The organism is Microcoleus sp. B4-C2, assembly GCF_036705265.1.
GTDB lineage: Bacteria > Cyanobacteriota > Cyanobacteriia > Cyanobacteriales > Microcoleaceae > Microcoleus.
Map to the genome: position 1 here is coordinate 1 of NZ_JAUBUB010000013.1, position 82,114 is coordinate 82,114.

Annotated in this window: 55 protein-coding genes and 3 pseudogenes; 29 read left to right on the forward strand and 29 right to left on the reverse strand. The window is 47.1% G+C overall.

Annotated features, from left to right (window positions below):
- Positions 1–4,665 (reverse strand): AAA family ATPase (locus QUB20_RS06895; RefSeq protein ID WP_333291257.1); only part of this gene is annotated, 4,665 nt, incomplete at its 3' end.
- Positions 4,666–4,868: 203 nt separating this feature from the next.
- On the opposite strand from QUB20_RS06895, the pseudogene QUB20_RS06900 reads away from it, so the two are divergent.
- Positions 4,869–5,565 (forward strand): annotated as a pseudogene (locus tag QUB20_RS06900) (IS1 family transposase); the annotation flags it as partial.
- A 79-nt stretch (positions 5,566–5,644) separates the two neighbouring features.
- Here the strand turns inward: QUB20_RS06900 and QUB20_RS06905 are convergent.
- Positions 5,645–6,037 (reverse strand): hypothetical protein, encoded by a 393-nt coding sequence (locus tag QUB20_RS06905; RefSeq protein WP_333057711.1) that lies wholly within the window; start codon positions 6,035–6,037, stop codon positions 5,645–5,647.
- Positions 6,038–6,124: 87 nt separating this feature from the next.
- On the reverse strand, positions 6,125–6,319 hold the full coding sequence (locus QUB20_RS06910) for a hypothetical protein (RefSeq protein WP_333291259.1): 195 nt from the start codon (positions 6,317–6,319) through the stop codon (positions 6,125–6,127).
- Between the two features lie 284 nt (positions 6,320–6,603).
- Here QUB20_RS06910 and chlP point away from each other — a divergent pair, with 284 nt between their 5' ends.
- Complete coding sequence (gene chlP / locus QUB20_RS06915) at positions 6,604–7,824, forward strand: geranylgeranyl reductase (RefSeq protein WP_172186475.1); 1,221 nt, start codon at positions 6,604–6,606, stop codon at positions 7,822–7,824.
- Between the two features lie 141 nt (positions 7,825–7,965).
- Here chlP and QUB20_RS06920 read toward each other — a convergent pair whose 3' ends face one another.
- Positions 7,966–8,508, reverse strand: coding sequence for a Dps family protein (locus QUB20_RS06920; protein ID WP_006632871.1), 543 nt, complete (start codon positions 8,506–8,508; stop codon positions 7,966–7,968).
- Between the two features lie 355 nt (positions 8,509–8,863).
- On the opposite strand from QUB20_RS06920, the gene QUB20_RS06925 reads away from it, so the two are divergent.
- The 4 genes from QUB20_RS06925 to QUB20_RS06940 all read left to right on the forward strand — a co-directional run bounded on the left by QUB20_RS06925 (position 8,864) and on the right by QUB20_RS06940 (position 13,369).
- Complete coding sequence (locus tag QUB20_RS06925; protein WP_333057709.1) at positions 8,864–9,109, forward strand: Asr1405/Asl0597 family protein; 246 nt, start codon at positions 8,864–8,866, stop codon at positions 9,107–9,109.
- A gap of 73 nt (positions 9,110–9,182) precedes the next feature.
- Positions 9,183–9,845, forward strand: coding sequence for a (2Fe-2S) ferredoxin domain-containing protein (locus QUB20_RS06930; RefSeq protein WP_333244465.1), 663 nt, complete (start codon positions 9,183–9,185; stop codon positions 9,843–9,845).
- A gap of 235 nt (positions 9,846–10,080) precedes the next feature.
- The gene (gene iscB / locus QUB20_RS06935) at positions 10,081–11,373 is read left to right on the forward strand and encodes an RNA-guided endonuclease IscB (RefSeq protein WP_333244468.1); all 1,293 of its coding nucleotides are present in this window, start codon (positions 10,081–10,083) and stop codon (positions 11,371–11,373) included.
- A gap of 664 nt (positions 11,374–12,037) precedes the next feature.
- Positions 12,038–13,369 (forward strand): hypothetical protein, encoded by a 1,332-nt coding sequence (locus QUB20_RS06940; RefSeq protein WP_333244472.1) that lies wholly within the window; start codon positions 12,038–12,040, stop codon positions 13,367–13,369.
- Positions 13,370–13,528: 159 nt separating this feature from the next.
- Here the strand turns inward: QUB20_RS06940 and QUB20_RS06945 are convergent, their stop codons facing one another.
- Positions 13,529–15,691, reverse strand: coding sequence for a flavin-dependent dehydrogenase (locus QUB20_RS06945; RefSeq protein ID WP_333244475.1), 2,163 nt, complete (start codon positions 15,689–15,691; stop codon positions 13,529–13,531).
- A gap of 181 nt (positions 15,692–15,872) precedes the next feature.
- Here QUB20_RS06945 and QUB20_RS06950 point away from each other — a divergent pair, with 181 nt between their 5' ends.
- Positions 15,873–16,112 carry a hypothetical protein gene (locus tag QUB20_RS06950; protein WP_333057703.1) on the forward strand — a complete coding sequence of 80 codons (240 nt, stop codon included), beginning with the start codon at positions 15,873–15,875 and terminating at the stop codon, positions 16,110–16,112.
- Positions 16,113–16,153: 41 nt separating this feature from the next.
- Positions 16,154–16,717: a Uma2 family endonuclease gene (locus QUB20_RS06955; protein ID WP_333244478.1), complete on the forward strand. Its 564-nt coding sequence runs from the start codon at positions 16,154–16,156 to the stop codon at positions 16,715–16,717.
- Positions 16,718–16,860: 143 nt separating this feature from the next.
- Here QUB20_RS06955 and QUB20_RS06960 read toward each other — a convergent pair whose 3' ends face one another.
- Positions 16,861–17,940: a M23 family metallopeptidase gene (locus QUB20_RS06960; RefSeq protein ID WP_333244481.1), complete on the reverse strand. Its 1,080-nt coding sequence runs from the start codon at positions 17,938–17,940 to the stop codon at positions 16,861–16,863.
- Positions 17,941–18,100: 160 nt separating this feature from the next.
- Here QUB20_RS06960 and QUB20_RS06965 point away from each other — a divergent pair, with 160 nt between their 5' ends.
- On the forward strand, positions 18,101–18,802 hold the full coding sequence (locus QUB20_RS06965) for a phosphatase PAP2 family protein (RefSeq protein WP_333244484.1): 702 nt from the start codon (positions 18,101–18,103) through the stop codon (positions 18,800–18,802).
- A gap of 11 nt (positions 18,803–18,813) precedes the next feature.
- Here the strand turns inward: QUB20_RS06965 and QUB20_RS06970 are convergent, their stop codons facing one another.
- Entirely contained in the window at positions 18,814–19,698 is an 885-nt protein-coding gene (locus tag QUB20_RS06970) for an aspartoacylase (RefSeq protein ID WP_333244487.1), read from the reverse strand.
- A 126-nt stretch (positions 19,699–19,824) separates the two neighbouring features.
- Here QUB20_RS06970 and QUB20_RS06975 point away from each other — a divergent pair.
- The 4 genes and pseudogenes from QUB20_RS06975 to QUB20_RS06985 form a co-directional block, all read left to right on the forward strand.
- Positions 19,825–20,226, forward strand: a pseudogene (locus tag QUB20_RS06975) (IS4 family transposase); the annotation flags it as partial.
- An 894-nt stretch (positions 20,227–21,120) separates the two neighbouring features.
- Positions 21,121–21,414, forward strand: a pseudogene (locus QUB20_RS28635) (IS4 family transposase); the annotation flags it as partial.
- A gap of 362 nt (positions 21,415–21,776) precedes the next feature.
- Positions 21,777–22,670 carry an isoaspartyl peptidase/L-asparaginase family protein gene (locus tag QUB20_RS06980; RefSeq protein ID WP_333244490.1) on the forward strand — a complete coding sequence of 298 codons (894 nt, stop codon included), beginning with the start codon at positions 21,777–21,779 and terminating at the stop codon, positions 22,668–22,670.
- 389 nt (positions 22,671–23,059) lie between these two features.
- Positions 23,060–24,328, forward strand: coding sequence for a carbamoylphosphate synthase large subunit (locus QUB20_RS06985; RefSeq protein ID WP_333244493.1), 1,269 nt, complete (start codon positions 23,060–23,062; stop codon positions 24,326–24,328).
- Between the two features lie 438 nt (positions 24,329–24,766).
- On the opposite strand, the gene QUB20_RS06990 is transcribed toward QUB20_RS06985, so the two are convergent.
- The 3 genes from QUB20_RS06990 to hisD form a co-directional block, all read right to left on the reverse strand.
- Complete coding sequence (locus QUB20_RS06990) at positions 24,767–26,806, reverse strand: ATP-binding protein (RefSeq protein WP_333291262.1); 2,040 nt, start codon at positions 26,804–26,806, stop codon at positions 24,767–24,769.
- A 989-nt stretch (positions 26,807–27,795) separates the two neighbouring features.
- Entirely contained in the window at positions 27,796–28,224 is a 429-nt protein-coding gene (locus QUB20_RS06995; RefSeq protein WP_333054823.1) for a universal stress protein, read from the reverse strand.
- A gap of 324 nt (positions 28,225–28,548) precedes the next feature.
- Positions 28,549–29,862: a histidinol dehydrogenase gene (gene hisD, locus QUB20_RS07000; protein ID WP_333244500.1), complete on the reverse strand. Its 1,314-nt coding sequence runs from the start codon at positions 29,860–29,862 to the stop codon at positions 28,549–28,551.
- A gap of 886 nt (positions 29,863–30,748) precedes the next feature.
- Between hisD and rpsT the strand changes: the two genes are divergently transcribed.
- The 7 genes from rpsT to QUB20_RS07035 all read left to right on the forward strand — a co-directional run bounded on the left by rpsT (position 30,749) and on the right by QUB20_RS07035 (position 43,936).
- Positions 30,749–31,051: a 30S ribosomal protein S20 gene (rpsT, locus tag QUB20_RS07005; RefSeq protein ID WP_333041544.1), complete on the forward strand. Its 303-nt coding sequence runs from the start codon at positions 30,749–30,751 to the stop codon at positions 31,049–31,051.
- Positions 31,052–31,408: 357 nt separating this feature from the next.
- The gene (locus tag QUB20_RS07010; protein ID WP_333244503.1) at positions 31,409–32,188 is read left to right on the forward strand and encodes a TatD family hydrolase; all 780 of its coding nucleotides are present in this window, start codon (positions 31,409–31,411) and stop codon (positions 32,186–32,188) included.
- Positions 32,189–32,209: 21 nt separating this feature from the next.
- Positions 32,210–32,440: a hypothetical protein gene (locus QUB20_RS07015; protein ID WP_333238080.1), complete on the forward strand. Its 231-nt coding sequence runs from the start codon at positions 32,210–32,212 to the stop codon at positions 32,438–32,440.
- 451 nt (positions 32,441–32,891) lie between these two features.
- On the forward strand, positions 32,892–36,278 hold the full coding sequence (rpoB, locus tag QUB20_RS07020) for a DNA-directed RNA polymerase subunit beta (RefSeq protein ID WP_333054817.1): 3,387 nt from the start codon (positions 32,892–32,894) through the stop codon (positions 36,276–36,278).
- Positions 36,279–36,447: 169 nt separating this feature from the next.
- Complete coding sequence (locus tag QUB20_RS07025; protein WP_333244508.1) at positions 36,448–37,536, forward strand: HNH endonuclease; 1,089 nt, start codon at positions 36,448–36,450, stop codon at positions 37,534–37,536.
- 84 nt (positions 37,537–37,620) lie between these two features.
- A complete protein-coding gene (locus tag QUB20_RS07030; RefSeq protein WP_333054814.1) occupies positions 37,621–39,495 on the forward strand; it encodes a DNA-directed RNA polymerase subunit gamma in 1,875 nt (624 codons plus the stop codon).
- Between the two features lie 310 nt (positions 39,496–39,805).
- On the forward strand, positions 39,806–43,936 hold the full coding sequence (locus QUB20_RS07035) for a DNA-directed RNA polymerase subunit beta'' (RefSeq protein WP_333244511.1): 4,131 nt from the start codon (positions 39,806–39,808) through the stop codon (positions 43,934–43,936).
- 312 nt (positions 43,937–44,248) lie between these two features.
- On the opposite strand, the gene QUB20_RS07040 is transcribed toward QUB20_RS07035, so the two are convergent.
- Positions 44,249–44,644, reverse strand: coding sequence for a response regulator (locus QUB20_RS07040; RefSeq protein WP_333244514.1), 396 nt, complete (start codon positions 44,642–44,644; stop codon positions 44,249–44,251).
- Positions 44,645–46,282: 1,638 nt separating this feature from the next.
- Here QUB20_RS07040 and QUB20_RS07045 point away from each other — a divergent pair.
- The 3 genes from QUB20_RS07045 (at position 46,283) to QUB20_RS07055 (ending at position 50,685) form a co-directional block, all read left to right on the forward strand.
- Positions 46,283–48,835 carry a DNA topoisomerase (ATP-hydrolyzing) gene (locus QUB20_RS07045; RefSeq protein WP_333244518.1) on the forward strand — a complete coding sequence of 851 codons (2,553 nt, stop codon included), beginning with the start codon at positions 46,283–46,285 and terminating at the stop codon, positions 48,833–48,835.
- Between the two features lie 159 nt (positions 48,836–48,994).
- A complete protein-coding gene (locus QUB20_RS07050; RefSeq protein WP_333244521.1) occupies positions 48,995–50,407 on the forward strand; it encodes an ATP-binding cassette domain-containing protein in 1,413 nt (470 codons plus the stop codon).
- Between the two features lie 125 nt (positions 50,408–50,532).
- Positions 50,533–50,685, forward strand: a complete 153-nt coding sequence (locus QUB20_RS07055; RefSeq protein WP_333178327.1) for a chlorophyll A-B binding protein — start codon at positions 50,533–50,535, stop codon at positions 50,683–50,685.
- A gap of 212 nt (positions 50,686–50,897) precedes the next feature.
- Here the strand turns inward: QUB20_RS07055 and rpoD are convergent, their stop codons facing one another.
- Complete coding sequence (gene rpoD, locus QUB20_RS07060) at positions 50,898–52,064, reverse strand: RNA polymerase sigma factor RpoD (protein ID WP_333054809.1); 1,167 nt, start codon at positions 52,062–52,064, stop codon at positions 50,898–50,900.
- A gap of 289 nt (positions 52,065–52,353) precedes the next feature.
- On the opposite strand from rpoD, the gene QUB20_RS07065 reads away from it, so the two are divergent.
- Positions 52,354–52,602, forward strand: coding sequence for a hypothetical protein (locus QUB20_RS07065; RefSeq protein WP_333054807.1), 249 nt, complete (start codon positions 52,354–52,356; stop codon positions 52,600–52,602).
- A gap of 148 nt (positions 52,603–52,750) precedes the next feature.
- On the opposite strand, the gene QUB20_RS07070 is transcribed toward QUB20_RS07065, so the two are convergent.
- From QUB20_RS07070 to trxB, 6 genes are all read right to left on the reverse strand, one after another.
- The gene (locus QUB20_RS07070; RefSeq protein WP_223300711.1) at positions 52,751–52,915 is read right to left on the reverse strand and encodes a hypothetical protein; all 165 of its coding nucleotides are present in this window, start codon (positions 52,913–52,915) and stop codon (positions 52,751–52,753) included.
- Between the two features lie 255 nt (positions 52,916–53,170).
- Complete coding sequence (locus QUB20_RS07075; protein ID WP_333244525.1) at positions 53,171–53,371, reverse strand: hypothetical protein; 201 nt, start codon at positions 53,369–53,371, stop codon at positions 53,171–53,173.
- A gap of 342 nt (positions 53,372–53,713) precedes the next feature.
- Positions 53,714–54,319 (reverse strand): DUF4276 family protein, encoded by a 606-nt coding sequence (locus QUB20_RS07080; RefSeq protein WP_333244528.1) that lies wholly within the window; start codon positions 54,317–54,319, stop codon positions 53,714–53,716.
- A 51-nt stretch (positions 54,320–54,370) separates the two neighbouring features.
- Positions 54,371–55,579 carry an AAA family ATPase gene (locus QUB20_RS07085; RefSeq protein ID WP_333238058.1) on the reverse strand — a complete coding sequence of 403 codons (1,209 nt, stop codon included), beginning with the start codon at positions 55,577–55,579 and terminating at the stop codon, positions 54,371–54,373.
- A gap of 169 nt (positions 55,580–55,748) precedes the next feature.
- Entirely contained in the window at positions 55,749–56,633 is an 885-nt protein-coding gene (locus QUB20_RS07090; RefSeq protein WP_333244531.1) for an ABC transporter permease, read from the reverse strand.
- 404 nt (positions 56,634–57,037) lie between these two features.
- The gene (gene trxB, locus QUB20_RS07095) at positions 57,038–58,408 is read right to left on the reverse strand and encodes a thioredoxin-disulfide reductase (RefSeq protein WP_333244535.1); all 1,371 of its coding nucleotides are present in this window, start codon (positions 58,406–58,408) and stop codon (positions 57,038–57,040) included.
- Positions 58,409–59,026: 618 nt separating this feature from the next.
- Between trxB and QUB20_RS07100 the strand changes: the two genes are divergently transcribed.
- Positions 59,027–60,043, forward strand: a complete 1,017-nt coding sequence (locus QUB20_RS07100; RefSeq protein WP_333244539.1) for a methyltransferase domain-containing protein — start codon at positions 59,027–59,029, stop codon at positions 60,041–60,043.
- A 259-nt stretch (positions 60,044–60,302) separates the two neighbouring features.
- Complete coding sequence (locus tag QUB20_RS07105; protein WP_172186452.1) at positions 60,303–60,542, forward strand: helix-turn-helix transcriptional regulator; 240 nt, start codon at positions 60,303–60,305, stop codon at positions 60,540–60,542.
- 59 nt (positions 60,543–60,601) lie between these two features.
- On the opposite strand, the gene QUB20_RS07110 is transcribed toward QUB20_RS07105, so the two are convergent.
- Entirely contained in the window at positions 60,602–61,711 is a 1,110-nt protein-coding gene (locus QUB20_RS07110; protein WP_333208262.1) for a GGDEF domain-containing protein, read from the reverse strand.
- 419 nt (positions 61,712–62,130) lie between these two features.
- On the reverse strand, positions 62,131–62,625 hold the full coding sequence (locus QUB20_RS07115; protein WP_333203908.1) for a DUF427 domain-containing protein: 495 nt from the start codon (positions 62,623–62,625) through the stop codon (positions 62,131–62,133).
- A 111-nt stretch (positions 62,626–62,736) separates the two neighbouring features.
- Here QUB20_RS07115 and QUB20_RS07120 point away from each other — a divergent pair, with 111 nt between their 5' ends.
- Entirely contained in the window at positions 62,737–64,017 is a 1,281-nt protein-coding gene (locus QUB20_RS07120) for a GH25 family lysozyme (protein WP_333244542.1), read from the forward strand.
- Positions 64,018–64,903: 886 nt separating this feature from the next.
- Positions 64,904–66,862 carry a cation:proton antiporter domain-containing protein gene (locus QUB20_RS07125; protein WP_333244545.1) on the forward strand — a complete coding sequence of 653 codons (1,959 nt, stop codon included), beginning with the start codon at positions 64,904–64,906 and terminating at the stop codon, positions 66,860–66,862.
- Between the two features lie 49 nt (positions 66,863–66,911).
- On the opposite strand, the gene QUB20_RS07130 is transcribed toward QUB20_RS07125, so the two are convergent.
- The 9 genes from QUB20_RS07130 to QUB20_RS07170 all read right to left on the reverse strand — a co-directional run bounded on the left by QUB20_RS07130 (position 66,912) and on the right by QUB20_RS07170 (position 80,307).
- Positions 66,912–69,758 (reverse strand): CHAT domain-containing tetratricopeptide repeat protein, encoded by a 2,847-nt coding sequence (locus QUB20_RS07130; RefSeq protein ID WP_333244548.1) that lies wholly within the window; start codon positions 69,756–69,758, stop codon positions 66,912–66,914.
- A gap of 413 nt (positions 69,759–70,171) precedes the next feature.
- Positions 70,172–71,893, reverse strand: coding sequence for a S8 family serine peptidase (locus QUB20_RS07135; protein ID WP_333244551.1), 1,722 nt, complete (start codon positions 71,891–71,893; stop codon positions 70,172–70,174).
- A gap of 293 nt (positions 71,894–72,186) precedes the next feature.
- Positions 72,187–72,717, reverse strand: coding sequence for a hypothetical protein (locus tag QUB20_RS07140; RefSeq protein ID WP_333244554.1), 531 nt, complete (start codon positions 72,715–72,717; stop codon positions 72,187–72,189).
- A gap of 638 nt (positions 72,718–73,355) precedes the next feature.
- The gene (locus QUB20_RS07145; RefSeq protein ID WP_333244556.1) at positions 73,356–76,172 is read right to left on the reverse strand and encodes a CHAT domain-containing tetratricopeptide repeat protein; all 2,817 of its coding nucleotides are present in this window, start codon (positions 76,170–76,172) and stop codon (positions 73,356–73,358) included.
- A gap of 26 nt (positions 76,173–76,198) precedes the next feature.
- Complete coding sequence (locus tag QUB20_RS07150) at positions 76,199–76,981, reverse strand: DUF928 domain-containing protein (RefSeq protein ID WP_333244560.1); 783 nt, start codon at positions 76,979–76,981, stop codon at positions 76,199–76,201.
- Positions 76,982–77,426: 445 nt separating this feature from the next.
- Complete coding sequence (locus QUB20_RS07155) at positions 77,427–77,651, reverse strand: hypothetical protein (protein ID WP_333291265.1); 225 nt, start codon at positions 77,649–77,651, stop codon at positions 77,427–77,429.
- Positions 77,609–79,492, reverse strand: a complete 1,884-nt coding sequence (locus QUB20_RS07160; RefSeq protein ID WP_333291269.1) for a CHASE2 domain-containing protein — start codon at positions 79,490–79,492, stop codon at positions 77,609–77,611. The genes QUB20_RS07155 and QUB20_RS07160 overlap by 43 nt, the downstream gene beginning before the upstream one ends.
- Entirely contained in the window at positions 79,464–79,601 is a 138-nt protein-coding gene (locus QUB20_RS07165; RefSeq protein ID WP_333291267.1) for a hypothetical protein, read from the reverse strand. The genes QUB20_RS07160 and QUB20_RS07165 overlap by 29 nt, the downstream gene beginning before the upstream one ends.
- 34 nt (positions 79,602–79,635) lie before the next feature.
- A complete protein-coding gene (locus tag QUB20_RS07170; RefSeq protein WP_333244565.1) occupies positions 79,636–80,307 on the reverse strand; it encodes a response regulator transcription factor in 672 nt (223 codons plus the stop codon).
- Positions 80,308–80,670: 363 nt separating this feature from the next.
- Here QUB20_RS07170 and QUB20_RS07175 point away from each other — a divergent pair, with 363 nt between their 5' ends.
- Complete coding sequence (locus tag QUB20_RS07175) at positions 80,671–81,489, forward strand: class I SAM-dependent methyltransferase (protein ID WP_333244568.1); 819 nt, start codon at positions 80,671–80,673, stop codon at positions 81,487–81,489.
- Positions 81,490–82,114 lie beyond the last annotated feature (625 nt).

The following is an 82,114-nucleotide window of genomic DNA, read 5'->3' on the forward strand; positions in this document are numbered from 1 at the left end:
GCGAATGTCGGAAAACAACACCGACATTTCTAACTGCACTTGGTCGCCCAATTCCACATCAATAATGCTTGATTTCTTTAAAAACTGGAGGAATTGATGGGGAATAAATCGCTCATAAGCTTTGTTGAGTTGAGCCAGCCTGCTTTCATTTTCGCGTACTTCTGTATAAAGCTTAGAATTTTGAATCGAGATAGCTGCTTGTCCAGATAATACTTTTAATAGTTCCACTCTTTCAGGGGTAAAAGCTCCCGCTGTTAGATTATTTTCTAAGTAAACAATACTAATAATTTGAGATTGGTTAATCAGTGGCACACATAAAATTGATTTGGGCTGATGCTTTCGGATGTGGGCGTCGTTGGTAAATTGTCCCGATCGCGCAGCATCATCTAGTACCACGCTTTCTTGAGTGCGACTCACATAATTGACAATTGCGGAGGAAAGTTCTTGACAGGTTTCAACGGGGATTGACTGCAACACGGTGACGAGTTCGTCATTGATGGTTCCTTCAGCTTCAATGAACAGTTGTCCCTGGCTTAACAAAATTAGATAGCCTCGTTGCGCCCCTGCATTTTCCATCAAAATTTTCATCAAGCTAGACAGTAGCTTATCTAGCATAATTTCTCCAGAAATCGCCTGAGAAGCCTTCATGACTGCGGCAATATCTAGGTGATTTCCCGAACCAGTCGTTGTCATTGCTACGGTAGTTTGAGTGTTTTTCCTTCCCGGTTGAGTTACCGCGAATAAGTGAGGATATCGCGTTTCTAAATCCGTTACCTTAGCAGTGGCTCCCCATTCAACATAACAATAATACGCCTCAAATATGTAGGCTTGAGCAACTTTTGTTTTGCCCCATTCCGAGTAGAATTTGGCTGCTAGTTCGTTGGCCAGGGCTTCGTCATTAACATATTTGTTTTCTTTGGCTCCCGAAATTGCGCGATCGTACATTTCAATCGCCTCAGCTTTATTGCCCAAAACTCGATAGCGTTCTGCTTCCACTAAATACCATTTATGCAGATAATTCATCGGAGCATTTTGCGCCCACTGTTGCAGCGTGCTTTGATGGGTTTCCACTAAGCCAAGAATTTCAGTTTGCTCAATTGCTGGCTGTGTGGGAAAAAGTGCCAGGTGCGTCAGGGCAGCATAAAAATGAAAAATGGGAACAAAAGCCGATCCAGATACTCCCATCAAATACTGTTTGACTTGGGAAATATGGTCTAGGGCAGCCGTGTAATTGCCATAGCAGTAAGCAAGCAGCAGTTTGAAGATGCAGGCACAGGCGATCGCCGTAAATTCATTATCCTGATAGTGCTTGGGAATCATCACCGTTTCATCGTAGGCAGAGCCTATTAACAAATCCGGCCGAGTATGGGTTTCCCTCAAGTTTTGCACCGTCTGCTGAATCATATCCAAATAAATCTGAGCAGAATATTGTTTCAACTGCGCCATGACAGCCCTGTAACCTGCTATTTCTTGTTCCCAAGTGTCTAGTTCTACACCAGCGAATAAATGAGTATAAAAGCAAATATATATGTTGTAGCCAGCATCTACAAAGTCGCCGGTTTCCATACCAAACCTATAGCCCTCTTTCAGCGTCGGTATCGTTGCCAAAAGAGATTCTTGGCGATGCTGAATCCAGCCACCAAACAAAAGTAGAACTGTGGACTTTAATTCGGGTACATTCAACCTATCCAGCAATGAAAGTGCCAATTGCCCAAAGCCATAACCCGTTTCCACCTCTTGTAAAAAGGCACACAACACCATCCCGTGCATCGCATAACCCACCGTCGATGCGGGCGCATTCCCAAAGGAGAGCGATAAACTCACCATCGTTGAGCTCAGCAGGGGCAGCAAACCGGGCATTCCCTGGAAAATGGGTGGAAACAACATACCAGACAATTGCATAGCTGCCTGAGTCTGTGGATTTGTCATCACAGGTAGATCAACCAATTCCTCAATCTTTCTGCCGCCGAGGAGAGCCGCAAGGGCTTGTAGCGCTTTGCCAATCTTGACTTCATCAGGTTCGGCAGGGAGTTCAATCCCCAATTGTAAGAGTGCCTCTCTTGCTACTGCGATCGTTTCTAACACCTTGCTCTGAGCTGTCTGAGCGGCAATTTTAATTTCGTAAATTTTAACTCGATCTAAAATTGTTTGAGCTTCTTGCAAAACCAGTGCTGCCATCTGTTCCATACCATCAAAGTCACCATTCAAATAGGCAATTTCAGCAGCAGCAACATAAAGATTTAGCGCCAATTCATATTGACTTTGCCAGCAGTTTGCTGTCAGTAACTCAATTCCCGTTTGTAGATAAATATTTGCCGCAGCGTAGGCGGTAGAATTTCTAGCCTTACGTCCAGCTTCTAAGTTGAGTAGGGCTAAGGCTGAGCGTTCACTTAATTGATTGATTAACTCAATTCCTTGATTTAAATGCCCCACAATATCAAATATTTTTTCTTCTGTTTCTATCTCGGAAGAACTTTGTAGTAGTAACTGTCCAATTTTTAGATGAGTGGCTTGTTTTTGGTCGTCAGGAATCAATGAATAAGCCGCTTGCTGGACGCGATCGTGCAGAAACTTATAAGTGGGATTAGCAACAGACTGATTTGGGGATTGAGCATCTGCTTGAATGAAGTTATAGCCTTCTGAAAGCACTAAAATGAGTCCTTCTTGCAAGGCTTTCCACAGCGTTGATTCCGTTTGTTCTGGTAATTCTTCGCTGACTATTGCCAATGTCTCTAAATCAAACTGCGCCCCAATGCAAGCCGCCAGTTTGAGGGCATCCTGAGTTTCGGCAGGCAACTTTTGCAATTGCGCCGCCATAAACTCCACCACATCCGAGGCGTCGGCAAATTTAACTTGATTAATATCGCACTGCCACCCCCCTTGTACCCCCCTCTGTCCCCCCTTGGTAAGGGGGGATGAAAGGGGGGTGGGGGATTGAGGAGGGTTAAAAATAATTTGACCATCTTCATGCAACGCTTTGAGGAATTGAGTCGAGAAAAATGGATTTCCTTGAGTTTTTTGATAAACCAATTCTGTCAGGGGCCCGGCTAAAGATAAATCGCAAATCAGCGTATCTGCTACCAACTGATTTAGATCTGCTAAACTCAACGGTTGCAGGGTAATCGTATTCACCACTGCCCCAGACTTCACAATCTCATCCACAGTCAACATAAACGGATGAGCCGGTGATACCTCATTATCCCGATAAGCACCCAATACTAACAGATGCCCCGTATCTTCCATCAATAGTTGTAATAACTTCAAAGATGCGGAATCTGCCCACTGCAAATCGTCCAAAAACATCACTAAGGGATGTTCTGCTTGGGTAAATACTTGCACAAATTTCTGCATCAGCAGATTGAAGCGATTTTGGGCGGCACTCCCGGACAATTCTAGTGCAGGAGGTTGAGCGCCAATGATGTGTTCTAATTCAGGAATTACGTCAATCAAGACTTGCCCACTCTCGCCTACTGCGGTGAGAATCATGGTTTTCCATCTGTGTAACTGAGCGTCACTTTCTGATAATAATTGTCCCATCAATTCGCGAAATGCTTGCACAAATACACTAAAGGGAATATTGCGTTGAAATTGGTCGTATTTGCCTTTGATAAAATAGCCACGCTGTCGGGCGATCGGCTTGTGAACTTCGTTCACTACTGCGGTTTTACCAATCCCAGAAAAGCCAGCTACTAGCATCATTTCGGCACTAGCATTACGAACTCTTTCAAAGGCTTTTAATAAATTATCAACTTCAGTTTCTCTGCCGTATAACTTTTCGGGAATCAGGAAATGGTCTGTAAGATCCAGTGTTCCCAAGTCAAATTCTTCTATGCTATCGGTTTCTTGTAATTGAACGAGACACATTTCTAAGTCCTGCTTAAGACCCAATGCAGTTTGATACCGATTTTCCGCATTTTTTGCCATCAGCTTGCTGACAATTTGCGAGACAATTAGGGGAATTTCTGGCTCGATTTCGTGCGGTGGAACTGGCTGTCTGGCAATGTGGCAGTGAACTAGCTCTAAAGCGTCTTCTGTTTCAAAAGGGAGTTTTCCTGTCAGCAATTCGTAGAAGGTGACGCCGAGGGAGTAAAAGTCAGTGCGGTAATCGATAGAGCGATTCATCCTACCAGTTTGTTCCGGCGAGATGTAAGCGAGGGTTCCTTCTAAAATGTTGGGATTTTTCAGGGTTGGCATTTCTCGCGTTAGCTGAGTGGAAATACCAAAGTCGATTATTTTGAGCTGTCCGGTCGCGGGATTGAATACTATATTAGAAGGGTTAATATCTTTGTGGATAATATTGGCGCTATGAATTTTCCTTAAAGTTTCAGTGGCAGCGATCGCAATTTGCAGAAATTCCTTGAGGCTAAACTTTCGCTGCAGCATCCATATTTTCAAGGATTCCCCGCCAAAGTCCTCCACAAAAATCACCAGGCTGTTTTGGTATTTTTGCAAGTCATAAACTTGCACGACTCCCGCCTCTTTCAGCTCTCGGGTGATACGGTATTCGGTGCGGTAGCGTAGCAATTCTTGAGGTGTCGGGTAGCTCTCTTTGAGAAGTTTGAGGATGAGCGGTTGGCGATCGGCTTCCCGAATCGCCCGGTAAACTAGAGAATTGGCACTTTCGTAAAGCAGCTTCTGGACGGCAATGCCTGGAATGGAGAGCATATTTATTTTTCTTGTAATAATTAACGCGAAGTCAAAACACACCGGGTTCGTTGTATCGAGAATAGCGCTTTAGAAAGGAACAAATTATGTTTTTATAACACACTCTTAGTTTTTCGGCAGCGAAGTGGCTTTCAGGTGGTCTGGCATAGTAAGGGTAAGAAGTTATTATGCGACGTACCTAAGCCTTGTTAATTCTCAACTCCATGAATTGTCACCGTTTTTGTTATCCAAACATCGTTAAAAATTGTCCCACCCCCAGCGCTAAGCAAAATTTTGAATGTATATATTGTCACAGGCAGTTTGTTTAAAACCCCAGACATCAAAGGATTTCAGAAGAAACAAAAAAATTGAGAGGTCAGCTTTTATTAGAAAAAATATCTTGAGTCGCGATTGTCAAATTCACGAGGGTGTCCCCCCGCTGGTTCCAATACTTGTTTTTCAACAATTAGCATGAGTCCCCCGGAAAGTTCAAGTAAAGTCAAAAAAACCAGGCAAGCTAACGATCCAATGTGATGAAATGTAGTCGTTTTTAGGCAATAAGGGGAACAAGCACTGGAAAGAGCGGGCCAATTGATGCCTTAAGCAAAGAAATTCTAGGGGTGTATATAGGAAGTCGAGTTGAAATGGGTGCTAAAGGTTTTTGGGATTCCCTCCCAGTAGTTTACAGACAATGTGCCGTCTATTATACAGATTTTTGGGCAGGCTCAAAAAAAAATCCCCAGCGACACAAATCTCTGGGGGAAGATACTGGCAAAACTTCTGATATGGAAAGATTCAATAACACCCTTCAGCAAAGGATATCTCGTTTGGTAAGAAAGACTTTGTTTTCATCTATCTATAAAGATATCCAATCATGTGAGTATCTTCTGGTATTTTATCCATGATTACAAAGTTTCTTTACCCCTAAAAATGTTTAGGATTTTTCGTTGGTATGCAGGACTACCAGACTTTGTTCTCATGATTTTGGAGAGTCATTGATCTACTTCCGCTTACCCTTCCCGGCTACAAACTCCCGCAGCCGAAGTAAACTAGCAGTTTGCCCCAAATTCAGCGGCAGCAGCGACACTCCCTCCAAGCGAGACTGCACCCAACCGTCGCCCCAATACCACTCGTGAAATCCGTCAATTCCCTGACTCAATAACAGCCGCAGACAATTGTGCTCAACAATATCAACGTGATGCTGAACTGCCACGGGGCCCAGCCAACTTGTAAAGGTCAAACCTTGAGCAAATTCTTCCGGCAAACCGCTAGACAACTGCTGCGGCCACAGCCACTGCTGCAATTGACTCGGACGCAACAAGCTGTCTCTAATCGCTGTTTCGGAAGCTTCAAGCTCAATCCGCAGGTTGCTTTGTTGAAAATTACCGAGCATAAGAATTTTAGATATAACTGCAAGTAACTTTAATGTAACTTATTGGACTGGTTCTAATCTGTTCCGGGCGGGCAAGATGCCCAACCCCTACTCCCCACAAGCAGAAAATTTATCTGTTGTGGAACAGGCTAGGGAAGCTTGTTCATGTCCGGGCGGGCAAGATGCCCAACCCCTACTCCCCACAAGCAGAAAATTCATTCTTTGTGGAACAGGCCGTCCAGCCTGTTCATGTCCGGGCGGGCTAGAAGCCCAACCCCTACTCCCCACAAGCAGAAAATTCATTCTTTGTGGAACAGGCCGTCCAGCCTGTTCTTAGAAAATAGTGCAAAATGTTCGATCGCACACCAGCGCACACCACTGCACATCACCGTCCATCCACCTTCATCTACACTGAAAGATTTAAGATATTCGATCGCACCTACTGCCCGAAACCCGATTTTCGTATCGAACTGTTAAGCTCTGTTTCATTTCATTGAAATCTCCCCTGCTTCACCCCACCGCATCCAAACTCCGTGATACCATCACACCTGAGTAATGCCTATAGAAAAAAACTGGAGAGAAAAGCTTTGACACTAAGGGTTGCAGTAGTAGGTTCAGGCCCTGCGGGTTCTTCCGCCGCCGAAACATTGGTAAAAGCAGGCATCGAAACATACCTATTCGAGCGTAAATTAGACAACGCCAAACCCTGCGGTGGGGCGATTCCCCTGTGCATGGTCAGCGAATTTGACTTGCCGCAAAGTATTATTGACCGCCAAGTCAGAAAAATGAAAATGATCTCCCCCTCCAACGTCGAGGTGGACATCAATATTGAAAACGCCCACGAATACATCGGTATGTGCCGCCGCGAAGTTCTCGATGGCTTCATGCGCGATCGGGCCGCTTCCTTGGGTGCAAAACTAATTAACGGCACCGTTCACAAATTAGAAATTCCCGGCAACAATACAGACCCCTACACTCTCCACTATGCCGACCACTCCGACGGCAGCGCAATGGGAATTCAGAAAACTCTGAAAGTGGATTTGGTAATTGGGGCTGACGGCGCCAACTCCCGCGTAGCAAAGGCGATCGACGCTGGTGATTACAATTATGCGATCGCCTTCCAAGAACGCATCCGCCTGCCGGAAGATAAAATGGCTTACTACCACGACTTAGCCGAAATGTACGTCGGCGATGACGTATCTACCGACTTCTACGCTTGGGTGTTCCCCAAATACGACCACGTAGCCGTCGGCACCGGCACGATGAAAGTCAATCAAGCCAGTATCAAAAAGCTGCAAGCAGGCATCCGCGCCCGCGCTGCCAAAAAACTGATGGGCGGTGAGATTATTAAAGTGGAAGCTCACCCCATCCCGGAACATCCGCGTCCCCGCCGGGTTGTCGGCCGAGTTGCTCTCGTAGGCGATGCTGCAGGTTACGTTACCAAGTCTTCTGGCGAAGGTATCTATTTTGCCGCCAAGTCTGGCCGGATGTGCGCCGAAACTATTGTGGAGATTTCCAATAAAGGCGCGCGCATTCCGACTGAAGAGGAAATTAAGATTTACCTGAAGCGGTGGGATAAAGCCTACGGCATTACTTACAAAGTGCTTGACATTTTGCAGCGCGTGTTCTACCGTTCCGACGCTACCCGCGAAGCTTTTGTGGAAATGTGTGCCGATCGCGATGTGCAGAAGCTCACATTCGATAGCTACTTGTATAAAACAGTAGTACCCGCTAATCCTTTCATTCAGATGAAGATTACTGCCAAAACCATTGGTAGCTTGTTGCGCGGCAATGCTTTAGCGCCTTAATTCCCTGCGGATAAGCGCACTTTGTATAAAAAAGCGGGCAGTCTCCAAACTGCTCGCTTTTTTTTTGATCTAAGATAACGAACTGTCAAAATTCACAGGCGAGACGCCTGTGCCACGTGTGCTAAGGAAGAAGAAGAATTGTTAGTTCAAGTTCAATTGCACTAAGGTATCGGGGGCGAGGAAGTGGGAAATGTGATAAGCTCGCTCTTCTGTTTTTAGCAGGATTTTTTCGTAGAGGTAGCGCGTAGCTCGATCGCCCAAACTTTCTGCTTGTCCTGCTTGACGGCGCAGCAAACCAAGGATAGCTTGCTCCGCAATTAAATCGTGTTCGAGCATTTGGCGGCAGGAATATACGCCGTCGGCTTCAGGCTCGAAACAGCACAACTCAGCTAACTTGCTAAAGCTAGCTGCTGGTATGCCGCCCAACCCGTTTAACCGTTCGCCCAACTCGTGGACGCTATCTTGAGCTTCTCCGTAGCTTTCTTCAAAGAATTTGTGCAAGGAGTAGAATTCTGCCCCTTCCACCACAAAATGATGTTTTTGATATTGCAGGTATAGAGCCTGAAAACTGGCCAGCAGCGCGTTCATTCCTTCACAAATCGGTGCTGTGACTGAATGTTCCAGTAGAACTGGGTTTTCGGCTATGTGGCCAAACGGTCTTAATGCACTCTGAGTCTCAGCCATGTGTGTTCTCCTCTCAATAGGCAGTTTTGTTGCCAATAGAGTCAGTCTAGCACCGTAAATTTACCAGTCAAGCAGAGTCTGCCTCAATAGTAGAAGATTTTATAGAGTAGGAATTTTTTTTTGTAAACCTATTGAGAATTATTAGCAGTTGGGTTATGCTTGAACAAGATCCTCGTTCTGAACGCTTCCTGAAAGTGGGGCGAACCTTCTGAAGGCAGAAGGCAGAAGGCAAAAGGCAGAATTTTTCAGGAAGGGCTTTTGATCATCTTTGATGTTCTGCTGAAATCTGGCTTTTAACTTCTACCCGCTACCAGTCAGGGTAAAAATTAATGCAAATTATTACTGTTGTTAAAAAATGAATCCAGCAGATCCAGAATTAGAAGTTTGTGACATTGTGCAAGTTAGTTGGCTAGATAGGTGGCAAGTTTACAAACGCTTGCAAGAGCTAGAAATTCCCTGCTGGTGTGCGGTTGACCAACCTTTGCGGGCAAAAGTCAACACTGTTAAACAAGCGGCTCAGTTAATGAGCGTGTTGAGGCAAGTCAGTGCCCCTCGGTACGAACTGGTGCAGTGGCTGGAATACTGCTGGCAAAGGGGCTAAAGGTAGAAGGAAGTTCGGCAACGAGCAATGTAGAAGATGTAACGGATGTAACGGATTTAAAGGAGTTATAACAATGTATAAGTCTGGCAAGCAAGTTTCCGAATTCAGTTTAGAGGGAGAAATCCTCGGCCTGATGGTTGAAGATGGCTGCAAACTTAAATATTTGCGAATTAGTAGCGATCGCGGAGTAGAATATCTTGTTAAACTTTGCAAGGAATTGCGGTCATTTCTGTCGCCTATTTTGACACCGGGGTTGAGAGTTCAAGTTGTAGGTGAGAAAGAACTCAATTTGAAAAACGGTAAAATAAAACTTAAAGCTCGTAGCCTCAAGCTGGCTCAAGGTCAAAATGATCGATCGCACGAACACCTTGACTCCACTAATGGGCCTATTGGGGTATTGACATCGGACGATCGCGCGATCGGCAAAACCCAAGTAACCTCTCCCACAGCAGCTCAAACTGTAAAAGCTCCGGCAAAAACCCAAACCAAAATATTAGTATGTCAAAAATCAGACTGCCAGAAGCGGGGCGCTGGAGGAGTCTGTAAAGCTTTAGAAAATGCTTTGAATGCGCGCGGTTTAGAAGACAAAGTGACAGTACAGGGAACCGGATGTCTCAAACAGTGTAAAGCAGGCCCAAATATAGTGGTGATGCCGGACAAAACTCGCTACAGCCGCATTGCACCGGCAGAAGTTCCAGCAATCATTGACAAACATTGTGCAGTTGTTAAAGCTTAGGCTATTCACCAAACAGTGGACAAGACTAGACAGCTAGTTCATACACTGGACAAATAGCCAGCCTAAGTATCTTGAATACTACGTTTTGAGGGTGATGACACCTACATGTGCTTTCCAGCTTGTAGCTCTGTCGTTAGAGATTAAACAGATGTATTTGGTTAAGTCAGTGTCTCTAACCCAACAAGCCATCAAAACATTGGCGAGGAAAACATAACCTGAGCAATCAGAGGACAAAATGTCTAACTTTGTATTAGTTTTAGACACCAACAAACAACCACTTGAGCCAGTAGCAGCAGGACAAGCAAGACGATTGTTAAAACTAGCCCAAGCTGCTGTGTATCTCCGTTACCCGTTCACAATTATTTTGAAATATGCGGTTGATCACCCAAAAACGCAACCCACTCAATTAAAAATTGACCCAGGTTCTAAAACTACTGGGTTGGCTTTAGTACAGGGCGATAAAGTTATCTGGGGTGCTGAGTTGACCCATCGCTGGCAACAAATTAAAGATGACTTAGAGTCACGTCGCACCATTCGTCGCAATCGTCGTAACCGCAAAACTCGTTACCGCAAACCACGTTTTCTTAACCGCACAAGAGCGCATGGATGGTTGCCACCAAGCTTAGAATCCAGGGTGAAAAACATCGTGACTTGGGTCAACCGCATCCGTCGATATGTCCCAATCACAGGTATGTCCCAAGAGTTAGTTTTGTTTGACCTACTCGCAATGCAGAATCCTGAAATATCCGGCAAGGAGTATCAGCAAGGGGAACTTGCGGGTTATGAGGTCAGAGAATACTTGTTAGCGAAGTGGGGGAGAAAATGTGCCTATTGCGGTGTTGAAAGGGTACCTTTTGAGGTAGAACATATCCACCCAAAATCAAAAGGGGGAAGCGATCGCGTTTCCAATCTTACCCTAGCCTGCCGTGGGTGCAACCAAGCCAAAGGCAATCAAGATATTCGGGATTTCTTGTCCAAAAAGCCTGACATCCTGTCCCGTATTTTGAAACAGGCCTCACAACCTTTGAAAGATGCAACTGCTGTGAATTCAACTCGCTGGGCATTGTTCCAACAACTTAAACAAACAGGATTGCCAATAGAAGTTTCAACAGGAGGTAGAACAAAGTACAACCGCACTCGTTTAGGACTACCTAAAACTCATTGGCTGGATGCAGCTTGTGTAGGAAACGTAGAAGTGCTGCAAGTTTTCACGAAGCAACCGTTGTTAATTGCAGCTAAAGGATGGGGCAGCCGTCAAATGTGTACAACCAATAAATACGGATTTCCTGTCAAGCACAGAACACGGTGCAAAACGTTTTTTGGGTTTGGGACAGGTGACATGGTAAGTGCGATTCTTCCCTCTGGGAAGTTTGCAGGCACTCACGTCGGCAGGCTGACGGTTAGAGAAAGCGGAGTTTTTGAAATGAGAACGCCACTCGGCAAGGTTAGCCCAGTGCGTCATAAATACTGTAAATCAATCCACCGCAACGATGGGTATATGTATGCGTTTTCCACTTTTGTCCAATGAATCAGCGATTAGAGGCGTAGCGATCGCCCGGATGCCGCAACAGTGCGTTAGAGATCGGGAAAAATTATTTTGATAGGACTCTGGGCGAAAAACTTACAGGCGCATCTTACGTTTTAATTTGAGTTCGAGTTGTAGTTCGATGGCGCAACTCGATTCAGAGGTTATTGTCCCAAAAAACCGGAAAAATGCCAAAACTATCACCAAAAAATTGGGTTTGAAGCCCCGTCTTTCTAGGACGGCTTTAATTATAAAACTTTGTTAAAATATCTAATAAATTCTAAGCTAAAGTTTAGAATTTAGACAGGCAAGTAAGAACAACCATCTACGTGTTGAAACGATTTCATAAGGTGAAACTCCTGGGTTGGATCGCTACTCGGCAATGCCGAGCCTGTCCAAACACGTAATAGTGAGTCGTTGAGCGTACCTAACTGGATTATTGATGGAATCAGAAAGCAATCTAAAAACAAAAGTAAGCGCAACAGCAATACTTCTGGTGCCAGTAGTTGTTTCGAGCGTGTAGATGCGATTTGACAGCGCATTTAAGACTTAAGTCTTAAGAATCTCCGTGGCTTTAGCCCGAAGAGTGTCAATTAGGGGCTTCCTTCTGTAGAATCTCTAAGGATAGACTGTATCTGAGACCCTGTGAGTATTGGGATAAAAAGCCATGTCAGAAGCTGATCTTCGAGCCCATCAGCACCAACCGCACCCTGCTGTTCCATCCGATACCGAACCATTTCATTCAGATTTTGCTGCTACTGGGGGTTTTGAGCCGATCGCCCCCCATGCGACAGACACTCCCGCAACGGTTCCCCAACAGCCAGAAGAAGACTGGCAAACAGTAGATTTTCCCAACGCCATCAGCGTAGATGCAATTCCCACAAAACCTGAAACAAAAAATTCGCAATCTCCGACACAGCCGACTGAGGCGGGCTCGCCCCCGATGTCAGAGAATCTAAAAAATCTGCTTGGGAATGCCGAACAGGCCAAGGGCAAAGGATCGACCCCAGTCACCCTCATGCAAGCGCTGCACGAATGCAACCGCGACCTTTTACAGCGCATCGCCCAGCTAGAAACAGCTCTCGAAGAGTCCCAAAAAACCTTGCAGAATCGCGAAACTTTGCTAGAACAGCGGACTGCAGAACTCGCAAATACTCAAGAACAATTGACGCGGCTGTTTGGCAAAGTGGAAGTTTCCCATCAAACCCTCCAAAGTCAAGAAATTTTAGTCGAAAGTTTAAGAAGTCAGTTGGCAACCAGCCAAGTCAGGCTAGCGACTGTTGAGCGAGAATGTGCGTCTACTGTGCAGCGCTACAACGAACAGTTACACCAGTTAGTAGCCACAGAAAATATTTGCAGGGAATTGCGAGCCCGCTTGCAGCGCCAGCAGCGCCACACTCTGCAATTCAAAGCTGCCTTGGAAAGAAGTTTGGACAGGCCGCAGGTAAAGTCGCCAAGGATGGAGCCGCCTGACAATAATCTCGACACCGCCAGCGCACAATTAGAATCTTTGCTCGCGGCGGTCAAAAGCTCTCAGATGCCGGTGCCGCCAGCCTTCAACGCTTCCCCTGTCCAACCTTGGTCGGAATCAGAAGAGCTTCCAGAGGTAGCTGCTGCTGTTGAGGCGATCGAGCCTGAATCCCCAGCCCCTCTAGAACTCAACAAATTAGCCGAAGTATCCGGCATTCAATTGCACAAGAGCGAAACCTACCAACCTGATGAGCCGGCACCTGAGTTGGCCGAACCGGTGGCGGAACCTGAACTGCCGATGGCTGAGTCTGAACCGGAAACTGCTACCAAAGAGGAGGCTCAAGAATTGGCTAGGGCTTTTCAAATTTTGAACTCTGTTGAAACCTTTGGCATTCAAGAAGTGCGATCGAGTGTGGCAAAACCTACAGCAGTTGCCCAACCAGACTGGCTGAGCTTGATTGCCAGTCCGCTGCGGGCTTCTAAAAAACGTCGATCGTTAGCTGAAATTGAATTGCCGAGTTTTCGATAGCGAACTGATATCATTTCCGGTAACACCGGAATGATGTTGACGGTTGACGGTTGACAGTAAACAGTCAACAGTGAACAGTCAACAGTGAACTCGAATTTACTATTCCGATGCTAACGGATTGGATATGAGAGTTGCTAGTTTTGAGTCAACACTCAAAACTCAACACTCTTTTCTCCCCTTTCCCATGCCATAGGTGAGAGCATAGCTGGTAGCCAACAGCCACAGCCAAACAGCAGGATACCGGGGCTCCAACCAAGGCTGTACCTTGCGGGCGAAGCTGGGAAGCCATCCGAATAGCAAACTGGCCAAAGCCAGCAGAGTAAAATTCAAGTAACTTCCCAGCCAGCGCCAAATATCCCCCAAGGTGACAAAATCTAAAATCCACAAGAGGAGAGAAGGATTTTTTCCGGCTGCTTCGATCGCCAGTCGATTGAAAGTTAGCCAGTCGGTTCTGTCTTTAATAAAAGTTTCGGCTACGGCGAGTTTTTGTGCTGCCAAAATACCGAAAAAGGTATTGAGCATTGAATTAATTCTTTGGGGTGGCAAACTGCTGCCGGTAGGAACCATCATGCCTTTAGAAAATAGCCAAGTTACTGAAATATTGCTCTGGTAGGCGCGAATTTGGTTTAAGTGATTTGCCGTCAACAAATTGTGCTTTAATGCTGTATCCAAAAGGTCTGTTAAGCGGAAAAGATTGCGGACAAGAGAGCCGAAGCCTGTGAAAACGAGGGGAGATTGCAAGGATGCTGCGTCGCCGATCGAGACTAGGCGATCGATCGCCACGGAGCGATCGCTGCTGTTGCTGCTAAAATGCCCCGGAATATAACCAAAGGTCGGTTTTTTCCAAACCAATTTATCGACATCGCAGCGGCGGTATTCCGGCAAAATTGCGAAAAAATCCTCGTACATTTCCAGCAAAGAACCGGGGTTCTCTGGATGTACTTGGTGGTAGTGAAATAGATAAACTGTCAGTTCTGTGCCGGCGCCGGGAAACAACTCCCAAATGAGCTGGCGTCCGCGGGAAATGTCCCCGTGAGTGTGGAGTACATCCCCGTAATCGGAATCCCATATTCCCGGCTCAAATCCTCCGTCGATGACTGCTCCCACTGTCGGACAAACGCTGTCAAAAGTCCGCCCTTCGTTCAATTGCCAAGCGATGGGAGAAGCCGACCCCATTGCATCCACCAGCAGCCGTCCTAATGCAGTGCGATCGGCTTTTGTCGGCAAGTGGTGGCCCTTAACTACTACTTTTTCTGCTGCAACATCTGCTCTAAGAAACTCAGTTTCATCCCAAATTTCTCCACCAGCTTCTGTTAGCTTAAGTCCCGCTAAATTCAGCAATTTCTCTCCGTCCAAAGCTACATTGAGTACCTTTGGTGTGTGCAGAACTGGCGCTTTAGCCACGGGCGGATTGTTAGCATCAAAAAACTTGTTGTAGCCATCTTTGTATTCTCTGGCAATCAAAGTTTCGATTTCTGCAGCAGTGAATAAACCCAAATCAATTAAGCTTTGAATTTCATCCCGCGAAATATTCCACTCGCGATTCATCCGTCCGAAAGGCATTCGTTCAACTAGCAGCACCCGGTAGCCCAATCTCGCCATGACTGCGGCGTGAATCACTCCCAAGGCCCCGCCAATATAAATTAAGTCGTAAAAAGTATCGCCAGAATCAGATACCAAAGTCGTGTCTTCTTCCTTCTTCCCTGTTCCCTCTTCCTTCTTCCCTCTTCCTTCTTCCCTCTTCCCTCTTCCCTCTTCCTTCAAAAACACTACTTGTTTTGGCGTTTGAGGATTGCGAGTGCCTTCGCGCCAACGCTGTTCCCACCAGTAGACGCGCTTGAGGTCATATTCGCCATTAGGCATTTTTTGGAAGTATTTGACGGTCAAGGGGTAATAGGGGGCAAGAGCCTCAAAAATTGACTGCTTGGAGAGGTCTATGACAGGGGGTTCCCGGTAGCGATCGGGAAACTTGTTTCTTACAGCAAGATTCAGAGCTTCCAGGAACTTTTTTTCTCCCGCAGGCGCCTCTTCTAGACGAAAGACTTTTAAATAAGTTGTGCGCTGCAGTGACCAGACAAAGGTGGAAAGTTCTGTCGATCGCCAATTTTGGTTTCCTGAATTGGTGTCAGCCAAGGCGGGTTTTGGATTGCCATTTTGAGTTCCAGACTTCTGAACCTCGGCTGTTGTGGCTGGTGAAAGCAAGCGAAAGCCGTCAGCAGTAATAATTTTTTCTCCGATTCCGGGATCGAATTCGTGCTGCAACCAAGTGCAGACTGCTGCTGTATCCGGTGTCGGAACTTCTAGATAAAGAATTTCTTGCATGATTGGGCTCTCAATTCTGAATAAATTAATAAAGATGGGGGAGTTGACAAGGGAGCAAAGTAGGCTATACTCCCGAATACTTATTTAGTTTTAAATAAGTTTACAGTGTTCTCAGATTTTTAGCTGATTCGCCGGAAGCCCCACAGCGGCTGAACATCTACTCCCTTCGGTATGCACTCTTATGAATTATCCCATTCCTACGAATCCTCAAGAAATGATTGCTTTGCGGCAGCAGCCGCTGAATGAAGAATTGGTGGCGTCGGCGATCGCGGGTGTGATTCAAATAGCTCGATCGCGATCTCAGTCTTTGGATGAATTGAAGGCTGAGGTACTAGCCGACGACAATCTGCTCGATTTTGCTCAGAGGCTATGGCTGAGCGACATTGTGGCTCAAGCTTGGAACAATTTGCCTGATTACTAGACTGCTGCTAAAAGATCTACTTCATTAGAGGTGAACTTAAAATGGTACAAACAAGATTAAAATCCTTAACTTTAGAAGAGTTTCTCCAACTACCCGAAACCAAACCTGCCAGCGAATACATTGATAATCAAATTATTCAGAAGCCAATGCCACAGGGGAAACACAGTGCGACTCAATGTGAACTAATTATTTTCATTAACGCTATATTAAAACCCAAAAAAGTTGCACGAGCATTTCCAGAACTCCGGTGTACCTTTGGCGGAAGGTCAACAGTGCCTGATGTTTCAGTATTTGTCTGGAACAGAATTCCCGCCGATGATAACGGCGAAATTGCTAATGTCTTTCCCATAGCTCCTGATTGGACAATTGAGATTTTGTCGCCTGACCAAAGTCAAACTAAAGTTACTAAAAATATTCTGCACTGCTTAAATCATCAAACTCAAATGGGCTGGCTGATCGATCCCGACGAACAATGCGTTTTTGTTTATGTTCCCCAGCAACAGACAGCAGTATTTGATGAACCCGAAATGCTGCTACCTGTGCCTTCCTTCGCTAGCGAACTGCGGTTGAGTGTCGGAGAATTATTTGGCTGGCTGCTGAAATAATCTTTGGAAGGAAGAAGGAAGAAGGAAGAAGGAAGAAGGAAGAGGGAAGAAGGAAGAAGGAAGAGGGAAGAGAGTGATTTTGACACGGCTACACGGATTAAATACTGCCAACAGTCAACAGTCAACAGTCAACAGTCAACTAACTAACGCAACTCTACTTCTCGCTTGACTTCTGCCAAAACTCGATCGCCTCGCATCAACCGGTATTCGGCCCGCCAAACTCCCGGAATCAGAGGAGAATTTGTACTGTTTCTTTTGCCGACATAACCCAACCAAGTACGGCTGGGGGCTTTAATTTCATTGGTCTGATCGGCGATGGTTGTGCCGTTGGGTGCAAATAATTTGTACTGTTCCCGATCGCCCTTGAGCACTCCGTAACTTTGCACCCAAAACAACAAAGCTGGACTGTTTACAGGGAGTTGAGTCTCTGAAAATTGTCCTTCCCAGACAGCGTTAATATCGGGTGGCTTATTGGCAAAACCAGCCCGAATTAAACCTGTGGAAATATAGTCTAGAGGCTTGTCCCAAATGGGATTGCGGGCGATGTTGCAGCCTACCTTCGCGTCGGGCCCGACAAAGGGATCTACGGCTTTGCCTTGATAGCGATAAGTTACGTGTACGTGGGGGAAAGATGCCATCCCAGAGTTTCCCACCATGCCCAAAACAGTGCCTTTTTCTACCTGCGTACCCGGTTTGACGGCAACGCTGCCTTGGCGGAGGTGGCAGTATTGGGCTTCCCAACCACCGCCGTGGTCAATTACCATGCCGTTGCCGCATTCTGTGCCTGCGAGATTGGCTTTTTCTGTCTCGTTTTGTAAACGCCGATCGACCACACCATCTCGTGCTCGCAAAACTTTGCCTGCTGCGGAGGCAATAACTGGAACTCCTTTTGCCATTGCTTTGGCGTCGGGAATGGCAAAGTCTGTGCCGTCGTGGCCGTCGTAGGTTTGGCGCCCGCAGCCAAAATCGACGGCGGTGGGGCCGGGTTCTCGATCGAAATACAGCATTACAAAACAGTCTTTGCCTAGGGTACAGTCGATCGGCTGACCGAATTGCGGGTTGTTGGGCTTTTGGGCGACTGCGGAAGAAACGAGACGCTGGGCGATCGTGTTGGCTTCGGCGATCGGGGCACTTACTCCGCTGTTAGTAGCACAGCTAGAAAGACTTGTCAACCCCAAGGTCAACAAAATTGCAGAAATGTATTTTGTGGAGAGTATAGTCATTCGCCGATTGGATGTAAAAGCTGAGGTGGGTAGTGAAAAATCAATTAATCATTCAGAATAGAGTTGCTCAAGAATCTAGACGATGGGTAAGGCGTTTTCGTTTCCTATCTTTGTTGTATTATTTTGAGTTAGAAATTTTAAAATTTTAATTAGTTCAAGAATGGGTTCTAAAATTCGATCGCTCATTTCGATAATTCGGCTGGCCGGGCTTGCGGTTGCGGCTTTGGCGATGTGGGGATTTGCCACTATTGCCGAAGAGGTGTTGGAAAAAGAAAGTTACGCTTTCGATACCTCTATTTTACTCGCTCTGAGGCAATTGCACACTCCCTTGCGCGATCAAATAATGCTGGGATTTACCTTTTTGGGCGAACCGAAGTTGCTGCTAGTGATTTGTCTGACGTTGGGTATTATTTTGCTAGCGCGCAATCACCGATCTGAATCTGCAACTATTGCGCTCGCGGGTGGTGGAGCGATCGGTTTAAATTTACTATTAAAAAAACTTTTTGCCCGCGATCGACCTCAACTTTGGGAGCGTGTTGTTAATGTCACATTTTACAGTTTTCCTAGCGGTCATGCAATGATTTCAATGGTTATTTACGGTTTGCTAGGATATTTTTTGGGTGTACGATTTCCCAAGCAGCGCTGGTCTATTTACAGTTTGACCGTTGTATTAATTGCTGCTATTGGTTTGAGCCGGCTTTACCTAGGAGTTCATTGGCCTACCGATGTTATTGCTGGTTATACTGCTGGTTTGGTGTGGCTAATTACCTGTATTATCACTTTGGAAATATGGAAGGAATTGCGTTCTTTTACTAGGGCTTCTAAAGAGGAGTTTTTGTCACAGGAAAAATTTCAAAAATAATTTGAAATTTTCTACTCAAAACTGACTATTTGCTTCTGGGTAAAACACATGGCAATTCCTTTTTCGTAGTAAGCAGCCTCGTTAATGAAAATGGGATATACGGTTGATTTACCTTCATACAAGACCGACTTACCATCAAAGGTCAAAAACATCGGTTCGCCGGGATTTAGGGATTGATAATCTCTGGATTGTAGATGAGGATGAATCATTGCCTGAATTTCTCTGTTCTCGTTTCTGGGATAGTCGATCGCCTTGATGGTGTGATAAATAGTCAGGGGATTCTTGACCGCAGGCACTGTGCCTTGATTGTAGGCTTCTACGCAGTCTAATATCGTACCGACAACTTGCTCAGTTTCCTGAAATAAAGACGCATCTAATACGCTTTGTGGCACTGCACCAACTTCCAGCGTCCCGCCTAATTCCGAAAGCGAGCGCAGCACAGGACTATCATGATTCTTGGTTGTAGAAGTGAGTACCTTGATGCGGGGATACACAGAGGTTAAATAAGCTGCTAGTTGCAGGTTAAATGGATGATGGCTGGCGAGAATAAATGTTAGCCCCATGTTGGATGTGGTGCTGTGCAAATCGATAATTACGTTGGGATGATGAGTGTTTTTTGAGCTAAAAATGCCGTAGATTTCTTTCGCCCGCTGGGCTTCATAGCTGGAGAGATGGGGATTTTCTAAATCTTGCTTTCTAAAGCAGCGGTTGAGGTCTATATCGATGTAGCGTGTCCCGATTTCGCAAGCTTTGGGATTGGCTAGCAGGGTGATAGTTTCAAAAGTCGATCGCCCAATTAACTCTGGCGCGCGATCGAATTTCTTCACGAGGTAAATTCCTGTGAGTTCGTTTCCGTGGGTTCCTCCCACTATGGCAACACGTTTAATTTGATTCATAAACAAATAATTTCCTATCCCAAGCCTGAGAGGTGAGAACCGAGGGAAAACCCAGAGGGGGCAATTGTTTGAGATAATGGAGAAGTCATAAAAAAGCGGGTGACTTTTGGAACGACCCCACAAAAAATGCTAAAGACATTATACCAAAAGTTATTAAGCATCCACTTGAGCGAGAGTCAACCACCCATCTTAGAACTATTAGTTCAGATGCTTCAAAGCCATCGACAACTCCGATGATCGAGATGAGCTAACATTTTTCCACAACCGATTCAATACAATAGTCGCGTCCGAAGTCTCCAGCTATTTCTTAATCTCCCCCAGCTTTCGACGCAGTGGCTGTGGTTTCCTATAACCCAAGCGGCTTTAAAGTCTGAATTTAGAGACCAAAGATTTAATATAGCACAACGGAGAAACAGTTCATAATTAACCTTAAAAACTAAAAAATATGTATAATTTGCTCTCAACAGAACTCAATGGCGAGATCGAAATCTGCTGATAGTCACGATAATTTTTGGGAGTCAATCGATTTTAGATTTTAGATTTTAGAATTGACTTGCGCGAGATAAATGCTCTTTCTTGAGGATTTTCGATTTTCGATTTTGGATTGATTCCACGGATAAATCCGGGGGCTTGATACCACCTTTGAAATTCGTGGTCATGCTTTGCCAATATATTGGCAGTGAATGTCGAAATTGTCGAGGAGTTATTTCCCTGAAAAAAACTGGTAATGATCCCGATTTTGACACTTCAAAATCCTTATCCTGTCGTAGTAACCGGAGACCTAGAGTTTCATAGCGGGAAGCTCTCCAACTGTCTCATGACCGAAAGCATCCAGGATACAAGCCCCCGGATTCATCCGTGGAGAAATAAAAAACCTGTAAGCTGTTCTGCATTTAAATTGTATGTCAAAAAATAATCAAACTATTGTGGGGAGTAGGGGCCCTAGCGTCCCGCCCGCCCTGAACCTACAATTTAAATGCGCGACAGCTTATCCGATAAACTTGCCCCCGAATTTATCCGTGGGGTCCATGCTTCAATCTAAAATCTAAAATCTAAAATCTAAAATCTAAAATCGATAGACTAAGGGTTAAGACCTAGCTTTGAATCAAGAAAAGAGTGTTTCTGTCGCGACTTCTGACCAGTCTAGCCAGCTTTTTACAAAACAATAATTTAAATCGAAATAATCTCATTTATTCAAAAATGTAACCATTCACATATCTGCATATATTTATCGATTTAAATTAGAAGATTATTGAAAATACTATCATTAAAAATAGTAGTTAAAAGCTTAAAATTGACTGAATTTACTGGCAACGTTTAAGCAAAATTATGAACTTTGGCAAGCGCGATTTAGCATAAAAATAATATTTATAAAATCGTAAAAATAGATGCTAGTATTCGGAACCAAATTGCGGAAGTCTCACCAAATTTTTAGCTTTATTTTTGTAGATTACTTCTGCTTACTTGCTAGCGACTATCGCCGGGAAGGAGTTCCAATATAACCACTTCGTAGCTTAGCTCGATCGCTCGGAAAAAACCCCTAATAATTTTCCCCATCACAGTATTTTTGGCCTCGGATTATCTGGTTGTGCTTGGAGTCAGTCCCTAGTTTTATGGCGAGATCAGATGTTAGCACTGATAGCCCTAAAGCCCCATAAAGCTCAGAACTTTCGCCAAGGACTAAATGCTCTATCCCTTTTACAGCAATCGGTCTAGCTCTCTTGTCACCCTCTCAGCAAAGTCTCATTCTTCAGGTTTACCCATTTTGCCTGTTAATGTGTAGCGCATCGCCTTAAGTTTTACCCCATCTTTACTCCCTAAATATTTAAAACTTCTTAACTAAATCGAAGCCAAATTTGCTCACACTATTGACATAATTTTGCCAAATTTTTATTAAAAATTATTAAATACCTAGGTCAGGAGGAACACAAAGAGCGGCAAAACTAATTACATCTGAAGATAGAAGAAGCCTAAATTAAACACCGCTAATCTATAAAACTATGAGGGATAAAAAACTACTTAAAAATTTATTGATTTAAGGAATTTTTAAGTATTTATTAAGGTAAAAAAGGAAATTTATGGTAATAAGCATTATTGTCCACGGTGGAGCAAAAACCATCACAGAAGAGAAAGTTGCAGCCAACAATGCAGGCTGTACCGCAGCAGCAGAAGCTGGTTGGGCAGTGCTCACAAGGGGGGGTACCGCAGCAGAAGCTGTTGAGGCAGCTATCCGGGTTCTGGAAGCTGATCAGACATTTAACGCAGGCTTTGGATCGGTTCTCAACAACCAGGGAGAGGTAGAGCTAGACGCAGCGATCATGGAAGGCCGTTCCTTAGCTTGGGGAGCGATCGCAAATGTTCAAGGCGTGCGCCATCCCATCTCAGTGGCGCGAAAGATTATGGATAAAAAACCCATGTTCTTAGTAGCGGATCATGCAGAACATTTTGCTGCAGAAAGTGGAGCCGAGATGTGTACAAAAGAAGACTTAATCGCGGATGAGCAACAGGAAGAGTGGGAGGAGGAAAAAGAAGTTCTTGACCGCCCCAATACCGTTGGTTGTGTAGCTTTGGATAGTAGTGGCACCTTAGTTGCCGGTACCTCAACAGGCGGCACTATGAATAAGCCCGCCGGTCGCGTCGGCGACAGCGCCATTATTGGCTCAGGCTTGTTTGCTGAAAATGAACAGGGCGGTTGCTCGACCACAGGCGATGGCGAGTCCATTATGCCAGTAGTTCTAGCTAAGAGGGCGATCGACATTCTAGCGTCCGGCAAGCACCCAGACGAAGCCGCGCAGATGGCCATTGAGACTCTGGCATCTAAGGTGGCAGGAGAAGCTGGGTGCGTCATCATAGACCCTCAAGGGCGGGTTGGCTGGGCGCATAATTCAACGGACATGGCTTGTGCTTATAGAACCTCAGAAATGGACAAGGTGGCTGTGTTCACTAAGAAAAAACAACTCGTCCATCGTTGAAATTATTGAGGCTGCATTCTCTCTAGTTGGAGAGAGTTAAAATTCCGCAACTAATATCTTGTTTCCTAGTTATTAAGTAGCTTGACATCAATTAATATCCCGGTCGGGGTGGGTTTTTGAGATTGTCAATTATGGGCAGGTATTGTTGGTGAACCCACCCCTACAAAAATCGCGGTCGCTCGACCGGACATGATGTCAGTTGGTAGTTCCATTGCCTTCGAGGCTTGAAACCCTTATTCTACGGTTGGTAATCAAAAACAGTCCGAAGTATTGATCGATAAACACTTTGTCAATTTGTAGGGCGGGCCTTGCCCACCCTACTTTTAATTATGTCGAGCTACTTAATAGCTAGGAAAACAGTTCAATTCAAACTCGACTGGGATGTTTCTATGAACTCAACATACGACTTTCCTTACTTTCAGGGTAATTCTCTTTCCGATTTGTTTGCTCCAGACATCACAGATGCACGTTATGCGTTCATCCTAAATTACCCTGCCACCGCCAGTTGGGCTGCTTATCCCAACAGGAAAAAATACTTTATTCAAGACGGCAGCAGTGAAGCCACCAAAACTTCTTTCGACAAGATTGGTCAGAAGGAACCTTGGAAAAATCTGGCAGTGTTAGGTGATGCCATCCCAGGGATTGTAATTAATGAGCCGCCGAAGTCGCTGATTGACTATTGGCGGGAGCATTTGGGCTTCAGTAACAGCAGTATGGAGATGATAGACTGCTCAACTTATCTCGAAGATATCAGCATGAGCGATCGCTTTGACAAACTCCTGACTCTATTTCCCTTCGACAATCTCAAACCCGAAAAACACGCCGTTCATCCCGACATCCACTACCACTTACTCAGCAAAGCAACGCTAGCAGAATTAGGCGTGCAATGTCCGAAATACGAAACCTACAATCTGCACGAAGTCAATCTCGAAAGCATTCAGTTACCAGAGCAATTCCCCTACTTGATTAAAACATCTCACGGACTTTCTGGAGAAGGCACTTATATTATCAAAAGCGCCAGCGATATGAACTACTGCTTGCAGGAAGTGAGGAAATATCTCGATATTAAGTTGCTGGATACGATTATTGTCTCGGAATTCGTCAAGAATGAAGTGCAGAACTATTGCGTGCAGTTTTATGTAAGCAAAACGGGAAATATCACGCTTATCGGCACTACCGGCCAACTTGTCACTCCAGAGGGCAACTATTTAGGGGGACTGATTCACTACCGCGAAACCGACATGAGTAGGTTTTTTGAGATGATTGCCGCTATTGGTAAATATGCTCATCAACAGGGTTATTTCGGCGTTATTGGCTTCGACGTGCTGGAAGACTCGGAGGGACTGTTGTATGCTATTGATGCCAATTTCCGAGTTAATGGCTCGACTCCGCTTTGCTTACAGCGCCATACCTTACTGGGGCGGGGAAAGGAGGTGGCTAAATATTCCAGTGATTGGCGAATGGATGGGACTTTGGAGTCGATTCTTGTCACGCTGAAACCAGAACTCGATCGCAAGGACTTGATAATCCTGTCAGCTTTAGAGAAGGTTAAATACGGGAAAATCTACACGGAAATTTACGGGATAGTTGCGGGTGAGGATATGAAGGAAATGTGGCACATCGAGGAGAATTTGCACAGTAAGGGATTGCTGCAATAGGGTTAATATCTACTCTACCGATTGCAGCGGTTATGCGGTTTTCCCCCTCATCTCGCCCGCATGGTTCGGTGATATCGGGAAACGGGTCATCAAAAATCAAAATTGAATGTTCCACAGCTTTGAAGTGACCGAAAGCATCCAGGATACAAGCCCCCGGATTCATCCGTGGAGAAATAAAAAACCTGTAAGCTGTTCTGCATTTAAATTGTATGTCAAAAAATAATCAAACTATTGTGGGGAGTAGGGGCCCTAGCGTCCCGCCCGCCCTGAACCTACAATTTAAATGCGCGACAGCTTATCCGATAAACTTGCCCCCGAATTTATCCGTGGGGTCCATGCTTCAATCTAAAATCTAAAATCTAAAATCTAAAATCTAAAATCGATAGACCGGATTCATGGGTTCGGCAAGATAATACCACAGTTCGCGAATATCCTCAACTAAATAACACTTTGAGTTAGGGGAATTTCGATCCAAAACTCTGTTCTTTCTCCGGGTTCTGATGTACACCACAGTTTCCCTTTATGCTTTTGGATCACAATTTGATAACTTATAGACATCCCCATTCCCGTACCTTTTCCTACCGGTTTGGTTGTAAAGAATGGGTCGAATAGCCGTTTTTTGACTTCCTCTGTGATGCCACACCCATTATCAGCAATACAAATTCTGACCAATTCTGAGTTATACAGACTCGTACTAATCCGAATTGTCTTTTTCTCCACCCGATGCTCATCTAAAGCATCCAGAGCATTTGTCAGAATATTCATAAATACCTGGTTAAGCTGTCCTGCATAACATTCGATCGGTGGCAGATTACCGTACTCTTTGATCACTTCAATCTCTGGATGTGTGTGTCTGGGCTTGAGACGATTTTGCAGAATCATCAGGGTGCTTTCAATGCCTTCATGGATATCGACAGCTTTGAAATCTGCTTCGTCCAATCGAGAAAAATTCCGTAGAGATTTAACAATATCGCGGATACGTTCTGAACCTACTTTCATAGAGTTGAGCAGTTTTGATAAGTCTTCGCTCAAAAATTCGATCTCAATATCTTCCGACTTGGCTTGAATCTCCGATACCGGCTGGGGATAATACTTTTGATAAAGCTGTACTAGCTCTAGTAAATCTTGGGTATATTGGCTAAGATGAGATAAATTACCGTGAATAAAATTCGCGGGATTATTCACTTCATGGGCAATCCCGGCTACCAGTTGCCCCAGAGATGACATTTTCTCACTTTGGATGAGTTGGGCTTGAGTCTCCCGTAGTTCTTGAGTGCGTTCTTCTACTTTTTGTTCAAGGGTGTGGTAAGAGTTCTTTAATTCGTGACTCATTTGATTAAAAGATACTGATAAAGTTACCAATTCCTCTACGAGAGTGTCGGGAACATTTTGCTCGAAATTTCCACTGGCGATCGCCTGACTGGCTTGACTCAATCGCCGAATAGGTTTAGCTATCCATTGTGAAGTGATAATTGCTAATCCTGTTGCGATTACCAGTGATAACAGACAAAGGATAATCGTCGTATTTCTATTATAATTTATTTGCTCCATAAAATCAGATTCAGGCACGACGAGTACAATTAGCCAATCGATGCCTCTACCATCATTCAGCGGTAGCAACTGAACAAACTGCCGCTCACTTTTGAGGGTAAATTCTAACTGTTCTGATTTATGAATTTGGTCAAAGTTACCAAAATATTTCAGCAAATATTTGGCTGTCTCCCGCACAAATGGTTCCCTACTTTCCACGGCGTCAATCATTTTCTGAGCTTTACCTTGTCCTTTGATTAGTGGCTCTGTTGTGGAACTAGAAATCATTGAACCCGATCGCTCCATCACAAAAGCCTTACCTGTTTTACCAATAGACAAACTTCCCAGAAATTCCCTTAAATTTTCTGAGAGGACAACAAGAGTGGCACAGACACCCAGAAGTTTACCTTCTGAGTCATAGACAGGTTCGCTGGCAGTAATTGCAGGCTTACCATTGTTGACAATATTCACAAAAATATTGCTCCAAGTAGGCCTCCCTGCTTTCACAGCAGAAAGATACCAGGGGCGTTGGCGAGGATCGTAAGGGGCGTTTACCTTTTCTAGGAATTTTTGCCGATCGCCCCAATTATTCATTTCATAAAAATAAAAATTATAGTTTGTTTCTTGATTACTCGCAGTCATCGCGATTTTTGACTCTCGACGAGTCGCACCCAGATAATATCCTTGAGCATCGCCACAATAGGATGAAAAAACAAAAGGGGATATCTGCACTTGGGTTAAAAATTGCTTAGCGTTGCGGCCATTCACCATGTCCATGTGGCCCTGTGCAAAAGCGGCTGAATTCACACGATTGATATCATGAGGTTTGTTGATATATTGCTTGAGTTCTCCTTCAATGCGTGCTATTAGTTCCTGACGAAGTTGAGCAGCCACATCGTTAACCGCTTTTTGTCCATTGCGTAAGGAAAGCCAACCTGTTAAGCTCACTGCTGTAAAGATTTGTAGAACAAATGGAACAACCAGAACACCGCGCAGAGGAATTTTTAGACAATTCGCAGTTGTAGGCATAGATGATAATGCTTAGCCATTGGTTCGAGTCTATCATAATATCAATTCATCAAAGGAGCCTGAAGCGGAGCTATCCCGATCGTGAATCGCTCTTTTTGTAGCCCCGTTACTCTGCGGTTAAAAGCGATGGCTTACTGGAAGTTTTTTATTTATTAGTTGGTCTGTAAATTGACAAAAAGCATATATTTGATAGGTCGTTAATTTTTACATTCAACTAACCAATGATATTATACCAAATCTGGGTTACCAAGAAATTGGGTCTAAAGCCCCGTCCTTCTAGGACGGCTTTAATTAATTATCAACTTTTGTTAAGTGTTTTCTTGAACATTCTTGCATTGTGTTCATTGTAGAGTACAATAACTATACTACAGGTAGAATAACCGCCGATACATAAGAGACACCACGCTCAAACGACTGGTCGGAAAACAATAATGGTTAGTGGGTGGCGAAAACCACGAAAAACATAGCTGGGCTAACTAATGTAAGCCAAAATCAGAGACTAAACTTTTTATTTCTAAAATGTACTGTGTGCCCCACAGAAACAAGAGAAGCAATTCTCGAAAGCTTGGGGAGACAAACCCTCGCGAGGCTATCTAAATTAAGCTCGATATTTGGTTCTTTTGAACGGATACCTGGTTTAAACACTGCCGCAAGGATAGATAGTTTTAAGGTATGTCGCAGAACCAAGAATCCCCTCGCCTTCAGGCAGGGGAGTGTCAATAAACATCAAGGGGGTACGATACCCGGATTTGGTATTAATAGCTATCTTGGTTTATGTAAATGCAATAGTCGATCGCATGGGAGCATCTCAGTTTTGTAAAAAGCATTTTTTTTATTGTAGTGCGAGCGTCCCCGCTCGCACTGTAAATGCAAAACTGAGATGCTCCCGATCGCATTTACCAGCCTACTTACTTCGCCCGCACCACCAACACCGAACAAGGAGCCTCAGCCACAACTTCAGCACTCACCGAACCCTCCAAAATTCGCTTTAAACCAGTCAAACCCCGACAGCCGATCGCAATTAAATCCGCCTTATAGATATGAGCCAAACGGACAATTTCTTCTGCAGGTTGTCCCGATACAATTTCCAATTCACTCTGGCAAGGCAACTTTTCCTGATAAGATTGCAGCAACTTCTCTACCTCTCGGTAAGCAATCTCATCTCCCTGAGCGTGAGGTCGATCGACAACCGCGTCAAAATCCGACCTACCAGAACTCACAACATGAACTAGAATCACCTTGGCCGTCGATTCTAGCTGAAATTGTCCTACAACTTGCAAAACCCGTTCTGCAAGCTCTGAATTGTCGATCGCTACCAAAACAGTATTCAATACCATGCACCTTTAAATTTCCGATATTTAGACTTTAAATTTTTCGATGATTCTCGCCTACTGTCCACAATTTCGCGCTTCCCACCAACATAATTATTACCTACCCATAAACCCGGTTTCTTAACATAATTGCGTCTTTTCAGCAAGATTCTTGAAGAAACCGGGTTTCTTAAACCCTCAGTGCGTAAGTAAGTAGGTGCAAATCAACTGGGTCGATTGTCACAGAATGTAAAGCTACCATAATCGCAAGAGAATTGCTTCCTTTCATTGCATTTCACTCGCTTTTGACTACCTATGTATTTTGCCGATCGCCCATCTCAAATTTACCATCTAAAACTCACCCTTTCCCTCATTTTCAGTCCGCAGCCGCACCGAATCAGCGTGAGAAGGAAGCCCCTCTGCTTCGGCCAAAACATTAATCGCCCTACTCACCTTCTTAAGTGCAGCCGGCGAATATTGAATCAAACTCGAATGCTTCATAAAAGTTTCGACACCCAGCGGCGACGCATAGCGCGGAGCCCCAGAAGTCGGCAAAGTGTGATTCGGGCCAGCCAAATAATCACCTACAGCTTCCGGCGTCGAGCATCCCAAGAAAATCGCCCCAGCGTGGCGAATTTGCTCGAGCAAAGCCCAAGGATCTGCAACTTGCAATTCCAAGTGTTCGGGCGCAAACTCGTTAGAGAGTTCCGCCGCCGCTTTGAGCGAGTCAACTACTACGACTAAGCCATAGTTGGCGATCGCCTTTTCTGTTAAAGTTCGGCGCGGGTGATTTGCCAACTGTCTGTCTACCTCAGCCACCACCTTCCTAGCCAGCACCGAATCCGCCGTCAGCAAAATTGCCGACGCCATCGAATCGTGCTCAGCTTGAGCCAACATATCCGCAGCGACGTGGACAGGATTCGCCGAACCATCCGCAATAATCAGCACTTCCGACGGGCCAGCCAGAGAATCGATCCCCACAGTCCCGTAAACCAGTTTTTTAGCCAGGGTGACGTAAATATTCCCCGGCCCAGTAATTAAATCCACCTTCGGAATAGTTTCCGTACCGTAGGCTAAAGCTGCGATCGCCTGCGCCCCGCCGACTCGATAAATCTCATCAACTCCCGCTTCCTGAGCCGCTACCAGCACCGCAGGATTCATTTTCTTCTCCTGTCCGGGGGGAGTACACATCACCAGTCTCGGCACCTTGGCGACCTTCGCAGGAACCGCATTCATGATCACCGAACTCGGATAGGACGCCTGACCGCCAGGAATGTAGATTCCCGCTCGATCGACCGGCGTGTAGCGCTTGCCCAAAACAATCTCGTCATCACCAAACTGCACCCAAGACTTGGGTACGCGCTGTCGGTGAAACGCCTCTACCTGTTTGCAAGCTGTGCGGATTGCATTTAATAATTCTTTAGACACCTGCTGATAAGCAGCATCCAATTCGGCGCCACTCACCCGTAAATCTTCCACATTTAGGGTCATGCGGTCAAATTCAGCAGTGTAGTGCAGCACAGCCTGATCGCCTCTGCGCCTTACAGCTTGCAGCACCTCGCGCACGGTGGCTTCTTTGTGAACAACAAGTTCGTCATGGGTGCGATCGCAGATCCGTCGCAGTTCAGCTTGTGCCTCAACCCACTGAGTAATGATTCGCAGCATGGAGATTAGGAATGCCGTCTATAACTTCACTAACATTTGCTTGACAATTGGGGATTTTTGCGGGGTTCTCCTAGAGAAGTAGGCCACCACCAGTCCACAAGCTTAAACCGCGAGAGTCGCGGCATTTTCCAAGGCTTCAGTGCAGCGTTTAAATCTCTGTCGAGGATTTTGCAACACTGAGGACAAGTCACAACCTTCTCTAGGAATTGCCCGCTAGAGAACCGGGTGCGGAGGGAGAGGGTGGGAACGCAGAGGGGGGAGAGTGTCCGACGCCGATAAGATCCGAGAGGGAGAGTGTTTGAGCGGAAAAATTTTGATTCTGCCTTCTACCTTCTACCTTCTGATCCGGCTGTCTTCTACCTTCTACCTTCAGCTTTTTGCCTTCTACCTTCGGTAAGTGCTTCTTGCCGAAGCCCAAATAACCCGTATTCTTTGTTATAGCTTAACTTGGATTTTTCAGAGAATGGGATTTTAAGCAGAATAGGTGCTATATTAGTTTTTCCAACACCTGATAATTTTTTTATAAAAAAACGGCAAATTATTGTATACTTGAAAATTGCGCGCAAGAAACCGTGACTTTAACTCGTGACGGTGGAAACACCGCAAAACGCCTCCTTAACACCCATGTCATACCTTTGGGTATTGTCAGGGGTAAAAAACAGGCAGTTAAATGAGTCAATAAAAAATTACTGCGCGGGCGTCGCCAAAAAGTAGCCACAGACTCAGCTCAATCTGAGCGAAGGGAGAGTGGCTGTCTCACTCCCCCATTAAAAATCAAGCTTTTTGCGGATCGATCCCGAAAAGGTTGTCCTTGAAAATCCCCGTGTCTTGAGACTGTCTTTAGACTAGGGCGTATCCATGAATACCTACTTCCAGCAACTGAACTATGGCAAATATTAAGTCCGCCGTCAAACGAGTCAAAATCGCCGAACGTAACCGCTTGTACAACAAATCTTACAAGTCAGCGGTCAAAACTTTGATGAAGAAGTATTTCGCTGCGGTAGACAAGTACGCCGCAGCTCCGAGCCCGGAATTAATGCAAGAAGTTCAGCAGCGAATGTCTGAGGCCTACAGCAAAATTGACAAAGCTGTCAAAAAAGGTGTACTCCACCGCAACAACGGCGCTCGCAAAAAGTCCCGCTTGGCAAGAACCCTCAAGCCACACGAAGCATCCTCGGTAGCATCTTAAGGAAGCAGAAAGTTCGGCAACGAAGCAGTGTACAAGATTGAAGGGATGGATGTTGAGGGAAGAAGTCAATCGATTTTCGATTTTCGATTTTCGATTTTCGATTGAAGCATTGACTTGCGCGAGATAAATACGTTCGGCAAGTTTCATCGGATACAGGTTTTTTATTTCTGGACGGATGAATCACGTGGCGGGTATCCTGGATGCGGGAATTGTCAAGCGTGAAGCAGGAAGAAGGAAGAAAGAAGACGGAAGATTTTTCCCACACACTCTCTCCCACTCCCACTCCCCGACTCTCTCACTCCCCCCTCGCCCTATCCCACCAAGACTCTCCCGTATCACCTCTAATCTGCTTCCCCCATGCAGCTCATCGACACTCACGTTCATATCAACTTTGAAATCTACAAATCTGAGTTAGAAGCCATTCGAGAACGCTGGCGCGAAGCTGGTGTAGTTCGGCTGGTTCATTCTTGTGTAGAGCCAGAAGAGTTTGCCGGCATTCAAGCAATCGCCAATCAGTTTGCAGAAGTCTCGTTTGCGGTTGGACTTCACCCCCTAGATGCGGACAAGTGGAAAGACGAGACTGCGAGCCAGATTAGGGAATTAGCAAGTTCGGACTCTAGGGTAGTAGCGATCGGCGAAACCGGACTGGACTTTTATAAAGCTGACGATCGAGAACACCAGTTTAAAGTGTTTGAGGCACAGCTTGAAATCGCCCAGGAACTTGACAAACCAGTCATTATCCACTGTCGCGACGCCGCCGCCCCAATGGCCGAAATGCTGAGGAACTTTTGGCAGACTCGCGGGCCAGTGCGCGGGGTCATGCACTGCTGGGGAGGCACACCCGAAGAAACCCAATGGTTTTTAGACCTAGGTTTCTACATCAGTTTTAGCGGAACAGTCACCTTTAAAAAAGCCTTGCAAATACAAGAATCAGCTTGTATGGTAAATAGCGATCGCATCCTAGTCGAGACAGATTGCCCTTTTCTCGCCCCCGTACCCCAGCGGGGAAAACGCAACGAACCAGCCTACGTCTACTACGTAGCCGAGCAAGTTGCTAAATTGAGAGGAGTTTCTCTTTTAACTTTGTCCCAGCAGACAACCGAAAATGCCTGTCAGCTATTCGGCTTTTCTGTTTAAGCTGTTCTCCATTTAAATTGTGTGTCAAAAATCACTCAAATTATTGTGGGATGGGCTTCTAGCCCGTCCAGAATATGCAATTTAAACGCGCAACAGCTTAGTTATAGCAGAGCAGAGAAACGAGGAAAACAGGTTGATTTAGGAGCCAGCGATCGGGATAATCCCATTTCTATCCTGCCAGAAAAACCGGATTCATCCTTTATTGGAGATTCTTTTGGCGTTGCCTGTTGCGATCGGATTTGCGTCCTATAATAAAAAGAACCGACCGATCGGGCGTTGGCTTAGTATCCGATCCTGCGATGTCGCCCAGGAACTACCAACACAACGCGAGTACGCTAAACTTCGGGATAGGTCAAAACTTCAGGCAATACCTCAAACTTACACACTCAAACTTACACATCAGAAGAAACTTGGAACCTCAGCAATTTGGCAATAGCTGTCAAGTCAATTTTAGGAGTCAAAAGTGTAGGGAATTCACCCCGGGATACCACGATATCAGAGCTAAAAGCATCTCGATCGAAACTAAAATCCGCACAAAAATACTGCGAGCCCCAAGCAATAATAACCGTTGCAGCAGTTGGCAGGCGATCGAAAACATCATATAAATTCTCTCACACAATCCATCAAAAAAACGCAACAAGGTAAAAAAGCCCAGCCTTGGCGCCATGTAAAAAGCTAGAGCCACTGCGGAAAAAGGACACCCATGACCACTAAAGATTACACAGAATTCGCCTTCACCTTGCCCGATTTGATCGAAATCCAGCGGGCAAGTTTTCGCTGGTTTCTAGAAGCCGGGCTGATCGAAGAACTCGACAGCTTCTCCCCGATTACAGACTACACGGGCAAGCTGGAACTCCACTTCATGGGCAAAGACTTCAAACTCAAGCGCCCCAAATATGATGTGGACGAAGCCAAGCGCCGGGACAGCACCTACTCGGTGCAAATGTACGTCCCCACCCGCCTGATTAACAAAGAAACAGGGGAAATCAAAGAACAAGAAGTCTTCATCGGCGATTTACCCTTGATGACCGAGCGCGGCACATTCATCATCAACGGCGCGGAACGGGTGATTGTCAACCAAATCGTGCGTTCCCCCGGCGTGTACTACAAATCGGAAACCGACAAAAACGGTCGGCGTTCCTATAACGCCTCGCTCATCCCTAACCGGGGCGCGTGGCTCAAGTTCGAGACAGACAAAAACGATTTAGTCTGGGTCAGAATCGACAAAACCCGCAAACTCTCAGCCCAGGTGCTGCTCAAAGCCCTCGGACTCACAGACGGCGAAATCTACGACTCACTCCGCCACCCGGAATACTTCCAAAAGACGATCGAGAAAGAAGGACAATTCGGCGAAGAAGAAGCTTTGATGGAGCTCTACCGCAAACTACGTCCCGGTGAACCCCCCACCGTGGCGGGAGGCGAACAGCTCCTCAACTCGCGCTTTTTCGACCCCAAACGCTACGATTTGGGCCGAGTCGGCCGCTACAAACTCAACAAAAAATTGCGATTGACAGTCCCCGATACCACGCGGGTGCTGACATCGCAAGATATCTTGACGGCGATCGACTACTTAATTAACCTCGAATTCGACATCGGTTCCACCGACGACATCGACCACTTAGGCAACCGTCGCGTCCGCAGTGTCGGAGAACTGCTGCAAAACCAAGTCCGAGTCGGCCTCAACCGCTTAGAACGGATCATCCGCGAAAGAATGACCGTCTCGGATGCCGACTCCCTCAGCCCCGCCTCTCTGGTCAACCCCAAACCGCTGGTAGCAGCAATCAAGGAATTCTTCGGTTCCTCCCAGCTATCCCAGTTCATGGATCAAACCAACCCTCTGGCAGAACTGACTCACAAACGTCGGCTTTCCGCCTTGGGCCCTGGAGGTTTGACTCGCGAACGCGCCGGGTTTGCAGTACGGGACATTCACCCGTCCCACTACGGCCGGATTTGCCCGATCGAAACACCAGAAGGTCCTAACGCCGGTCTGATCGGTTCCTTAGCAACCCACGCCCGAGTCAACCCCTACGGCTTCATCGAAACTCCTTTTTATCCAGTAGAAAAAGGACGGGTGCTGCGCGACAAAGCCCCTGTTTACATGACAGCCGACGAAGAAGACGATTTGCGCGTCGCCCCCGGAGACATCAGCCTCGACGAAAACAACAACCTCTTGGGCGAAACCGTAGCCGTCCGCTACCGCCAAGAATTCACTACCACCACTCCGATGCAGGTGGACTACATGGCGATTTCGCCCGTGCAAATCGTCTCCGTCGCGACATCGCTGATTCCGTTCTTGGAACACGACGACGCCAACCGAGCTCTGATGGGATCGAATATGCAGCGGCAAGCTGTGCCGCTACTGAAACCAGAACGGCCCCTCGTCGGTACGGGCTTGGAAGCTCAGGCGGCGCGAGATTCGGGGATGGTTGTGGTTTCCCGGATAGATGGCGAGGTGATTTACATCGACGCTACCCGGATTATTGTCAAACCCCTGGCTGTAGATGCCGAATCGAATTCCAGCGAAGAACATTTCCTGATTAAGGAATACGACGATCTCAAAGTCAAACAGCCCTCGGTTTGGAAGCAAAAATATGCTGGCTGCATCGAACACGAACTGCAAAAATATCAGCGTTCTAACCAGGATACTTGTTTAAACCAGCGTCCGCTGATTTATGAGGGCGATCGAGTAGTTGCCGGTCAAGTGCTCGCCGACGGTTCCTCGACCGAAGGGGCAGAACTCGCTCTGGGACACAACATCCTCGTAGCTTATATGCCTTGGGAAGGCTACAACTACGAAGACGCGATGCTAATTAGCGAGCGTTTGGTGTACGAAGATGTCTACACTTCGATTCACATTGAAAAATACGAAATCGAAGCCCGCCAAACCAAACTCGGCCCCGAAGAAATCACCCGTGAAATTCCTAACGTCGGCGAAGACGCGCTGCGCCAGCTAGACGAACAGGGGATTATCCGCAAAGGTGCCTGGGTAGAAGCCAGCGACATCCTAGTCGGCAAAGTCACCCCCAAAGGCGAATCCGACCAACCGCCGGAAGAAAAACTGCTGAGGGCAATCTTCGGCGAAAAAGCCCGCGACGTACGCGACAATTCCCTCCGCGTCCCTAACGGCGAAAAAGGCCGCGTGGTGGACGTGCGGGTGTTTACCCGCGAACAGGGCGACGAACTGCCCCCCGGCGCCAACATGGTCGTCCGCGTCTACGTGGCTCAAAAGCGGAAGATTCAAGTCGGCGACAAAATGGCCGGCCGCCACGGAAATAAGGGTATTGTGTCCCGGATTCTGCCGATGGAGGATATGCCTTATTTGCCCGACGGGACTCCCGTTGACATAGTTCTCAATCCCTTGGGCGTACCGTCGCGGATGAACGTGGGTCAGATTTTTGAGTGCTTGCTGGGATGGGCCGGCGAAAATCTCTCGATGCGGTTCAAGATGGTGCCTTTTGATGAAATGCACGGGGCTGAAAAGTCGCGGGAAACCGTACACGGTAAGCTACAGGAGGCACGGGAAAAAACCGGCAAGCCTTGGGTGTTTAACGAAAAGCACCCCGGCAAGACTATTGTCTACGATGGCCGAACTGGGGAACCGTTCGATCGCCCGATCACAGTCGGCATCGCTTATATGCTGAAGCTGGTTCACTTGGTAGACGATAAGATCCACGCCCGTAGCACAGGCCCTTACTCGCTGGTAACGCAGCAGCCTTTGGGCGGCAAAGCGCAGCAAGGGGGTCAGCGGTTCGGAGAAATGGAAGTCTGGGCGCTGGAAGCGTTCGGCGCCGCTTATACTTTGCAAGAGTTGCTGACTGTGAAGTCGGACGATATGCAGGGGCGGAATGAAGCGCTGAATGCGATCGTCAAAGGCAAAGCTATCCCGCGCCCCGGTACGCCGGAATCTTTCAAGGTGCTGATGCGGGAGTTGCAGTCTTTGTGCTTGGATATTGCTGTGCACAAGGTGAATACGTCCGACGAGGGCAGCGAGCACGTTGAGGTGGATTTGATGGCAGATGCTGGGGGCAAGCGATCGCCCTCCCGGCCTACTTACGAATCGCTTTCTCGTGACGAACTTGACGAGGATTAGGGATTTTAGATTTTAGATTTTAGATTTTAGATTGAAGAATTGTTTGACAGCATTCAATCTTACATCTCACCTCTAAAATCTAAAATCGAGAAGTCCCAATTAAAATGCCTCAGCAGTGGTACGAACACTGGTGAGGCGAATCAACGCTCTTAAGAGGAGAGACGCTGACATGACTATTGTAACAGTTGTCCCAGGAATAGAAGGAGAATTTGACCGGGCGACAGGCTGTATTAACTGGCAAGGGAGCAAGTTTGGCAACGGTTACGGGCGCAAGTGGATCGATGGCAAAACAGTATTAGTCCACCGATTAGTCCTCGAATCGAAAATAGCAGGGTTCCTCGGTTCCGGTTATTTTGGTTGCCATACCTGCGACAATCGAAGCTGCATCAACCCCGCACATCTGGTAGTAGGTACTGCTGCTGAGAATACCGGGCAGATGATTGGGCGCGATCGCAAAACTCCCAGACGCAAAAGTATTCCCGGTATTGGCATATTGTCGATCGCACAACTACGGGAAATTCAGACTAAATATTTATCTGGAACCATCAAGAACCACCTAGCAAAAGAGTATGGAGTACAACATGAAACTATTACTAAGATACTTCAGACAAATATTCCCGATAACTTCACTACAGTTTTACCAAATTTTTTAGGAGAAATTCAAGACAGCGGCTGCATCATTTTCCAAGGTGGAAAGGATGGTCAAGGTTATGGCAGATACTGGAAAAATGGGAAGTTGAAATCAGTTACCCGTGCTGTTTTAGCGGATAAATTAGGATATGAACTTCCGACTTCGATGGATGCTTGTCATACCTGCGACAATCCCAGTTGCATCAATCCAGAACACCTTTGGGCTGGTACTCGCACTCAAAATTTGTTAGATGCTTCTAAGAAAGGACGCACTCAAGGCAAAAGTCATCCTCTTTCCAATGCCAAATTAGATTGGGAAAAGGTGCGAGAAATTCGACAAAAGCTAGCAGCAGGAGAGAGGATGAAGGATGTAGCACAGGAATACAGTGTCGGCCGCAAAACCATACACGATATTAAATATTACGTCACTTGGAAGGAAGCAGGTCAAGAGGTTCCACTTCCTCGCATGGGTGGACATCTCGATCGCAAATTTACTTTTGCTCAAGCTCTTGAAATCAGAGAACGAATTCAAGCCGGAGAATCCATTGCTAAAATTGCTCAGGAATTTGGGATATCCAGAAATGTCATTTCTGATATCAAAAGGAATGTCACATATAGAGGAGAATAAAATTGATTTAAGCCGCAAAAAAAAGCCAACAAAAAAGATAAATTACCACAAATAATCGACTGTAAATCATCAATTGGAGTCAAAATGGCTAAGATAGAACAACGCTTTGATTACGTCAAGATAGGGTTAGCTTCACCAGAAAGAATTCGACAGTGGGGAGAGAGAACTTTACCCAACGGTCAGATAACCGGCGAGGTGACAAAACCCGAAACAATTAATTATAGGACATTAAAACCTGAAATGGATGGCTTGTTTTGCGAGCGCATTTTTGGGCCGGCAAAAGATTGGGAATGTCATTGCGGGAAGTACAAACGAGTTCGCCATAGAGGCATTGTTTGCGAAAGATGCGGTGTTGAAGTCACTGAATCTCGCGTCCGCCGCCATCGCATGGGCTTTATCAAATTAGCAGCTCCAGTAGCTCACGTTTGGTATCTCAAAGGCATTCCGAGTTACATGGCAATTCTGTTAGATATGCCGCTGCGAGATGTCGAACAAATCGTGTATTTCAATGCCTACGTTGTCCTCAATGCAGGTAATGCAGAAAAGCTGCAATACAAGCAATTGCTCACGGAAGATGCTTGGCTGGAAATAGAAGACGAACTTTACAGCGAAGATTCCACACTCACAGGTGTAGAAGTAGGCATAGGTGCTGAAGCTTTGCAAGTTTTGCTGCAAAACATTCCGCTAGAAAGTGAAGCGGAAAAGTTGCGGGAAGATATTGCTAATGCTAAAGGTCAAAAACGGGCAAAGTTAATTAAACGTTTGCGGGTAATTGACAACTTCATCGCTACGGGATCTCAACCCGATTGGATGGTGCTCAATGTGATTCCGGTGATTCCCCCCGACTTGCGGCCGATGGTACAGCTAGACGGCGGGCGTTTTGCAACCAGCGACCTCAACGACCTATATCGGAGAGTCATCAACCGGAATAATCGGTTAGCGAGACTGCAAGAAATTCTGGCGCCGGAGATTATCATCCGCAACGAAAAGCGGATGCTACAAGAAGCTGTGGATGCGCTGATTGACAACGGTCGCCGGGGCCGGACAGTGGTGGGGGCAAACAACCGCCCGCTGAAGTCGCTGTCGGACATCATTGAAGGGAAACAAGGGCGCTTCCGGCAAAACTTGCTGGGTAAACGGGTTGACTACTCCGGGCGTTCGGTGATTGTGGTGGGGCCGAAGCTGAAGATTCATCAGTGCGGTTTGCCGAGAGAAATGGCGATCGAACTTTTCCAGCCTTTCGTCATCCACCGCCTGATCCGCCAAGGATTGGTCAACAACATCAAAGCTGCCAAAAAACTGATTCAGCGCAACGATCCCAGCGTTTGGGACGTGCTTCAGGAGGTGATTGAAGGACACCCGGTAATGCTAAACCGGGCGCCGACCCTCCACCGTTTGGGGATTCAAGCCTTTGAGCCGATTTTGGTGGACGGGAGGGCAATTCAGCTTCACCCGCTAGTCTGTCCGGCTTTTAACGCTGACTTTGACGGCGACCAAATGGCCGTGCACGTGCCTTTGTCTCTGGAATCTCAGGCGGAAGCGCGCTTGCTGATGCTGGCTTCTAACAACATTATGTCGCCGGCAACCGGAAGACCGATCGTTACTCCTTCTCAAGATATGGTGCTCGGTTGCTATTACTTAACAGCCGAAAATCCTGACGCTCAAAAAGGAGCCGGTCACTATTTCTCCAACCTTACCGACGCGGTTGTAGCTTACGAACAAGGAGTCGTTGACTTGCACTCCTATGTGTGGGTGAGGTTTCAAGGCGCTATCGAAAACATAGAACCTGAAGGAGAACCACTGAAGGTAGAACGCTCTACCGACGGTATCGTGACGAAAGAATACAAGTTCCGCCGAGTTCGGGAAGACGGAGACGGCAAGGTGCTCAATCAGTTCATTCGCACTACTCCGGGCCGGATTATTTATCACCAAACTATTGAGTCGGTGATAAATAATTAGGAGGTAATGGGTAAGGGGTGGTGGGTAATTACTAATAAGTAATCGCTAATAAATAATGGTGATTTAAGTTAGGAAATTTACCCATTACTGCTTACTAATTACTAATCAATACGGTTGGGTTAATGTTGGGTGGGTGAAATGTTGGGTGGGTGAAATGTTGGGTGGGTGAAATGTTGGGTGGGTGAAATGTTGGGTTTCGTTCCTCAACCCAACCTACTTACTACTGCCCTCTGCCTCGCAGCAAGAGAGCCTCCTGCGTCAATACTCCAATTACCAATTACTACTACTACTACTACTACTACTCAGAAAAATGACAGAAAATAAGGAAATTGTTTTTCGCAATCGAGTTGTTGACAAAGGTCAGCTCAAAAAATTAATCTCTTGGTCTTTCATGCACTACGGAACGGCCCGTACAGCGCAAATGGCAGATAAACTCAAAGACTTGGGTTTCCGCTTTGCGACACGGGCCGGAGTTTCGATTAGCGTAGATGACTTGCAGGTGCCGCCATCAAAACGATCGCTCCTAGATGCAGCCGAAGAAGAAATCCGCATCACCGAACAAAAATACACCAGAGGCGAAATCACCGAAGTAGAACGGTTCCAAAAAGTAATCGACACCTGGAACAGCACCTCAGAAGACCTCAAAGACGAAGTAGTCAAAAACTTCCGAGCCACAGACCCCCTAAACTCCGTCTACATGATGGCCTTCTCCGGGGCGCGGGGAAACATTTCTCAAGTGCGGCAGTTGGTGGGAATGCGCGGATTGATGGCAGACCCGCAGGGGGAAATTATTGACTTGCCAATTAAAACCAACTTCCGCGAAGGACTCACCGTCACCGAATACATTATTTCTTCCTACGGCGCGCGCAAAGGCTTAGTAGATACAGCCTTGCGGACAGCAGACTCTGGCTATCTTACTCGCCGTTTGGTGGATGTGTCCCAGGATGTAATTGTGCGCGAAGTAGACTGCGGCACCCAGCGGGGAATTCGAGTCCGGCCGATGACCGACGGAGCAACAGTGCTGATTCCCCTCAAGGACAGGCTGCTAGGGCGCGTGTTGGCGAGGGATGCGGTGCACCCCAAAACGGGGGAAATCGTGACTTACGGCAGCGAAAAAGCCGTCCGAAATCAGCCAATTACCGATGAGTTGGCCACAGAAATTGGTAAAGCTGGGGTAGCAGAAGTGTATTTACGATCGCCCCTGACTTGTGAATCGACCCGATCGGTTTGCCAGCACTGCTACGGCTGGAGTCTCGCCCACTTGAAAATGGTGGACATGGGAGAAGCGATCGGGATTATTGCAGCTCAGTCGATCGGGGAACCGGGAACCCAGCTCACCATGCGTACCTTCCACACCGGCGGGGTATTCACCGGAGAAGTCGCCAAACAAGAACGCGCCCCCTTCCCCGGCGTAGTGAAATTCAAGAACTTGCGTACTCGCTCCTTCCGCACCAGACACGGCGAAGAAGCACTGGTGGCAGAAAACAACGGCAAACTTGTATTTGAAGGCGACGGCTTTGAAGAAGGGAAATCCGGCGCCAAAAATCAAAAACTGAAAATCGAATTGGCGATCGTCCAGGGTTCTACTCTGATGGTCAAAGACGGACAGCGCGCCATTCCCGGTCAAGTTTTGGCAGAAGTGCCGATCGTCGGTCGCGCCGCCCGCAAAACCACTGAAAAAGTGACTACAGACGTGGCTTCCGACTTAGCCGGAGAAGCCAAATTTGCTGATTTGGTGCCAGAAGAAAAAACCGACCGCCAAGGGAACACCACCCGCACAGCCAGCAAAGGCGGGCTGATTTGGATTCTCTCAGGAGAAGTCTACAACTTGCCCCCAGGCGCGGAACCGGCAGTGAAAAATGGCGATCGCATTCCGGCCGAAAGCGTGATTGCCGAAACTAAACTCGTCTCCGAACACGGTGGCGTAGTCCGCATCGCTGACCCCAGAGAAATCGAAATTATCACCGCCCAAGTCCTGCTCGACCAAGCAGTCGTGCGGGCCGAAAGTGCAGGTGGCCGCGACCACTACACGATCGAAACATCTTCTAAGCAGCGGTTTTCCCTGAAGACTGCTCCTGGGAGCAAAGTCATCAACGGAGAAGTCGTCGCCGAACTGCTCGACGACAGCTACCGCACAGCTACAGGGGGCATTGTCAAGTACGGCGGGGTCGAAGTCCACAAGCGCGGCAAAGCTAAACTTGGCTACGAAGTCGTGAAGGGGGGGACTCTGCTCTGGATACCGGAAGAGTGCCACGAAGTCAATAAAGACATTTCTCTGCTGCTGGTGGAAGATGGCCAGTACGTAGAGGCCGGTACAGAAGTCGTTAAGGATATTTTCTGCCAAACCAGCGGGGCAGTGGAAATCACTCAGAAAAATGACATCCTCCGGGAAATTGTGATCAAGCCGGGGACGCTCCATGTAGTTGACCGCCCGCCGCTAACTTTCGGGGAAGGTCAAATCGTCAACGCCGGTCAAGAGATTTCCCCAGGCTTGATTGCCGAAGAGTTGGGCTATGCGGAGTATATCGAAACTCCCGAAGGCCCCGCTTTGCTGCTGCGGCCGGTGGTGGAGTTCCCGGTGCCGGATAAGCCACCAGTGCCTTCTCAGACGGCGCTGAATGAGTCAATCTCCTTGAAAGCAGTGCAGCGACTTCCTTATAAGGATGGGGAGCGCGTCAAATCTGTCGAGGGATTGGAACTGCTGCGGACTCAGCTTATTTTGGAAATTGGTTCGGGAGCTCCGCAACTGGCGGCGGATATCGAGCTGCTGCCCGATGAAGATGATGCTATGGCTTTTGGGGCGGACGGTTCGGGCCCGGCTTGGGGTTCGCCTGAAGACGTTAGTGCGTCGCAAGAGTTGGCTATGACTGCAGCCGATGGGGGCGATCGAGTTTCCAAGACTTTCCGCTTGCAGTTGGTGATTTTGGAATCGCTAGTCATTCGGCGGGATGTGTCTGCCGATCCGACTCAGGGCAGCACTCACACGCGGCTGTTGGTGGAGGATGGGCAGTCGATCGCGCCCGGGGCAGTAGTCGCCCGCACAGAGATTCTCTGCAAAGAAGCGGGTATCGTCCGGGGCATCCGCGAGGGGCATGGCGAACCAGTGCGCCGACTGTTGGTGATGCGAGATGCGGATTCTATTTCGATCTCTGTGGCGAGTACGCCGGATGTGAGTCCGGGTCAACTGCTGGTGGCTGGTACCGAAATAGCTCCGGGGGTTGTTCTCGAAGAGTCCGGCCAAGTTGTGAAGGTTGTACCTGCGTCGGAGACAGAATCGGCGAAACTCTTGCTCAGGGTGGCTCGTCCTTACCGGGTTTCGGCCGGTGCGGTGCTGCACGTAGACGACGGCGATTTGGTGCAGCGGGGTGACAATTTGGTGATTCTGGTGTTTGAGCGGGCAAAGACTGGGGATATCATTCAGGGTTTGCCACGGATTGAGGAACTTCTTGAAGGGCGGAAGCCGAAGGAAGCTTGTATTTTAGCCAAGCGGCCGGGGACGGCTCGTGTGGTTACGGATGACGATGTTGTGGAACTTGCGGTGATTGAGGATGATGGCCGGATTGAGGAGTATCCTTTGTTGCCCGGTCAAAACCCGATCGTTTCCGACGGACAGCGCGTCGGCGTCGCCGAAGCTTTGACCGACGGCCCTGCTAACCCTCACGAAATTCTGGAGGTGTTCTTCCACGTGCTCAAGGAGCGGCAGTCTACTTTTGAGGCTGCCTTGGAGAGTTTCCAACAGGTGCAGACCTTTTTGGTGAATGAGGTGCAGTCGGTTTATCAGTCTCAGGGCGTGGATATTTCCGACAAGCACATTGAGGTGATTGTCCGTCAGATGACCAACAAAGTCAGGATGGAGGATGGTGGCGATACTACCATGCTCCCCGGCGAGTTGGTGGAATTGCGGCAGGTTGAGCAGGTGAATGAGGCGATGTCAATTACTGGTGGGGCGCCGGCGGATTATACTCCGGTGTTGCTGGGGATTACTAAGGCTTCGCTCAATACTGATAGCTTTATTTCCGCTGCTTCGTTCCAGGAGACTACGCGGGTGTTGACTGAGGCTGCGATCGAGGGTAAGTCTGACTGGCTGCGGGGGCTGAAGGAAAATGTGATTATCGGCCGCCTGATTCCTGCGGGTACTGGGTTCAATGCCTATGAGGATGCTGGGGTGCAGGATGCGGGTTTTGATGGTGCTGTTTTTGATGACGATATCCACGATTTGCAGGAGGATGTGGTGCTTGACGATCGCACTGCGCGCCGTGCTTATACGATCGAGAGCGGTTATGAGATCGGGCGCCCGTCTGATCTTGAGCCTGATGAGGATTTTGAGGAAGTTGAGGTTGATGAGGACGATTTTGTCGCTGAGACTGAGGATGATACTTTGGGCCCGGATGTTGACGATGATGATGATATCGGTTTTGACTTCGATGAGGACGAAGAGTAATCATAGTTTTGAGATTGCATGAATGAGTGAACAGCGTTGCGCTCGCTGAGGATAATTTGGTTCCTCGCCGCAACGCACACTTCGATTTCACTCGTCATAAAAATCTCAATTTTTTCCTCACAAATTACAAGTCCGAACTCATAGCATTGTGCTTTCTTGACATCGACAGGAAGAAGGAAGAAGGAAGATTCAGAGTTTAAGCAAACTTTGTAATTCTAGAGTTTTAATTGTTTGTTGATTCAAACAAACAATTCTTTCTTCTTTCTTCCTTTTTCCTTCTTCCTTCTTATTCCTTCTTCATGTATGGTTCACTCAATCAGGCAGCAAAGCCTTGATTTGATTCACAAACTCTTGATGGTCTACCACAGGTTTAGAGATGTAACCGTCGGCACCGCTTAGATCCAGAAATGTTTCTTTATCACCAGCCATCGCGTGAGCAGTCACCAAAATAATCGGCAGCCAGGCCGTTTGCGGGTCAGCTTTGAGCAGTTGAGTAATCTTGATGCCGTCAACAGATTTGCCCTGGTACACGCTGCGCGAAAGAGACACATCCATTAAAATCAAATCAGCTTCGCGGTTGGTAGCAATCTGCATCACCTCTTCAACATTTTCCGTGTGTTTCACGGCTAAGCCCCCCCGCTTAGTCAGAATTTTGGAAAAAACCCGAGCATTAACCAAATCGTCCTCTACAATCAGAACGGTTTTCATAAATAAATATGGGAAGTATAGAAACTTTGTGACTTTAGTCCAAAGAGGAACACGACACGGGGACTACATTCCCCGTCAAAAATGCAGAGTTTTTAGCGCCATCAGCCGGGAACCCTGCAAAACCCGTATGTATATCCTTGAGCCACTAGCTGTGAGAGGGTTTACAGATGCCTAGAAGCATCCAGTACCATCATTTAGACTACTACACACAGACAGTTTAGTTGTTTTTTATAACTAGACCTGCTACTGGTGACAGTCTCAAGATTCTCAGGTAGCAGGTTTCTAGTACAATCCTGGACGCAGGGACGACGACTCGCGACCGGGTTTTTGCTCGTTTCGGCGGGCTATAACGAACTATTGCTATGAAAAAACCCGGTTTCTGACTACCCGTGCGTCCTGGACTTATAGTACCCTCTCTTTCGGTCAAGCCTCCAGCTTCTACCATTTTAGATTTTAGATTTTAAATTTTAAATTTAAGATTTTAGATTTAAGATGGGAACTGATTGACTGGATATCAGTTTGGATCGCGGATCTACAGTTGCACTATTTTTTGAACTGGTATTAGATTCGGGAATGTGTGATAATTATTTTCCTTCTTCCTCATTAGAATCAAGCCATGTTTATTCACATACTCCCGCCCACACAGCATTCGGAGTAGCGAATCTAGCGGGGATTGTTGGAGATTCCTAATTCTCAGTTTTAACCCCTCAAAACGGCTTAAAATATCGATGCTTGCGTTCATCAAGGGGATGTCAGACTAGGAGATATCGCCCGGAGAGCTTTTGACTGATGAATTCATCAATATCGGCATTTTTGACACTCTCAGCGAGTCACGTCCACGCTCTATGGTTGAATAAGCCCAAAACTGGGACTTCACTCATAGTCCAGTCGCCTCTACACGATCAGAACAAGTACCAGTACCAGAGGTATTCCAATTCCGCTTACTTTTCTTTTGTAATACTTTCGGAGTCCATCACGCTTGCCAAAATACGGTAAGCTCGATCGTCTACCATTGCTGCTTGATCCACGCTACGACTATACCGAGACGAGATCAATCTGGGGTTTCTCCTGAATAGAATATTTCTTCGTGTAGATGGTTATTCCTAATTGCAATTAAATTCTATCATAGATTGACGGGGACTCAAGTCCCTCGTGACCGAAAGCATCGAGGATACAAGCCCCCGGATTCATCCGTCCAGAAATAAAAAACCTGTATCCGATCAAGGAGCCCCCGAATTTATCCGTGGGGTCAATGCTTCAATCTAAAATCTAAAATCTAAAATCTAAAATCGATTGACGCTTTCCTAGGAAGAGCTACAGCCTCAGTACGTTCTGAGTTTCTGGCATTCCGTGTTCTCCTGTCTATTTACCTTCTCACAGCAGAAGGTAAATAGACAGGTAGGCGCAAATGAAGGCAACATAGAGGTTAGGGTAAGAGAGGAGAGTAACAGGCAAGTGTTGCCCGTCTTCGGGACTCTGATTCTGCTTTCACAAGTTAAGTTTATTTTTATTCTTCAACTGGGCGGTTGGGTCGAACTTTCGGTTCGCCTGCGGCAAAGGCTTTTCAATCGAGACAGGGAACCTCGGCATTATTGACAGAGGCTGTTTTCACTCAGGAATTAACGGACACAAGGACTCATGGCTAAACAACTCAACCTACTTTCCGGGCAAGTAATTTCTACGCCTCTGCACGCCGAGATGCAGCAATCGTACCTCGAATATGCCATGAGTGTGATCGTCGGGCGAGCTTTGCCTGATGTCCGCGACGGTTTAAAACCTGTTCACCGTCGAATTTTATATGCGATGCACGAACTCGGTCTGACGCCAGACCGACCTTACCGTAAGTGCGCCCGGGTAGTTGGAGATGTTTTGGGAAAATATCACCCCCACGGCGACCAATCGGTTTACGACGCTCTTGTACGCATGGTTCAGGAGTTTTCGAGCCGCTATCCTTTACTGGCGGGTCACGGCAATTTCGGTTCGGTGGACAATGATCCGGCGGCTGCTATGCGCTATACGGAAACGAGGTTGGCACCGATCGCCCACGAAGCTATGCTAACCCAAGTCGGCGATGCAACTGTTGATTTTACTGGTAATTTTGACAATTCCCAGCAGGAACCGACGGCGCTGCCTGCTCAGTTGCCGTTTCTGTTACTCAACGGCTGTACGGGCATTGCTGTGGGGATGGCAACTAATATCCCGCCGCACAATTTGGGGGAGGTGGTAGACGGTTTAATTGCTTTGATTGAAAACCCGGAACTATCCGACGAGAAGTTGATAGAACTGATTCCAGGCCCGGATTTTCCAACCGGGGGGGAAATCGTCGCTACAGAGGGCATTGTTGACGCCTACACTAAGGGTCGAGGCAGCATTGCGGTCAGGGGTGTGGCCGGGGTGGAAGAAGTGCCAGGTAATCGCAAGGTGCGTACTAAAACGGCGATCGTGGTGACGGAGTTTCCGTTTCAGGTAAATAAGGCGGCTTGGATTGAAAAGGTGGCGGAGTTGGTTAATGCTGGCCGCCTCGACGGTATTTCTGATTTGCGTGACGAGAGCGATCGCGAAGGGATTCGAGTGGTGATTGAACTCAAGCGGGAATTTACCCCTGAAGCGGTTCTCGCTCGCCTTTACCAACAAACTGACCTGCAAACAAATTTTGGGGCCATTTTGCTGGCAATTGTCAACGGTCAACCGCGACAGTTGACGCTCAGACAATTGTTGCAGGAATTTCTGGATTTCCGGGAAGTGACTCTTACCCGCCGCTACAATTACGAGTTGCAGGCTGCGGAACGCCGGTGTCACATTGTCGAAGGCTTAATGTTGGCTTTGACAAATCTCGATACAGCGATCGACATTCTCAGAAATTCTCCTGACGGCTCTACTGCTAAGCAAACTTTCCAAGTTCGCCTAAATTTGAGCGAAAGTCAAGCTGATGCGATTTTGGCGATGCCGATGCGTAGGCTGACTGGTTTGGAAAGGCAAAATTTGCAGTCTGAGTTTGATGAGTTGATGGCTAATATTCAAGAATTGCAGCGGTTGTTGAGCGACAGGCGCGAACTTTTGAAGGCTTTAAAGAAGGAATTTCGATCGCTCAAACGCAAGTACGCTGACCCCCGCCGCACTAAATTCGCCAATGGAACTGCACGCGCAGCAAACGCTGAATCACAATTTGCTGGTAAGAAAAATTCTGGGGTCAAGCAGTTGTCGCCGGCAACGATTCAGCCGAACTTATTGCCCGTTCTAGAGCCAGAGGAAACTATTGTTGAATTTTCGCACAAGCAGTACGTGCGACGCTTGCCGACTGGGGAAAAGCCACGCTCGAAAAGTCGCGAAAAATCGGTTTCAGCTTTAGAAAAAAATGAAGATTTTATTGTGACGGCCAATCTGACGAAAACCGATCGCACTTTGGTCGTCTTAACTCCTAACGGCAAAGCTTACCCGCTGAAAGTGGCGGATATTCCTAGTAGTAGCGCCAAAGACCGGGGAAGGCCGATCGTTAGTTTGTTGTCGCCGAGTGCTACTAAAGACAGTGCCGATCGCGCTTTGTCGGAAATCACAGTTGCACACTTTATTTTGCCGGAAAATTCGGAGGCGGCGGATTTAGTAACTCTGACTCAGCAAGGGAAAATTAAGCGCTTGGCGATGCAAGAATTTGCTGATTTGACTAATCGTGGCGTTACTGTTGTTAAACTCAAGGAGGACGATCGGCTGCGCTGTGCGAGTCTGGCTAAAGTCGGCGAGCAAGTGGCGATCGCAACTTCAGGAGGCCGAGTCCTCCGGTTTGAGATCGATGATGAACAACTGCCGCCAATGGGCCGCGCGGCCCAGGGTTCTCAAGTAACCAGGTTGCGGAAGCAGGAACAGTTGGTGGGCTGCATCACTCTCGACCCGAACGACAGTCTGGTGCTATTTTCCGAGTTGGGTTGGGCAAAACGAATGCCTGCAGGTTCTGTCAGACTTACTAACCGCGGCGAAATTGGCACTCAAGCTTTTCGCTTCGCAGAGCCTAAAGATGCTTTAGTTGGCTTGCTGCAGGCTGTTCCGGGTACGGATGTCAAACTTTTTACTAATTCTGGCCGCCTGCTGCGATCGACTATTGATGCTATAGCTTTTTGGGGGAAAGATGCTGCGGGCGATCGAGTTTTTGACCTCAATCCGGGTGAAAAAATTATCAAAGTTATCAGCAGTCAATAGTCAATAGTCATTAGTCATGGGTCATTGGTAATGGGGAATTATTCTTCTTGCAGGACTTCTTAAGCCTTGTTCCCAGGCTCTGCCTGGGAATACATACTCGGAGGCTCTGCCTCCAATTCCCCAATCTAAAATCTAAAATCTCAAATCTAAAATTGTTTAATGGCGCAAGTTGTATTAGAAAATATCTACAAAAGTTTTCCGCTCCGCCAAGGAGAACAGGAAAAAGAAGCAAACATCGTCGCAGAAAGTGTCTCGCCTATAGCCGATCGCCCTGCGTCTAACAGCGTTTTGCGGCGCATTAACCTGACGGTCGAAGACGGGGAGTTCATGGTGCTGGTGGGCCCTTCTGGCTGCGGAAAAAGCACTTTGCTGCGATCGATCGCCGGTTTGGAAGTTTTGACTGCAGGCAATATTTGGGTGGGCGATCGGCTCCTTAACGATTTGCCTCCTAAAGACCGAGATATCGCTATGGTATTTCAAAATTATGCTCTCTATCCTCACTTAACAGTTTACGATAATCTCGCCTTTGGATTGCGCCGATCGGAAAGGGAGAAGGAAGAAGGAAGAAGGAAGAAGGAAGAGGGAAGAAGGAAGAGGGAAGAAGGGATAAGGGGGAAAACACAAGGAGAAGAAGGAAGCATCCAGAAGATAGAAAAAATCAGGAATAAGGTAGAAGAGGTTATTAACGATTTAGCTTCTAATTCTTTTAAAAATCCTCTAACTTATCCTTTGTTTGAGGACTTTTTAGGAGGAGCGACTCGCAAGTTGCCTCCGGGTTTGCGCTATTTGTCGGAACGGGAAAAGGCTGTAGGAAAACGAGTGCGGGAGGTAGCTGAATTATTGCAAATAGAATCTCTTTTAAATCGCTTGCCGAAACAACTTTCGGGAGGGCAAAAGCAGCGGGTAGCTTTGGGTAGGGCGATGGCTAGGAATCCTGAAGTTTTTTTGATGGACGAACCGCTATCGAATCTGGATGCAAAATTGAGGGCCCAAACGAGATCGCAAATTGTGCAGTTGCAGCGACAGTTGGGAACTACAACTATTTATGTAACTCACGACCAAACTGAGGCGATGACTATGGGCGATCGCATTGCTATTATGAAGGTCGGCCAGATTCAGCAAGTAGCTCAACCTCTAGAGCTTTACAACAAGCCGGCTAATCTGTTTGTGGCTGAGTTTATCGGTTCTCCGCCGATGAATTTTTTGTCTGTGGAATTTAGTGCTCCGCTGTTGATTTCTCACCCGCAATTTCGCTTTACTTTACCCGATATTTGGGCAAAAAGTCTACAACAATATGACGGGCGAAGGCTGATTTTGGGCATTCGGCCGGAACATCTGAGCATTAACCCTCCGGCTACCAAAAATCTTTCGGTACAAGTGGAAATTGTAGAGGCTTTGGGACACGAAACTTATTTGGGGGTTTGTTTGACGGATGCTCCGGCGGTGAGGATGCAAGTGCGGGTTCCTCCTGAGCGATCGATCCGAGTTGGCGAAGAGCTTTGGTTGGCTATCGCCCATGACAAGATTCACTTGTTCGACCCTGATACCGAGTTGGCTATTTTTCCTAGTTAGGCAAAATCCTCAAGGTCGATCGACCGTTGTGACCGATATCACCAATCACAAGCTTGCATTTTTATCAAGGAATGTTATATTTATTTACATAAGCCTTACAAAAGTTAACGAAGGGAGTTCGCACTATGCAAGAACAAAAACGCAATGCTTGGAACTGGGGCTTCACCGAAGGCGCCGAAAATTGGAACGGTCGTTTGGCGATGATTGGTTTCTCTGCCGCTGTCATCATCGAATTGGTTTCCGGTCAAGGTCTGCTTCACTTTTGGGGCGTGATGTAATTTTCTAGTTAAGACTTTTTTGACAATGCAAAGCTTGGGAGTTCCGTTACGGACTCCCAAAATTTTGACAGCGCGATTTGGGCCACAAATAGGCAATTGCTCCCGGCAGTTAGCAGCACAAAATTTAACAGCTATAGCTCAAACCGGGTCGGGGGGTTCCCCCCCCCCAAAAGAGTGATAATCACTCTTTCGGGTGATGCTAGCAAATTACTCTAGCGGATATATTCTTTCAAGATGCTGTTCCGGTTGGGATGGCGCAACTTCCGCAAAGCTTTAGCCTCGATTTGGCGAATCCGCTCGCGGGTGACGTTAAAGATTTGACCAATTTCCTCCAAGGTCTTCATCCGTCCGTCATCTAAGCCGTAACGCAGCCGCAGTACATCCCGTTCGCGGGGGCTGAGAGTATCCAAAACGCTTTCCAAGTCTTCCCTGAGCAGGTTTTTCGAGACTTGATCTTCTGGTGTTTCCCCGTCAGATTCAATAAAGTCTCCCAGACGTGAGTCTTCCTCTTTGCCGATCGGAGTTTCTAGAGAGATTGGCAATTGTGCGGACTTAGCAATGAACCGCAACTTCTCGATCGTCATTTCCATGCGGGTAGCAATTTCTTCTTCCGTAGGCTTGCGACCCATTTCCTGAGACAGGAGTTTAGTAGTTTTCTTGATCCGCGAAATGGTTTCGTAAAGGTGAACAGGTAGGCGGATAGTGCGCGATTGGTCGGCGATTGCCCGGGTGATGGCTTGACGTATCCACCAAGTTGCGTAGGTAGAAAACTTGTAGCCTTTTTCGTGATCGAATTTTTCAGCTGCCCGGATCAGACCCAAAGAGCCTTCCTGAATCAAATCTTGGAAAGACAAACCGCGATTCATGTATTTTTTGGCGATCGACACCACCAAACGCAGGTTTGATTGCACCATTTTTTCCTTGGCCCGACGGCCGACGTGGAGTCGGTGACGGAATGCAGGAAGTGCCATATCTACAGCATTCGCCCATTCGCTGTCTTTGGGTTCGCGGTTATACTCTTCGAGCAGTTGTTCTCGAACTCGCTCTAATTCCAGCAAATCTGCAATCTTGCGCGCTAGTTCAATCTCTTCGTCAGCTCGCAGCAGTCGAATCCGACCGATTTCTTGCAGGTAAAGACGAATAGAGTCTTCAGTATAATGCTTTTTCTTTGCCTGTGCCCGACGGCGGGCTTTGGCGCCTTTGCCAGCTTTAGTGTCGTCCTCAGATTGAGAGTCTAAGAATTCTTCTCGATCGTCTTCTTCGTCGATAAAGAGTTCCAACTCGCTCTCAGGTAGAACGCTTTCGGCGCCCCGAAGCAACTCGAGTGTTTCCATTTCCGGTGTAATTGTGGTTGCGAGTACGGTGTTAGCCTGGATCATGCCGTCTTCCTCATGCTCCTGAATTAAAGAATAAATAACAGTGGAATAGTGTCTGTTTGTAGTTTAGACAAGTTAGCCAGTATTGACATTCCCGCAGGAAAAAATAGTGGGATTTTCGGTCTGCTAGCTGAATCTGTTACCGAAACTGCACCTGTTTTATGAGTCACGGTTCGAGTTCTGGTTTGAAGCAGGCAGCGCATTCAATCGATCGCAAATTTTAACATCGCGACCTTGAATTGAGCTAGCGGCTTTTTCTTTCGGAACGAGTTACCACATCACCTGCGATACCTTGCCCACAGAAGCAAACCATGAAGTGCGATCGATCGCACTTCCAAAAATACTGGCTTTTTTACTCGGTACTTCGAGCTTTTACCCGTACAAGTTTTCCCGCACGGAACCCTCTAACTTTTGTATTGGAGGTATCGAACTTTTGATTCGCCTTGCTTTCACTCTGGTTGTCAGACATGACAGTTGCACGGCAAATTTTCGCCACCTTGGATGTCGGTCTGCTGCCTCAAATGCAACAGCAGAGGGTTGAAGCACCAAAAGGGGAGAATCGGATCTTGCCAAGACCTTCCCGATTGTAGCCTTTCTCACAAAAAATGGAAGTTGTTTTCCATTGTTTGTCAAGAACTAGGAAAACTCTGTCAGCTTAGCTTGACAATACTAACTCATGTCCAGCTCTGCTAAATCCTGAGAACGGCCCGCAAAAACTTTGGCACGATCGAACGGCGCTGTTTTCTGCGTATATCTGGGTGAACGGCTGCGGCGTAGTTGGCCAGACAGTTAGCAGACAATTTTTGAGTTGCCCAAATTGGAACCAATACAATCCGTGTAGATACACCCATCATTACCCTGTTTCCCTGAATTGAATCATACGCAATCTGCGATTGAATAAAGCTCGTAGCTTTAGTTTTAAGCCGGCCACTCTGGATTAGAGACCGACTCTGACCCCCTATGAAGCGTTGCGGGTTGAGTAGTGCAACAGGGGCTTTCATTGTTAAGTTAGCTCAAATCTCAGAAATTGGCTTTAATTTTGACGTTAAATCACATTAAGTTCTTAACGTCACATTCTTATTTAAGCAGTTCGACTCGAGTTTGTCCCGTCAGTGGCAAAAACCACCAGGATAAATTCTACTGAGAGTTAACCCGCCGCGCAACTCTCGGCTGTGGACTTCTCTAAAATTTTTGGCTTTCGGTTCGCACTTACGCGATCGCACTGTCTCACAAACAATACAATTCGACATCTCCCGGAAGTATAACTTCACGATTCCTTTAAATATATCGTGACAGTGTGAAGATTCCATAAACCCCTTTAATTAAATTTAGATAGCATTCCAGAATTGTCTTGATAATTTCAAGCAGACGCAAAAAAATCCCCAGCGGACGTTGATGCAACTACCTGCAGATAATAACTCCGCCAGGGAAGAAAAATTTACCCAGTTAGCGATGTGCTTGCTATTGTGAGAGAATGCCTAAACCGCAGGATGCGCTTAAAGATGTGGAGGGGTAGGACGCTGGTGCGATGCTCAAAATTTTGTTATTATTTACAGCGTGTCATCAGAAAGCGCTGATCTAGGTTTGATCTCTAAATCATTCCTGGCTCCTAGCTCAGCAATGACGAGAGCGAAAATTGTCTATAAAGTTGATTATACCTGCTTACTATTGATGATTTCTAATAAACCTTGATAAAAGACTTTGAAGCTTTTAGAGAGATTTGATTCAGGATTCATATATTTAGAAATTTCGCTAGAGGCTTTATATTTTTCTAGTCCTCCCTGATGGTATCCAGCGTTCCGTAATACTCTTTCTAAAGCCTCCCAGGTGCCTCCTTTGATAGCATCAGGCTCTCGATATTTTTTTTGAGTAGCTAAATTGGGAGAGACTTTAGGGTGAGCTTGGCGAATTGCTTCAACATCGCCGAAAAACCACGCTTCTAATTCTTCAACTACAATTCGATTTAAGACTTGGAATGATTTATCTTTTTGACAGGAAGATTTAGTGATTAATCCCGATGATATTGCCATTATTTCTAGTTGTTGTTTTAATTTGAGACAATCTTCTCGATCTTCATCTATTAAAATAACAATTTTCCAATCAGGCGGAAGCCATGCTTGATAACCTTTCAAACGGTTAGGCAATTTAGCCAGTAAATCGGTTTTCCCTCGAAAAGCATGAATTTTATAGGTAACAGTCGATGGCAATATTTTGGGTAAAATCTGGGTTAAAGCTGATTCTAGTGATGCTTCTTCCACTAAAAACTCAAGATGCAAAATCCTCACCTACTCTTAATTTTAAAGTTAAAATCATTGCGGTGCACCCGCATTTTTAAGCGGATTTCCCACATCAAAGAAATCTTCCATCCACAGCGAACCCAGTAAGGCACCGTGTTCCATAAATTGTTTTACTCCCTGCATATCTGCGGTTCTTTTTGCTTGAGTAAAACCTTTCTCATCTCGATATAATACCCATAATTCCTCTGGTTTCAAACTATCCACAAAAAAGGGAGAATGCGTTGTCACCATTAATTGAGTATTCGCAGAAGCAGAACGACATTCTTCTGCAAGCTGAGGTAATAATCTCGGATGTAAATGATTTTCTGGTTCTTCTATCCCCACTAACTGCGGGGGATTTGGGTCAAATAATACTATCAAATAAGCTAAGAGCTTTAAGGTACCATCGGAGGCAAATTTTGCCAGAATTGGATGAGAAAAAGGAGCATCTTTAATTTCCAACAAAAGTCTGCCATCCTGCATGATTGATGCTTCGACTTTTTCGAGGCGTGGAATACGAACGGAAAGGGTTTTTAATATTTCTTCTAACCGTTGGGGATGTTGTTCCTTGAGGTATTGGATAACATTTGGTAAATTATCCCCCGTGGCGGACAATCTTTCCTGTGCACCTGCTTCGGTAAGGCTGCGGGTATGATCTGCGGTTAAATATGATAAATACCAGCCTGTAATAAAACGTCTTAATGCACTAACACGGGGATGTTTGGCAAATTGTCCTAATGTATTTACTGCTAAAAATTCAGAGGATTCTAGTTTTTCGGTTATCCTTTCACCTTCTTCATCAGGACTTTCACCACTAATGACTTGTCCTTCCCCTTTTTTGAAGTCTAAAAAACGAAAGGGTTTTCCTTTTCCCGATTGTCCGCGTCGCCAATGCAACCATTCTTCAGCAATGAAGGGACGATTATTTTCTTCATCTATAGCGAGATGATAGGTAATTAAAGGCGATGCGGATGTCTCTCGATATTTTAATTCAATGATAATGCAGCCTTCGCTGTCTCTGGTGCGTAATTCTCGAAATCTGCCCCGTCTATCCCAGGCTTTTCTTAGGCTTTCGGTAAAACATTCGGATAGGAAAGCGAAAACATCGAAAATAGTTGACTTTCCGCTACCGTTTGGGCCTAAGAAGACTGTTAAGGGGGTGAGATTTTTGAGTTCGAGATTGTTCAAAGCACGGTAATTTTGGACTTTGAGATATTCAATACGGGGAATATTTTTCATCATTTCACCTCCTCAATTATAATCTGGGTTTTTTTCCTCCTAATTTCTCCTTTAACGAACCGCGAAGACGCGTTAGGCGAAGCCGCGCGTAAGCGCTAGGGCGCGAAGGAAGAAAAGAGAAGAAGAAAAAACTCAAGTCCTGACTGTGAACTTAATTTAAGCGCGAGACTGATTACTGCTGATTCCGCAGGCGAGGGTTAACAAACTCGTTTAATCCTTCCCCCACCAAAGATAGTCCCACTACCATTAAAGTCATCGCCAAACCGGGAAACAAAGCTGTCCACCAAATGCCAGTAGGTAGCGCATCTAAAGCTAAACGCAAGTCGTGTCCCCATTCGGGAGTTGCTTCGGGAAGTCCTAATCCGAGAAATCCCAAACCTCCTAATGTTAAAATTGCATCGGCCGCGTTGAGCGCAAACAGCACCGGTACGCTCTGAATCACATTCAGAAACAGGTAGCGCGAAAGCACTGTCCAAGTATCGGCACCCATTGCTCGCGCCGCTTCGACAAACAATTCGGTTTTGACGCTGACGGTGTGATTCCTGACGACGCGGTAGTATTGAGGGATGTAGGAAATGCTCAGGGCGATCGCAGCATTCAAAACTCCTTTTCCCACTACAAACGCTAGCGTCAGAGAAAGTAGCAGCCCCGGCAAAGTATAAATTGTATCCATTAAAAATAACAACACTCGATCGAGCTTGCCGCCCAAATAACCGCTAACCAAACCCAGCGGCACACCGATAAACAAACTCAAAGCAGTTGCTAAAAGCACCACTTGCCAAGCCGCGCGAGAAGCAAACAGCGTGCGGGAAAACACATCGTAGCCACTGCGGCTAGTACCAAACCAATAATTCGCCGACGGCGGTTCGTGGATGGGGTTACTCAAAGCCTCGGTAGGATTTTGCAGCCATCCCCAAGCTTGCATAGCTGGAGACAAGGTGGCTACCAATATAAAGACGGCAGTTATTGTCAAACCTGCCCACATCATTTTCATTGACAGGCTTGACGGTGAGGCACTGTTGAGAAATCGCGGCAGTCGGAGGCGGCTTTGAGCCATAATGACGATCGACCTATATAAGACTTTTCGATTTTAGTAGCACTCAGGCGCAAAAACCCGGAACAGTCAATCGATTTTAGATTTTAGATTTTAGATTTTAGATTGACCCCACGGATAAATGCGGGGGCTTGAGGATTTTAGATTTTCGATTTGGGATTGATTCCACGGATAAATCACGTGGCGAGTACCACCTTTGAAATTCCTGGTCAAAAATCCTCTTTCTCATTCGCCAAACACTCGCGACAAACCGGATTTTTTCGGGGGATGGGGCTAAAAAACAACCGGTTTATCCCCTGCACGGGACTGGCGCGCAGGGGATAAACCGGTTTTTGACAGGTGCGACGCAAGTTGAGTTTAGGAAAAATCTCTCTTGGCACACCTCAAATCTAAAATCGATCGAATTCCTACAAATTACTGGCAATTAACTCGCGGTACTGGCTTTTCGGCTTAACTCCCTTGAGCTCAGCTACCAAATCTTTGTCTTTGAAATACTGAATCGTCGGCGTACCCATCACGCCAGCATTTTCAGCAATTTCAGGATCTTCTTCGATGTCAATTTCCACGTAGTGGATTTTGCCATCGAACTCATCTACTACTTTGCTCAAAATCGGCTTGAGGCTGTGGCAAGGCCCACAACTCGGAGAGGCATATTTGACCACAATCAGTCGATCGCTATCGTGGAACAACTTCCGCAAAGCATAACCTCCTTCGTGGCGCGTCTCTTGGATATCAAAGTTCTCGCTGGTTTTGCGTACTTTTGGAGTTTCTGGCGCTGCTAGGGGTTGCTCGGATTCCTCAGTTTGATGGAATTCCTGCGTTAAACCGTTAACTGACAGCCAACGTTCTGCCAGCATCGCACCCATACAACCGCTGCCGGCCGCGGTGATTGCTTGGCGAAACTCGTGGTCTTGTACGTCGCCGACGGCGTAAACTCCCTCGACGCTGGTTTCTACCGAACCGTGTTTGGTGGCGATATAGCCTACTTCGTCGAGTTCTAGCTGACCTTGGAACAGTTGAGTGTTGGGAGTGTGACCGATCGCGTAAAACAATCCTTTCACCAGCAAATCGCTCTCGGCGCCGGTCTCGATATTTCTAATTCTCACCCCGTCCATTTTGCCGCCCGCTTCGCCCAAAATATCCACTGCTTCGGTGTTCCAGTGCACGGTAATTTTGGGATTGCTCAGCACTCGGTCTTGCATGGCTTTGCTCGCGCGCATTTGATCGCGCCGCACCAACATATGTACGTGAGAGCCGTATTTTGTCAAATAAATAGATTCTTCCGCTGCTGTGTCACCCGCGCCGATGACAGCTAAGTCTACTCCTTTAAAAATTGGGGTAGCGCCGTCGCAAATCGCACAGGCCGAAATGCCGTGACTCCAAAATACGTGTTCGCTAGGTAGCCCCAGCCTTTTCGCCGTCGCGCCTGTAGCGATTACTATGGTGTGGGTTTTGATTTCTCTGTCTTCCGATCGCACTGTAAACGGACGCTTGGTCAAATCCACCGAAATTACATCTTCTGTGTATAATTCGGCACCCCAGCGCACTGCTTGAGCTTTCATCCGATCCATCAGTTGCGGCCCGGTGATGCCTTCGGGAAAGCCGGGAAAGTTTTCGACTTCTGTGGTGGTCATCAGTTGACCGCCGGGGATGCCTCCCATTTGGTAGCCTTCAAAGACTACGGGTTTCAGGTTTGCCCTCCCCGCGTAGATGGCTGCTGTGTAGCCTGCTGGGCCTGAGCCGATAATTACTAGGTTTTCTACGGTTTCGTTGGTCATAGCTATTTAATTAAACTCATAACGACTTCGTTTTACTGATTCTAGCAGAGTTCGATCGAGTTTGGTTGGATGCCATTGTGCGATCGAGCATCTGTATCTATATCTTGAGGGTCGATCGGTCTTCGGGGCAATTCCAGCTACTTTAATAAGCAAAAACAATCTAAAAGTCGATTTAGTTTTAAATGTTCGATCTATTTTAAGGGCTGAAATCTTAAGAAAATCTAAAGACGACCAAAATTATTGACTTCATTCTCAATTATTTTACCTATTTACTTGCTTTGAGGCTTGTGGTACGATTTTCACAATCCAGGGGCATTATGACTAATTTACGTTTTTGAGGCTGCAAGCTTTTAAAATCGTAAAATTAACGAATTCGCAAATGTAATAAGTACAATTATTTATGCAAAATCCGCATTTGATGGTTTAAGAATTGTAACGGAGATTTTGCCAAGTTTGACAAAATACAGTATTTGTGGTATGCAAGGTGCAAGGGGGGGAAATTAGAAGGAAATTTTTAACCGCTTTGGAAGCACAGGCGGGACGCCCGTGCCACGATAAACGAAGCACAGGCGGGACGCCCGTGCCACGATAAACATAGAATTTTATAATTGTGTCTGAATGGATAAAATCAAGATATTGTTTGTGTGCAGTCAGAATAAGTGGAGAAGTTTGACTGCCGAGAAGATATACCAGAAGGTTAGTGGCTACAGTGTGCGATCGGCTGGAACGGAAAAAGGTGCAAGAATTAGAGTAACTGAGGGTTTGCTGGGCTGGGCGGATTTGATATTTGTGATGGAGAAGAAGCATGGCGATCGACTTCGCAGCAAATTTCCCGAAAGTCTCGAAGGCAAGAAAGTTATTTGCCTGCAAATCCCGGACAATTACCAATATATGGAACCGGAGTTAGTCGAGCTTTTGCAGGCGAAACTGAACCCCTATATGGAAATTCCAGAGAACGAGATAAATTTTATGCAGCGAGTTTTGGAACCGGAAGTGATGGATTCCTTGGAAGAGGCGATCGAATACGATTCGATGGACTTTACTGAGGTTAATGCTGCTTTTGCTCAGAGTGCTGCGGCGTTGGGGCCGGTTTTTGGAAACGTTTTGGATGCGGGGACGGGTACGGCGAGAATTCCGATCGCACTTTCTCAAATGCGGCCAGCATGGAAATTGACTTGCATCGATTTGTCGGCAAATATGCTGAAAGTCGGGGCCCAAAATGTGGAAAGGGCGGGCGTGCGATCACAAATTAGTCTCGAATTAATTGATGCTAAGGCAATGCCTTACCCTGACAGTTATTTTGACATGGTGATTTCTAACAGCATTATCCACCATTTGCCCGATCCGCTGCCGTTTTTGCAGGAAGTCAAGCGGGTATTGAAGCCGCAGGGAGCAATTTTTTTGCGGGATTTGCTGCGGCCGGAAAAAGCGGAAATCAGGGATAATTTAGTCAATCTGTATGCGGGAGATTGCAACGCGCATCAGAAACAGTTATTCAGCGATTCGTTGCAAGCAGCATTTACGCTGGATGAAGTTGAGGAGATGATCCAAAATGCCGGGTTGGATGGGTTGAGGATTTATGAATCTTCAGACAGACACTGGACGGCGGAGCGTGTTTGGTGCGAGTCTTTGTAGGCACGGGACGATCGCCGGAGAAAATTTCTACGCAGTATTGCACACCTTCAGGCTAAATACTTGTCCAAATCCGACCAACTGCGGAACCTATCCACGACGCTTCTATTGTCAATTGGGAAGCAGGCAAACAATAATTTAGGAATTCAGACGCTGTTGGTAAGGCATAATCGATTCATGCTCCTTTCTAAAATTGTCTAATCAATTTATTGTTTAGTCAAGATGCTTAAGCATCTTATAGAAAAAATGTGCGATCAAAGTTATGCCGAAAAAGCCCGTTCCGCGACCTGAAGATGAAGAGTCGCACTTAAAGAAGCTCAGGGAAGAACTGGAGATGAGTCAGGAAGATTTGGCGCGAGAGCTTGGCGTTTCGTCGCAAACCATCAGCCGTTGGGAGTTGGGGAAGAATGTGCCGACGTTCACCGTCAAGCAGATGAAAGCTTTGGAGAAATTGCTGGCTAGCATCGGGAGGTCGATCGGAGATTTGCCAGACAATCTGTGATGGAAACCATTAAACCAGCCCACGGATAAATCCCTGGATCACTTTTTCCAATCTAAAATCTAAAATCTAAAATCTAAAATTACTCGATCGCGCCCTAGGTCTTTAGCATGATAAAGCGCGCGGTCTGCCGCTGCAAGTAGGTTTTCCTGAGAAGTTTCGGGCTGAGGAAACGTGCTCGCTACCCCCAAACTCAGCGTCACGAAAGAACACACCGCTGAATTAAGGTGTTCGATTTCTAGTTCTTTGACGCAAACTCGAATTCGCTCTGCAATCCAAACAGCTATTTCAGACGAAGTGCGGGGTAAAATTACCGCAAATTCTTCACCTCCGTAACGAGCCACCAGAGTCTCCCCGGAAACTGCGCCTGCAGAGTAATGTACAGCCTCAACAATAGTTTTGGCTACCTGTTGCAAACAAGCATCTCCCGCCTGATGTCCGTAAGTATCGTTGTATTTCTTAAAAAAGTCAACATCGCATAAAATCAAAGATATTTCTGCCGCAGCTTCTCCCAATTCTTGCCATTCTTTTTGTAAGTATTCGTTAAAACAGTGGCGGTTGGCAATCTGAGTTAAGCCATCTAAGTTAGCAAGGCGATACAATTCTGAATTAGCTGCTTTTAATTGAGAATTAGCTGCTTCTAGCTCGGATTGCGTGACTGATAAATTGTAATAAAGTTCGCTCATAGACCAAGTAGCTTCTTGGTGAATTTGGGATAAAGCTACCCAGAGTTGATGCACGTCTAAAAGTCGGTAAACTTGAGGTTCTAACTGCACCACAATCGGCTCGTAAAGTAGTTCCGGCGGTCGCTGCACGGAGCGCTGAGCTGCCATGACAATTAAGGCTACTCCTGGTAAAATCAAACTATCGGTTTGAGCTATTTGATACAAGGCTATAATCGGTCTGCAAGCAAATATATCTACTCCGTAAGGGCGGCTCATGCGTTCCATAAATCGCCGACGCGATATCATCCCTAAAAATTCTCCATTTACGGTTAAGATAACTCCCGGAAGCAGCGGGTGAGATTGAAAAAACCGGGCTACTTCTTTGGCTAGATATGAGGAGTCAACCTGAAAATTGAATAGAGCCAGATCCTTAAGAGTAGACTCTAAAGATAAATTTTTGGGTGAGTTTTCTGGCGAGTTGGACGGCTCAATAAATTCAACAGACACAGCACAGATCCGAATAAATAAATAATAAAGAAGCAACAAAGCTAGTGTCAGATATTAACTTATACTAACATTTATTTATGAACAGTCACTGTATTCTTGACTACACTGTTTATTTCAAGGGATAAGCTGCTGCGTTAGCTTCTGCCTTGCCTGCATTGCATTACATTGATTCATCCTCACTCAATTAGAAAGCTATTGAATTAATTATTATTCATTTTTTTACTGTTGGCTTTTTGCGTCGTAAGAAAAAGATTTCAGAGCCATTCCTTAACTCATTCAAGGCGCTCACACACTCAAGAAACCTGGTTTTTATTTAAACCTGGGTCAAAGCTGTAACAATGTTTAAATAAAAAGACGTGGTTTCTGTCGCTGTTCTCAACTCAAAACTGAAAACTGAAAACTGAAAACTCAAAACTCCCTCACCACCCCCAAGTTCCTGGCCCTCCCTTAAACGGGCCGACAATATCTTTGGTAATCCAGCCGCCGTAAAAATCCCCTGGTTGAGATTGCACTAATTCCCCATCCACATAACAGGCATCCATCTTGCTCGGATAAAAAGCCACATAATCTTTAATAGCTGCAAAAACCTGATTAGGATTGGGATAAAACCAAGCAGCATTTACTACTTCTTTCGACTCTACCGTCACAGTGTAATAACCGGCTTGTCCCTTCCACTCGCACCAAGAGCCTCGTAAAGTTTTGTGCAAATATTCCATTTTGATGTCATCGGGGCAGATATAGTAGGCAGGAGGGTGACTGGTCTCCAATACCCGCTGAGGACGGCGCGTGTCGGCGATCGTCACTCCATTAAAAATTATCTGTACGTGTTTGGTCGATTCCTCAAGCCGAGGGGGACGTGGGTAATCCCAAACAGACTCTTGACCAGGGCCGGGCTCTATTCGATCGAAGTTCATTCGCACCATCTCCCCTCCAAAAAAACACTTAGCGACTTAGCATTACAATTTAATGTACCCTTAATCGAGTCGCTGCTTCAGACCAACCAGCTTTTTTCAACTCTTCACAATATGAGTATTCGCGGTATAGATGTTTCCGACTACCAGCCCAATGTCAATTGGCCAGCAGTTGCGCGGGATGGTATTACCTTCAGTTTTGTCAAATCGACCGAGGGTGCAACGTTCGTTGCCCAAACTTTCGCTCGCAATTGGGCGGCGATGAAAGCGGCGGGGATTCAACGCGGTGCTTACCACTTTTTTCAACCTGCAAGCAGCATTCAAGGACAAATAGATTTGTTCTTGAAAACTGTAAAACTCGAAGCGGGGGATTTGCCGCCAGTCTTGGATATCGAAACTACAGGCGGTTTGACGGCGACTCAATTGTGCGATCGAGCCGCAATTTGGTTAGAAGCAGTCGAAAAAGCCACGTTGATGCGGCCGATTATCTACACCTACCCCGGTTTCTGGGACAACCTGGGGACAACACGGTTTGCCGATTACCCGCTGTGGATTGCTCACTATACCAGTGCTGAGAAACCTTGGGTGCCCGGCGGCTGGAAAACTTGGACTTTTTGGCAGTACAGCGACAGCGGCAGTGTCTCCGGCGTATCGGGCAATGTAGACACCAATATTTATGAAAGCGTTCGAGAAGGCGCCCAAAGTTATAAAGTTGCAGACATCCAGAGGGAATTAAGAATTAAAGGTTTCTATCAAGGCGCGATGGACGCTAAATTTGGAGCTACCACCACAGCGGCGCTCATCTCGTTTCAGAAATCTCAAGGTCTCAATCCAGACGGCATTGCCAGCCTCAAAACCTGGGCCGCTTTGATGCGAAAATCTCCCAAAGTAATTGTCCCTCCTCCAGCGCCGACACCCGTCCCGCAGCCGACTCCTGCTCCGACTCCCACTCCCATCTCAGACGTGCGGCTGACTCAGGTATTCTCGTCTTATCAAGCTAAGGCTAGTCAAGATACTGCCTTAATTTGGCTGCAAAGTCAGGTTACTCCCTCTGTTTTAGGGGAATTTGCTCAAAAATGGCGGGCAACTACCTTACCTCCAGACAGTAATTTGCGATTGATAGATGTGGGCAAATTTTATCGCGGTTTAGCACAACAAGACCAAGCTTTAGATTGGCTGCAAAAACAACTTTCTCCGGCTATTATTAACGAGTTTGCACAAAAATGGCGAGCTCAATCTATTGTCACTAATTCTCCGATTCGGCTGATAGATGCGTGCAAATTTTATCGGGCCGCACCACAGCAAAACCAGGCTTTAGATTGGCTGGAAGGGCGAATTTCGCCGACCATTCTATCAGAGTTTTTTCGCAGGTGGCAGAATGCGAGTGGATTATAGATTATAGATTTTAGATAGACTCTACAGATGAATCTTGTGATGTAAAATTTTAGATGGGAACTCTACTCTAAAGATGAGTGTGGGAACGATCGATTAGATTATAGATTTTAGATTGACTCTACAGATGAATCTTGGGATTTTAGAATTTTTTAGATGGAAACTCTACTCTAAAGATGAGTCTGGGGGCGATCGATTTGAGATGTGAGCTTTTTAATTGGAGATTGACCGAAAGCATCCAGGATACAAGCCCCCGGATTTATTCCGAAAGCAGACTCAGGACCGGTGAAATAAAAAACCTGTAAGCTGTCGCGCATTTAAATTGTAGATTGAGGGCGGGCGGGACGCCCAACCCCTACTCCCCACAAGACTTTAAAAATTTTTGACATACCATTTAAATGCCGCAACAGCTTATCCGATGAAACTTGCCCCCCGAATTTATCCGTGGGGTCAATACTTCAATTCTAAAATCTAAAATCTAAAATCTAAAATCTAAAATCGATTGACTCCCCATCAAAATTCGTCAAATCCTCTCCCTCTGTGCCCGCATCCCCATCGGAGTCTCGAACATAACAGACAATCTCTGGCTTAAGCTGTCGCGCATTTAAATTGTATATTCAGGGCGGGCGGGACGCCCACCCCACAAGACTTTAATTTTTTTTGACATACCCTTTAAATGCCGCAACAGCTTAGCTACAGCTTACTCGCATCTTTGACGCCAAGAGAATTATCTGATAAAGTTATAGCGACTATCAAGGTTTTTTAATCTTATTGGGAAAAATCCAGGGCCGTGCCGAGTTTGTAAGCTGCGCCGAAAATAGCGCCTGCACTCCAATTACCCGCGATCGAACATTTAAAACTAAGCGGGCAGCCTGTAACAATTATATCTATGGAAATCCCCTTTAACATCACCCTGTTGATGGTCATGACCGTCATCTGTGGCATCAGCGCTCAAGTTATCGCCGCCTATCTGAAAGTTCCGGCGATCGTCTTTTTGCTGTTGTTTGGCATTTTAGCAGGCCCAGACTGCTTCGGAGTGCTGCACCCCAATCTGCTGGGCAGCGGTTTGGAAGTTATGGTATCCCTTTGCGTAGCTTTAATTCTGTTTGAAGGCGGCTTGAATTTGGAATTGCGAGATTTGGGCAAACTTTCCGGCAGCATCCGCAATTTAGTTACCGTAGGCACTTTAATTACGCTAATAGGCGGCGGAATGGCCGCACACTGGTTGGGGGAATTTCCCTGGCCGATCGCATTTTTGTATGCTTCTCTAGTAGTCGTCACAGGCCCGACAGTAATCGGCCCTTTGCTCAAACAAGTATCCGTTGACAAAAAAGTTGCCGCCTTGCTAGAAGCAGAAGGCGTTTTAATCGATCCTGTCGGGGCAATTCTGGCAGTATTGGTGCTGAATATTATTTTGAACGGCAATGCTGATTTGCTGGTTTTGTTCCGAGATTTAATCGTGCGACTCTTCGTTGGCGCACTCGTCGGAGTTGCGGGAGGTTGGTTGCTGGGATTCATCCTCAAGCGATCGCAATTTCTCTCAGAAGACCTCAAAAACTTAGTAGTTTTAGCCGGTTTGTGGGGGTTTTTCGGCTTAGCAGAAGAAATTCGCAGCGAATCGGGACTGATGGCAACAGTGGTATCCGGCATCGTCCTCAGAGCCGCTGCTGTGCCAGAAGAAAGGCTGCTGAGGAGGTTTAAAGGTCAACTCACAGTCCTGGCTATTTCCATGCTGTTCGTGCTGCTGGCGGCCGATTTATCCCTCGCTAGTGTGGTCGCGCTCGGTTGGGGAAGTTTGTTTACAGTTTTAGCTTTAATGTGGGTAGTGCGGCCGATCAACGTTTGGGTGTGTACTTGGAACAGCGGACTGAATTGGCGGCAGAAATTATTTGTTTGTTGGGTAGCGCCGAGGGGAATTGTCTCAGCGTCGATCGCATCTTTATTTGCAATTTTGCTCACCCAGCGGGGAATCAACGGTGGCGACTCGATTAAAGCCTTAGTTTTCCTAACAATTATTATGACAGTTTTCGTCCAGGGACTAACGGCCGGACGGATGGCTCAACTTTTGGGCGTCACCTCAAAATCTGCAACCGGCGCTGCAATTGTGGGGTCAAATCCTTTGAGCAGATTAATTGCTCGCTTGTTTCAAGAACGCGGAGAATCGGTGGCAATTATCGACACCAACCCGGAAGCTTGTGCACAAGCAGAACGAGAAGGTTTGCGGGTGTTTTTGAGCAGTGCTCTGGATCACAGCGTGTTAGAAGAAGCCGGACTGGAGTCGATGGGAACTTTTTTGGCAATGACTAACAACGGCGAGGTAAACTTAGTGTTAGCTCAGCGAGCAGCCGAGGAGTTTTCACCGCCGAGGGTTTTGGCAATATTCCCCAAAGATCCGCAAGCAAATACGCCTGCAAATCAGACTAAAATCAATCAAGCCTTTGTCTCTGATTTGTCGCTGAAGGATTGGAACGAATATTTGATCGATGGCGAAGTGAAATTGGGGGAAACTGAGTTAAAAACAGAGGGCTTGCAGTTTCAGATTGCTCACTTACAAGCTTTGGTTAAAGCCGGGGAGTTGGCGCCGTTGCTGGTGGAAAGGCAAGGATACTTGCAAGTAGTGTCGGCGACCCAGATTTGGCAAGCGGGCGATCGAATTATTTATTTGCTGTGCGATCGCAAACCGCAATTATTGAAAAGGTTGTCTGGTTCGTCGCAGTCTCGCTTGACTTTGGAAAAGCATCCGGTAGTTGAGAAAGTGCCGATTCCTTCTCCGGTTTTAGAGGAGGTTTTGGAGTCAGCAAAAATAGTTCCAGAGGATGAAATTTTGCAGCCGCCTGTTTCGCGATAAGGGTTTGTATCCCCGATCGTACTCTATAATCTGTTTGTCGCGATCGTCCTTACTCTGCCTCCCCAATCAAAGTAAATGCCGCCCAATCTCGTGGCTGAGGATGAGTTTTCATCGTGGTTAACATTGCCTGCCGCAATGCCTGTGCTTTGTCGGGATTATTTTGCAAATTTTGATAAAACGACTGCATCAATTCCGATGTCGGCGCATCGGGAACCGCCCATAAAGAAACAATCACACTCGGCACTCCTGCCGAAATCAAAGCGCGCGACAAACCAATTACTCCATCCCCGGTAATTCTGCCTTCTCCAGTGTTGCAGGCACTCAAAACGACTAAGCTTGCTTGCAGTTTCATATCGAAAATCTCTTCTGCGGTCAATAAGCCGTCATCGCTACCAGAAGGAGCCATAGCGATCGCACTTCCCAATCCGCGCACATCATCCAGCAATCCATGCGTTGCCAAGTGAATAATCGATGCTTGGGGCATTTTTTGAACGATCGCAGATTTTGTCCCTTGAGCGCCTATGATCGCTTGAGTATTGAGCAGAGGCGCGATCGCTCTAGCTTCAGCTTCAGCCCCAGGTAGAGGAGACAATCGCTGTTTGGGTTCTCCGAGATAGGCAGACACACTAGGCATGGTGGGATTGCCCAAGACTAGAGCGTTAGCGCTGTTGGGTGGCTTCTGTGCTAACTTCTGCCGTTGTTGTCGAGTCAAATCCAATACTTGAATCGAAGGGGCGGTGAGAATCGTGTGTTTTTCGATTAAGTAAGTGCCGTTGGCATCTTGCAGGGCGGGGAATGGCACCTGAAAAAGCGATCGTTGAGGAATGAAAATGACGCGGGCATTGGGGTCTTTGGGCAGAAGTGTTTGAATTGGATCGATCAGCAGTTGATGCAGCGTCGGTAAGTTGGGTTGGGGTTGGGTGGAGCCAAGAGTGCTGCGACTGCGGACAGCGAGGAATTCTTGATTGCCAACGATTAAGCTTCTTAGGGAGGCCTTGTGCTTCTGCCAGAGGGGTTTGAGGTCAAGCTCGCGGAACGCGATTTCGCCTGTCGGTTGAATCACCCAGATGTAAAGCGCGGATTCACGTCCTACTTGCTTGCCCTGAATCTGGAAGGCGTCGTAGATGATGGAATACTGCACCAAAGTGGCGTTCTGTGCTTTGGCGATTTGGCGGATTTGATCCCGGTTGGGAGCAGCGACGATGACCGAATTGGCATCACCAGAGGATAAGCGTTCTGTCAGGAGATCGACAAAGGCACGAGCACGTCCTCGTTCGGCAATTTCTAAGGCGGCGATCGGGTTATTCTGAGCCACCCTGACTTGTTGTAAAGCCCAATAGGTGCGAGCTTGTCCTTCAAAGATGGAGACTTTATTCGCGTCGTTGGAGCCGAGCATTTGCCGCATCGATTCCCAAACTTGAATGGCATTGACGAGCGTTTTTTCAGCTTCTGTGGGGTTGCCAGCTTTCAAGAACGCCAATCCAAGATTGTTGAGCGCCTTACCTTCCCCGTTGCGGTCTTTAATTTCGCGGGCGATGGCTAAACTCTGCTGTGCATAATCAATGGCTGTGACATAGTTGCCCAGATAGCTGTAAACGATTCCCAAATTGCCCAGTGCATTCCCTTCCCCGTTGCGGTCTTTAATTTCACGGGCGATGGCTAACTGTTGTTGCAAATACTCAATGGCTTTGGCATAGTCGCCCAGATAGAGGTAAGCATTTCCCAAATTGCCCAGTTCTGCACCTTCCCCTTGGCGGTCTTTAATTTCGCGGGCGATGACTAAACTCTGCTGTGAATACTCAATGCCTTTGGCATAGTTGCCCAAAGAGCTGTAAGCGATTCCCAAATTGCCTAGTGCATTCCCTTCACTGTGGTGGTCTTTAATTTCGCGGGCGATGACTAAAGTCTGCTGTGTATACTCAATGGCTTTCGCATAGTTGCCCAGATCGAGGTAAGCAATTCCCAAATTGCCGAGTGCAACACCCTCCCCTTGGCGGTTTTTAATTTCGCGGGCGATCGCTAAATGTTGCTGCCCATAATCAATGGCTTTGGCATAGTTGCCCAGAGAGTCGTAAGTACGTCCCAAATGGCCCAGTGCCACACCCTCCTCTTGGCGGTCTTTAACTTCGCGTGCGATGACTAAACTCTGCTGTGAATACTCAATGGCTTGGGTATAGTTGCCCAGATAGTAGTAAGCGTATCCCAAACGACCTAGGGCCTTACCCTCCCCAAAGCGGTTTTTAATTTCGCGTGCGAGCGCTAAATATTGCTGTGAATACTCAATGGCTTTGGCATATTCGCCCACAGCGAGGTAAGCGACTCCCAAATTGCCTAGTGCCAGACCTTCACTTTGACGGTTTTTAATTTCGCGGGCGATCACTAACCACTCCCGTGAATACTCAATGGCTTTGACATAGTTGCCCAGAGAGCGGTAAGCAACTCCCAAATTGACCAGTGCTGCACCCTCCCTTTCGCGGTCTTTAAGTTCGCGGGCGATGGCTAAATATTGCTGTGAATACTCAATGGCTTTGGCATATTCGCCCAGAGCGAGGTAAGCGTTTCCCAAATTGCCCAGTGCTATATCCTCCACTTGGCGATTTTTAATTTCGCGTGCCATCGCTAAACCCTGCTGTGTATACTCAACGGCTTTGGCATAGTTGCCCAAAGAGCTGTAAGCGGTTCCCAAATTGACCAGTGCATTACCCTCCCTTTGGCGGTTTTGGAGGGCGCGATAAATTTGCAGTGCCTGTTGCCAGGAATTCAGCGCTGCTTGGAATTGGCTAGTTTGATACTGTTGAAGCCCCTGCTGAAACAGCCGATCGGCCTCTACTTGACGAGCATCGGTAGTTTGAGCGATCGCTGGGAAGAGAGAGTCAGGAGTAGTTAATAGGGACATAGTGGCAAGCAGGAACAGGGAAATGGAAGCTAGGAAAACATTAGTGAGCCTAGAGTGGGTTGATTTGAGCCGCTTAAATGGGGAATACAGCATAGGATTCTAGAGTTGGAATTTAGAGAATTAGCCCGATCGCTCTTTCTGCCGTCGTGGTGCGATCGCCTCAATCTGCCACAGGCGATCGACCTTCATAGAAGCTTACTCTGTCTCCCCGATCTCGCGGCTGGGAATAGGGACTCTAATCTGAATTAGACGACTATTTTAGCGATCGGGCGATCGGCTTGAATCAAACCATTATCCAGTGGCATAGTCAAATCCAACCTCAAAACCTGGCGTGTTTGGAGCGTTCATATCCAGAGCCGTCTGCTAAATATGCTCTATTAATGTCCGCTGGACTTAAGTGAGGATTTGCAATGCTATCCTGTTAACCCATTTCTATTAGCTGTTGTCGTCAAAATGTGCTCAACTTGAGCCGGAGTTAAAGTCGGATTGGCACTCAAAACTAAAGCCGCTACACCCGCTACCTGTGGCGTTGCAAAAGACGTACCAGTTCTGAGTTCATAATCCTCATCAGGAGTAGTAGAAACTATCTCTACTCCCGGAGCAACTAAGTAATCTAAAGGTCTGGAACCCGCCCGGTTAGAGCTATCAGCCATGCGGCCTCTTACATCAATGCTGCCCACTGCAATTCCCAAGCTATCGGCATTACGAGCTGGATAAGCTGGTTGGATGTCACCCGTATTTCCGGCTGCTATCACCACAACAGAGCCTTTGTTATTTGCATACTGAATTGCGTTATTTACTACGTTGGAAGGGACAAACTCATTTCCCAAGCTGAGATTAATTACATTGGCTCCATTATCAGCAGCATAGCGGATTCCAGCAGCAATATTATTCACCGATCCGCTACCAAAGGCGGGCAACACTCTGACAGGCATAATCTTAGCATTGGGCGCAACTCCTGTGATGCCAAAATCATTTCGTTCCGCCGCGATCGCACCTGCTATGTGAGTCCCGTGACCGTTGAAACTCATATCCATTGGGTTGTTGTCGCTTGCCACAAAATCCCAACCCCGAATATCATCAATATATCCGTTGCCATCGTCATCAATGCCATTTCCAGCAATTTCACCAGGGTTCCGCCAAATATTGTCATCCAAGTCAGGATGGGTGTAGTCAACACCACTATCCACGACAGCTACAACAATCCCATTTCCTGTAATGTTCTGATTCCAAACTTCCGGTGCATTTATGACATCTAGCGCCCAATTATTCCCGCCCAAATTGGGGAGAGCAGGGAAAGGATTTGAACTGTTCAAGGTGCTGGAAACTGCTGCATTTGCATTCACCAAACCGTAGCCGTAATTACTATTAAAAGGGCCGCTAGGTGTGGGAATATTTAGTTCAGGAATAGAGGTGGCAGAAAGATTCAGGTTGTAATTAGTAGAGTTGCTTAAGAAGCTATAAACTTGGACATAGTATGTCCCTGCCTCCAGATTGGATACATTAATGACATCGGGGACAGTGCCACTCTCAAGAGAGTAGTCAATAATTTCCCCTAAATCAACTCTACCGTTGCCGTTTCTATCTTGAATTAACCGTACATCAGCATCCGCTCTCAAACCGTCTAGACGCAGGCTAAAATTGCTCCTAGTGTTGAGCTCGAATCGGTAGAAATCGTCCCGATCGCCTAGGCCCACAAAATCAGTTAAACTGATGCTACCATTCTGAACGCCAACAACATTACGAGCTGTCGAAAGAGTGTTACCTGGATCGGCGAAATTTAACTGGGAAGCAGAAATCATTCCTGTTAGCGGATCTGCGTTTGCTAGCGCCGATTCTGACTGCGGTTTGAGTTGAGCATCGGCGACATCGCCAGTAACTCGATCGCTCGCAGGGAAACTGAAGCCAGCGCCTGCATTAGCTGCAATAAAATCTGCTATCTGTGTCTGTTGGTCGAAGCTGGATGCTGTGGGATTAGTCAAGCTAGATTCAGCGCTATAACCAGGAATATTCAATGGATCGATCGCTGAGTTGAGCAAGTCGCTGTTAGCCGGAAATGTTGATGGAGCGAGCTCCTTTGGCTGTTGATTGAAATAAAGGCGATCGTTAGGATTGGTTGTGGTGATGTCTAACATAATTTTAAAACCCCGATATTTTGATTCATTCTTGAGTTAAATCTTAAGCCGCCCAGATGGGAAAATCATTCGTTCTACCCACAGACTTGATTAAGTATGAGTGCAAAATAGATTGCGGGAAAGTGCAAAGTATGTGAATATGTAGAGTAGATGGTTCACTTCCATCGGTTTTGAGATTGAAGCGCGATCGCGAATAAAGATTCATTCCACAGTCCTTAGCGGGAATTAATTCCCTGTCTCATAGCGCAAGTCCTCTCAAAGAGGACTGAAGAAGATAACTCATTAGTCCTCTTTCAGATATAAATGAATTCCACTATCAAATAGAAAGATCGATCTTCCTGAAAGCGAGCTAACAGTTCCGGTATGCGATCGGGCATATCTTCATCTTCCGCAAGATAAGTATCGCTAAACTCGGTACTTACCAAATGTTCGGTAATTCGGTAACACATTCGCAGTTTGCTGTCCAGCATCGGATCTGGCGGTACGGGGGGTTGACTTTTTTGTACAGATTCCGACTGCACGCTTTGCTGTGCCACTCTGATCGCGGACTCCCACAAATTTTTGTTGCGGACTCTTTCGTCCGGGTCGATAATTCCTGCATCTTTCAATACCTCTGTCAGCAATTTCCACAAATGATAAGCAACGTATCGCGCTAAGTAGCATATTTCATAGTTCCGCGCGATCGCATAATTATTCTTGATTTCTTGGTATGTCAAACCATCTAACACTCCTTGAATAATTGCTCGCTGTAAGCCGTTCAATGGTTCGCCTCTCTTTTCCTGTACCAGGTTATCTAGAATGTTTGTAGCTGATTCTGCATTCATAAAGTTACGCAGTAAGTTGACAGTTGACAGTTGACTTAAATCTTAAGCAACCCAGATGGGAAAATCATTCGTTCTACCCACAGACTTGATTAAGTATGAGGTGCAAAATAGATTGCGGGAAAGTGCAAAGTATGTGAATATGTAGAGTAGATGGTTCACTTCCATCAGTTTTGAGATTAAAGCGCGATCGCGAACAAAGATACATTCCATAGTCCGCCAGGGAATTAATTCCCTGTCTCATAGCGCAAGTCCTCTAAAAGAGGACTGAAGAATATAAGTCATCAGTCATCTTTCAGACAGGATTTACGCACTCAGACCAAAGAAACCGGGTTTTTTACCGAATCTGCGGGTCACAACGCGTCTTCTCGAAAAAACCCGGTTTCTGGGCCCCATGCGTAAGTCCTAGAGATATAAATGTCGCTTTTAGGCGAAGTCTAGACCCCCCTAAATACCCCTTAAGAAGGGGAGTAGGGGTTGACTTTGAATGTTCTTGTTCCCCCTTCTTAGGTCGGGGAACTTTGACAACTTCTTGTCCCCCCCTTCTTAAGGGGGGCTAGGGGGGATCGGGATTTAATAGTTAAACAGCAGTCCCCGATCGCGATAAAAATATCGATATCCAATCCATTATTAATAAAAACTTACTCTGCCTCCCCAATCAAAGTAAATGCCGCCCAATCTCGCGGCTGGGGATGAGTTTTCATCGTAGTTAACATTGCTTGCCGCAATGCCTGTGCTTTGTCGGGATTATTTTGCAAATTTTGATAAAACGACTGCATCAATTCCGATGTCGGCGCATCGGGAACCGCCCATAAAGAAACAATCACACTCGGCACTCCTGCCGAAATCAAAGCGCGCGACAAACCAATTACTCCATCCCCGGTAATTCTGCCTTCTCCAGTGTTGCAGGCACTCAAAACGACTAAGCTTGCTTGCAGTTTCATATCGAAAATCTCTTCTGCGGTCAATAAGCCGTCATCGCTACCAGAAGGAGCCATAGCGATCGCACTTCCCAATCCGCGCACATCATCGAGCAATCCATGCGTTGCTAAGTGAATGATCGATGCTTGGGGCATTTTTTGGACGATCTGGGCTTTTGTCCCTTGTGCACCTGTGATGGCTTGGGTGTTGAGCAGAGGCGCGATCGCGATCGCTTCAGCTTCGGCCCCAGGTAGAGGAGACAATTGCTGTTTCGGTTCTCCCGGAGAGAAAGACACGCTTGGCATGGTGGGATTGCCCAAGACTAGAGCCCTGCTGCTGTTAGCTGGCTTCTGCGCTAACTTCTGTCGTTGTTGTCGAGTCAAATCCAATACTTGAATCGAAGGGGCGGTGAGAATCGTGTGTTTTTCGATTAAGTAAGTGCCGCCAGAGTCTTGCAGGGCGGGGAAGGGCACCTGGAACAGGGAACCTTGAGGAATGAAAATGACGTGGGCATTAGGATCTTTGGGTAGCAGGCTGGCAATGGGATCGATTAGCAGTTGATGCAGTGTCGGTAAGTTGGGTTGGGGTTGGGCAAAACCAGTGCTGCTGCGACTGCGGACAGCGAGAAATTCTTGATTGCCAACGATTAAGCTGGCTAGAGAGGCGTTGTGTTTTTGCCAAAGGGGTTGAAGGTCTACCTCGCGGAAGGTAATTTCACCCGTAGGTTGAATTACCCAAATGTAAATCGCGGATTCACGCCCTAGTTGTTTGCCCTCAATCTGGAAGGTGTCGTAGATGATGGAATACTGAACCAAAGTGGCGTTCTGTGCTTTGGCGATTTGGCGGATTTGCTCGCCGTTGGGAGCAGTGGCGATGACCGAATTGGCATCACCAGTTGATAAGCGTTGTGTCAGTAGATCGACAAAGGCACGGGCACGTCCCCGTTCGGCAATTTCTAAAGCGGCGATCGGGTTATTCTGAGCCACCCGGACTTTTTCTAACATCCTATAAGTGCTAGCTTGTCCTTCAAAGATGGAGACTTTATTCGCATCGTTGGAGCCTAGCATTTGACGCATCGATTCCCAAACTTGAATGGCATTGACGAGCATTTTTTCAGCTTCTGTTGGGTTGCCAGCTTTTAAGAACGTCGCTCCAAGGTTGTCGAGCGCCGTACCTTCTCCAAGGCGGTCTTTAATGGAGCGGGCGATGGCTAAGCGCTGCCGTGTATACTCAATGGCTTGGGGATAGTTGCCCAGAGAGCGGTAAGCAAATCCTAAATTGCCCAGTGCCCTACCCTCTCCAAGGCGGTCTTTAGTTTCGCGGGCGATGGCTAAGCACTGCTGTGCATACTTGAGGGCTTGGGCATAGTTGCCCAGAGAGCGGTAAGCGATTCCCAAATTGCCCATTGCTGCACCTTCCCCTCGGCGGTCTTTAATGGAGCGGGCGATGGCTAAACTCTGCTCCATATACTCGATGGCTGTGACATAGTTGCCCAGAGAGAGGTAAGCGGCTCCCAAATTGCCCAGTGCAGCACCTTCCCCTTGGCGGTCTTTAATGGAGCGGGCGATAGCTAAATGTTGCTGTGCATACTCAATGGCTTGGGGATAGTTGCCCAGAGAGCTGTAAGCGATTCCCAAATTCCTCAGTGCAGCACCTTCCCCTTGGCGGTCTTTAATGGAGCGGGCGATAGCTAAATGTTGCTGTGAATACTCAATTGCTTTAGCATAGTTGCCCAGAAAGCGGTAAGCAACTCCCAAATTGCCCAGTGCTGAACCTTCCCCGTAGCGGTCTTTAATGGAGCGGGCGATAGCTAAAGTCTGCTGTGTATACTCAATGGCTTTGCCATAGTTGCCCAGAGAGAGGTAAGCTGCTCCCAAATTGCCCAGTGCCCTACCTTCCCCGTAGCGGTGTTTAATTTCACGGGCGATGGCTAACCACTGCTGCAAATACTCAATGGCTTTGGCATAGTCGCCCAGATAGTGGTAAGAGGTTCCCAAAATACGCAGTGCATTACCCTCCCTTTGGCGGTCTTTAATTTCGCGAGCGATGGCTAACCACTGCTGTGAATACTCAATGGCTTTGGCCGAGTTGTTCAGAGAGTGGTAAGCGAGTCCCAAATTGCCCAGTGCATTCGCTTCCCCAAGACGGTCTTTAAGTTCGCGGGAGATCGCTAAATTCTGCTCCATATACTCGATGGCTTTGGCATTGTTGCCCAGAAAGCGGTAAGCGACTCCCAAATTGCCCAGTGCTGCACTTTCCCCGTAGCGGTTTTTGATGGCGCGATAAATTTGCAGTGCCTGCTGGAACGAATTCAACGCTGCTGGGAATTGGCTAGTCTCAAGCTGTTGAATTCCTTGCTCCACAAGCCGATCGCCCTCTGCTTCACTAACCTCGATCGCCTGAGCAACAACCGGGAGTTGAGAATGCTGAGGAATATAAAAGGCAACAGACAAAAAGCAAAAGGCGAGGGGAAAAAGGAAGCCCGATCGCACTTTACGATCGCTGGATTTAAGCAGTTTTAGCGAGAAAGATTTCATAGGATTTAGTCTTTGGATTGCGAAAGTTAGCGCTGTCCTTGGCGCTGTTGTTTGATCGCCCTAATTTGCTTCAATCGATCGCTCCAATCTTTCAAAGGTTCGGCTTCCGAACTAGCAAGAGAATCTAGCAATTCCAGCACAGCCGCTTGGTTTTGAGAAGTCTCAGAGGCTTTGCGCGCTTCGGCGATCGCGTCATACCACAGCCCAGACTCCGCATAAAGGTCAATCCGCTGTTGGGGAGTTTGCGCGCCTGCAAGTTGAGTCTGCAACGATGCAGCAGGCGCAACGACTTGGATTTCTGCCGCCGCCACCACATTTCTCGAAGGAACATTCCGATCGCACACCAACACCACTTGCCACTGATAGGATTGCCCGATCGACAGTTGGGGCAGATTTGAGGGCAAAGCAACCGACATGATTCCTGGCTGACTCTGCATCTCGGTTCTGTAGAGTGCTTGTCCCGTGCGAGTAAAGAGCCGGAATTGCAGCGGACGAGGAGTGCGATCGGGTACAAACCAGGTAAAAGTCGGATGCCCAGAAATCGTCTGTCCCACATGGCTAAACGGCACTAAGGCAGTCAATCTCGCCGATGAATTAGCTTCGCAACTGCCCCCGCGAGTGGTATTCGTGCCCGTTTCTTTCGGTTTAGAAGGGTTTTCAGGAGGAGTGTATTGTGCCAGCGCTACAGGAGCGATCCAGAACGAAACACTCAGCATTAAACTCGCAAGGCCCGCAGAGTAAACGGTTCGACGCTTCAACTCGTGAGTCATCATCGCAATCCCCTCTGTAACTATTTCTACAGTAATCATCAATACACAAACACAATAGAGGACTACCCGCAAGCGTCCTTTGCGGGAAGGTGCAAAGATATTGGTGTCAGCTTAAGGGCAAACCCTTAGTCCGGCAGTCCGGCAGGGGTTTAAACCCCTGCCTCAAAGCGAAAGTCGTCTGAAGACGACTAATGAGTTCTTCAGTCCTCTTTGAGAGGACTTTCGCTATGAGACAGGGAATTCATTCCCGCTTAGGACTGACGGGCGGACGGAAGGGCTCGGTGGACTCACAGCAGTCCGACAGGGGTTTAAACCCCTGCCTCAAAGCGAAAGTCGTCTTCAGACGACTAATGAGTTCTTCAGTCCTCTCAAAGACAACTAATGAGTTCTTCAGTCCTCTTTAAGAGGACTTTCGCTATGAGACAGGGAATTCATTCCCGCTTAGGACTGCCGGGTGGGCGGGAGGACTGGGTGGACTGACAGCTTAAGTTGAAACGCTTTGGGCATTGCCGTATCCAGAGTTGCCCTGTTGTCGATCGTTATATCTGAGCTCTTGAACCATTCTCAAGAACGGGCCCCAGAGCCCGTTCCACAAAGAGTGAATTTCTTGTGGAACGGGCCCCAGAGCCCGTTCATAAACGATTTGACAAGCGTGAACCCAACCAATTACCAGAACCACCGCCGTTTCGCTGACCAAGTTAACTCGCACACTGTCCCCTTCGGTTGATTCGGGTAGCGCCGAAATGCTCCGCCTAACTGTTTGGCTAAGTTCTTTGCAAGCTGGGTTCCTAATCCTGAAGGTTGAAGTTTAGGGTTTGGATCTTCGGTTATCTCCCTGTCTCGATCCATTTGGGCCAAGCTAAGCGTTTCTGACTGAGACGGTTTCCCCCTACCATTATCCGCCACCCGAATCACCTGCCGATCGCCCTCCTGAGTGCAAATTACGGTCAAGCGAGTGGCTTCGATCGCGTGTTTCCCCACATTGCAGAGCGCTTCTTCCAGAAAGCGGCAGAGTGCTCGCTTGTGTTCCAACCGCAGATGTGAGGTGTTCAAAGGATCGAACTGCACAATTTTGAATTTGAGCGTTTTGAGATAAGGCAGTTCTTGTTCGAGCGTGTTGCAATAGACTTTGTAGAGCAATTCATGCAATGGAGCCTGCAGGGCTAATTCGATCGCACTTCCCATTCGCAAATGCGGTTCATCTGCGATCGCATCTCGCTGCACTGAGCCGTAAACTGCCCGTAATTCTTGATTCAGGCGTTGCAACTCCGGTAGAAACGGCGGCGGTGGATCTTGCTCCCCAACTGTTCTCAAAATCACCACTAATGTTTGTAAAGGCCCGCTATGAATCGCATTAAAAGTTTGTTCGATCGCAAATTGACGTTCCTCCAAGCGCAGTCGGAGTTCCTGTTCGTGGCGATAAAATAACGCTGCCGTCAACCCAACCCCATTCAACACGAGTACGAGCAATACAGGTACGATTGGCACCCACCATCCCAAAAGAATGAACCAGTAACAGAGCGCGATCGGGGTAATACTAGCGATTAAGAGCCCGATCACAATTTTCCAGGGCGATCGCAGAAATCGTCCCAAACTCATCCCCAAGAGTCCCCAGACCGCAATCCAGAGCGTTTCCCAGCCCTCCCCCCAAACCTGAAGCAACGGTCGCCGATCGAGCACCGCGCTAATCATCTGGCTGGTTTCGTGGGCCTGCATTTCGACTCCGTAAATCCGTCCGGGATTGATGCCTGCGATCGCACCTGAACTTGCCAGATCCTTCGCGCTAAAAGACATCATCCCAATCAGCACAATTTTGCCTCGAATCCAGTTCGGCTCTACTTGTCCTGCCTTGATTTGCTCCAGGGAAAGCACGCGAAATGGCATTGTCCCGCTGCGAACATTCAGTAAAATCTGGTTGCCGCCAGCATCCGCCCCCACATATCCGCCAGAGTTTGACTGCACTCTGGTCAATTCAATGCTGCCAAAGCGCTTCGCCTCCCGATCGCGAATTCCATTACCTAGCTTAATTCCTCGGGTTGCTAAATAGAGTTCTGCCAGCCGGATTGCGAAGGAAAAACGGTATTCCTGCTGATGGCTACCAGTGCCCAATAAACTGCGGCGCTGGTAGCCATCCGCATCGAGTACGAAATCTGCAAAGCCAACCTGTTCGGGTGGTAGTGCGGGCGGAGGTGCGACGGTAAAGCCACTGCGATCGGGCAAAGCAATCTCCACTCCGATCGTATTCTTGCTGCTGCGAAACACCGATGTCAGTTCAGCATTACCCGGTTCAACCGGAATATCGCGGACAATATCCAGCCCGATCGCGATCGGTTGATAGGCCTGCAAGCGTTTGAGTAAATCGGCAATATCGCGATCGGGAATCGGATAAGTTCTAGCGCGTTGAATATCCTCCTCAGTGATGCCGACAATTACAATCCGTTCATCCATTGGCTCAGGAGGACGCAAACGCAGAAATCGATCGAACGCAACCAACTCCCAAAACTGAAGCGCACCGCTCAATCTAGCCATCATCACAGCGACAATCACCATCAACCCTGGAAGCGAGCCGCGCCGCCAAGTCGAGATATCTGCTTTCACTGCTTGTTCTCGATCGGGCTTCAATAATAGACATCTCCAATAATTCTTGTGGAACAGGCATCTTGCCTGTTCTGGACTTGGTATTCGGTCGAGGCCTAATCAATCAATCCTTGTTCCCTAGCTCGCACTTCCGTTTGAATCCGCAGATTTTTGTCATTTTCGGTATGCACATCTAGCACATCTCGAATCTTACTCCAGTAACACTGCACAGTGCGTTCAGAAACATTCATCCGTTTGGCGATCGCAGTATCCTGCAAGCTCTCGTGAAAAGCAAATTGCAACACCTGCATCCAGGCCGGTTTGAGTTGCAGCCCGTTGCGGATCTCTCTGGGTGTATAAATCCGCTCGTGCAGCGCCCAATCAACCATTGCTAGCAAGTCTTTGATCGGGTGGCTCTTATCGACAACTGTGAAGCCGCCCATGTGATTGTCGATCGACGGTTTCAGCCAAACTAAAGTCCGAACATGGGCACTCTGCACCACAATATTCAGACTCGGATACTTATCCATCAACGTTTTGAGAAGTTGAAGCCCTGAATTCGCTTGCGCCGTTTCGCCGATCGTCTCTGGCATCACCAGATCCACAATCACCAAATCCGGGGTTCTCTGCGCTATTTGCTCAAGGGCTGCCTGAGCCGTCGAAGCCGTCAGAATGTCTGCCTCTGGATATTCTTGCTTCAGAATGTTAAGCGTGCCACCTAACACCATCGCATGGTCATCCACAACTAAAAAGGTTCGTTTTTCAGATTGAGCTAGAGTTTTGGGCATAGTGCATAAAATAAAAATAGTAAGGGATGCGGGAAAATCAGCATCTTTAGTTTAGGTAATCCGTCATCTTCTTACAATAGAGGAATTACCGGGTTTCCGTCCTGCATCTGTCCGCCAAATGTAGTTGTGGATGTCGGCAACGAGAATTGCGCTAAAGCGCAATTCTGATGATTGTGTTGCAAAATCCGCACTTCCTCGTCCTGTATTCATCTCTCTCTTCTCGAACTCTGCGTTCTCTGCGTCCTCTGTGGTTAAATCATTCCCATGCCACCGGAAACGATCTTACGCACAGATAACTCGATCGGAGATTTGATTATATTTCTATTATAATCCTGGTATCCTAGTAAGAATAAGGATAATTTCATGCCAGCAGAAGGTTCGTATCAAGCAAACACGTACAATCTGGAACTTGACGCAGAAATTCAACGGTTAAAAGCTCAAGTTCTCCTCAGTTGGGAAAAGGAAGCGCGCACTTTAAAGTGGTTCGGTTTAGCCGACGGGATGAAAGTTTTGGAAGCGGGTAGCGGGCCTGGATTTTTCACCGAAAAACTGTTAGAATTGCTGCCAAACAGTTCGGTAACAGCGGTAGAAATTGACCCGGTACTGCACGAAAAAGCAGTAGCATATTTGCAGGACAAAGGGGGCGATCGAGTAAATCGCATCCAAGCATCGGTTGCGGATACTGGTTTGGTGGCTAACACTTTCGATTTTGCGATCGCCCGTTTGCTGTTCGTTCACCTTCCCGATCCCGTCGCAGCAGCTAGAGAAATATTCCGCATCTTGAAGCCTGGGGGAAAACTGGTGATTATCGATAGCGACGCGGATCTGTTTTGGCTGACAAATCCACCGTTGTCAGTCGAGATTGTCCGCGAGAAATTCAAGCAGGTGATGGCGTCGCGGGGCGGCGATTTATGCGTCGGGCGAAATCTGTGCCGCATTCTCAAAGAAGCTGGGTTTGTTAGCGTTGATTTAGAAGCGGTTGTTAGCCACAGCGATATCATCGGAATTAAGGCGTTTCAACCTTTGCTTGACTCCGGGCCCATTTTGCAAATGGTCAAACAAGGGCTGATTTCAGAGTCGGAAATAGCCAGCTATCTGGTTTCGCGGGATGAGTTTGTCGCTGCGGGCGATCGATCGATGATGAGTTTTTGGTTGATGGCGTGCGGGGAAAAAAATCAATAAAATTAAGACCAATTTTTCACAAAACATTGATGTTCTGCCGCAGCAAAAACTCTAGCACTCTCGCTAAATTCCCAGCTAACAAAGCAAACTTATCTAACAGTAAAACAATAAAAAGTTCCCACAATAAATTCTGCCATCGCTATTAGGTTAAAGCTGCAGGTATAGCTCTAGAATCGTATCATATCAAATCGGCTAGCATCGTCGGGGGTAAAATCCAGTCAACCGTCAACAATCACGGACGGTGCAACCGGACTCGATCTAATTCATCTGCGTTAATCTGTGTTTATCTGCCCTCATCTGCGGTTAAAAAAAGAGAATGTATTAACCGCCCCGGACAAAGGAGTGACGCTGATTCACGCCGATGAAGAGAATAGAGATAAGAATAATTCCGGTCCTAATACCAATTTAATGTGAAGTTGCACATATCTCGATCCCCCTAAATCCCCTTGATTGTTGGGGAGTAGGGGTTGACTTTGAGAAGAATCTTGTCCACCCCCTACTCCCCCTTAGTAGGGGCGGTGCGACCCCTACTCCCCGTGCCCGCCCTTGGCTAGCAGGGTGGATTAATTGTCCCCAAGTAAATTATAATAGTCGAGCGCGAGCGGCTCGAGTCCGCTCGCGCTCG

Excerpts from the sequence above, each read along its gene's own strand:
- QUB20_RS06905 (WP_333057711.1), bottom strand. The coding sequence starts at position 6,037 with ATGCTCGGTAATTTTCAACAAAGCAACCTGCGGATTGAGCTTGAAGCT.
- QUB20_RS06910 (WP_333291259.1), bottom strand. The coding sequence starts at position 6,319 with ATGAATTTTCTGCTTGTGGGGAGTAGGGGTTGGGCTTCTAGCCCGCCC.
- QUB20_RS06920 (WP_006632871.1), bottom strand. The coding sequence starts at position 8,508 with ATGGCTGAGACTCAGAGTGCATTAAGACCGTTTGGCCACATAGCCGAA.
- QUB20_RS06925 (WP_333057709.1), top strand. The coding sequence starts at position 8,864 with ATGAATCCAGCAGATCCAGAATTAGAAGTTTGTGACATTGTGCAAGTT.
- QUB20_RS06930 (WP_333244465.1), top strand. The coding sequence starts at position 9,183 with ATGTATAAGTCTGGCAAGCAAGTTTCCGAATTCAGTTTAGAGGGAGAA.
- iscB (WP_333244468.1), top strand. The coding sequence starts at position 10,081 with ATGTCTAACTTTGTATTAGTTTTAGACACCAACAAACAACCACTTGAG.
- QUB20_RS06940 (WP_333244472.1), top strand. The coding sequence starts at position 12,038 with ATGTCAGAAGCTGATCTTCGAGCCCATCAGCACCAACCGCACCCTGCT.
- QUB20_RS06945 (WP_333244475.1), bottom strand. The coding sequence starts at position 15,691 with ATGCAAGAAATTCTTTATCTAGAAGTTCCGACACCGGATACAGCAGCA.
- QUB20_RS06950 (WP_333057703.1), top strand. The coding sequence starts at position 15,873 with ATGAATTATCCCATTCCTACGAATCCTCAAGAAATGATTGCTTTGCGG.
- QUB20_RS06955 (WP_333244478.1), top strand. The coding sequence starts at position 16,154 with ATGGTACAAACAAGATTAAAATCCTTAACTTTAGAAGAGTTTCTCCAA.
- QUB20_RS06960 (WP_333244481.1), bottom strand. The coding sequence starts at position 17,940 with ATGACTATACTCTCCACAAAATACATTTCTGCAATTTTGTTGACCTTG.
- QUB20_RS06965 (WP_333244484.1), top strand. The coding sequence starts at position 18,101 with ATGGGTTCTAAAATTCGATCGCTCATTTCGATAATTCGGCTGGCCGGG.
- QUB20_RS06970 (WP_333244487.1), bottom strand. The coding sequence starts at position 19,698 with ATGAATCAAATTAAACGTGTTGCCATAGTGGGAGGAACCCACGGAAAC.
- QUB20_RS06980 (WP_333244490.1), top strand. The coding sequence starts at position 21,777 with ATGGTAATAAGCATTATTGTCCACGGTGGAGCAAAAACCATCACAGAA.
- QUB20_RS06985 (WP_333244493.1), top strand. The coding sequence starts at position 23,060 with ATGAACTCAACATACGACTTTCCTTACTTTCAGGGTAATTCTCTTTCC.
- QUB20_RS06995 (WP_333054823.1), bottom strand. The coding sequence starts at position 28,224 with ATGGTATTGAATACTGTTTTGGTAGCGATCGACAATTCAGAGCTTGCA.
- hisD (WP_333244500.1), bottom strand. The coding sequence starts at position 29,862 with ATGCTGCGAATCATTACTCAGTGGGTTGAGGCACAAGCTGAACTGCGA.
- rpsT (WP_333041544.1), top strand. The coding sequence starts at position 30,749 with ATGGCAAATATTAAGTCCGCCGTCAAACGAGTCAAAATCGCCGAACGT.
- QUB20_RS07010 (WP_333244503.1), top strand. The coding sequence starts at position 31,409 with ATGCAGCTCATCGACACTCACGTTCATATCAACTTTGAAATCTACAAA.
- rpoB (WP_333054817.1), top strand. The coding sequence starts at position 32,892 with ATGACCACTAAAGATTACACAGAATTCGCCTTCACCTTGCCCGATTTG.
- QUB20_RS07025 (WP_333244508.1), top strand. The coding sequence starts at position 36,448 with ATGACTATTGTAACAGTTGTCCCAGGAATAGAAGGAGAATTTGACCGG.
- QUB20_RS07030 (WP_333054814.1), top strand. The coding sequence starts at position 37,621 with ATGGCTAAGATAGAACAACGCTTTGATTACGTCAAGATAGGGTTAGCT.
- QUB20_RS07035 (WP_333244511.1), top strand. The coding sequence starts at position 39,806 with ATGACAGAAAATAAGGAAATTGTTTTTCGCAATCGAGTTGTTGACAAA.
- QUB20_RS07040 (WP_333244514.1), bottom strand. The coding sequence starts at position 44,644 with ATGAAAACCGTTCTGATTGTAGAGGACGATTTGGTTAATGCTCGGGTT.
- QUB20_RS07045 (WP_333244518.1), top strand. The coding sequence starts at position 46,283 with ATGGCTAAACAACTCAACCTACTTTCCGGGCAAGTAATTTCTACGCCT.
- QUB20_RS07050 (WP_333244521.1), top strand. The coding sequence starts at position 48,995 with ATGGCGCAAGTTGTATTAGAAAATATCTACAAAAGTTTTCCGCTCCGC.
- QUB20_RS07055 (WP_333178327.1), top strand. The coding sequence starts at position 50,533 with ATGCAAGAACAAAAACGCAATGCTTGGAACTGGGGCTTCACCGAAGGC.
- rpoD (WP_333054809.1), bottom strand. The coding sequence starts at position 52,064 with ATGATCCAGGCTAACACCGTACTCGCAACCACAATTACACCGGAAATG.
- QUB20_RS07070 (WP_223300711.1), bottom strand. The coding sequence starts at position 52,915 with ATGATGGGTGTATCTACACGGATTGTATTGGTTCCAATTTGGGCAACT.
- QUB20_RS07075 (WP_333244525.1), bottom strand. The coding sequence starts at position 53,371 with ATGGAATCTTCACACTGTCACGATATATTTAAAGGAATCGTGAAGTTA.
- QUB20_RS07085 (WP_333238058.1), bottom strand. The coding sequence starts at position 55,579 with ATGATGAAAAATATTCCCCGTATTGAATATCTCAAAGTCCAAAATTAC.
- QUB20_RS07090 (WP_333244531.1), bottom strand. The coding sequence starts at position 56,633 with ATGGCTCAAAGCCGCCTCCGACTGCCGCGATTTCTCAACAGTGCCTCA.
- trxB (WP_333244535.1), bottom strand. The coding sequence starts at position 58,408 with ATGACCAACGAAACCGTAGAAAACCTAGTAATTATCGGCTCAGGCCCA.
- QUB20_RS07100 (WP_333244539.1), top strand. The coding sequence starts at position 59,027 with ATGGATAAAATCAAGATATTGTTTGTGTGCAGTCAGAATAAGTGGAGA.
- QUB20_RS07105 (WP_172186452.1), top strand. The coding sequence starts at position 60,303 with ATGCCGAAAAAGCCCGTTCCGCGACCTGAAGATGAAGAGTCGCACTTA.
- QUB20_RS07115 (WP_333203908.1), bottom strand. The coding sequence starts at position 62,625 with ATGAACTTCGATCGAATAGAGCCCGGCCCTGGTCAAGAGTCTGTTTGG.
- QUB20_RS07120 (WP_333244542.1), top strand. The coding sequence starts at position 62,737 with ATGAGTATTCGCGGTATAGATGTTTCCGACTACCAGCCCAATGTCAAT.
- QUB20_RS07125 (WP_333244545.1), top strand. The coding sequence starts at position 64,904 with ATGGAAATCCCCTTTAACATCACCCTGTTGATGGTCATGACCGTCATC.
- QUB20_RS07130 (WP_333244548.1), bottom strand. The coding sequence starts at position 69,758 with ATGTCCCTATTAACTACTCCTGACTCTCTCTTCCCAGCGATCGCTCAA.
- QUB20_RS07135 (WP_333244551.1), bottom strand. The coding sequence starts at position 71,893 with ATGTTAGACATCACCACAACCAATCCTAACGATCGCCTTTATTTCAAT.
- QUB20_RS07140 (WP_333244554.1), bottom strand. The coding sequence starts at position 72,717 with ATGAATGCAGAATCAGCTACAAACATTCTAGATAACCTGGTACAGGAA.
- QUB20_RS07145 (WP_333244556.1), bottom strand. The coding sequence starts at position 76,172 with ATGAAATCTTTCTCGCTAAAACTGCTTAAATCCAGCGATCGTAAAGTG.
- QUB20_RS07150 (WP_333244560.1), bottom strand. The coding sequence starts at position 76,981 with ATGATTACTGTAGAAATAGTTACAGAGGGGATTGCGATGATGACTCAC.
- QUB20_RS07160 (WP_333291269.1), bottom strand. The coding sequence starts at position 79,492 with ATGGTGATTGTCGCTGTGATGATGGCTAGATTGAGCGGTGCGCTTCAG.
- QUB20_RS07165 (WP_333291267.1), bottom strand. The coding sequence starts at position 79,601 with ATGCCTGTTCCACAAGAATTATTGGAGATGTCTATTATTGAAGCCCGA.
- QUB20_RS07170 (WP_333244565.1), bottom strand. The coding sequence starts at position 80,307 with ATGCCCAAAACTCTAGCTCAATCTGAAAAACGAACCTTTTTAGTTGTG.
- QUB20_RS07175 (WP_333244568.1), top strand. The coding sequence starts at position 80,671 with ATGCCAGCAGAAGGTTCGTATCAAGCAAACACGTACAATCTGGAACTT.